Raw genomic sequence first — 115,343 nt, forward strand, 5'->3', positions numbered from 1 at the left:
ACGACGAGGTAGATAGGCTGGGGGTGGAAGTGCAGTAATGCATGGAGCTGACCAGTACTAATCGGTCGAGGGCTTATCCAATTAGCACGTTTTAAATCGCAGACTTTCGTTTCGAATCTAGTTTTCAAGGAGCAATCCTTGTAATCATTGTTCATGATTGTTATTTGGAGAGATACCCAAGTGGCTATAAGGGGACCCTCTGCTAAGGGGTTAGGCTGTGTAAACGGTGCGAGGGTTCGAATCCCTCTCTCTCCGCCATCTTTATCCTAATGGAGATGGACAAGCAATCAAGACAATTCATTAATATGGCGGTGTAGCTCAGCTGGCTAGAGCGTACGGTTCATACCCGTAAGGTCGGGGGTTCGATCCCCTCCGCCGCTACCATATTACCCAGGAGGCTTAGCTCAGCTGGGAGAGCATCTGCCTTACAAGCAGAGGGTCGGGGGTTCGATCCCCTCAGCCTCCACCATATATGCCGGTGTAGCTCAACTGGTAGAGCAACTGACTTGTAATCAGTAGGTTGGGGGTTCAAGTCCTCTCGCCGGCACCATTAATGCCTGGAACCGTGGTGTAGTTGGCCTAACATGCCTGCCTGTCACGCAGGAGATCGCGGGTTCGAATCCCGTCGGTTCCGCCATTAATTCTTAAAATAGAATAAGGCTCGGTAGCTCAGTCGGTAGAGCAGAGGACTGAAAATCCTCGTGTCGGCGGTTCGATTCCGTCCCGAGCCACCATTTTTTTATTTTGGAGGATTAGCGAAGCGGCCAAACGCATCAGACTGTAAATCTGCTCCCTTACGGGTTCGGTGGTTCGAATCCATCATCCTCCACCAGTTTTATGAGTCATTAGCTCAGTTGGTAGAGCACCTGACTTTTAATCAGGGTGTCGAAGGTTCGAGCCCTTCATGACTCATCATATAGAAAGAGTGAATAATCATTAACTTGATTATTCACTCTTTTTTTTGTTCCGAAATAACAACAAACTAAACAATAATCGAGAAGGTAGTAAATATTATTTTTAGGATATATGGATAATAGGATCGGCAGCCAATACATAATTATGTGTTAATTTTCGTAATAGTCTTTAATATCGAGTAGGTCAAAGGCGATCGACGTTAGGATATGATAAGATAGTAGAAAAAAACAGAGTGGTGACGTTCATACTATGATGATCATACCAGGTCTTAAACAACAAATTGAATCAGTTATCGGCACTACATTAGATGAATATGAAGTTACAATAGAAGAATGGAAAGAGTCAGCGGCAAAGTTAATCAATCCTAACCACGATAAATCCACTTATAGTGGAGGGCACGACGATCAACTTAGCGCAGCCGAAGGGGACACTTATACTGAAGCTCGGAGTTTGAGCACAGGTGAACGGATTTATTTTAAAGTTGGAATGAATATTAAAGAAGGAAATATTGTATGTTGGGGATGCTCCACTGAAGCGATAACTAGAGAAACCAAGGGTCTCATCGAGCTTCTAATCCTTAACAATACAGGAGCTTCACTCGAAGAAACACCTGTTGTTTATGAAAGCGATCGGGAGCAGCAACTTGCTGAACTGGGACAGTGGCTTGTACAGCAGATGAACGATCCATCCCAGTATGAATCTGTACCAGAGCATTTATCGATTTCGGTGGAGCTGAGCACAGAAAAGATTCCTTTTTTGCTGCAATGTGAAACACCAGATGCTCATCGAATTCGCTCCAAAGAGCTTAATAAATTATTGGAGAGTTACTTTGGTGAGTTGATTATATTGATTCCTATGGGAGAACAAGAGTGGGTTTTTCTTGCTGATGAAGAGGTTGTTATGGGTGAGGCTGAAGAGGATACTGTGGAGGCGAGAAAAGATTTGCTTAACGCCTTCTGTCTTGGACTATATGAATTGGTAGCGAGTGAATGGGCTGGTGTATTCCATCTATCTGCATTGTTACCGTGTCAGCCAGCAACTCAACTGGTGCCTGCTACTGCACTTTTGCAGGAGAGTGTACAGTTAGGTAGAGCATTCCATGTGGCACAGCATATCCATCTTCCTTGGGATCTACAACTAGAACAAGTTGTTGCAAGTATTCCCCAGCAGCAGCGGCTCCGGTTCATCAAGGATACAGGTAAGGATACCGCAATATTTAATGATAGTGAGACCCTCACAACGTTAGAGACCTTTTTCAGTTTGGATTGCAATGTGAGTGAGACCGCCAAACGGCTCTTTATTCACCGGAATACACTGGTTTATCGTCTGGATAAGATCAAACAAGAGATTGGATACGATGTTAGAAGCTTTGAAAGTGCTGTTCTAGTGCGGCTTTTGCTGCTTATGTACAAAGTGACGAAAAAGCTCTGATATTTTTGTGCAGTTTGCGAATAGTCAAACATCCCATGCATGGGTTATTATAAAACTACAAAATGTATTCGATTACAAAATGATCTCTGAGGAGGCAACAATCATGGCAGGTGTACGTTTAGAGCATATTTTCAAAAAATACCCGGGTTCCGATAAAGCAACAGTAGTTGACATTAACCTGGACATTAAAGATAAAGAATTCTTGGTTCTGGTAGGTCCGTCCGGTTGTGGTAAATCAACAACACTGCGTATGATCGCAGGCCTTGAGGAAATTTCTGAAGGTAAACTCTATATCGGTGACCGTGTCGTGAATGATGTTGCTCCTAAAGACCGCGATATCGCGATGGTATTCCAATCCTATGCCTTGTATCCGCATATGAGCGTATATCAAAACATGGCGTTTGGTTTGAAATTGCGTAAAGTGAAAAAAGACGAGATCGACAAACGTGTACGTGAAGCAGCTAAAATCTTGGATATCGAGCATTTGCTTGAGCGTAAACCTAAGGCATTGTCCGGTGGTCAACGTCAGCGTGTCGCTCTTGGACGTGCGATTGTCCGTGATCCACAAGTCTTCTTGATGGATGAGCCACTCTCCAACTTGGATGCTAAACTTCGTGGTCAGATGCGTGCGGAAATCACAAAACTGGCTAAACGTTTGGAAACAACAGTTATCTACGTAACGCATGACCAGATTGAAGCAATGACGATGGGTGACCGGATCGTAGTTATGAAGGATGGTATCATCCAACAAGCTGCTTCTCCAGAAGAGCTCTACAACCATCCGTCTAACCTGTTTGTAGCTGGTTTCATCGGTTCCCCGACAATGAACTTTATCTCGGGTAAATTGGCTGAGCAAGGTGCAAACCTTCACTTCGTAGCTCCAGGCGTGGACGTTGAAATCCCGCAAGGTAAAGCACAAGTGCTGAAAACTAGAGGATACGTTGGTAAAGAAGTTATTCTGGGTGTTCGTCCAGAAGACATTCACGAAGAGCCAGTATTCCTGGAAGCATCCCCGAACTCTGTATTCTCTACACACGTAGATGTAACAGAGAACTTGGGTCACGAAATGCTCCTCTACTTGAGCGGTGTAGGTAACGATACTACAATCGCACGTGTAGACGGACGTTCTAACACTCGTGATGGTTCCACAGTTAAAATGGCAATTGACATGAACAAGGTTCATATCTTTGACAAAGAGACTGAAGTGAACGTACTTCTTCAAGACTAATATTACTGGGATTCTTCGGTGACGATGAAATCTGTCAGTTAACGCAATCATACATTGTATTCAGAAGCCCCTTCCGTTATTGCTGGAAGGGGCTTTTTTGACTAATAACAGGCATAGTCCAAGATTGCATTCAGCGGTGAATTCATTTAAGATTATTTGAAGGTTATCGATTGATGTAACAGAGTTTGAACATGCTATATTTGCATGAAAAACATCCGATAACTTTGGTCTGTCTTCGCTGAATAACGTTGATCGACGTTTTGTATAGGCTGCAAATGGAATCAAACTGAATGCGCTCTTAAAGTAGTGAAATGATGTGTCATCTTGATGTACATACAGAGGCAGCGAATGCTGAAAGGAAGAGACAAATGGCGAAAAAAGTGAAAGTATCCGAGTTAGTCCAACAATTTCAGCTTGAAGTTGTTTCGGGATCTCATGGATTAAAGAGATTCATTACAGTAGACGATTTGAACCGACCTGGTCTAGAAATGGCTGGTTATTTTGAATATCATCCTCAGGAACGGGTACAGCTTCTTGGAAGAACAGAACTGGCCTTTTTTGCAATGTTGTCTGAACAAGATCGCCGTGATCGAATGCAGCGTCTATGCACAGAAGAGACACCTTGTATTGTGATAACCCGCGGACTTGACGTTCCACAGGAACTGATTGATATCAGTGAAGAACAGAACTTGGCTGTACTTCGCAGTAATATGGCGACTACGATTCTTTCCAGCCGGATCACGGGTTTCCTTGAAGGCAAGCTTGCGCCAACAGCGACGATCCATGGTGTTTTGTGTGATGTGAATGGTGTAGGGATGTTAATTACGGGAAGCAGTGGTATCGGTAAGAGTGAGACTGCCTTGGAGCTAGTTAAGCGTGGACACCGCTTGATTGCTGATGATGCGGTAGAGATTCGTCAGACATCCGACTTCCAGCTTCATGGAACAGCACCAGAGCTGATTCGTCATTTGCTGGAGATTCGCGGAGTTGGTATTATCAACGTCATGACGCTGTTTGGTGCCGGTGCGGTGCGTAACAATAAACGGATCACCCTTGTTGTTCGACTTGAAGCATGGCAGCAGGACAAGCAGTATGACCGCCTTGGACTGGACGAGGAGACTACACGGATTATTGATACGGATGTACCTTTGGTTACGATCCCTGTTCGCCCTGGTCGAAATCTAGCTGTCATCATCGAAGTAGCAGCCATGAACTATCGTTTGAAGCAAATGGGATTGAATGCAGCGCTGCAATTTACGAATAAATTGACAGCAACCATCTCAGAAGATATGGAAGACATGGATTAATTAAATAGTTCGGAGGGATTGTGGTATGAGACAAAGCTGTGCTTTGCTATACCACTTTTTCTTGGATAGAGGATACGTAGGAAGTTTGCACAGTTTCGAAAGTAAATCATGGACTATGATCAAGAAATTGATCCTGATCTCAGATCCGAATATAGCATGGGATGCTGTGCGCATTGAATAGAGCTAGCGAGAATGGGTGGCATGAGTGAATTTATAGGAGTGTGAATGAATGGATACATTATTACTGTTGAACCCGATTGCGTTCTCTATTGGACCGCTGACGGTTCACTGGTACGGGTTAATTCTGGGTGCAGCAGCGCTTGTAGGTCTATTGCTGGTCATCCAGGAAGGGAAACGATATGCCATTCCGCAGGAAGTGTTCATGGACATGGTTCTGCTGGGCGTACCGTCTGCTATTATTGGCGCTAGAATTTATTATGTGGCATTTAAATGGGAGGATTATAAGGACAATTTCTGGGACGTATTTAAAATTTGGAATGGCGGCATCGCCATTTACGGCGCACTGATTGGCGCCATTATATGTGCAGTTATTTTCTTCCGTCGTAAAGGGTATAACTTCTGGCGTATGGCCGATATTTGTGCACCTGGTCTCATCGTTGGTCAGATGATCGGCCGTTGGGGGAACTTCGTGAATCAGGAAGCTTACGGCGGACCTGTAGAGGAATCATTTTTGCGGGACAAGCTACACCTTCCCGATTTTATCGTCAATCAGATGAACGTAGAAGGCGTATTCCACCATCCTGCGTTCTTGTATGAATCATTATGGAGCCTTGTCGGATTAGGCATTCTGCTTGTACTGCGTCGTCAGAAGTTTCTTCGTGCAGGTGAGCTGTTCATGTCCTATTTTATCTGGTACTCTATCGGTCGTTTCTTCATTGAAGCACTGCGTACAGACAGCCTTGGGTTCCAGGCACCAGCATGGGTGGCTTCTCTTGTAAATGGGTTTTGGTCTCCAATGACAGCAATGGGCTTCGAACAAGGATATCTTGATCCAGCGTATGGTAACGTTAGAATTTCGCAATTACTAGCGATCGGTATTATCATCGTTGCGGTGGTATTCATTGTGGTAAGAAGAGTGACGGGCCGGGCAGATGTTCGGTATAGTGACCCAATCGTATCAACTAAAGTACATGCGGAACCATCGGATGATATGCCACAAACAGGCGCGCTAGGTACAGATAATAGCAAAGACAGCAAAGAAGAAACAATAACATCAACACCAGCCAGAGAAGAGCAGAGGCAAGCTGAAGACAAAAAGGAGTAATGCAGGTATGATCAACACGGTTTTGTTTGATCTCGATGGAACGATTATAGATACGAATGAGCTGATTATCAGCTCGTTCCTACATGTAATGGGAGAATGGGAGCATTCAGCTCCGTGGACACGGGAAGAAATTATTCCACATATGGGTGGCACGCTGGAACAGCAGATGCGTACATTTTCTGGACAAGAGGATGTCTCGAAGTATGTTAAGGGCTATCGAGCATATAACGACATTCACCATGAGGCAATGGTACAGCCTTTCCCTCATGTTCTGGAAGTTGTTGAAGCTCTTCATCAAGCAGGTATCGTTATGGGTGTAGTGACAACGAAGATTCGCCCATCCACACTTAAGGTGTTAGAGCGCTTCGACTTACTCAAGTACATGCAAACGATTGTAACGGTCACGGATGTAACACATCCGAAACCGCATGCTGAACCAGTATTGAAGGCGATGAACGAGCTTGGTGCCGATCCTACCAAAACATTTATGATTGGTGACAGCCCGGTAGATATTCAATCTGCTCAAAATGCAGGTGCACTCTCCGTAGGTGTGGCTTGGTCTCTCAAGGGTGAAGAGAAACTGAAAGAATACAACCCGGATCATATTATACACGATATGAGGGATCTGCTTGCACTCACGGGCATTGAAGCGAGACGTTCATGAGAAAAGTAACCCGCTATCCGGTAGAAGGTCATAATGCATTATGGCATATCTATCAGACCGTAAGCCCCTGGAAAGGTGTTCGCAATTTCATCTGGATTCAGTTATCACGATACTGTCCGATTCTATCGGTAAAGAACTGGATCTATCGCCGAATGCTTGGCATGAAGGTAGGTAAACATACGGCATTTGGCTTGATGGTCATGGTAGATGTGTTTTTCCCGGAAAAAATTACAGTGGGCGAAAACTCAGTCATTGGATATAACACGACCATTCTGGCTCATGAATATCTTATCAAAGAGTACAGGCTTGGCGAGGTCATTATCGGTGAAAATGTACTCATAGGTGCGAATACAACCATCTTGCCGGGGGTAACCATTGGGGATGGAGCTGTAGTTGCAGCAGGCGCTGTAGTTCATAAGGATGTTGCGCCAGGAGCTTTTGTGGGAGGTAATCCACTACGGGATCTATCCCGGTCTGCATCTCCAGAGCATGATGTGCTCGTGAAGACAGATGAACCATTTTAGTAAACGAAGGTCATTAGAAAACGGCATTTAAGGCATTGCATGAATACCTATGACCTATGATTAGAACCATAGGAACTAACAAGATATATCCAGTGATTAAGGTGAAATTGAACCGCTGGGAGAGAAGCTGCTAAGGGCAGCTTTTTTCATATATAAATATCCTCGTCATGCTTGTAAAATGCGGGTAAACCGTAGAAGGAAGATGGTGGGCTAAGCGTGTGGTTTTGTTGACGATGTGGCGTCATTCATGTTATCATATCCCATATCCTTTAGTTTGTTAGCACTTTACCATACGAAAGTATAAAGGCGACAAAAAGAACAATAAATATTCTCCTCTCGCTGAGGTTTCGAACCGATAGAAATGATGTGCTGCTTGGCAGCTAGAGCACGCGAGCGGTTTCCAGAGGAAAGCAAATAGGATTTACGTAGGCATTTGGGGCTTTGGCTGATACAGATAGATGCTGGCTACATAAATCCTGTTGAGATACAGATTGAAATACAATTGACGAATGAATTGATGCAAGAATCGATATACAGACTGCTGTACGATCCAAACTACTGACTCGGGGTGAATGATACCAATGTCTAAACCAAAAGGCTTCGAGAAACCGACTGGTTTCCGTGACTATACACCGCTTGTCGTGAACAAGCTGAGAACGATTGAGCGAAATGCACTGGAATGCATGGAACGCTGGGGTTATCGCCAGATTATAACGCCAACGATTGAGTATTACGATACGGTAGGTGTAGCCAGTTCTACATCAGACCGCAAATTGTTCAAGTTGCTGAATAGCCGAGGAACAACGCTCGTGTTGAGATCGGATCTGACAGCTCCTATTGCGCGGGTTGTATCTTCTCTACTGAAGGATGAGCAGCTTCCCCTCCGTTTGTCTTATCATGCGAATGTGTTCCGTTCGATCGAAGAGGAAGCAGGGCGTGAAGCGGAATTTTTCCAGACAGGTGTAGAACTCGTGGGTGATGATTCCCCTGAAGCGGATGCCGAAGTGGTTGCTTTGGCGATTGCCTCATTACAGGCAGCGGGTGTGTCTTCTTTTAAAATAGCGATGGGTCACATGGGTTTCCTGAATGGATTGTTGGAAGAGGTTATCCCGGGTCAGACTGCACAGCAGCAAGAATTGAAAAAAGGATTGCTTGGCCGGGACTACGTTGGTTATCGGGAATCTATTGAAGCGCTTGATCTTGAACCGAAGTTGAAGGAGCAACTTGAAGCGATTTTACGTTTGCGAGGTGGCAAAGAGATCTGTGCACATGCGGCTCAGTTAAGCTCCAGCCCGGAAGCAGCGGAGTCTATTGCTCATCTGTGCGCGGTATTTGAGGTATTAGAGGCTTATGGAGTCTCTGAGCATGTGTTGATTGATCTGACGATGATTGGTGACTTCTCGTATTATACAGGTATGACGTTTGAAGGTTATGCGGCAGAGCTTGGATCGCCAGTATGCAGTGGTGGACGATATGATAATCTGCTGCAGCAGTTTGGACGTGCGCTTCCGGCTACGGGTTTTGCACTCAAAACAAACCGGATCATCGACGGAGTACATGGAATTACAATAGAAGAAGAAAAACCTGTGCTGATTGAATATCAGTCCAAATGCCGAGCTGAAGCACTTACGGAAGCGGCGCGGTTACGCAGTTTAGGAAAGAACGTTGTGACAGCCCTTCTCTCCGAAGAGAACAGTAACAATGAAACGGAGAGGGTAGCTGGGACCTCTGGTGAACAAGAAGTGCGGAGTGACAAGCGGTATGCCGAGGTCATTCGTTATGCATCTGAAGAAAGGGGAGCGCGCTGAGATGTCGGATATTTTGAAGGTAGCAATGCCTAAGGGTCGAATCTATAAAAAAGCTTCAAAGTTATTCCGTGAAGCAGGTCTCGACATTCCCGTTGATGTAGATGATACACGCAAGCTGGTCATTGAGGTGCCGGAAGCAGGTATGGAATTTATTATGGCGAAGCCTGTGGATGTCCCAACCTATGTAGAATATGGTGTGGCGGATATCGGGATCGTGGGCAAGGACGTACTGCTTGAGGAAAACCGGGATGTCTATGAGCTGCTCAACTTGGGAATTGCACAGTGTCGGATGTCCGTTATTGGGCTTCCTGATTGGAAGCCAGGTATTCAGCAACGTGTAGCAACCAAATATCCGATCATTGCTTCCCAATATTTCAGAGAACAAGGACAGCAGGTGGAAGTCATTAAGCTGAACGGCTCCATTGAGCTTGCTCCACTGATTGGCTTAGCGGATCGAATCGTCGATCTAGTCGAGACGGGACAGACGCTACGCGAGAATGGATTGGTGGAAATGAATTCGATTCTCGATATTACCAGTCGCCTTATTGCCAACCGGGTTAGTTATCGGATGAAAAATGATCGGATTCAGTCGTTATGCGACGCATTGCAGAAGGTTATTCCAGCATCAGCGGAGACGCCTAGCGGGATACTGCGAGGCTAATGAAAGTCTCGTAGCTTAGTATCGAACACATAAAGCTGATCTCGTTGATGTGTAGTGTAGCAGAGTATGGAGTGCTATGAACTCCACTGGGAGCGAAAATTAGGCGGAATAGAAGTTATGGATATTGGCGAACGAACATATAGCATGGTAGCAATACAGGAGATAAGGAGGTTATGTGCATGAAGATTGTACCTGCACGGGAGTTTAATCTGAAGCGGGAAGTCGAATATGGTACACCTGAGCAAAATGAAACCGTACGGCGCATTGTCAGTGACATCCGCCGAGAAGGTGATACTGCGTTGCTGCGATACACAGAGCAACTGGATCGGACGAAGCTCGCGGCTTCAGAGCTTCGTGTGCCGCAGGAGGAGCTGCAAGCAGCGTATGCCGCGGTGGAGCCATCATTTGTAACGGCGATTCGGCAAGCCGCCGCAAACATCCGTGCGTTTCACGAGAAGCAGAAACGCAATTCCTGGATGGATTGGCAGCCGGACGGAAGTCTGCTAGGCCAGGTGATAAGGCCGCTGAAGCGGGTCGGTGTGTATGTACCTGGCGGCAAAGCAGCGTATCCTTCATCGGTGCTGATGAATGTCATTCCGGCACAGGTAGCGGGTGTGACGGAGATTGTTCTGGTTACGCCGCCATCCACGAATGGCGGCGAGGGTATTAACCCGTACATTCTCGTGGCTGCCGCGGAAGCAGGCGTTAGCGAGATGTACCGGGTTGGCGGCGCACAAGCTATCGCCGCCCTCGCCTACGGCACGGAGAGTATTGCCCCGGTGGATAAGATCTGTGGACCGGGCAATATTTACGTGGCGCTCGCGAAGCGCGAGGTGTATGGCGCAGTCGATATCGACAGTATCGCGGGGCCAAGTGAGATTGTGGTGCTCGCCGATGATACGGCGAACCCGGTGTATGTTGCCGCAGACTTATTGTCGCAGGCGGAACATGACGAGATGGCATCGGCTATTCTCGTCACAACTTCGGCTACGCTGGCGGAAGCCGTGCAAGCCGAGGTGAAGCGGCAACTGGAAGTGTTGCCGCGCAGAGATATTGCGGCTGCTTCGGTGGAGCAGTACGGTGCAATCATCGTGGTCGATTCCTTGGATGAAGGAATTGATGTGGTGAATCGCCTTGCACCGGAACACTTAGAAATTATGGTGCAAGAGCCAATGGCTTACGCCGGACGGATTGAGAATGCTGGCGCTATCTTCCTTGGGCCGTATAGCTCGGAACCAGTAGGGGATTATTTTGCCGGCCCGAATCATATTATTCCGACGAATGGTACAGCCCGGTTCAGTTCACCGGTGGATGTGGATGATTTTATTAAGAAATCAAGCTTGATCTATTACAGCAAGGAAGCGTTGCTCCAGAACGGAGCGGCTATTATAGAATTGGCTCGGCATGAAGGGCTTGAAGGTCACGCCCGCGCGATCGCTGTGCGGTTAGAACAGGAAGGAAAGGCGGAATCAGATAATGGATAATCAAGAGAATGGCTTGGGAGTGGAGAACAAAGGTGCTGTCCGCGAGGCACAGGTAGACCGCAAAACGAATGAGACCAATATTCAACTCGCATTTTCCGTCGATGGAACGGGCCAATCGGTGATTGAGACAGATGTTCCTTTTCTGAATCACATGCTGGATCTGTTCACCAAGCACGGACAATTCGATCTGAACGTACAAGCGCGCGGGGACATTGATATTGATGATCACCATACTGTAGAGGACATTGGAATCTGTCTTGGACAGACTTTACGAGAAGCATTGGGTGATAAACGGGGCATTAAGCGTTATGCCAGCGTATTCGTGCCTATGGATGAGGCTCTCGCTCAGGTCATCATTGACGTCAGCAACCGTCCTCACTTTGAGTATCGTGCAGAATATCCATCCCAGCAGGTAGGCAGCTTCTCAACAGAGCTTGTGCATGAGTTTCTGTGGAAACTGGCATTGGAAGCGCGAATTACTTTACATGTGATTGTGCACTACGGACAGAACACGCATCATATGATCGAAGCTATATTCAAGGCACTTGGTCGGGCATTGGATGAGGCGACGATGATTGATCCACGTGTAACGGGTGTGCCTTCCACGAAGGGAGTGCTGTAGACGATGGCGATTGCAATTGTCGATTACGGTATGGGGAACCTGCACAGCGTCGGCAAAGCGGTCGAACGTCTAGGCTATGAAGCGCTGGTAACGGGAGACCGTGAGGCGATTCTGGGTGCAGATGGTGTGATTTTGCCCGGTGTAGGTGCATTTGGCGATGCGATGGAGCATCTGCGAGAGAGTGGACTGGATGCTGTAGTTAAAGAAGCTGCTGCTGGGTCGAAGCCTCTGCTTGGTATTTGTCTTGGGATGCAGTTGTTGTTCAGCTCCAGTGAGGAGCACGGAGAACATGAGGGACTGAACATTTTACCAGGTAAAGTGGTGCGCTTCGCCCCAGGCGAACTGAAAGTTCCACACATGGGCTGGAACCGTCTGGAGTTCCTACAACCGGAAAGCCCGTTGTTTGCTGGTCTGGATGCCGGGCACGTGTATTTCGTCCATTCTTATCATGCAGTTACTGAAGTGCAAAGCGATCTACTGGCAGTCACCGATTACGGACATCCCGTGACGGCAATTGTGGGCAGAGGCTCAAACTTCGGTATGCAGTTCCATCCGGAAAAAAGCGGCGAGCTAGGCATGAAGCTTCTGGGTAATTTCTTGGCTTTAACGTAAGCGTAAACGGGCTGTATATGTTTGAGCATTAATATGTTCAAATTAGAGCTTCACTGGAACGATTTGAATAACTCGTGTAAGACAACGTAATTTGTTTAATCGGTACATTGAGGTCAGATGAGTTAAATCATTGTGCAAGAGAGTAGTGAGTTCTGAAATGAAATGCTACTCTAAACTAAATATCAGCTATAAGTGCGTGTTCAAAAAGGACGGTTTTCAGTACCGAGAAAATGGGATGATGGTAGAAATGGAGTAGCGGAGCGTAGGCAGGACTACGTGAGCAACTACGTTGTTTCCAAAGGAAACAACCTTCGTAAGCATCTACCTATTTCGGCTGAATTCCATATTTGATGCTGAGATGCCGGCAGGCATTCTTCGTAATCAAAAGCGGACTTTTTGAACAACCTCTATAAAGCGATAATCAGGAGGGCTTGTATGTCATCTTTTATCATATATCCAGCAATTGATATCCGGGACGGCAAATGTGTAAGACTGGTACAAGGCGATTACAATCAGGAGACGGTATACAACGATGACCCTGTACAAGTTGCCCGATCTTGGGAGAAGCAAGGTGGTACATATGTTCATCTCGTAGATCTGGACGGTGCTAAGGCTGGACATCCCGTTAACGATGAACTGATCGGTCGCATCGCTTCAGCAGTAAACGTGCCTGTTCAGGTTGGTGGCGGTCTTCGTACAGTTGCCGATGTGGAGCGTTTGCTTGGACTTGGCGTTAGCAGACTCATTATTGGAACAGCGGCGATTGAGGATCGTGCTTTTACGGAGGAAGTGTTGGGACGCTACGGTGATAAGGTTGCTATCGGGATCGATGCACGTAACGGTTATGTGGCTACACGTGGTTGGCTCGAAACGTCAGAGGTTCAGGCGGAAGTGCTGGCGAAGGAGCTGGCTGCATTCGGCGCTGAGACATTTATCTTCACGGATATTTCTCGGGACGGCATGATGCAAGGGCCAAATGTGGAAGCGATTGTGTCTCTAGCAAAGGCGAGTGGAAGAACCGTCATTGCTTCTGGTGGAGTGAGTGTGATGGATGATCTACTTCGTCTTAGCCGCCATGCAGATGATGGCGTTGGTGGAGCAATCGTGGGCAAAGCGCTGTATACAGGTAGCATCGATCTGACTGAAGCGGTACGTTCGGTGAATAAATAAGCGATATTCGGGTAGAGAGGAAGAGGAGCATGCTGGCAAAAAGAATCATTCCTTGTCTGGACGTGAAGGACGGGCGGGTTGTCAAAGGCGTTAACTTCGTCAATCTCCGCGATGCGGGTGATCCGGTTGAGCTGGCGGCGTTATATGATCGCGAGGGTGCGGACGAACTGGTATTCCTCGATATTTCCGCTTCCGTAGAAGGACGGGAAACGATGGAAGAAGTCGTACGTCAAACGGCTGGCGAAATTGCGATTCCGTTTACGGTTGGTGGAGGTATCTCCAAGGTTGAAGACATGAAACGTATTTTGCGAGCAGGTGCGGACAAGATTGCCGTTAATACAGCAGCCGTGCTTAATCCACAGTTAATTGCAGATGGGGCACGGCGCTTTGGTTCCCAGTGTATTGTGGTAGCTGTGGATGCGAAGTACAACGATGCTTGGGGCGAGTGGGAAGTCTATACCCATGGTGGACGAAAAGCTTCAGGCATCAAGGCGCTGGAATGGGTCAAGCAGGCGGAAGAATTAGGAGCCGGTGAAATCTTGCTGACAAGCATGGATGCGGACGGTACCAAAGACGGCTTCGATCTGAAGCTGACGGCTGCTGTATCTGAATCGGTGCGTATACCGGTTATCGCCTCAGGCGGTGCCGGCAAGGAATCCCACTTCTACGACGTGTTCACGGCGGGTAAAGCGGATGCGGGGCTCGCAGCAACGATATTCCATTATAAAGAAATCGCCGTACCGGCGCTAAAACAACATTTGAGCGAACAAGGGGTGGAGATCCGTGAGTAATACAAGTAATGAAATCAAGGAACAATTGTCCCTTACCCAGGTAGTAGAGCACATCCGCTGGAGCGACGGATTGGTACCTGCTATTGTACAGGATGCCGAGACTCGTGAAGTGTTGATGATGGCTTATATGAACCGGGAGTCTTTGAAGCTATCGCTGGAATCTGGTGAAACGTGGTTTTGGTCGCGCTCTCGTCAAGAGCTATGGCATAAAGGGGCAACATCAGGCAACGTGCAACAGATCACTTCGCTGAAATATGATTGCGATGGGGATACGTTACTTGTTGAGGTTAAGCCCAATGGACCAGCCTGCCACACGGGTGAAGTAACTTGTTTCCACAATGAAATCATTGGTTTGCCGGAAACGTCCGGGCAAGCAAATGAAGCAAATCGCACAGCTTCTGGGCAGGATGATGCAGCGGGGAGCGAAGCTGAGTCACGTTTTGCTGTACTTGGTGAACTTGAATCAGTCATTGCTGAACGTGAGCGGGAGCGCCCAGAAGGTGCTTATACAACGTATCTGTTCGACAAGGGAGTAGACAAGATTCTCAAAAAAATCGGTGAAGAAGCATCGGAGACGATCATCGCCGCGAAAAATAAAGATAATGACGAGCTGCGTCTGGAAGTCAGTGACCTCATGTATCACTTACTCGTTCTCCTTCAAGAGCGCAAGCTGCCACTGGACGATATTATGTCAGAGCTGAGCCGTCGTCACGAGCGGCCACGCCGAGATTAGGAGGCGACAGGCGTGCGAATAGACTATCATACACATCATGAGCGGTGTGGTCATGCCGTTGGTAAGTTGGAAGAGTATGTGAAGCGTGGCGTAGAACTCGGTCTATCCCAGATCGGGCTGTCTGATCATATGCCGTTACTCCATGTAGATCCAGCCAATTATTATCCCGAGATGGCTATGCCGATGGATGAGCTTCCACGCTATGTTGAGGAATGTTTCTCCCTGAAAGAGAAATATCGTGGTCAGATCGATGTACGTGTCGGTCTGGAGGGTGATTATATTGAAGGCTGGGAGAATGAGATTCGAGCGATCATTGAACGGTATCCGTGGGATTATGTTATTGGATCGGTGCATTTCCTCGGCGAATGGGATATTACCGACTTCCGTCAAACGCATCACTGGGAAGGGCGCAACGTCCTGGAGGTATATCGTCAATACTATGATGCAGTGAGTAAGGCAGCCGCAACAGGAATGTATGACATTATGGGGCATAGTGACGTCATCAAGCGATTCGGCTTCTCCCCTGCACCAGAAGAGACAGATGAGCGTATTACTCTAGAGAATGCTGCTCTGCAAGCCATAGCTAAGAGCGGCTGTGCAATGGAGCTTAATGCCTCTGGGTTATCGAAGCCCTGTGCTGAGATGTTTCCTGGACGGCGGATGCTGACGGAAGCGATTGAGCTAGGGATTCCATTGACGCTTGGCTCGGACGCGCATGATCCTCTGAAGCTGGGGGATTACCTACCTGAGGCGGAGGCGCTCTTGCGTGAGTTGGGTTGCACCGAGGTGGCTGTCTTTGAAGGTCGCCGTCGCTCTTTCGTTCCTTTAAATGGATCAGACAGTAGAGTATAATAAGGTTGAAAATAACCTTATTCATAAGGGATTATATAGGGGCTTCAACCCTCGGGAGGGCATTATGCAGCAATCGTTACGTATTTTTTCCGGTTCATCGAACCCGAAGCTGGCAGAACAAGTATGCGACAAGCTGGGAGTGCAGCTAGGCAAGATTAAGTTGTCCCGGTTCAAGAGCGGAGAGATATACGTTCATTATGAAGAGACCATTCGTAACTGCGATGTGTTTCTAATTCAGTCGTTGTCTAACCCGATTAATGAGCTGTTCGTGGAACTGCTCGTTATGATTGATGCTGCGAAGCGAGCCTCTGCTCGAACCGTAAACATTATCGTTCCCTACTATGGATATGCTCGTCAGGAGCGTAAGTCAGCCCCGCGTGAACCGATCTCAGCGAAGATGGTTGCCGATGTATTGACCACGGCTGGAGCGAACCGGGTTGTGACGATTGATCTCCATGCAGCAGCTATCCAAGGATTCTTCAATATTCCGGTTGATCATATGACATCACTGGATCTAATCAGTGAGTATCTGCTGAGCAAAGGTATTGAAAATCCGGTTGTTGTCTCTCCGGATGCTGGCCGAGCCTCTATGGCGGAGAAGCTAGCGAACCGGTTGGATTCGCCTTTTGCCATCATGATCAAGAAGAGACCAAGCCATAACGAATCAATCATTACCCATGTCATTGGTGATGTTGAAGGGCGCACACCGATCATTATCGAGGATCTGATTGATACAGGCACGACCATTCTTAATGTTGTTGAGGGTCTCAAGGAGCGCGGCTCCAAAAATGTATACGTATGTGCAACACACGGGTTGTTCTCTGATGGAGCATTAGCTAAGCTCAATCATCCATCAATAGCTGAGGTGGTTGTTACCGATTCAATCGCACTGCCAGAGGATCATCCTGAATGCTTCAAAGTATTACCCGTTGCTCCGATGCTGGCAAGAGCCATTCGTATTATTGTTGATGGCGGCTCCATGGCAACACTGTTTAGAGATTCCGGCATTTAATTTAATGAAGGATCGGAGAATGAGTTTACTCCATAGAGCTGTTCCGTGTCTGAGTTATCTGCTCAGCACGGCTTTTTTATTTTATTTATATGACAGGCAGAATTCCAGGGAGTCAATTCCTTGCTTGCACTTCTGAAGCATGTGCTATAATAACATCAAATTAATTTATGAGAGCGCTTTAATATGGGGTGATCCAGCCCAGAGGTGCGACAGATGATAAACAATAGAGCTGCGGCCGATTCTATGGTCGGCATCGTGGAGTGAGGAGTGGGGTCGATTGTCCCGTACTTGGTATTATCGGTTACTATTTTCGTACTTTCCTATTTTCTTTCTGACTGTGACCATACTCATTTTTATCGCGTTTGTTTTCATTAATGACATCTCTAGGGCTGAAACGAAAAAGGCAGACCGCATCTCGTCCAGCTATCTAGCAGATACGCTAGATCACACCATCAGAGATATCGAACTATCATTAATGGAGACGGTACAGAATGACCAGGCCTATAGAGATTACTTTAATCATAGAGTTGGAGCAAATTCCGAAACAGTCTATGCTATTGCACAGAGTTTACGCGAGCTGACCAGTTCTTCTTCGTGGATTGAATCCATTTATTTATATGACAATATGAATAAGAGCGTTGTGACGGTGAGCGGGCCTAGAGATGTTGAGAGCTTCTCAGACAAAGCATGGATTGAGCAGACTGTGTCCGGGAAGTTAACTACGGGATGGCAACCTGTTAGAGAGTATGACGGAGGTATTATTCAGCGCGCCCCAATTCGGGTGTTAACGGTGAATAAGGACATGCCTTTGCCTTTTGGATCCCAAGGTACACTTGTGATTAATATTAAGATGAGCAGTATTGAGCAAACGGTCGATAACATGGTTAATGGCCAACTTTCCTTCATGACGATTCTGAACCGAGACGGTCAGGTGGTATACAACGCACATTTGGATAATGAAGATGCTACAGAAGGAAGAGTATTGAACACGCTTACGCTGGATAGATTAGGTTGGACGTTATCCAGTGGGATCAAGGCGGGAAATTTGTTTGGATGGGTATCTGTTATTTCCTATGTCTGGGTGGGCATTGCAGTTGTGACGGTGGTCTGTGCAATCATCTATATCATTTATGTTACACGTCGAAATTATAAGCCCATTCAGATTATTATGAACCGGATTGAAGCACATCAGATTCGGACACTTGAAGATTCGGGATCTCGTAAAGATGAGATGAAGATGATTGACGGTGCGCTTGAGAATCTGATCAACCACATGATGGATTATGATGATAAAAAGCAGGAAAATGTACTGTTGCAGCGTAGTAAGCTGTTCAACAGTCTATTACATGGCGAGCATCTCGACCAAGCCGCAGCACGGCTTGAGGAGCTGTCTCCATTTGACGCTGTAGAAGAGTCTATCCGCTTCGCAGTTGTCGTTGGTGAGATTAACCGTTATGAGAAGGGGTTCCAAGAGCTTTATACGAGAGGTGAACAAAATACCCTCAAATTTGCATTGATGAATGTTCTGCAGGAGCTCTCACGTAACAAAGGAATGCAATGCTGGGCCGAGTGGGTCAGTGCAGAGCGGGTGGCCATTCTTTTTCTCTCTACAGAGGAAAGCAGCGAGCTTGATATGAAGGGGCAGATTCGTGACGTAGCAGAGGATTGTCGGTTCTGGGTTGATCAGAATCTACGTATTTCGTTAAGCTTTGGCATCGGGCCAATTGCAGATGGCATTGGGGCGATTCGGGAGTCTTACACTGGAGCAGAAGCCGTTATGCAGCGGAAATGGCTGATGAACGGCGATGTCGGTTTAGCCGAGAGTGGGGAAAAATCCAAGCCATTAATTGAGACATACACTTATCTACAGATGATTGCTGACTTTGTAAAGCGATTCCGAATGTCGAGCGGCCAGTGGCGGGAAGAGCTGGAGGAGATTTTCGCGGCATTTGAACGTAATATGCTGCCTGATGAAGATATTCAGTCCCTCATTCAAGCGATGCTACAGATGCTTAGCCGTGAAGTGGCGCTGATGTCAGACGAACTTCAGGAGAAGTTGTCAGAAGACAATATGAACAAGTGGCTCAAGTCGATAGAGGAAGCAGCGACACTTGCTGATGTAAAAGCATTGCTGTTTGAGGACTTAACCGACCTGTTCAGAACGTATGTCTCGGTGACAGAAACCAAGAGTTACAAAGCCATGGTCAATGAGATGAAAAGTTATATCGAAGAACAATTTGCCAACCCTGACCTGTCTTTGAAACATTTGAGTGATCGGTTTCAGATCTCTGGCAAACATGCGAGTTATTTGTTCAAGACAGAATTCAATATGAAGTTTGTGGACTTCGTGACCGAGCTGCGAATGAAGGAGACGGAACGGCTTCTTCGCAACACTGATTTGGCATTGCAGGATATTGCCCTGAAAGTGGGGTATGCTAATGGTATTACGTTGGGGAGAGTATTTAAACGAGTTACAGGCATTACTCCAGGCGATTATCGCCGGGCGAAGCGTGAACATCATGCAGATGAGTCATAGTCATAGGATGCAATGTTATGTGGATTGCTTATTTTCGGGTAAATGAGCTTAAAGTGAGGGGTGGATTTCTCGCAGGTGTTCTCCGTAGGAGGGGTACTTGCTGGAATCCACCCTTTTACTATGATCCGGCGGTTTGCCTGATCAATCCGATCAGTGATTTCAAGTCATGTGGTAATTCCGAGTGTATACGTGGATGGATATTCCAGTTTATATGTCGGATACGAAAATAGGCAGTATATGAAAATGGTTTATCGACTTAGCTAAGAACAAACCGTACTGAAATGGGGATGATGCCTGTCTGAGCCTGGGTTTAGAGCAGTGATTACGAAAGTAGACAGTGTGTGAAAATGGTTAGGGGAATAAACCACAATTGCTCTGTAAGCGCTTCCGAAACTGGTTTATTGCATGAGAGCAAGAAGGTATGGAATACTCGGATCAAGCTTTACAACATTCAACGCAAAGCCAAAGGGGATGACAAAATGACAAGAAGAGCAACCAAAGGGAGTACGAAGAAATGGATGGGTCTGGCGCTTACAATGGTAATGGGGGTTTCACTGTTAGCAGGATGTTCATCTGCATCTGATCAATCGGCTGAAGGCGGTGCATCAGGTAGTGGTGAGCGTGTCACCTTGAAAGTGGAGGTATTCGATCGTGGTAACAGTCCTTCTCCACATACGATCACGAATAACTACTTAACTAAATTTGTTCAAGAGAAATTTGGCGATCCGAATAACATTGATGTGCAATTCGTACCTGTTCAACGTTCAGAAGAAACAACCAAGCTCAACGTGTTAATGGCCAGCCCTAGCGACGTTCCCGATATTGTGTTTGTATATGATTCCAGTGTGTTCTACCGTTACGCTCAGCAAGGCGGTCTAACTGACGTAGGCGAGCTTCTTAATGAACATGCACCTAATTTAAAAGAATATCTCGGCGATGATCTGTTGAAATTCGGTCAGCTTGAAGGTCAGCAATTCGCTATTCCCGGTAAACGTGCCATTACGGCTCGTTATAACTCATATATCCGCCAAGATTGGCTCGATAAAGTCGGCATGGAGGCTCCAACAACAACGGATGAGCTGTACGAAACGTTGAAAGCTTTCAAAGAAAAAGATCCAGGCAATCTAGGCAGCAAAAACATCCCAATGGGTATGGCACTTGCTCCAGCTCAGTATGAAACACTGATTTACTCCTTTATTAAGCCTGTACAAGATGGACTTACGTACAGTCAGCGCTATGAGTTACCCTTACATGATGGTTTCAAAGATGCGATGCAATTCCTTAACAAGCTATACAATGAAGGTCTGATCAGCAAAGACTTCAGTCTTGATGAAGAAAAAGCACAATTGGTCAAAGACTTCCAGAACGGTAATATCGGCTACATGTCTGAGGACGTAGGTCAGATTCTGTATGCAGAAGGCATGCTTGATAATTTGTACACGAATGTACCCGATAGCAAGGTTGTAGCCATTGACGCTTACACTAACCCGAATGTGGACAATAAACACATCAAATCTCGTTATGGTAGCAACGGTATGTACATCATGATTCCAAAAAGCAGTAAACGTTCGGTTGAAGCAGTGAAATACCTAGACTGGATGGCTTCTGGAACGAACTTGCTGGAGATCAACACTGGTGTTGAAGGTGAAAACTACGATATGGTTGACGGTGTTCCAGTTGTTAAAGATGATGCACCACAGGATGTCAAAGATCGTATCTACAACGGCGGCGATATGGCCATTATTGCCAACGGTAAAGTAGTTGGAGATCAGGCAGCCAATGAAGCGGCATGGATTGCAGGCTTCCCAGAACGTAACCAAGAGCTGATGAGACAGTCCATTGATATCGCTAATACGGATACGATTGGTCCGGTTATCTTCAGCAAACCAATTGAAGCAGAATCTAAATATGGTACAGCGCTGAACGATAAGTTGAAAGTGCTTATTGTGAAAACAGCGATGGCTAAGACAGCAGATTTCGATTCTGTATATGAAAAAGAAATGAATGATTTCATGTCACTGGGTGGCACAGAACTGAAGAAAGAGCTTGAAGCAGCACTACAGTAAGCGTTAACAAAAAAATAGATTCACATCTTGAGATTATAAAATCAATAGTTTATTAACGCATAACTTTGGAAGGAACGTGTGCCGCCGATATGGGCGGCACAGCCGTTTCTCTGTTGATAGGAGGAAACCGACTTGACCACCACTTACTTGAAAAGGTATTGGCAATTATATGCGCTCATCTCATTGCCTCTGATCTACTTCTTAATCTTTCGTTATGGCCCGATGTACGGTGTGCAGATTGCCTTCAAGGATTTCAACTTGTTTCAGGGCATTAACGGTAGTGAGTGGATCGGCTTCGATGCATTTCGTGAAGTTTTTTCAATGCCGGACTTCTACACCACATTACGTAATACCTTCATGCTTAATTTTCTAGATTTGCTCGTTTCATTCCCTGCTCCAATTATTCTAGCCATTATGCTCTATGAAGTTCGGTTTAAGTGGTTCAAAAAGATATCACAAACGATTCTGTACATTCCTCACTTTATTTCCTGGGTTATTATCGGGGGGATTGTGTATCAATTGTTCGGCAATCAATCTGGTATGGTGAACGGTTTGCTGCAGAGTATGGGACTCGACTCCATACCATTTTTGACAGAGAAGAATCCATGGCTTGTTACGTATCTGTTCACAGGGGTTTGGCAAAGCGCTGGATGGGGAACCATTCTGTATCTCGCCGCATTAACCGGCGTGAATAAGGAATTGTTTGAAGCTGCTGAGATCGATGGAGCGACACGTCTGAAAAAAATCTGGCATATTACCTTGCCTAGTATTAAACCAACGATTGTCACTTTGCTGATTCTGAATCTCGGACAAATGGTCAGCATTGGTTTTGATCGTCCTTACATTATTGGTAACACTGCTGTGCGTGAATATTCAGATGTTCTGAGTACCTTCGTGTACAGGGTTGGTTTGGAATCTGGACAATATACACTGGCGACTGTCGTCGGACTTTTCCAAGCTGTTGTGGGATTGATTTTCGTATTAGGTTCAAACTATATTTCGAAAAAGGCGACCGGAGAAGGTATTTTGTAGGATCGAAAAGGATACCAATCGGCTGTTTGTATAGACCATCAGTAAAGGAGCTGTGCGCATATGAGTGAACGCACCTCAAACCGGGTTTTTGACATCGTTAATATTACCTTTATCAGTTTGTTTGTTATCTTCTGTCTGGCTCCTTTCTTGCACACGATTGCGATATCACTTAGTTCCAACCGGGCAATTACATCTGGAGAAGTAACCATATTTCCTAAAGAGTTTAATTGGAATGCCTATGTTCAGGTGTTCTCTGATCAATCGATGATCTATTCACTGGGCTTCACGAGTGTTCTGACGGTGGCAACCACTGTACTATGTATGCTATTCACGCTGGCAGCTGCATATCCGTTAACGAAGAAAAAGTTGAAAGGGCGCAAGCTCTTCATGTATGTCATCATCATTACCATGTTCTTCAGTGGCGGAATGATTCCGGAATATTTGCTCATTCGTGATCTGAACTTGCTGAATTCCGTCTGGGCGCTGATTTTACCTGGACTAGTGAGTCCGTTTAACTTGATTATTTTAATTTCCTTCTTCCGAGGTATTCCGGAAAGCTTGGAGGAATCGGCAGAGATTGACGGTAGTTCCCATATACACACGCTCTTTAAGATTATCTTGCCATTATCCATGCCTGTATTGGCTACGTTGGCTCTTTTCTATGCGGTTGGTCGCTGGAACGGCTTTCAAGATTCTTTGATGTATATTAATGATCCGAAGCTATATCCGCTCCAGCTTAAGCTCTATCAAATGGTACAGAACAACATGGTTAGTGAGCTTACATTGCTTGAGGGTGCGAGTCGTACACGATTAACTCCAGAAAGTCTTAAAGCCGCTACTGTTGTGTTTGCAACCGTTCCGATTCTGCTAGTGTATCCTTGGCTGCAAAAATATTTTGTCAGCGGTGCGATGCTTGGCGCGGTAAAAGGCTGATTTTAGAGTTGGCATAACGATAGGTTAGATAGTTAGGCTTACGCTAATGGGAAGGAGAAAGAATTCGAATGCAGGCACAGGACAAGGGAATATACTCATTTTCGACATGCTGGAACATCAGGAAGCATGCGGTTGGAGCAGATATGATTCGAGAAATTGCAGAGCTTGGTTTCAGCCGGGTGGAGCTTAACTATAATGTGACGAAGGAAATGCTCACCACCATAGAGCCAATGATTGAGCGAGGAGAGATCGGAATCTCCAGTGTTCATAATACCTTCCCACATGATCCAGATCCAGATTACGGCACAGATTCTGTATTACTTGGCTTCGAAGATGAAGTGAAGCGGCAGCGAGCGATTGAATTGCTGGTAGGATCAGCGGAATATGCCCACCGATACGGAGGGGAAGCCGTTGTTGTACATCCAGGAGAAGTCCCCTTCCCAGAGGATATCAGCAAGGATCTTAGTAAGTTTTATAACGAAGAAGGGCCGGATTCACCGAAGTATCGCAGCAAGTGGGAAGAACTGATGGAGCGTCGGCAGGCGCTTAGTTCAGGCTATGTCGAGAAAATTATCGCGAGTCTGGATGAGGTCTGTAACCGTGCGGCTGCCAAAGGTCTGAATGTGCGCTTTGGGATCGAGACGAGATCCAGACCCCAACAGATTCCTACACTCGCGGAAGCAAAGACGATCATTCAAGCTCTTAAAGGAGCTCCGGTTGGTATCTGGTATGATACGGGTCATGCCATCATGATGGATCGACTAGGTCTCTATGATAGTGTAGGAGAAATGCAGGGACTGATGGACGATATCGTAGGTGTCCATATTCATGAAACGCTTGGACTTTCGGATCACTGGTGCCCATATGTGCACAGCAAGGATATGCATTTCTATGATGCCTATTTGCCGATGATAGAGCGGGCACAAGTGAAGGTCTATGAGTTGAAATCGGCCTGCCAACCGAGTGAGATTCACGAGAGTCATGACTTATTAATGAAGAAGCTTGAACTCGTAGATTGATAAACGGAAAGCGTAACAGAGTCTTTTAGAAGCTGTGTGGCACGGTTGAATAGAAGGCTGTTGTTAGTAAAGAAGTTGGTGTCTAATCTAGTCGGCGCTATGGCTGCTATGCTGCTTGAATTCTCTGGCGACTTTTGGCGGGATATGGTATATACTGACGAGAAATCAGCTCGTATACAGGTGATGTGAGAAGCTTCCACGCTATGGAGGGAATGCGGCACATCCTTTGCTCATCGGGCAAATGCATTGGTATGGAGGGGAACTGCACATGTACAGACAACTGGTAGAACGTAATGACAGAGCAGTAGAACGAGGCATGGCCAGGCAGATGCTTGATCCAGAGAATCGATACTATGGTGGGACGATTGATCCGTATACAGGCGTGGCTTGGGTGAATCACACTACCGGAACGCCGACGGATATGTGCTACTGGGGAGCGGCGCTCTCTAATCCTGACTCGATCTATTACCGGGATGAGGCATTGTTAGACAGACTGCTATTGGCTACTGAGTTTGTACTTCGCCTACAGCATGAGGATGGATCGATATCACCCGGCTGGACGAACTATCATTCCCCGCCGGATACCGCATTTGTTGTTGTAGGATATTCACAGTTATATCAATTACTCACTAAGCAGGAATGGGCGCCTCTGCAACCTGTTCTTCACAATATGCGGTTGTTCCTAGAGCGAACGATCCCTGTGATGCTAACAGGAGGTTGCCATACGCCGAATCATCGCTGGGTGCTATGCGCGGCGCTTGGTTTCCTGCACGACATCTTTGGTCTGGAGGAAGCTGTGCAGCGCGCAGAGCAGTGGCTGGCAGAAGGTATGGACATTACGCTAGATGGCGAGTGGACTGAGCGAAGCAACGGAATTTATAATGCAGTGAGTGATATTATGCTCATTCATGCAGCACGACTGTTGAATCGTCCTGAGCTGCTGGAACCTGTACGTTTGAATCTTCGCATGATGGTATATTTGGTGCACCCAACGGGAGAGATCGTTACGGATTACTCAGGTCGTCAGGATCTGGGTAGCATCCATGACTTATCATCGTATTACCTGCCCTATGCCATCTTAGCCCAATTGGACGGAGATCCGATTTTTGCAGGCATGGCTGTCCTGGCAGATGGGACTCTGACAGACCCGGGGGTATGCTCGGTCAATGCGCTCGTAAGGTTACTGTTAGAGCCGGAGCTTCAACAGGCGAACGGCTCGCTGGATGTGTTACCACAGCAGTATGAGGTTATGCTGAACGAGCATTTTGCAAGAGCCAGCTATTTGGATCAGATGGAGGCTGTCGGTCACCACGGTCGTATATCCCACAGCCGAATGCATACGGATTTTGGTGCGCCTGTAGCTCGAATTCGTAAGGGCGAGACCAGTGTAACGGTGATGACGGAGGTACCTCCTTTCTTCGCTCTACGTCATGGCAAGGTGCGTCTACTTGCTGTACAACTGGCTTCCTACTTTAATCCGGGGTATATCCCGATGCAAGATATGACCAAACTGCCTCAAGGGTATCGATTAACAGGAGAGCAGAAGAAGGGTTACTATGGTCCGGTTCCTACCAATCAACTGCCAGAGACAGCGGCATCGGAGATAAGTCCGTGGTACTTGCTGCCACATCAGAGTCGAGAGTTAACTCATGAGCAGACATTCCGTGTTGGGGCAGAGGTGCTTCACACGGAGGACGGCTGGACAATGCATCTTACGGGCGAAGAGCCGGAAGATATTATGATGCAGCTATCCTTTGTGTTTGGAAGTGAAGGTGAGCTAACATATGGTGATGGAACGGAGACGGGTGAAGGTTATCATTTGTGGAGAAGTGGTACTTTGCGGTATACCTGCGGTGAAGATTGGATTGAGATCAGTGGAGGCGAAACAGGGCATTTAGCTTCATCCGTTCGTGAAGCGAAGCTACCAGAGAAGTGTAAGATTGTACTCGTTAACTTCATGACACCGTTTGATAAAACGATTCATATCTCGCTTTCACCATCGATGGCGAAGAAGTTGCAGGATCAATAAGTCCTCTTACGAAATTGAAAATGGTAAACATGAACAAGGCGGTATTTCATTCCATATGGATGATGAAATACCGCTTTATTTTGCACATTTTTTGCCTAAATCACATGAAACTACATGTTGAGAAGCCTACCGCAAGATGTGGTATACTGGAGAGTATGAATGAAAGCAAAGAGGAGGTGCCTTGGAAGATGAAGGGCAAGCTACTGCGGGCTGAGGGAGACCTCGCCAACATTATACCGATTCATTTGGATGCGTCTTTCTTTTTTGAAAGAGCTGTCCGCTCGCTGGACCGTAATCACGTCGACAAGGCATTAAAATATTTTCGTAAAGCTGTTGAATATGAACCGGAGAACCCGGTGAATCATTGTAATATGGCGGGTATATTATCTGAGAAGGGGGATTACGAGGCATCTAATGCGATTCTCGCGAATGTATTGGATGTCGTAGATCCGTCGATGACCGAATGTTATTTCTATATGGCGAACAATTACGCCAATATGGATCGGTTTGAAGAAGCGGAGCAAGCGTTAGTAACATATTTGGAAGAAGACACCCAGGGTCAGTTTATGACGGAGGCAGAAGAGATGATGGAGCTTCTGTATTACGAGTTGGACCGCCCAGCTAAACTGAACCGGATCAAATCACGTAAGGGTGTTGTGGAGCATGATCATGCACGGGAATTGTTAGAGGAAGGCAAATTCGCACAAGCAGCTGAACTTCTGGAGGGCATGCCACCTGATTATCCAGATTATCTGGCTGTACGCAACAATCTGGCTCTTGCCTATTATTATATGGGGCAATTTGCTAAGGCACGTGAGACAATTGCCGAGGTGCTTGAGCAAGAGCCGGGCAATCTGCATGCTCTGTGTAATCTAGCGATCTTCCACCAAAATGAGAACCGGACAGATCAAGTGCTGCAATTGATTAAAAAGTTACGTGTCATCGTACCGTTCCAACAGGAACAGGTCTATAAACTCGCAACTACGATGGGTATTTTGGGGCAGCATGATACCGCCTATGTACATTTTCGTAGATTGCTTAAAGCCGAAGAGACGGCAACTGATCCTGCGCTCGCGCACTATGCCGCAGTGGCGGCCTTTAATACCGGACGTTATGACGCAGCAGAGCGGTTGTGGCATCATGTGAGCAAGCTCGATCCAGGGTCTGAAGTGTCTACGTTTTATTTGTCTCGACTTAAGGCTGTACAACAAGACGAGCTTCAGCCTGAAAAGTTAAGCTACCATTATCATCTTCCATTTGATGAGCAATTCAAACAATGGGAGAACTACGGAAATGGCATTCCGGCGGAAATGAAGAATGATCCACTGATTCGTTCATCGTTTTTCTGGGCATTACGCCATGGTGACCGGGCAACCAAGCTTCAAGTTATTCATGCGCTTGGAATGATCGGAGACTATGAAGTACAGCAGGCGTTACAATCCTTCATACAGGAGTCCGATGAGCAGCAGGATCTCGTGGAAGCTGCTCAATCTGTACTGAACGAACTGCTTGCGACTGAACAGCACTCGGAGCGGAGCCGCGCAGTACAACCGCTCTCGACGGTAGCCGCGCGATCTATTCAGAATGCAGGAGTCAGCGTAGAAGGCTCGCAGTCGGAATCCATCTCTCACTGGCAAGCTGTCGTTGACCGTGCGCTACAGATGACGGAAACGAAAGCAGAGTTACAGCAGGAGATGGAACGTATATGGACCGATTATGTATCCCGTGCTCATCCTGAAATGACAGCGATGAAGCATATTGAGGGATGGGCTGCAGGACTGGAATATTTGGCTGCCAAAATTCACAGACGACCTGTAACTTATCAAAGTGTAGCAGATCGATATGGTATTTCGGCATCAACCGTTAGTAAATATGCGAAGCAGATTAACAAGGTGTGTAGTACCGTTCCACCTACGGTATAATCGGATGATTTTAAGAGGTTATTCCTAAACTTATAAACGCATGACAGGGATTTAAGCGGCTTGAAGAACGATTGAGGAAGATTGGGATTTCATGAAGGATACATTTGCCTGCAAAACGGGTAAACTTAATGAATGGCTATTGTCACATTGATCTAGAAATGAACCAGTGCATATACTCTCAACCTAATCAAGGAGGCTGTATCTATATGTCTAAATACAGAACGATTGTGATTGGAACCGGACCTGCAGGGTTAACAGCAGCAATTTATCTGGCGCGTGCCAACCTTAATCCATTGGTTATCGAAGGCCTTCAACCCGGTGGACAATTGACCACCACGACAGAGGTTGAGAACTTCCCTGGATTCCCGCAAGGCATTATGGGGCCAGAATTGATGGACAACATGCGGAAGCAAGCGGAGCGTTTTGGCGCAGAATTTAAGAATGGCTGGGTGGAAGAGGTAGACTTCAGCAAGCCACCGTTCAAAGTGAAGGTTGGCGGTATCGGTGATCTCGAAGCTGATTCGATCATTATCTCGACCGGCGCATCTGCTCGTTACCTCGGTATTCCGGGAGAGCAGGAGAATGTAGGGCGCGGGGTAAGTACGTGTGCGACATGTGATGGATTCTTTTTCCGTGGCAAAAAGATTATCGTAGTTGGTGGGGGAGACTCCGCGATGGAAGAAGCGAGCTTCCTGACCAGATTTGCAACGGACGTTACCTTGGTGCATCGCCGGGACGAATTGCGTGCGTCGAAGATCATGCAGGATCGCGCGCGTAGCAACGAAAAGGTGAAATGGGCATTGAACCGTACACCACTTGAAGTGGTGCCTGAAGCGCTAGGCGTGAAAGGACTTAAGGTACGGAACAATGAGTCAGGCCAAGAAGAGTTGTTAGAGGCAGACGGTGTGTTCGTTGCCATCGGACATACACCGAATACCGGCTTCCTTGGCAATCAAGTTACGTTGGATGATCACGGGTATGTTGTTGTTAAGCCAGGTACGACGGAGACCAACATCCCAGGTGTATTTGCTTGTGGTGATGTCCAGGATACGAAGTATCGTCAAGCGATTACTGCAGCAGGGTCAGGTTGTATGGCAGCAATGGACTGTGAGAAATTTTTGGAAGGCAGCATTGTGCACGACTGGAGCGAAACATTGGATAAATAAGCATGTTTGGCTTGATTGTCCACATAAGATAAGGAATAGAGACAACGGGAAGTCTCATGATGTGAGAGAAGCCGGTAGGCTTCTCTTTTTTTCTGAAACGAAAGTGGGCATGAGATCGTATACATAATGGGCATATTAGCTGTGAGGTGAAGACTTTGGGGGAAATGATAAAAGATTGGCTACAGAACACAACGGTCAGACGCTTTCTGATCCTGCTGTTGTTCTGTTTGGTGTTATTCAGCATGGGGAGTATGCTGCACATGATTTTGCTGTTGTTCCTCGTGACCTATGTCATGAATCGGCTACAGCACTTCATTACAGGACAGTTAAATCGGCTATTTCCGATTAACTATAAGGTCGTTGTCATTTTGCTGTATTTGATTGTGATTGCGGCGATTGTGCTAGGTATATCTAAGTATTCGCCGAGGATTGTCGATCAGGTCATACAACTGACAAATGAAATCATTAAGTTTCTGGACACGGCAGAAGGCGATAATTATGCATCGAAAATTGCAGGGTATTTGCAGTCATTTGATATCAAGAACTATACGAATAATGCGCTGAAGTATATTTTTGCTCTGAGTAAAGGGCTGGAGTTTATTTTGCTAGTTATTATTCTTAGTCTGTTCTTCCTGCTGCAAAAGCAAGAAATCGTCAAATTCACGTCTAAGTTCAAAACAAGTAAGCTCGGCTGGTTCTATAAAGAAGTCGCTTACCTTGGAGATAAATTCGTATCTTCCTTCGGTAAAGTCATTGAAGCTCAGCTATTGATTGCGGTGTTCAACACTGTGCTTACAATGTTGGGATTATGGATTCTTGGATATCCGTATCTGTTCGCACTGACCATTCTGGTATTCCTATTGAGCTTGGTTCCCGTTGCGGGGGTTGTCATCTCACTGGTACCATTGTGTCTGATTGGGTATCAGATCGGCGGATTGCAGCTTAGCATTATCGTTGTTATCATGATTATCATCATTCATGCGCTGGAGACATATTTCTTGAATCCAAAGTTAATGGCGCATAAAACCAAGCTTCCGATGTTCTACACATTTATCGTATTGATTCTGTCACAGCATTTCCTAGGCATCTGGGGACTAATCATCGGGATTCCGATCTTTGTATTCCTGTTGGACATCCTTGATGTAAATAAGATGGAGAAGTCAAACGAACCAGTGCGTGTCGATTCGAAGCTGTAGCTAAATGTAACGCTTGTGAGTATACTGCATAGTAGTACCACATGTAGCGTGTGAAAATAGTGAAGAACGCCTCCCTGATTGATCGAGGGGAGGCGTTTTTTGTGTACACTTTTGCCTAGTATAAGAAATGCATTGCTCATACTAGAATCATTATTTTTAGCTATATGTATTATATGAATAGATGATGGATCTACTGCTACAACCAGCCCTTCTCTTGGGCAATGCGTATGGCTTCTACACGATTTTTAGCCTCTAGCTTATTGAAGGCTTCCGATAGGTAATTGCGAACTGTGCCGTAGGACAGATGAAGTGATGCTGCGATCTGGTTAGCATTCATGCCTGTGGCGGCGAGTTTCAACATTTCTCTCTCTCGTTCGGTTAGCGGATTAACACCTTTGGATGCACCAAAAATAAGTTCGGGAGATACCTCTCGTCCGCCTTCCATAACACTTCGAATCGCCTGAGCCAAGCGGTCACTTGGTTCATCTTTCAGCAAATAACCTTGCACGCCTGCTTGAACCGCACGCTCTAGAAAACCTGGCCTTGCGAATGTGGTTAGGATGATGATGCGGCAGGGGTCATCTTGTTGTTGTAAATGCTCTGCTACGTCAAGCCCGCTCATGATTGGCATTTCAATATCCATCAAGGTGAGATCCGGCCTTAGAGAGGAAATTAACTTCAATGCTTCCTCGCCGTTACCGGCTTCACCAATCACTTCAAAATCATCTTCCAGATCAAGCAGCGAGGCGAGAGCACCCCGAAGCATGCGTTGATCCTCTGCAATTAAAATTCGAATCATGATGATACTCCTCCTTGGGAATCACTTACGATTAATGGGAAGAAAAAGGATAGCTCGGTTCCTGCTGAATCGGAAGAAATCTGAAGAGAGCCATCGATCAGGTTTAGCCGCTCTGACATACCTTTTAGACCGTTACCCTGAGGTTTGTTCGAATCTATCCCCTGTCCATTATCCCTAATCCGTAGCATGATTCCTTCCTGCGTGCGCTGAATCAATAATGTACTTCGTGTTGCTTGACTGTGTTTGACAATGTTCGTGACTGTCTCAATAAGACATAGGCTCGCCATGTTCTGCGTTAAGTCTGGCACATCATCGTAGGAGTCCTGCTCCTGAGTCACTTGAAGCGAAATATCCGCACTCTTTAACATCTCTATCGCATCTGCGACTGCTTCAGGAATGCTGATGGCTCGCATATCCGAAACGAGCTGACGCACCTCACGCAGGGCAGCACGGGAAGTCCGTTCGATCTCGCGTGCCTCCTGAACGGCCCGTTCTGGATTTTTGGCGATTAGCTTGGTCACGAGTTCACTCTTAAGGGTGATTAGAGATAACGTATGTCCCATGGTGTCATGCAAATCTCGAGCGATGCGCATGCGTTCCTCACGCTTAATCAGTTCTTTAATATGCTGCTGAGCTTCGTCGAGCTGCGCCTCCAGATGCCGCTGTTGCATCATGGATCGAATGCCATAAGGAGACGCAAGCATGATGAGGTAGAAGGGAGTGAAGAACATGAGCTGAGAAGCTGTCAGTGACGAGAAATGAATAGCAATGGGAATGGTCTGAAGAATGGCGAACACCAATAGAAACAGGCGAAACATCCGTTTATCTGTATACCATCCAATAAAATTCGCTGTGAAAAACCCTAGAAAAAACATGTTTGGATCGATAACGGTACTCAAGATAAGTACAGTAAGCATCTGTAACGTAATCCAATAGGAAAATAAAACGTTTCCTGCTGTCATATACAGCTGACGATAGGTCAGGATAAACACAAGGAAAGCAGAGAGCCCAATATATAGTTCATGACCACGGGCTACCCATAAATAATAGATTGGCATGGCCAAGTAGATCATCCAAATGTATGGATAGAAGCCATATCGCTTCGGGAAAATCTCAAACTTCTGAAGCATCGATGAGGGTTAAGCCTCCTTTTGTTTGCTGCGGATATAAGTGGATATTAACATAAACACGATCAGGTACGCTGTCAAAATTAGTATATCACGGAAAGCTGGCGCGTTACCGCTAACGATAGCCCAGGCGCCGTTGCCAAAGCTGTTCGACGGAAGCCAGCTTCCGATCTGACCCAGCCATGACGGCATAATATCGAGCGGCATCCACATGCCGCCAAGAAGAGCAAGCGAGAGATAAAGAGCATTGCTAAGACCACTGGCGGTGTCGACCTTGCGTAAGGTTCCGATGCAAGTGCCTAGAGCAAGAAAGGGTAGCGACCCAGCTAGAATCCATAAGGCACAGCCCACCCATTGTAGGGCAGATAAGGAGACACCATTAATCAGATATCCAGCCGTAAAAATAACGATGATGGAGAACAGGTGTACCGTCGTCTGACCAACCATTTTTCCACCAAAGTAAATAACATCTGATAGCGGGGTTACCCGCAGATACGAGACCCAACCATGTACACGTTCCTGAACCAAACGTATGCCGAGGGTCATGATGGATGAACCCATTACGCTGAAACAGGTCATGGACATTAAGTAGTGAGCATTCCATTGCTCAGCGTCAACAGCGTCCGTTGTGAAGATCCGAGTATATAGTACGTAGAATATGACAGGCATCATCAGAGACCAGAAGATAAAGTAAGCGTTGCGAAACATGCGGAGCATCTCCATCCGCGATTGTACAAGCAATGTAGACATGTTTATTGTTCCTCCTTCATCGTAGCAAGCAGCTCAGCATAAGCGTCGTCGAGTTGTCCCGTTTCAATACGGATGTCCCGTATAGGTAGCTGGCGTTGGATTACATCACGAATCAGTGTATCTGTATCGGTGGTGTAGAGGCTCCAGCGTCCGTTACGATATTCTACTTGTTCAACGTTAGGTAGCATCGCAATCTGAGCTTCAATGTGTACGTTCGGTGAGTTAGCGTTCATGTTGTTGTGATCAAGCTGTGTGTCTAACGGGATAGCTGATTCCCCAGGTATCATTCCATGCTGAGCGGAAAAAGAAAGAATACGCTTGGTAAGCCCCGACTTAAGACTCTCCGGTGTTCCATCCGCAATGATTCTACCTTCGCTAAATAGAATAATCCGATCAGCCGCTTCGTCCGCCTCCTGAAGGTAATGCGTGGTGAAAAGCACCGTTTTACCCGCCTGTGTCAATTGGCGAACCTGTTTCCAGAAATATTTACGTGTCTCCGAGTCCATGCCTACCGTGGGTTCATCCAAAAATAAAAGTTTTGGATCTCCTGCCATTGCGAGGGCAAAGTTCAGGCTGCGTTTCTGACCACCCGATAGTTTCTCGGCTCTTCTCTTCAGGTCGATCTGTGACAGTCCAGTCAATCGCTCGATTTCATCTATTGGAAGGGGACTGTGGTAATAACTGTGAACCATGTGGATGATCTCACGCACCGTCAATCCATCGATGACACTTACATCCTGTAGCATGACTCCAATCTGCTGGCGTACCTGCTGTTGATTGGGAGACTGTCCTAATACGGTGATGTTCCCGGTGGTCGGTTTACACATTCCCAGAAGCATCTTCATCGTTGTGGTCTTGCCTGCTCCATTCGGGCCGAGGATTGCTACAATTGAGCCAGACTGGATTTCAAGAGAAAGGTTGCTAACCGCGAGCTTGTTTTTAAATTGTTTGTTTACATGTTCAAGCTGAATGATGGGGGAATTCATCTGTACTCACGTCCTTCGTTTTGATCTAACTTCATTTTAGAGGGCGAAGGAGTAGGGTTTTAGTAAGAGTTGTCATGACTTTTAGGTGACAACTGTCATCTTTTACGAATGGAACGAATCAAGATGCAATATGATTAGATGAGACTCCCTCTATTAGGGAGGGAGGTTCAAGCGGTGCGTTTTAATAGAGATCATAGAGGGTGAATGCGCATTCATGAAGAGCGTGTGACAGTGTTCACAATAGCGCCAGGACTGGGATAGCAAAGGTCTTATCGTCCTTGACCCAGGCGTATCCTTCAATTATAGTTGGTACGTAGGATTAAACTATTTTAGATAGATAAAGGTGGCTTGCAGCATGTCTGAGAAAATCTACGTTGGGGTCGATCTCGGCGGAACAGCAATTAAGGTCGGTATATGCGATGATCAAGGTCAACTTAAGCATACGTATGAAGGACCGACAGAAGTGGATAAGGGCGTAGATACGGTTATCGCCAACATCGAGAAGTATGTCCGTCATATCGTTGCCGAGTCGCCGTATAGCTGGGAACAGCTTGAAGGTGTCGGTGCTGGAGTTGCCGGGTTCACGAATGTACGTGAGGGAATTATTGTCCTTGCCCCTAACATTGGATTTCGGAATGTACCTATTCGTTCGATTCTGGAAGAGCGTCTGGGCAAGCCAGTCAAAATAGATAATGATGCCAATGTTGCGGCGCTTGGCGAAGCTTGGGCGGGTGCCGGCAAAGGTGTAGATAACTGCGTATGTTACACGCTGGGTACAGGCGTTGGCGGCGGCTTGATCTTGAACGGCACAATATATCAAGGGTTCTCCGGTATGGCGGGTGAACTGGGGCATATTAATGTGGTACCTGATCTGGAAGCAATTAAGTGTGGTTGTGGCAAAATGGGATGTTTAGAGACAGTATCGTCTGCAACGGGGATTATCCGTATGGCAAAGGATGCTGTAGAACGTGGGGATCATACTTCGCTTGCTCTTGTTGATCGAATCGCTGCGAAGGAAGTATTTGATGCTGCTAAAGCGGGCGATGAAGTGGCACTGCGGATCGTTAATCGTGCTGCATTCTACCTGGGTAAATCGATGGCTACAGTAGCGGCTGTTATTAATCCGGAAGTGTTCATTATTGGTGGCGGTGTATCCAAAGCGGGTGACTTCCTGTTTGACGAGATCCGTACTGTATTTGCTCAATTAACCCCAGAACCACTGCAGGGCGGCGTTAAGATTCTGGAAGCTACACTTGGCAATGATGCAGGTATTGTGGGTGCGGCAGGTCTTCTCTTGCGTTCCTAATCAACTGTAACAGTATAAACCGACAGCAATATGATAAGGAGGGGACATATATGCTTGAAGGTGAAGTTTCACCGAACACAGGCGCCACGCTCATTATCATTACGGGTATGTCCGGGGCGGGAAAGACCATTGCAGTTCAGAGCTTGGAGGATCTTGGCTTCTTCTGTGTAGATAATTTACCACCCGTGCTGATTCCAAAATTCGCAGAGTTGATTGAGCAGTCCAATGGTAAGATTGGCAAGGTCGCTCTTGTTATTGACTTAAGAGGGCGTGAGTTTTTCACAGCGTTGTCCGAGTCGTTGAACTACATTAAAGATCATTTTACCATCCATTGCGAGATTTTATTCCTGGATGCTACAGATTCTGTCCTTGTTCAACGGTATAAAGAGAGCAGACGTAGACATCCTCTAGCTCCGGAAGGCATGCCGCTAGACGGTATCCGGCTTGAGCGCAAAATGCTGGAGGAGCTTAAAAACTCTGCCACTCAGGTACTCAATACAAGCACGATGAAGCCGGCTCAATTGAAGGAACGGATTATATCCCGTTTTTCTCATTTGGAAAGCCATATGTTATCCGTGAATATAACGTCATTTGGATTTAAATACGGAATACCGATTGATGCCGATCTGGTATTTGATGTTCGTTTTTTGCCTAACCCGCATTATATTGACCATCTGCGTCCAAATACAGGACAGAACAGCGATGTATACGAATACGTTATGAAATGGCCAGAAACCCAGTCCTTTCTGACCAAATTGCTGGATATGCTGCATTTCCTGATTCCGCAATACCGGAAGGAAGGCAAGAGCCAGGTTATTATTGGAATCGGTTGTACCGGAGGCAAGCATCGTTCGGTAGCAATATCCGAATATTTGGGCAAAATGTTGGGAAGCAGCGAGACTGAGGCTGTTACCGTGAGCCATCGCGACGCTGACCGGGATCGTCATTGAAGAGGGTGAAGGGATGAAAGAAGCCGGACCACGAAGAGAACGTCCGAGAATTGTAGTCATGGGCGGGGGAACCGGATTATCCGTGATGCTGCGCGGTTTAAAAGAAAAGCCGCTAGACATCACGGCCATCGTCACGGTTGCTGATGACGGTGGAAGTTCAGGCATTCTACGTAATGAGTTGCATATGCCGCCTCCGGGCGACATTCGTAACGTACTCACGGCACTAGCTGACGTAGAGCCACTGCTATCGGATATGCTGAGTTATCGTTTCAACACAGGCGCAGGGCTTGCAGGCCACAGCTTGGGGAATTTAATTTTGGCGGCAATGACAGATATATCAGGCGACTTCGTAACCGCTGTGCGGGAACTTAGCCGCGTGTTTGCTGTTCGGGGTGAGGTGCTTCCCGCAGCTGGTCAGGCGGTTGTGCTACATGCTGAGATGGAGGATGGATCGATTGTTACAGGCGAGTCCAAAATACCTGAAGCAGGTGGGCGCATTAAACGCGTTTTTCTTGAACCGGATCACGTGGAGCCGTTGCCAGAGGCTGTAGAAGCTATTCGCCAAGCGGATGCGATACTAATTGGGCCAGGAAGTCTGTATACGAGTATTCTGCCTAATCTGCTAGTACCTAAGTTAGCTGAAGCTGTCGTTGAGGCTGACGCAGTTAAAATGTTTATATGCAATGTTATGACACAGCCAGGAGAAACCGACGACTATACCGTAAGTGATCATCTCAAAGCGGTTCATGAGCATATAGGTCATCAGCTCTTTGACTATGTCATCGTTAATAATGGTGAAATTCCACTGCAGGTTCAGAATAGATATGCAGAAAAAGGAGCAAAACCAGTAGTATTAGATATGAATGTGCTGAAGAGTTCTGGATATCAGGTTGTCGCAGATACGTTGGTTCTATTCCGTACCTATCTTCGTCACGATGCCGACAAGCTCAGCCATCACATCTATCAACTAGTACAAAATTGGATGTTACGGAAGAGGTGAAGTCCCATGTCGTTTGCAGCACAGACCAAAAAAGAATTAACGATGATTGAGAGTGAACCGTGCTGCGAAAAGGCGGAACTTTCAGCCCTCATCCGTATGCTTGGTGCGGTGCAGTTATCGAATAAAAAAGTAATCTTAGATATTTCGACGGAGAATGCCGCTATTGCTAGACGGGCATACTCTCTGCTTAAAAAGCATTTTCAAGTGCATACGGAATTGCTTGTCCGCAAAAAAATGCGGCTGAAAAAGAACAACGTGTATATTGTTCGTATTCCGACCATGGTACAAGAGATTTTAAAGGATTTGTACATCGTATCCGAAGGCTTTTTGTTCACACCAGGAATTAACCAGGAGCTGCTTCGGAAAAACTGTTGTAAACGAGCTTATCTCCGCGGTGCCTTCATGGCTGGTGGCTCGGTGAATAACCCTGAGGGCTCCTCCTACCATCTGGAGATTGCATCTATGTATGAGGAGCACTGCCAAGCCTTGGTTGATCTAGCTAATGAATTTCATCTTAATGCCCGGTGTATAGAACGCAAAAAAGGATTCATCCTATACATCAAGGAAGGCGAGAAAATTATTGAGCTACTCAGCATCATTGGTGCACACCAAGCTTTGTTCAAGTTTGAAGATGTTCGCATTATGCGCGATATGCGGAATTCCGTGAATCGGATCGTCAACTGTGAGACGGCAAACCTGAACAAGACCATTGGAGCTGCTGTAAGACAGATCGATAACATCAAGCTTTTGCAAAAGGAAGTTGGCCTAGAGTCCTTACCTGAGAAGCTGCGTGAAGTGGCTGAAGTGCGACTTGCCCATCCTGATATTAACTTGAAGGAAGTTGGCGAGTTGTTGAAGGGGACAGTCAGTAAATCTGGGGTAAACCACCGTTTGCGTAAAATTGATGAGCTAGCCGAGAAAGTTCGTAATGAACGAATGGGTTAGGCCGTTAGAGGCCTGAGCTCTCACGTAGGTTAGAATTATTCGTATTTTCAACCGTTGTTGGGCAACATTAACTCATGTGCAGAGAAGCGAGGAACGTCTTCCTGAAGTATGATTCCGTGTCAATATGATGTCCTGGATTGGGAGTTCATTCCTGACTGGTTTTTTTCTTCTAGTGTCCTGCACAGGTTAATGGTATAATGTTATATAAATATAATTGTGTATTTAATGTCTAGATTTCATAATAGGGGGTAAGTTTCTATGACAAAGCACCCGGTAGTTGTCCGTTTGAAAACGGGTCTCCATGCCAGACCTGCGGCACTGTTCGTTCAAGAGGCGAATAAGTACTCATCTGAAGTGTTCGTCGAGAAGGACGACAAGAAAGTAAATGCAAAAAGTATCATGGGGATCATGAGTCTTGCAATCAGTACAGGTACGGAAATCCATATTAGTGCTGAAGGCGCGGACGCCGAACAGGCTGTAAACGCTTTAGTTAGTCTGGTTAGCAAAGAAGAGCTTGAAAACCAATAAGATATGACTGAACGATTGAAGAAGTCCCGAAAGGGGCTTTTTTGCGTTTCAGAGCCAAGGTATGCAACATTTTGGAATTTGCTCCGTCTGTTAAGGTATCAAATCACTTTGAATTTGAGATGTTAACTATAAGGAGGCTACGGTCATGGGTAAACAATGGATGAGACCGCTTGGTGCGGTATTGGTGGCAAGTTCACTATTGGTTGGAGGAACAGCTTGGGTTGCTCCAGGGAATTACGCATATGCTGCTGAGGTTCAAGGCGTACAGCAGAACGTAATCAATGTTGTTGGTAAAGGTGAAATTCAGGTGAAACCGGACATCGCTTATCTATCCATCGGGGTAAATAGTACAGCGGAAACAGCGGCATCAGCTCAAAAAGCAAACGCAGCTAAAATCCAGAAGGTAACTAACCTGCTGAAGAATACGTGGAAAATTAGCGATAACGACATTCAAACAAGTCAATTCTATGTACAACCCAACTACACATACAGTGAAAAAGAAGGACAGCAAGTGAAGGGATATACAGCTCATCACACACTGACAGTAACCTATCGTGAGATGGATAAAATCGGTGAGTTGTTGGATGCAGCTTCCCAAGCTGGCGCGAATAACATTGAAAATGTTCGTTTTACTGTAGAGAATCCAGAGAACTATGAATCTCAAGTCATTGAGAAGGCTGTAGCTAACGCGGATGTAAAAGCTGGAGCGATTGCGAAGGCGGTTAAACGTCAACTGGGTGCAGTATTATCTGTGAGCCAGCCTGATGCTAACGTGCCCGTGTTCTACGCATCGGAGAGTTTGATGTCCAAAGCTGCGGATACCGCAGCTGGTACTGAAATTGAAACTGGTCAGGTTAAAGTAAGTACGACATTGAACATCACATATGAAATGAAATAAAGTTTGTATTTCGTATAAATAAGCGACCACCAGCATAATGCGGGTGGTCGCTTTTCGTTATTTGTATCGTAGATGAGGTCTACATTGTTTTGCCCATGAAAAAGCTTAACGGGTTAATGTATTGCAAGTGGGCGAAATTAAGATTTATTTGCGGTAATCGTAAAGTTTTAAGTGGATGCTAATAGCTTAAAATCGATTAGGGTCAAAGACCGGTAGTTGTAGCTTATATGCAAGATACACCTCTAAATTGTAAGGAATGGCGATGGTTGCTACTCCGTTTTCCAATACATCGGTTGGTATAGCAGTGGATGTTGCCTCGTATCTATTGACCATATCCACGGGAATGTCCATTAACACTTTGCTGTAATCGTTACTTAATATCTTCACATGGAGCGTTTGTCCATTACTCTTATAATTCTGCATCCGAATTCGTAACGTACGATTGTGATTCAACACAACTTCTATATTACGAAATGCAGCGCGATCTGCATCACTCATCTCATAAGGCTGGGTACCTACGAAAGAAGTATAATCCCCGGCCACCTGCTTCACTTCTTCTACAGTTGCCCGATAAGGGAGCGGTGCAGGTGTCATTGCAGCATCCGTTTTGCGTTCCTCATCACTGAATTGCAGCTCGGTATTCATGACATGTTTGCTTGCAATGGATACCTTAAGCCCGAGATCCTTGTTCCATTGCCCCAGTGGAAGATAAACCTTACCCCCGACAACCTGTTGCTTGCTTTGACTGACGGCGAGCTTACTGGTTCTACTATTCCGCTTGAATAGCAGGTCTCCCCCTTGGATTTCATATTGGATATGAAAGGCATTCGTGAACTCCTCTAAAGGAACATAATACAAGCCGTTCATGTAGAACGTAGGTTGTCCGTTATAACGAAGTACACCTTCACCAGAAGTAATCGCTACAGGTAGTGTTAAAAAAAACATGCCCTCATAAGAGAAGGAATCCCAATAATTGACCCAATCTCTATATTGACTGTACTCAATCTTAAAGTGTTTTCCTTCCGGAATATAGTAGAAGGAAGGTGGGTATGCCTGTGGGTTAGAGAAATAATAATCGATGACATACAAATCATCTGAGGCCCATTGTATCCCTTCCACGCTCGCCCGGTACAAGCTTTCGTAGGATCGAACCTGCTTCAATGTTTTGAGATCATATACAAGCACCTTGCTAGCCTTGGTTTTCTTAATTCCTACCGAGGGATCAGCAATCAGAACCAAATACTTAAGATTAGGCGAGACGAACGTTTTTACATCTCTGACTTCGCCTTTGAAAAGTGAGGTCGCTTTTCCGCCGCGAATCCCCTCTACAACCGCACGGTAGGTCTGTTCTTTATAAGTACTAGTCCACTTGATTTTTGTGTCACCTGCCATAAACGTCTTACTGGAGACAGGTTGTTTGGTGTCGTACACAATGTCATTTTTGGTTACTTTCACTGGGCTACCCTTTAATCCGCCAAATAAGAGGATAAAGCAACCGGTGAATTTTACGTCAGGACAGTATGCACCGAGAGGTGTGGACGCAGCTGAACTGCTTGTACTGAATTTAGTATCTGTCACATCTTGGCTAGTAATGATGCTGCCATTGGATAAAACTCGTTTGTTATCTACAAGGGAATAGTACTGGGTATCACCGTTATCCGATCTTACGGAGTACAGCCCTTGTTTGGCCCAAAGTTTGAGCCAGTTGTTGGATTTGATCTCTGTGATTTTGCGAAGCTTAATGGAGGCATAGTCATATTCATAAATGACGGCACCTGTGTTCAGGTAGGCTAATGTATATGCCTTCAATCCTTGTGGAGTGTCTACGACAACACCGTCTTGTTGGTTGAATCCGTTAGTCGAAGTGAATCGATATGAAGAGGGCTGCAACGATGAGTCGCTGAAATCATACTCCTTAACCTTTTTCACACCTGTGTCATAACTAATTACCGTTGTTCGTACAGTGACCTGCTGTTGTCTTTCATCAAATATGTAGGTTGTACGGTGTCTTACTTTTTCCTTGCTGCCTTCTGTAGTTGCTGCTGAATGTCCAGTTTCGGGATAAATTGTGAGCAATAGGGAACAGATCAACAACAGGGCAATACATTTCCTAATAATCATATAACGTTTCCTCTTTCCTCTTCTCATATTGTCTTTTTTTCTAAAGGTGTGCGGGTTAACCCTAATTCATAATATCGGTGAGTTTACTGATGTTGTTTAATGAATTATTGGACTGGCAGACCTCTATTTATCGTTCATTTAGTATCTTTTTTGTATATATGTTCGTGACAAAACGGTCATTTTCGGCGCAATTTATTTCAACTTTATCGTCAAGATTGTAACTGGAGCTGTAAACCTTTCCTCAAATGGGTTAATTATAATAAAGAGGTGAGCGTATGAGGCATTATCGTTCAACATACATACGCAATGAACCCTTAGTGTGAATTATGGAGAGGAGTTTTTATATATGACATCATGGAAGAAATGGACAAGTGCGTTGCTGGCGGCTGGAATTATTGTAGGTAGTGGAGCAGGGTGGCAGGAAAGTTCGGTTCAAGCGGCTTCGGTCTCAACTAAAGTAACGACTCCAACGGAAGTAACACTGAAATCGGCAGGTAAAACGCTGACTCAAAAAGGGCTTCTGCAGGGTGGATCTACATGGGTGTCTCTAACTGCGGTCAAAGATGTTGCAGGCGGAACGTTAACGTATGACGCAAAGAACAAAGAGTATACGCTGACCGCAGCTAACAATAAGATGAGAATTAGTCTAGCTGATGGATCGCCAATGCTTAGAGTGAACAACTATTATCCGGGTGTTGAGGCGAAGCTGATTCAAGGGCGATTATACATTCCTTTCTCTGCGATGAGAGATTATCTGGGTGTTCAGGGAAGCTGGAATGGGCAAGCGAAGACGTTAACACTTAGCAAAGTGAAGCAGAATAATGTAACGGTAAAAGCAACTACGGTGAAAGCGACTGTCAAAAATGCTGAAGTGGATATCCAATATCCGCAGGTGAGCGGACTGGCGAATGATAAAGCTCAAGCGGCAATCAACAAGGTGCTGAAGGATGAGGCTGATGCGTTTGTAACAGACTTCAAGAAGCAGGCTGGTGAATATGGAGCTGCCACTGCGAATCGCCCGTACGCTTTTGAGAGCACATATGTTGTGACATATAACGAAAATGGCGTGCTGGGACTCATTACACAGCGCTATGAGGATTATGCAGGAGCTCATGGCATGACGACCCGTTCAGGACACACGTTTGATCTAGAAACGGGCAAGGAACTGTCGCTGAATGACGTGCTTCAAAACAATACAGCGATGCGTGACACGCTTGGCAAAAAAGTAGGAACTCAGCTTAAAGCACGTGGCGGTTATCTGGATGGATACACTGGCTTGAACAAAGACCAGGACTTCTACGTTACGCCAACGGGCATTGTCGTGTTCTTCCAACTGTATGAGTACACTGCATATGCTGAAGGGTTCCCGGAGTTCCCATTCACGTACAAAGAAGTGCTTCCTAAAGGTGCAACGCCATTCAGTGGAGTAGCGACTGAAAAGTAAGAGCAGAAACGTTATCATATGTTTAATAAATATCAGGATTTATCACGTATAGAACGGCAGTTTAACGACGCGCAATTGCAGTTGCCATCATCATAAAATGACAAAAAAATCCCACCATTCGTAGAATGGTGGGATTTTACTAGTTCATAGTTAGCAGCCAAGAAGGCTTCAAATTATGACTCTATAGGTGAGTTCTGCGATTATACGCCTTCTGAACCTACTCTTTCGATAACTTTATCAATGATACCGTAATCGGCAGCTTCAGCAGCACTCATGAAGTAGTCACGATCTGTATCTTTCTCGATACGCTCCAGGGGTTGACCGGAACGCTCGGAGATGATGCGGTTCAATGTGTCACGCATTTTCAGAATGCGACGAGCACGGATTTCGATATCTGTAGCTTGACCTTGCGCTCCACCAAGTGGTTGGTGAATCATGATCTCACTGTTAGGCAATGCAAAACGTTTACCTTTGGCACCCGCATTAAGCAAGAATGCACCCATGGAAGCTGCCATACCTACGCAAATTGTAGATACATCTGGTTTGATGAATTGCATTGTATCGTAAATGGCCATACCGGCTGTGATGGATCCGCCTGGGCTGTTGATGTATAAGTGAATGTCTTTCTCTGGATCTTCTGCAGCCAAGAATAACATCTGTGCCATAATGGCATTCGCCACAACGTCATTCACGTCACTGCCAAGGAAGATGATACGATCCTTCAGCAATCTGGAATAGATGTCATAGGCCCGCTCACCGCGGTTGCTCTGTTCAACGACCATTGGAATATAACTCACGTGAAAAACCTCCTCGGAAATGTAAATGTTAAATTGGTGTTTATATTTAAACTGTTACCGTATTACCCACATCATAAACAATTCCAAACAAAAAGTCAAAGAAAGTCAAACTAACTTTGAAAAAAAAGAAACCTTTCCGGTTTCATTGGTTAAAAGGGTTATGTACTACGAAATAAGAATGGCGCGCCCGCCAAGAATCGAACTTGGATCTCAGGCTTCGGAGGCCTACGTCATATCCATTGGACCACGGGCGCACATGAATTGTTGGCTACTCTTTCGTAGCGCAGATGCTTGCACATAAATGAGCTTCAAATATGTGACAGCATTAATGATTATATCTTAAGCGTGTTCGAAATGCAAGCAAATGATCAGCCTCGTAGTTTGGAATACAACGAAAATGATCATGATGAAGATAAGTGGATAAAGAATGTATTTAAGTACATGCTATAAGAGGTTTTGCACATGTTGAGCAAGGTAGAAATGAAGCCATATGTAGATGAGAATGTAGACTTTCTTCTATATATAGCGTGAAACAGATTCAACACTTACTAGAAGCTCAAGATTGTGAAAATAAGCGCGTACAAGCTCAGAGAAACGTTATGAAATGGGGCGTTTGAAACACTTGCATGTCGCGTCAGTTTTAGGTAGAATAGACGTGGGACTTAAAAAGTTAACCCGGGACATTTTGAGGCCATGAAAGAGAGCTTGGAACGAGAAGCTTGCGGGAGTGGAAAGCATGCGAAAGATTTTAGAAGTGCAAAAGCAGCTTCTGCCTGATCTCATGGATGTCTTGAAGAAGAGGTATACGATTCTACACCAGATCATGTTATCGGATGTGATTGGACGAAGAACGTTAGCTAATTCCATGCAGATGACCGAGCGGGTTCTGAGGGCTGAGACCGATCTATTAAAGGCTCAGGGACTTATTGAAATTGACAGTACAGGAATGAAGATCAGCGAGGCAGGTCATGATTTGCTGCAGCAGTTAGAACCTGTCGCCAAAGAGCTGTTCGGATTGTCCGAACTGGAAGAGCGCATCAAGCAAGCCTACGGTCTGCAAAAGGTAGTCGTTGTTCCTGGCGATTCGGACGTATCTCCATTTGCCAAACGGGAACTGGGCAAGGCCGGAGCGAAGGCTCTCGGCAATATTATGAATGATAACGACGTTGTTGCCGTAACAGGCGGTTCAACAACGGCTGAAGTTGCAGAGCAGCTTAATCCGCCAACACCACTCAAAGGTGTCTGGTTCGTCCCTGCACGCGGTGGACTAGGAGAAAGTCTCGAAATTCAGGCCAATACGATCGCATCCACGATGGCAAAACGGGTAGGAGCACAATACAAACTCCTGCATGTACCGGATTTGCTTAGTGACCATGCCTATGAATCCCTTGTTCAAGATCCGGGTGTCCAGGAGATTCTACAGCTGATTAGACAATCGCGCATCGTTATTCACGGAATCGGTGATGCCGTGGAGATGGCACGGCGACGCAAACTTGCTACAGAGATTGTGGAAGAGCTTCAGGAGCAAGGAGCCGTATCGGAATCATTCGGTTATTATTTTAATGATCAGGGTAACGTGGTTCACACCATGCTTACACTCGGTATGCGACTTCAAGATATTGAACGAACCGATGTAGTGATCGGAATTGCGGGTGGCAAAAGCAAAGCGGCTGCCATTCACTCCGTGCTTAGATTCGGCCAGGAAGATATTTTGATTATTGATGAGGCTGCTGCCAAAGTCATCGTTGCCGAACTGGAATGAGAATTAATTTTCTAGAACACTTCAAATTTGTTGTCTTGACGGACTTCACGGTCTGTCTTGAATATATAGCTTCATAAAAAAATCAATCAAAACTTGGGAGGAACTTACTCATGATTAAAGTAGGTATTAACGGTTTTGGACGTATTGGTCGTTTGGCATTCCGTCGTATTCAAAATGTAGAGGGCATTGAAGTTGTAGCAATCAACGACTTGACTGATGCTAAAATGCTGGCTCATTTGCTCAAATATGATACAACTCAAGGTCGCTTCGATGGCGATGTTGAAGTACATGATGGCTTCTTCAAAGTGAACGGCAAAGAAGTTAAAGTATTGGCTAACCGCAACCCAGAAGAACTTCCTTGGGGAGACCTCGGTGTAGATATCGTTCTGGAATGTACTGGTTTCTTCACAACTAAAGAAGCTGCTGAGAAACACTTGAAAGGTGGAGCTAAGAAAGTTGTTATCTCCGCACCAGCTACTGGCGACATGAAAACCATCGTTTACAACGTAAACCATGAAATCCTCGACGGTACTGAAACTGTAATCTCCGGCGCATCTTGCACAACGAACTGCCTGGCACCTATGGCAAAAACGTTGCAAGACAAATTCGGAATCGTTCAAGGTTTGATGACTACAATTCACGCTTACACTGGCGACCAAAACACTTTGGATGCTCCACACCCTAAAGGTGACTTCCGTCGTGCTCGCGCAGCGGCTGAAAACATCATCCCTAACACAACTGGTGCTGCTAAAGCAATCGGTTTGGTTATCCCTGAACTGCAAGGTAAATTGGACGGTGCAGCTCAACGTGTACCAGTAGCAACTGGTTCCCTGACTGAGCTTGTAACTGTATTGGGTAAAAAAGTTACTGCTGAAGAAGTTAACGCAGTAATGAAAGAAGCTTCCGATCCACAAACTTTCGGATACACTGAAGACGAAATCGTATCTTCCGATATCCAAGGTATCACTTTCGGATCCCTGTTTGATGCAACTCAAACTAAAGTTCTGACTGTTGGCGACCAACAATTGGTTAAAACTGTAGCTTGGTATGACAATGAAATGTCTTACACTGCACAATTGGTTCGCACTTTGGAGCACTTTGCAAAAATGATTAAGTAATATCTGCAATAACATAGAGCGGAAACAGAGTATTGTTTCCGCTCTTTATATATCAACCTTTTGCAAATTTCTCAAAAACACCAGGATTGACAAGGGTTTTTCGCTCTTCATTGGTCCACAAAATACATGGGTGCGGAGGAAATACAGATGAACAAAAAAAGTGTACGTGATATCGAATTAACAGGAAAACGGGCTTTTGTACGTGTAGATTTTAATGTGCCGCTCGAAGATGGTAAAATTACAGATGACAAGCGTATTCGTGCAACGCTGCCTACGATCAACTTCTTGATTGAAAAAGGTGCTAAAGTCATTTTGGCAAGCCACATGGGTCGTCCAAACGGCGAAGTGGTTGAATCCTTGCGTTTGACTCCAGCTGCTGAGCGTTTGTCTGAATTGCTTGGTAAAAAAGTTGTTAAAGCTGACGATTCCGTTGGCGAAACAGTTAAAGCTCAAATCGCTGAACTGAACAACGGTGACGTATTGTTGCTTGAGAACGTTCGTTTCCACGCTGGCGAAGAGAAAAACGATCCAGAACTGGCAAAACAATTTGCTGAACTGGCTGACGTTTTCGTTAACGACGCGTTTGGTGCGGCACACAGAGCACATGCTTCAACAGAAGGTATCGCTCACTTGCTGCCAGCTGTATCTGGTTTGTTGATGGAAAAAGAGCTTGAAGTATTGGGTAAAGCAATCTCCAATCCTGAGCGTCCTTTCACAGCAATCATCGGTGGTTCCAAAGTTAAAGACAAAATCGATGTAATCGACAACCTGTTGAACATTGCAGACAACGTAATCATCGGTGGAGGTCTGTCCTACACGTTCATGAAGGCTCAAGGTCATGAAGTAGGTCAATCCCTGTTGGATGAGTCCAAACTGGATGTTGCTCTGGGCTTCATCGAAAAAGCGAAGAAATTGGGCAAGAACTTCTACCTGCCAGTGGATATCGTAATTTCCGATGATTTCAGTGCGAATGCAAACACAAAAATCGTTGAAGTTGGCGACATTCCTGCAGATTGGGAAGGTATCGACATCGGTCCTAAAACACGTGAGATCTATGCTGACGTTGTTAAAAACTCCAAACTCGTTGTATGGAACGGACCAATGGGCGTATTCGAAATCGAGCCATTCTCCCACGGTACTCGTGCAGTGGCGGAAGCTTGTGCAACAACGGATGCTTACACAGTAATTGGTGGCGGTGACTCCGCAGCAGCAGCTGAGAAGTTCAAATTGGCTGACAAAATGGATCACATCTCCACAGGTGGCGGAGCATCACTCGAATTCATGGAAGGCAAAGTGCTTCCAGGCGTAGTTGCATTGAACGACAAATAAGTTTTAAGCTATAGCATGAAGGAGTTGAAAACCATGAGAACACCGATTATTGCAGGTAACTGGAAAATGTTCAAAACCGTTTCCGAATCCAATGACTTCATTCAGGAGGTTAAAGGAAAAGCGGAAGTAGAAGGCGTGGAAACTGTAATCTGCGCACCATTTACGAATCTGCCAACACTGGTAGAAGCGGTTAAAGGTACAAACATCAAAATTGGTGCCCAAAATCTTCACTTTGAAGATAATGGTGCATTCACAGGTGAGATCAGCGGCATCATGCTGAAAGACCTGGGTGTGGATTATGTCATTATTGGTCACTCGGAGCGCCGTCAATATTTTGCGGAAACCGATGAGACTGTCAATAAAAAGTTGCATGCAGCATTCCGTCACGGATTGACTCCAATCTTCTGTCTTGGTGAGACGCTCGAAGAGCGTGAAGCGAACCAAACAAAAGACGTATGCAAAGTGCAAACGGTAGCTGCTTTTGAAGGTCTGTCCGCAGAGCAAGCAGCACAAGTTGTTATTGCTTATGAGCCAATCTGGGCGATTGGAACAGGCAAATCTTCCACTTCCCAAGATGCGAATGAAGTTATTGCTTACATCCGTACATTGGTGAAAGATCTGTACAACGAGCAGGTTGCTGATGCAGTTCGTATTCAATACGGCGGCAGCGTTAAACCTGAGAACGTAACTGAATACCTCGGACAAAGCGACATCGACGGCGCACTTGTTGGCGGTGCTAGCTTGCAGCCAGCTTCGTTCATCGCGCTTGTTGAGGGGGCGAAGTAAGATGACAGCTCCAAAACCTGTAGCACTGATCATCATGGATGGCTTCGGTCTTCGTAATACGGTGGAAGGCAACGCGGTAGCGCAAGCCAAAAAACCGAATTATGACCGTTTTATGAGCCAATTCCCACACACAACACTCACTGCTTGCGGTGAGGCTGTAGGTTTGCCAGAAGGGCAAATGGGGAACTCTGAGGTTGGTCACCTTAACATTGGTGCTGGCCGGATCGTTTACCAGGATTTGACCCGTATCTCCAAATCAATTCGCGATGGTGAGTTTTTCGATAACGAAACGCTCGTAAAAGCTGTACGCGAAGCGAAACAAAACGGTAAAAAGCTTCATCTCTACGGATTGTTGTCTGATGGTGGCGTACATAGTCACATCGACCACTTGTTCGCTATGTTGGATCTCGCCAAAAAAGAAGAAATGAATGATGTGTATATTCATGCCTTCATGGATGGCCGCGATGTTATGCCGGACAGTGGTAAAGACTTCATGCAAAAACTGATCGCGAAAATTGAAGAGGTTGGTGTAGGGCAGATCGCTACGGTACAAGGTCGCTATTATGCAATGGACCGTGACAAACGTTGGGAGCGAGTTGAGAAATCATACCGCGCTATCGTTTATGGAGATGGCCCTAAATACACTGATCCACTCAAAGCGGTTGAAGAATCGTATGAGAAATCCGTATTTGATGAATTCGTTGAACCAACGGTTATCGTCAAAGCGGATGGTGAGCCGGTAGGTTTGGTAGAAAGCGGCGATTCCGTTATCTTCCTCAACTTCCGTCCTGACCGTGCAATCCAGTTGTCGCAAGTATTCACGAACCAAGACTTCCGCGGTTTCGATCGTGGACCGAAGTTCCCAGAAGGCTTGCACTTTGTGTGCCTAACTCTGTTCAGTGAGACGGTTGAAGGTTATGTGGCGTACTCGCCGAAGAACCTCGACAATACACTGGGTGAGGTTCTGGTACAGAACAACAAAAAACAACTGCGTATTGCAGAAACAGAGAAATACCCGCACGTAACGTTCTTCTTCAGCGGCGGACGTGATGTTGAGCTTCCAGGCGAAACTCGCGTACTGATTAACTCACCAAAAGTTGCAACATATGACTTGCAACCAGAGATGAGCGCTTATGAAGTGGCAGACGCATGTGTACGCGAGATTGAAGCAGACAAACACGATGCAATCATCCTGAACTTCGCTAACCCTGATATGGTTGGACACTCTGGCATGCTGGAGCCTACAATCAAAGCGGTTGAAGTAACAGACGAGTGCATGGGACGTGTTGTAGACGCAGTTCTTGCAAAAGGCGGCGTTGTGCTGATTACTGCGGATCATGGTAACGCGGATATGGTATTCGATGAGCAAGGACGTCCGTTCACTGCACATACAACGAACCCTGTTCCATTTATCGTTACTGATGCGAATGTAACATTGCGTGAAGGCGGAATTTTGGCTGATATCGCGCCAACGATTCTTGATCTGATGCAATTGCCAAAACCGGAAGAAATGACAGGAACATCTGTCATCGCTACCCGTAAATAAGATACACAACCTCTTATATGAATTGGGCAGTTTGACGTTTGCCCCGGAACGAAGGCAGCAGAAATAGTCTGAAGAAGCAACGCGTTCGCCTTTATCACATGATTTCAACTTATGACGATAAGTTCAAAGAAATCAGGGGGTAACAGCGATCGGAAGACGATTCTGCTGACGTAGTGAATAAGGGCAAGCACAAGTTTTCCCGAATTTAAATAAATCCAAATTTAAAGGAGATTATCACTCATGACTATTATTTCTGACGTGTACGCTCGCGAAGTCCTCGACTCCCGCGGTAACCCTACAGTTGAAGTTGAAGTATACTTGGAGTCCGGCGCAATCGGACGCGCAATCGTTCCATCTGGTGCATCCACTGGTGCCCACGAAGCTGTTGAGCTTCGCGATGGTGACAAATCCCGTTACCTCGGTAAAGGCGTTCTGCAAGCTGTTAAAAACGTAAACGAAACAATCGCTCCAGAAGTTATTGGTATGGACGCATTGGATCAACTGGGTATCGACAAATTGATGATCACTTTGGATGGTACGCCAAACAAAGGTAAATTGGGCGCTAACGCAATCTTGGCAGTATCCATGGCTGTAGCTCGCGCAGCTGCTGACGCTTTGGACTTGCCACTGTACGTTTACCTCGGCGGATTCAACGCTAAAGCTCTTCCAGTACCAATGATGAACATCATCAATGGTGGTGAGCACGCTGACAACAACATCGACGTTCAAGAGTTCATGGTTCTTCCTGTTGGCGCACCAAGCTTCAAAGAAGCTCTTCGCGTAGGCGCAGAAATCTTCCACAACCTGAAATCTGTACTGAGCTCCAAAGGCTTGAACACAGCAGTAGGTGACGAAGGTGGTTTCGCACCAAACCTTGGTTCTAACGAAGAAGCAATCACTACAATCATCGAAGCGATCGAAAAAGCTGGTTACAAACCAGGCGTTGACGTATTCTTGGGTATGGACGTAGCTTCCACTGAGTTCTACAAAGATGGTAAATATACACTTGCTGGCGAAGGTAAATCTTACACTTCCGCTGAGTATGTTGACCTTCTGGCTTCATGGGTTGAGAAATACCCAATCATCACGATCGAAGACGGTATGTCCGAAGATGACTGGGATGGTTGGAAATTGCTCACTGAGAAATTGGGAGACAAAGTACAACTCGTTGGTGACGACTTGTTCGTAACAAACACAGAGCGTCTGGGTAGAGGTATCGAGCAAGGTATCGGTAACTCCATCCTGATCAAAGTAAACCAAATCGGTACATTGACTGAAACATTCGATGCAATCGAAATGGCTAAACGTGCAGGATACACTGCTGTTATCTCCCACCGTTCCGGTGAGTCCGAAGATAGCACAATCGCTGATATCGCGGTTGCAACTAACGCTGGACAAATCAAAACAGGTGCTCCTTCCCGTACAGACCGTATCGCGAAGTACAACCAATTGCTCCGCATTGAGGATCAACTGGGTGAACTGGCTCAATACAATGGTCTTAAAGGATTCTACAACCTCAAAAAATAAGCTGTGTACACAGCTTTACGGGCAAGCCGGGTAACCGGCTTGTCTTTTTATTATGGAGAGGAATCTCCGTCAGACTTTGCTATAACAGTGGATAAAGTTGGATGAATGTATAGCAAGCACTACTTGTATCACAGCAGTAGCTATGGTACAATCAAACTAACTGTTTTTATGGTGAGATGTTATGCCCACATGGGTAGGAGGTGGAAAGAATGGATATTGCTTTGAAATTGCTGCTCGTTGTTTTCTCGATCGGTCTAATCACTGTAGTATTGCTGCAGCACGGGAAAAGCGCTGGTTTGGCGGGTGCCATCTCCGGTGGTGCGGAACATCTTTTCGGTAAAACGAAAGCGCGCGGACTGGATCTTTTCTTGCAACGTGCAACGGTTGTACTCGGTGCAGGTTTCATGATTTTGTCTATTATTGTTACGATCTTGTCCAAGTAAGAAGGATAGGTTCTCAGACAATTCAATAGCATGAGCGGAATTCGCTTGTAAGATTAACCTTCGTTTCGAGAAGAAACGGAGGTTTTTTAATAAATTTTAACGTGTCCAGTATTTTCCTGCCACCTATACTACATGAACTACTTTTTCTCTTCTGTTCGGTTCTCCTTCCTTCGAAAGGTATGCCCCTACGATGTAGGGAATGTACCTGTCTGTGCTTCCACACATAATCTATTCCTATAATGAGGTTCATGATACATGAACAAGTGGATTGATCCCTTTTTCAGTAAGTATAGAAGAAGTAATTCTAAACTGATATGATCCGTAGTTACGTTTGAAAGCGTGCTTATCCTTGAGCAATCCTGCGTCTGTGGTTTTTTTGTTAGGGACGGATGTGCTGGATTGAATTCGTGTATACTAGGGTATGAGATAGTAAGGTACGCATGACATTGCATGAAATTGGTAAGGATTCCGATACATAAAGAGATGAGACAAGATCATACTTTTATGTTTCCCGAGGTGAATATATTAATGATAACAGAACAACAATTGCTCGACTTTATGCGGGAAACCGCTTATAAACCCATGACTTATCAAGAGCTGGAACAGCACTTCGAGATTGAAGATGCAGCTGATTTCAAATCTTTTTTGATTATGCTTAATACGCTGGAGGAATCCGGCAAAATTCTGCTTACCCGCAACAACCGTTACGGTATGCCTGAACGTATGGACTTGGTTCGTGGACGTTTGCAGGCACACGCCAAAGGGTTTGCGTTTCTAATCCCAGAGGATCGAGAGCACCCGGACGTGTATATCCACGCGAATGATATGAAAAGTGCGATGAATGGTGACATCGTGTTCGTGAAGGTGACTTCCAAAGGGCCGTCAGGTGGACGTTTGGAGGGCGAGATCGTTCGCATTGTTACACGTGCGGTGACACAAGTCGTCGGTGTATTCCAAAGCCATGAGGTATACGGATTCGTCATTCCGGACGATAAACGCATTAATAGGGATATTTTTATCCCACGCACTAATTTTGCTGGAGCTGTAGATGGACAGAAGGTTGTAGCGAAGATCGTTAGTTACCCAGAAGGCCGTGCGGCGGCTGAGGGTGAGATTATTGAGATTCTCGGGCATAAGGATGAGCCGGGCATTGATATCCTGTCCGTTATTCGCAAGCATCAACTGCCAGAAGCTTTCCCGGATGAAGTCGTTGCGGAGTCAGAGCAGGCACCAGACTCCATCACAGATGAGGAGATTGTTCAACAGGGGCGTCGTGATCTGCGTGGGCTGAATATCGTTACGATTGATGGCGAAGATGCCAAAGATCTGGATGATGCGGTAAACGTTGAGAAGCTACCTAATGGCAATTATCGTCTGGGTGTTCATATTGCTGACGTTGGCTATTATGTGCGCGAGAACTCTAAGCTGGATCAAGAAGCGTACAATCGTGGATGTAGTGTGTATTTGGTGGATCGCGTTATTCCGATGTTGCCACAACGCCTATCTAACGGCATATGCAGCTTGAATCCGCAGGTAGATCGTCTGACATTGTCCTGTGAGATGGAGTTTAACGACCAGATGAAGGTTGTGAAGCACGATATTTTCACAAGTGTCATTAAAACAAAAGAGCGGATGACGTATTCCAACGTTCGTAAAATTCTTGAAGGCGAAGAGCCGGAATTGCTCGAACGATATAAAGATCTGGTGGATGACTTCCATCTGATGAAGGAGATTGCCTTGAAGCTGCGTGCGATGCGTATGCGCCGGGGGGCGGTTGACTTTGATTTTGAAGAGTCCAAGATCATTGTAGATAAAGAATGCAAACCGATTGATATTGTGAAACGGGAGCGTTCGATTGCGGAGCAGATCATTGAGGAGTTCATGTTAGCGGCTAATGAAACGGTGGCAGAGCATTTCCACTGGCTTAAAGTACCGTTCATCTATCGTGTGCATGAAGACCCGGATCAAGAAAAACTGCAAAATTTCCTCGCCTTTGCGGCGAATTTTGGACACCACGTTAAAGGTCGCGGTAACGCCATTCATCCACGTGCACTCCAATCGTTGCTTGAGGATATCAACGGAACAAAAGAGCAGACGGTCATTAGTACGATGATGCTACGTTCCATGAAACAGGCGAAGTATGATTCTGAAATGTCGGGTCACTTCGGTCTGGCGGCAGAATTCTATAGTCACTTCACTTCTCCAATCCGTCGTTATCCTGACCTTGTTATTCACCGTGTGATTCGTGAGGTTATTGAGAACAACGGAGCTCTTCCAGAAAATCGTCAAGAGTACTTGGCTGGACGTATGGCGGATATTGCACAGCAATCATCCGAACGTGAGCGTGTTGCGGTGGAAGCAGAACGTGATACGGAGAAAATGAAAAAAGCTGAGTATATGCTGGATAAAGTAGGCGAAGAGTTCGAGGGTATGATCAGCAGCGTAACGAGCTTCGGTATGTTTATTGAACTGGAGAATACAGTAGAGGGTCTTATTCGCCTGAGTGCGCTCACGGACGACTACTACCATTTTGACGATCAACATATGGCTCTTATTGGGGAGCGTACTTCCAAAGTGTTCCGCATCGGTGATGAAGTGAAGATCCGTGTGGCACGTGTAAGCATGGAAGAGTATACGATTGACTTTGAAATGGTGGATATGAAGCCTCGCGGTGAGCGTCCTGGTGGTTTCGGTGGTGGTCGCGGCGGTAAAGGTGGTCGCCCTGGAGGTAACGGTGGACGTGGTGCAGCGAAAGGTGGATTCAGTGGTTCACGTGGTGGCAAAGGTGGCTCTGGCGCTACAGGTGGTGCTGGAAGAGGTCGTGGCGGCAGATCACCGGAAGAGAGCAGCAAAGGTGGACGCGGCGGACGTAGTGGTTCAGCGAATGCTGGAGCAGGCTCAACTGGCGGCTTTGCTGGTAAAGGCAGTGGCAAACCGAAGGGTGAGCGCCGGAGTGGAGAAGCTGGGGGATCGACTAATCGTGGCAAAGGAGCAGTAAGCTTCGGCTTTGGTTCAGGCAAAGGCGGCTACAGCTCTGCACCAAGTGGTAGTCAGGAGCAAAGTGCTGGCGGAGGCCAGGGAAGTAGCTCTAGCGGTCGCAGCGATCGCGGTGAGGGTAGCTTCAAATCCGGTAAAGGTGGCAAAGGCGGCAATGGCCGCAAAAAAACGTCACCTAGTGGTATCTTTATTGGCGATGCAGCAACACCTGGAGGCACTCAGGAAGGTGGAGCACCTCGTCGTAAGCGGAAGAAGAACAAAGGCGGAGCCGGTAATAGTACGGCGGCTTTTGTACGGAAGAAGAAAAAGTAAGGTAAGGCTGTTGAATAGATGAGTGAATCGACAAGGTTCATGATCTGGATGAGCAGAACGATCCTTGAAGAAGCGGTATAGATGAAAAGAGACTGTCTTGAGGAATGTGTGAAGCTGTTTCGTATCGTCTGGAAAAGGTGTAATGAGGAGGGGCGGCTGAGGTCGCCTCTTTCTTGATTTTAACAGCCGTAATTGCTACAATTGAGGTCTGGCACGGGTAATTTGGTGCAACATGAATGCATTGTGGACACAAGCATGGAACGGATTTATTTTATGAAGAAGGAGTGAGGACATGGGCAAGAATGATGGACAGAGTAAAGTGCTCGCACAGAACAAAAAGGCTTCCCATGACTACTTCATTGAAGATACGTATGAAGCGGGCATGGTGCTTACCGGAACGGAGATTAAGTCTATTCGTAACGGACGTGCGAATATTGGAGATGCGTTTGCCACGATTCGGAACGGTGAGATTCATATTCACAATATGCATATTAGTCCTTTTGAACAAGGGAACCGACATAATCCACTCGATCCTACGCGCACACGGAAGCTCTTGCTACATAAATCGCAGATTCACAAGCTGCTTGGACTGTCGAAGCAAGACGGTTACAGCATTGTGCCGCTGAAGATTTATGTGCGTAATGGCTACGCGAAGCTGCTGCTTGGACTGGGTAAAGGTAAGAAACAATATGATAAACGTGAGACTGCTGCCAAGCGGGATGCACAACGTGATATTCAAAGAGCAATGCGCGAGAAGCAGAAGATCGCTCGTTAATTGGATCGTTAAGCGTGAGAGGCTGCATGTAGATTTCGTTAGCCATTAGTTGCTGGTGAATTAGTGACAGTCATATCATGATAGAGAATCTCAAACTTGTCCGGTAATGGGCGGGATTGAGATTTTTTATTGCTTGAACAGTAGGGTACGTTTGATACGATAAGATAAGTTCGTGGTTGCTTAATTTTCTCGGATGGTGGGTAAAATAGTTAAGTGAAGCTGATGATGAATCGTTGCTACGTGGCAGTAAACTTTACTTCGTCTGAGGGACGCGGTATAATATGTAGACGATTCGCTGGTAACTGCTGTATTGGTTAAACTTGCACAGTTACTTAGCCTGCTGGAATGTCTTCCAGCAATCTGTACTATATCGGTGAGCTGTCCTGTGATAAGATTACTTATGTAGCAGACAGGAATGCCGAGTTAGAAAGAGCATCTTTTTACCTTGGAGGAAAAAGATGTGCAGCACCTTTGCTCCGTATTCACGGATTAATCCTGGAGCCCTTCTTATATGAGGGGGCGTTTATGGATTCGACGGGGATAGTTCGAGCATGGGTAGCGGGTAGTGGGGACGCGTCCGCTTCATCAACGCTAAAGCCTATTAAACGGCAAACAACAAACAAACTACGCTTTCGCAGCCTAAGAAACTGTGTGCGTGCTTCTAACCTGCATCGCCCATGTGACAGGATTAGGGGCTAACAAGTAGTGGGATACGCTGTCACATCTCCGCCTGGGGTGTGCTGAAGAAGACAATCAGGCTGACCCAACGTATAGCCGGTTACGGGGCGATACTCGGGTGACATCAAAACTGTGACTACACCCGTAGAAGCTTATGTGTCGTTATCTTCGGACAGGGGTTCGACTCCCCTCGCCTCCATTAGTAGTATCAGTGACAGCCACCAAATGGTGGCTGTTTTTGCTTGTTGGATTCAAGGGAGTAAGTTAAACAATGATTCAAAACATAGGATCTCCACTTGCCATTATAACTTGTTGAGCAACTAATTTAATAAGTTCAATATCATAAGTTAAATTGTTCGGCTTCTTTCGAGAATGGTAAAGTCATCTCAGAGTTCTGATCTAAATCGTTTGCTTTTGTATCAGCACTGTTTTACGTTATTGTTACAGCATGAGTCTAGGGCCTTTGTTCCGCAGCCATTCTTTCCGCTCTTCGTATTCGGGCATAATAGAACGCAGATAACTCCAGAAAGCTTCAGAATGATCAGGAACCTTTTAGTTGAGCCATTTCATGCACAAACACATAATCAAAAATACGAAGGGGAGCCATCATAATGCGCCAATTGATGAGAAGCTCCCCTTTCTTTGTGCAGCTACCCCAACGTTTTTCCTGATCTTTAAGTACCACAGAAGAGGGATTAAGCTCAGTAAGTTTGTTGTAGTGCTTGAGGCGTTCTTTGAGCTTGAAAGTGTCTTGAGATTTATACCAATCGATATAGAGTCGTTTTAACTTTTCCGTCTGCTGCTCTTAGCTGTAATCTGAAGGGAGGGTCGCCATAAACCTTCCATTTTTACACGAGAGTGAAGGCTGTTCGTTGTTCTGCTGGGTCACTTTGAGCCTATACGCTCTACCCAAGTAACGAATCTTCTCGCTGCTGAAAAACTCCAGAGACGCGGCTTCGTCTTCGATTTCGCGGAAGGCGTACTGTTTTTTAAGATCCAAGGAGCTTTTTGATACATAATCTCGTCAATTCGTTCCTGAGAAACGGAGTCTGGGACGATAACTTGGACTCCTTCGTGCAGGTCCACGGTGATGGAAATGTCTTTTTTAATTGGTTTGAGGATTAGCTTATATTTGATAATGGTATTACCATATTTAATGTGGCGTAGCATAATGTACTCCTTTAAAGGCGGTTTTAAAAAATGTTTAAAGGTAGTATACAAGATGAAATACAAGATTCGATAGCATCAAAACAAAATTAATTATTAAATTATGATTAGGAGGGTTTAAGAAAATGGAAATTTTTTGGAGTAATTATGTTTCTGTAGGCGAAAAATATAATTTAGAATCTTCAGAGGGATTTAAATCAAAGATAAAAGAAAAACTATGGGATTCAGCATATCAGCAGCATCCAAACCTTGTAGTGTGGGGAGATGGAAAGAACGAATTGCTTCGTAACTCACTCTCGAATAAAAAGTACAATTTTGATGTTTTTCTTTTTGTTGTATTAACGCTAGGAAACTATCCGGAACAACTAAACTATGCAAGACAAGTAACAGCGCATAGAATAATAGATTCTATTCAATCATTTTTAATATTAATAGAGTCAAAAAACTACTCAGCATCAGGAGCAACACTGAGGTTAATTTTAGAGAGTATTTCCATGCTTGAGAAAGTTTTGAGAAAAGCAAAGTTTAGTATGTCGAAAATAGAAAAATATTTAAAACAAGTTGAATCAAGTCAAGACGAGGCTAAAAAAATCCTTTCAAAAGTAAATGAAGAGTTTATAGAAATTGAAAAAGATTTAAATAAATTAGTCTCAGAAACGTTTGTTGACTGGCCAGAATATAGCAAGACTGGTAGGCTGCAAGAATACAAACTTAAAGAGGATTACTTTGATCCTACCCCTCAAATGGGATACAGCAAAACAATCTCTAAAATGGAAACTACCTCAAAACCACATAAAGGAGAAACGTGGTCGATGCTCTATACATTCCTTTGTGATTTTACGCACCCTTCTGTCGGGTCACGAATAAATGGATTAGATACTGAAAAGTCTAAAATTTATAAAATAGGAAATGTTAATATGAGAAAATTAGTTTTTTCTAATATATCTAAACCCAACAAAATGGTAGATGATATATCAACAGATTTAATGTATTTTTCTTTTGATCTTCTTAATTTGTATGTTGACGTTCATGAAAGTTTTGAAGAGATTCACAAACAAATCAAAAGAGACTCGAGAAAGCTACTTAGAATCACATTAAAACACATACAAAAATCAAATAACAGTGTTATAAAGCAATTAAAGAGTACTGTTAAACCTTATGATCCATGTATATGTTTTGGAGAACAAAAATTTAAATTTTGTTGCGGTAATACTGAGAATTGGTAAACATAGTTAGAAACTCTCATTTCATTTTCACTAGAAGCAGCGTTAAAGAAGCGAAATTTTGAATAAGAATAATACATCAATTTAATAAATTATGTTTTGGAAAGCATGAGCTTAAAATAGTGCTACTCAACAATGCGGCTCGGGTGACATCAAAACTGTGACTACACCCGTAGAAGCTTATGTGTCGTTATCTTCGGACAGGGGTTCGACTCCCCTCGCCTCCATTAGTAGTAATAGAAAAAGCACCCAGGAGGGTGCTTTTTTGTTTTTGTGAGTGGAAAAGGGATCGCAATTTTCTTCTTTAAAAACATGTAAATGACACAATGCTTCTTAGATCAACTCCAGTAAACACCCATCTTCGACCGGTCCATCTAAAACCTGCAACGGATGTACGTCCTACAAAGGTTGGGAAGAACCAGAACGAGTTCCCATTTCTCAGCCACACATAGGTGTTGCGAAATAAACAACCGACAATAGCACCGGGGTCGATGGCGAACGCTGTAGCAGCGGGTTGCGGTGGTGTGAATTGTGGAGGAGGAGAGGATGGCGGCTGCTGTGTTCCTTGTGGTCCTTGAGGCGGCATGAATGCCATAAGATTTCACTCCTTAATGATAGGGTTAGGCTTAGGTCAGGCCTACAATAATGAAATGGCGAGTAAATTAAACAGCACCAGGGGTAATACGACATCATTTTGGAAACCAGGAACAAAGCCTCGATTAGTCATAGGGCTTGGTAGTTTTAAGTATAAAATTCCCCTTTCGCAGTGGATGAGTAACCCTTCAAAAACATCGCCATCTACTGTCTCCACTCGAACAAGTGTATTAACATGGTGTTTACATGTATTTGTTACATGGTCTTGAATGGATTTTAAGTTATTCATAGTGGTTGGATCCATTCGAAACAATGTTTGTTCTTGTTGTCCCTGCACTTGCAAGTTCATGGTCATGACCTCCAATTTAGATTCGTTCATATTCTCCATGCTATGCAAAAGCCTATAGGGGAGTGACAGTCTACATGCGATTGATAACAGGTTTCCATTCTTTTAAATGGGCTGACCCGAAGGAGATTGAGTAAATAAAAAAGCCCCTGGATATCAGGAGCCTTCTCAACAGCACACTTGAATCGTTAATTCATAACATCAGAAATGGATGAACCGGTTACCCCGGAGAAGTCGCCATTTACTTGACTACCCCCGCCACTCCATTGAAGCGTATAGTCTCCACCACGCACGCCTTGTTCAAAACCTTGTTCAAAGTTTTTCCACGTAAAATTTTCTTTTCCGGCAATCTCCTGAGAGAAATATACTTTTCCCGTATTATTGTGTGTTAAGGAAACAAAAACCGAATGACTACTATGGTTGTTCATCGAAAGTTTAATATGGCCATGCCCCGCATTTACAGTGAAGGATTTTTGTACAACGGCATCACCACTTACAGTATCACCAATGGGATTGTCCGCACCAATAACCATTGGGTCGATCGACTTTTCTTCGGTAAAAGAACTGCTATTGGGACTTTCAAGTGTATTTGATTTTGCAAGAACACCTTCCTGATTTGTGCTTGTTGAAGCATAAGCAATTATCGCTGTTATCGTCATAGCTAGAGCTAGGGTCACCCATAAGCCACGTTTTTTCTTCATAAAATTAGTATCTCCCTTATAGAGTCTGCTCTCTTTGAGGTGTTTAATATATAAAGCTATCTACATATTATTAAGTATATTTGTAATATTATTACTCTTAATGCCTCTAGTAAAGTTAGGTTCCATCTAGTTAGGCTAGGATTGGGGACTATAATGGCTGATTTTTATTTCAGACTTCATATTTTCCCTATATTCCCATGCTGTTTGATATAATTGTTACCATAATACGATTGTACATATATCTTAACTCCATGTGTAAAACACACACTTTAAGGTTTTATATTCAAGTTATCATAGAGAGGAGCTATTATTTCATGAATAAAATGTTGTTAGTTGAACAGGTATCTGTACGGGAAAAGGCTGTAGCTTTCACTTTTGATGATGGACCGCATCCGGTGTACACACAGCAAATCCTTGAGATTTTCCATCGTGTGGGAGGACAAGCGACCTTCTTCATGATTGGTAAGGAGATGGAATCATACCCGGAAATTGCAGCTGAGGTTCACCGTGAAGGGCATGAGATAGCAAATCATACGTTTACACATCCCAATCTGACCGAATTGACACTGGAGCAAGCTGGGGAAGAGCTACAAAGAGCGGAGAACGTCATTCGGGAAGTAACAGGGAAACCGACAAATCTTTTCAGACCACCATACTTTGGGATAAATGACGACATCTTATCTCTGGCGGTGGAACAGGGTTACCATACGGTTGCTGCGGTTAACGGCGATGCGAAGGATTGGGACAATCCTGGTGTGGAGTATATTTTGAAGCATACAAGGCCTACGGTAAAGCCTGGTAGTGTACTCATTTTTCATGATGGGTATGCGGATCGTTCACAGACGGTGGAGGCTGTTCGAATACTGGTAGAAGAGCTTATTGCGGAAGGGTACCGTTTGGTCACAGTAAGTGAATTACTAGCCATTTCGGATGAATCGTGAGGAAATAAATTAAGACGGATCTAGCATGAAGTTGTTATTCGCACCGCGTGCAATGTCCAGCACGCGGTGCCCTGCATCATACGACTGGTGTTAAACCAGCCATTCTAGAGACATTAAGAATGGAACATAATTTTAACTAGAACTACAAGAACTACAAGTGCAGATGCCCAGTTACATAGATCATATTCATATCAAATGAAAAATTCCGCATTCTAACAATCACCCAACCTACTTACCCGTAAGTTCATACTTCGCTAATGTCTTCTCCATGGTCAGATAAAAGGTATTGGCATTCACGAAGCGGATGTTCTCTGCCGAGAACGGCGCTTGGTCTAATTTTAATGCATTTATCGAGCTTAGCGTACGATCCAGCACATGATATACCGCGTTGGATGGCATTGTAACGTAATCATTATGCGTAAACCCTTGCTCAATCAACTTCACAGGAACCAGCCCTTTATCCTCGACTGCACCGAATACAAAGGTATCCTTATTCAGAAACTGTAACTTACCTAGCTCAGGAAGATCATCAAAAGTCCTTGTGGAGATCCGTTTGTTGTTTGTGTCATAAACGCTAAGTGTATTTTCCTCTTGAATGAGGAAGTGGTTGCCGATCGATTGAAACAGAGTACTGTTAGGTACTGGCGTGGGCAAGGAGCGCGTCCATTTCTTCTTCCCTGTAGGCGAAATGCCTTGCAACGTTTCCATCCCTGTCTTTTCGTCGATGAGAGGAACAAGAATCGTACCCCCGCTTAAGACATCAAAGTCGTTATGGTATGGGCTGAAATATTCTTTTGGCCATTCGTAAGAAGTAACTTTTTTATTTCTTGAGATAGAGTAAATCGTTATAACTGTAGCATTCTCCTCATAGTTGGCGGTACCAACATAATCCCCTTGGATGTGTCGAATACTACCATTGTACAATCTACTAACGAGTTCTTTACCTTCTGTTGAATAGAGTTTAAGTAGGTTTTTCTCGCCAACAAAATCAATGACTGCATAACGACCATCGCTCAGCACCTCGAAGTTTCCGCCATCAGGAAAGACCTTTTCCCATCGTGGCTTCATATTGACATCCAATGCAATCAGCTTGCTCCCATGTTTGTTTCCGACTTTAACGTCCTCTACATAATAGGCATTTCCATTGGCATCAATGTTGTATGGATTATATCTGTAAGGTGAGGTATGAACCCATGTTTGTTTGCCGGTTACGTCGTTGACAGCCATCATCTGATAGGTAGATTTGTTTCCTGCTTTATGACGTAGCAGCATGTAGGCCGTATTATCCTTGGTAGACACGATAGGCAGGTACTGATCTTCGATAGGCTTAGGGGCAAAACTATTCGTGCTGGTATTGGCTGGTACCGTGGTACTCCATGTAGGCTTGGGGAATTCTGTGAAGTCTGCCGCCGAAATTGTGCTTGCTAGTGTCATACTCAGTGCGGTGATTAGCATCAGTACTTTAGTACCGAGGGAAAGTCTGTTCATTCCGTCATATCCTCCTATGATTCATCCTTTGTACGCTTTAAACTAAAAAACTAATATGTAATTATCGCCATCATACCAGATATTGTAGTATATTTCGTATAATAACGAATGGTAGAACGTGCTCCGGGTGTATCCATTTTACGAGAATATGAGTATGGCATTAAGCAATATCGAGCTAACCTAATAAGATCAGTTCACAATAGAGCTTCATGTAGAGAGTTTAACAGTTTGAAATGTACATACACACACCTGAGATACGGAGCAAGCATGCTATAGGAGGAAAATCATGAGAGTTTGGCTGAAAAGAATAGGATACAGCATTATCGCATTGCTTGGTCTTCTGCTTATATTTATCTCTATTAGCTTCACGAATCATTGGATTCAATTAAAACAAGAATCAGCTCTACTTGTACCGCCAGGAACGATGGTTCATGTGAACAATCATCAGATGCACGTTTATACGGAAGGTGCGGGATCACGAACACTTGTCTTTATGTCGGGCGGGGGCACATCCGCTCCTGTACTGGATTTCAAAGCTTTATACACCAGATTATCGGATCAATACAAGGTCGCAGTTGTAGAAAAAGCAGGTTATGGTTTCAGTGAAACGGCCAAGGTCTCCCGTGATATCGATACGATATTAGAAGAGACACGAACCGCACTGACTTTGGCAGGGCAGCAACCACCATATGTCTTATTTCCACATTCGATGTCAGGCATTGAAGCCTTATACTGGGCACAGATGTTTCCAGATGAGGTTGAGGCGATTATCGGACTTGATCCTGCGGTTCCAGAGGTGTATGAGGAATATCCGCTCCCTTCGCCGGGAACGATGGCACTTACAGGTTTGGGAGCACGTATTGGAATCACCCGCTTTTTCCCCGGCATTGTAGATTCATCAGCAGCTATTCAGCAGAAGCATCTCTCGTCGCAAGAAGAGGAGCTCTACCGAGCATTATTTTACAAGAGTACGCAGACGTCGAATATGAACGACGAGGTGAAGATGATTAGAGATAACGCGGCCAAGGTTCTGGAACACGGTGTTCCAGATGTACCGATGTATTTCTTTGGTTCGAGCGGAGAGGAAGTGCCGGTGCAGAACTGGAAGGCTGTTTTGAAGAACTACATAGCGTCTGTGAAGAGAGGCGAAATTCTAATCTTACCTGGTGGACATTATATTCATAACGAGGCACCAGACCGCATTGCGGAGGAGAGCAAACGATTCATAGAGCAGTTACAGTAGGGCGCGGCGGAGCGGTCTTATGAGGTTAGACGAAGAAACCACCTTCTTAGGTGGTTATTTTTGTAGGCATTTTGCGTCGTGCTTCAAACTACTCTATAATAGTAGGCTAAACTAAACTATGTGAGGAGGAAACCATGGACTTTATTAGAAATCAACTAGAAGAATTGGGCATGAGTGAACCATCCATCGGGTATCTTTCAAACATCATCATGATTATTTTTATTGCGATGATCTCAGTCGTGGCGAATTATATTACCAAAAAAATCGTACTGAAGACGATCAATCATATCGTCAATAACAACCGCTACAGATGGGGCAACATCATTGTCGAGAAAAAATTATTTCACAAGCTGTCGCATCTCGTGCCAGCCATCATTATCTATTACTCAGCTTATATCTTTCCAGCCTACCAAGCCTTAGTAGAGAAGGCTGCAATGACATATATGATTGTTGTCATGATCACCGTGTTCAACACGTTACTCAATGTATTCGATGAGATATATCGTTCCTATGAAGTCTCGAAGATTAGACCGATTAAGGGATATATTCAGGTGGCGAAGATTGTCCTATTTATTATAGGAGGCATTATCGTCATCTCGAACCTGATTGGTCAGAATCCATTGATCATTCTTAGTGGACTTGGTGCGCTATCGGCGGTGTTGATGCTGGTGTTCAAGGACTCGATCCTTGGGCTAGTCGCGGGAGTGCAATTATCTTCCAATGATATGGTACGTGTAGGTGACTGGATTGAAATGCCGAAGTATAACGCTGACGGTGACGTCATCGACATTACACTGAATACCGTGAAGGTACGAAATTTCGATAAAACGATTACGATGATCCCCAGCTATGCTCTAATCTCAGATTCCTTCCGAAACTGGAGAGGCATGCAAGTCTCTGGCGGTAGAAGAATTAAGCGAAGCATTTATATCGATATTAGTAGTATCCAATTTTGCACGGAAGAGATGGTAGCTGAATTTGAGAAAATTCACTACTTAACCGATTATGTAACCGCCAAGCTAGAGGAGATTGAAGCCTACAACGTTGAGCATCAGGTAAATCGGGAGAGCAATGTGAACGGTAGGCAGCTCACCAATGTGGGTGTCTTCAGAGAATATATTCATCAATACCTACGGAATCATCCCAAAATTAATCAGGATATGACGATGATTGTAAGGCAGCTAGCACCGGAAGATCGCGGACTCCCTCTTGAAATTTATGCATTCAGCAATGATATTAATTGGGGCGTTTATGAATCCGTGCAGGCCGATATCTTTGACCATATCTTTGCGGTTGCGCAAACCTTTGGACTTCGTGCCTTCCAGAATCCAACAGGTCATGATATCGTGCAACTGAAAGAAGATAAACAATATGTAAGAGAGTACTCATAAAAATGATTCTAATGGCCGTTAACCCTTAGGGGTTAATGGCTTTTTGTCTGTGATATAATAGGCATATTTTAAATCGAAAGAAATCCAGGTGTAACAGCAACGATAAAGGCCGTTCTGCCATCAAAGTGGGGGAGGAGCATGTATGGATTGGGAAGCTCATATTGAGCGGTGGAGCCGAACTGCCTTTAGATTGCTGGAGATTCGGCATTATCGCGTAGCGTATGGTATAGTCCCTGATCTTGATCTGGGACAGGGCAGTTTTTTCATAGTTATAACGCATGGAAAGGCTAGAGTGAATTTATCAGGAAAGGTGTATCAGGCGCAGGCTCCCTATATTCTGCACGGGGGAGAGGGAGATGAACTGAGTTTGCATCCGCTAGATCAGGACTTTGCCTGTTACTTCATTCAATATACGCCGTTCTGTGCGTCACTAGAGGATGCGCAAAGTTTTCGTATACCGTATGTTTTTACACCCTATGCATTACTGGCGATTCAGGAAAAATGTGATACGATGTTCCGTTCATGGCAACAATCTAGTCCGATGGATAAGTTACAGGCACAGTCTACGTTCCTCCCGTTTGTAAACGAGGTCTTGAGGCAAATTCAGACATCGACGAACCAAGAAAACAGCAGAACAACTATCGTAACAGAGACGATCAACTACATTCACACGAATTACAACGAATCGATTACAGCGGAAGAACTCGCGAGAAGGTACCATTGCAGTACAAGTTACCTGTCTCGTTTGTTCAAGAATCAGATTGGACTTGGCCCGATTGAATATCTCATTCATGTGCGCATACACAAATCGAAGCAGCTTCTATTAAGGACAGAGGCACGTATTCAGGAGATTGCAAGCAACGTGGGGTATGCGGATGTGTACTATTTCAGTCGTTTGTTCAAAAAGCATACTGGCTTATCTCCGCTACAGTTTCGCGCAGAACATCAACAGACGGTACAGGTTCAGTATAATCCATTACGATGGTTGGAATCGTCTATTGTAAGCCCCAACGCCTATTCCCATAATGAGAATGAGACTTATTATCAATTGAACGGGGAAGGGGACACATCGATGTTTAGATTTTCAAGACCAACCTTTGGAGCGATGATGCTACTATGCACATCCTTGCTTCTCAGTGCGTGCCAGACAGGCAGCACTACAGATACAGCGGCTTCCCAGCCGACTCCATCATCAGAACCATCGACGACTACAGCTACATCCACAGACAGCAATACTATAGAAACGCGGATGTATACTCATCTGAAGGGCGAAACGGAAATTCCCGTGCATCCTCAGCGTGTTGTCAGTTTCTATCATATGGGTGAACTGATGACACTTGGGGTGAAGCCGGTGGGTACAACAACATACATTCTGGATAATCCGCTGATAGAAGATATTTCTGGTATTGAAGATGTGGGTGTTCCACCCGATGCCGAGAAGATTTTATCACTGAATCCAGATCTGATTGTGACAACGGCAGCCTTTGCGGAGGCAGTGGAAGGTGGGTATGATGCACTCAGTCAGATCGCCCCAACCATTGTTGTTGAGCAGTATAATGACCCGATTAAGGATGTCGAAATGTTTGGTGATATCCTTGGGAAGCAGGAGGAAGCCAAGCAGTGGAATGAGAAGTTCGCAGCCAAAATAGCTGAATATAAGGAGAAAGTTAGCCCTTATGTGAGTGATGATGAGACCTTTTCTATTTTGAACGTGCGACCTGATGCGCTCTTTGTCTACGGGGATACCAATATGGGAGGCAATATCATTTACAAATATCTCGGTCTGAAGCCAGCGGCGAAGGTAGAGACAGACGTGATCCAAGGCGAAACTTGGGAGATCTCAGCCGAGGTGGTTCCGGAGTATATCGGTGATCGGTTATTCCTCGCGGTGACTGAAGGTTCAGAGGAGCATCTCAAGGACGTACAGAAGTTGATTCAACAATCGCCAGCAGGGAAGGCAGGCAAGGTATACTCTATTGATTTTGATAAGTTTCTTATGAGCGATCCAATAAGTGTAGAAAAGCAGCTCGACATCGTTGTTGATATACTTACAGAGAATAAATAACCAATGCACCGATTAGATAAGATCGATAGAATGCTAATCACTCAAAAGAGTTCTCAAAAAGCCCTCATTATTCATGATGAGGGCTTTATTCTGTTTTACCTCTACTTATTTTCTATCTAAAACTATCCACTGCTAAACACTTCATAAAGTAATCATACATGTTCTGTAAAATGTATTTTTTGTCCAATTTCTCAATTAATCTGCATTTTACTTAGACGTAATCACATGTAAACACTGGAGTAGTAGAGTTGATGTATAGACATCTAGACAACCCCACGCATATGCATATCAGCCTGTAACAGGCATTTGATCATTGAGCTGGCGCCGCTTTCTGATCAGACGCACACCAAAACAAGCAAAGGTGGTATTTACATTGTTCAAAAGACTAAGCCTGGCTCTTGCATTCGTCACTCTCTTTTCATGGACGTTGACCAGTGTGTCCTCCGCGTACAGCAGCTCCAATTGGATGGGATCGCTTCCTTCCAGCACCTCACTGGCTTCTCTTTCCATTCCGGGAACACATGACAGCGGTGCTCTATACGAGCCCATCAGTGGAACGGCCAAGACACAGGATCTGACGATTGCGCAGCAATTAAATATTGGGGTTCGCTACCTCGACGTGCGTACGAGACATTACGGGAATGCGTTCACCATCCACCATGGGTCAGTCTATCAAAACCAGAACTTTGATGATGTATTAAATGCGGTCATTGGCTTCCTGAACAGTAATCCATCGGAGACCATTATTATGAGTGTAAAAGAAGAACATACCCCAGCGAATAATACACGCAGTTACGAAGAAACTTTTAAATCCTATGTCGCCAAAAACCCGGACAAATGGCTACTAACCGACCACATCCCCACCCTTGGCGAAGCAAAAGGAAAGATTGTATTACTTCGTCGATTCGATATGAGTCAAACTCCATACGGCATTAATGCTACCGCATGGCAGGAGAACACAACCTTCAACATCCAGAATGCAGCCAAAATGAAGATCCAAGATTACTTTAAAGTATCGGATAAGAGCAAGAAGTGGACGGATGTTCAGAACATGTACAATGAAGCCAAAACTCAAAATCCTTCCTGGCTGTACCTGAATTTCACAAGTGGGTATGACCCAGGCTGGTTCGGTATCCCAAACATTCGCTCCATTAAAGACGATCTGAATCCTAAAGTAAACTCATTCTTTACGACGAATACCAAGGGACGCTTTGGTGTATCGGTGATGGATTTCATCGACGAGGGCACAGCTGCTAAGATCATCTCAACTAATTTCTAATGTAAGAGATACAGTACAAGTTATAGTACAAATTATGAGCTCTCGTATAAAACCTACAAAAAAGACGCTGGTTCACTGTGACTGGCGTCTTCTTTGGCACTTGTTGAGAAATGCATGATGAATTATTACAATACAGACCTCAGTGGTATGTAAGCTACACAAGAGTGAGCGGAGAGCGAACGTGTCTTCTATGTCGGAGCAGGGCTATGGATTAACGGCCAATTGATTCAAGCATGTATGAGGGGTTAAGATAAACCGAGAGGGGATATCCCTTTTTTCTCCAAAACACATAAGAATATCGAACAAAGGAGCGTTCTCATATGAAACATTCAATCCCGCAATATACATTAAATGATGGCTTGCAAGTGCCTGCGATCGGGTTCGGTACGTATAGTCTAAAAGGAGAAGAAGGCGTGAAATCGATCGTGTCTGCCATGGATGCAGGTTATCGATTGATTGATACAGCTTACAATTATGAGAACGAGGCAACGGTTGGAAAAGCAATCAAGCAGAGCCCTGTTCCTAGAGAAGAACTGTTGATTTCCTCGAAGCTACCGGGACGCTATCACGCGTATGATAAAGCATTAGTAGCTATCCAAGAATCGCTCTATAGAGCAGACCTGGATTATTATGATCTCTACTTAATTCACTGGCCTAATCCGAAGAAGGATGTGTATGTGGAGGCTTGGCAAGCTCTAATTGAAGCGAAGAAACGTGGATATATCCGCTCCATTGGCGTAAGTAACTTCCTGCCTGAACATAATGAACGACTGATTAAGGAAACGGGCGTAGCACCAAGCCTGAACCAGATTGAGCTTCATCCATTCTTCGACCAAACGAATCAACGGGAACAGGATGCGAAGCATGGCATTGTGAATGAATCCTGGAGCCCGATTGGACGTGGCAATGATGCCGTACAGGATATCGTGAAGGACGACCAAATCCTCCGCATTGCTGAAGCGCATGGCAAAACGCCAACCCAGATTATTCTGCGCTGGCATATCCAGCTCGGCTCTATTCCAATTCCTAAGGCAAGCTCGCTCCAGCATCAGCAGGAGAACATCGATATTTTCGACTTCGAGCTGAACGCAGAGGAGATGCAAGTCATCTCTTCCTTTAGCCGACCAGATGGACGTTTGTGGGATCAAGATCCGAGTGAGTATGAGGAGTTTTAAAGAGTGAAAAATAAATAGTTGCATATGTATCCTATAGTGAATTGTGTAATTGTCAGTATCAACAAAAAAAGTGCTCCTGTCTTTAACGAGACTAGGAGCACTTTTTGCGATAAAAGAGTACATGTAACATCAAAACGATATTATGCCTTCGGAATACGGAAAGTCAGTATTTCATACGGTTTGATATCGAAAGAGATACGACCATTGTCTACGGCACTTTCTGCTTCCACATTTTCCAATAGATCACATGCATATGCCGTTGAACTAGAACCTTCAGGCAACTGAAGAGCAGCCCGAGTGCGGCGACCATGTGCTTCATAGACACGGATGATGATATCATCGTTGTCCTCGGCTTTTTTGATAACCTCTAACACGACATTGTCCTGATCCACGGATGCGAGCGACCAGACCCCTGGTAACCTGCCAGCTTGCGATCCAATTTCACGAGCGACTAGAGGACGATTGATATCATATGCTGCTTGGATGACACGTCCTTCACGGAAATCTCCTTTGTGTGGATAGAGGGAGTATGTGAACTCGTGCAGCTCTTTGTCAGCATTCTCATTCGGGTACGTCGCGCTCTTAATGAGTGACAGTCGCATCACCGAATTATGAATGTCATGTCCGTACTTACAATCGTTCAGCAATGCAACACCATACCCGTTCTCCGCAAGATCCGCCCATTTCTGTCCGCAGACTTCGAATCTAGCCTGATCCCAGCTTGTATTCCGGTGGGTTGCACGCTCTACGTTACCGTATTGAATCTCGTAGACAGCCTTCTCACTCCAGATATCCAGAGGGAAAGCAGCTTTCAATAATAAATGCTCCTGCTTCCAATCTACCAGCGTAAGGAAATCAATTCGGCGTGTATGCGCATAGAAAATGATTCTCTGCTCAACGACGGAATCGAGGAATTGCCGTTTGACTTGAAGCACAGAACGCACCGGTCCGCTTTCCACCCATTCAAGCGCCTGCAGATCACTAACTTCCCACATATGCTCTTCATAATATTCGTCAATGTTCCACGCCTCGTATTCGGCAGGACGATCTTCAAATACTTGCAGCACATTGCCACGTTTGCCAGATTGGAGCAGTTCACGACCCTCTAATTTGTCCCAAACGGATACGAACTCGGCACTTTCATTCAATTGAACATCGTACCACGGTGTCTGAATACGTTGCTGATCAGCTTCCCAATGTGCAACCGATACGCCGACAATCTGTTCAGTGGATACATCAGGCAGGATGCGGAAGCTTTTGTACCCGGAAGGTGGTACGTTCTCCGCAAGGAATACCAGTCCACCCTCCGTTGTACGCTGACTTGGTACGGGACGCTCCCCGTCGTAGACCGTCACTTGTTTCGTAAAAGCAGGCAGCTCCACCATATCCGTCCGTTCGAAGCCGGTAGTGTTAAATACAACGATGGTTTCTCCATCCGACTGAATGCTGCTCACAATTCCGTTCAATGCACTGTTTTTCAGTTCATCCGTAACCTGGAAGACCTCTTCATATTGTTCCTTCGAATCAATATACACTTGCTCAATGGCACTTCCCGGCAGGGTGTCGTGGAATTGATTCAACATGGTAAGCTTCCATGCGTGCTCTAGAGCATCCGTTGGGTAGGTCGCTTGTGCATCCACCTGCTGACGAATAACAGAGAATAGCTCCGCATCAGCCAGTGCAAATTCACTGTGGCGGTTGTACCGTTTGTTGCGAGCCATGGAGGTATACGTTCCCCGGTGGTATTCCAGATACAGCTCACCTGACCAGCGAGGAACGGAACGAACCTCGGCCAGATTCTGCTCCAGCTTCTCAAAGAACTCACGGACAAAGGTACGTTTAACCGTAGGCATGCCAGGCAATCTTTTCTCAAGACGTCTACCCTGCTCCAGCATTTCCTCTGTCGGGCCACCGCCTCCATCGCCAAATCCGTAGCACTGCAATACATCGGTATTGATGTTTTTGTTCTGGTATCGCTGCCATGTTCCCTTGATCTGAGATGCATTGAACCGTCCATTATAGGTTGTCTCGAACCTGCGCTGTCTGAATTCGGGATGCTTGTCGTAGTCTGTTGCCGTGATGAAATGCGTTAACACCTCAGAGCCGTCAATACCTCGCCAGTACATCGTGTCGTTCGGAATTTGGTTTGTGTCATTCCAAGCGATTTTGGTCGTCATAAAATAATCGATGCCACTCTTGCGCATAATCTGCGGCATGGCTGCACTGTAACCAAACACATCGGGTAACCACAACACCCGGTTTTCCACGCCGAATTCTTCCTTGAAGAAACGTTTGCCATAGATAATCTGACGAATCATTGATTCACCAGAGATCAGGTTACAGTCCGCTTCCAGCCACATCGAGCCTTCCGCTTCCCAGCGGCCTTCGGCTACTTTTTCTTTGATTTTGGCATAGAGAGCCGGATAATCGGACTTCAGGTATGAGTACAACTGAGGCTGCGAAGACATGAACGTATATTCTGGGAACTTGTCCATCAGATAGAGCACACTCGCGAAGCTTCGGATGACCTTCTCCCTGGTCTGGTCTAATGTCCATAGCCATGCCACATCAATATGAGTGTGACCGATACAGTGAACTGTAGGGATATGATCTCCCGCAGGTCGGGCATCACTGTAGACATGATTTTGCAAATATTGACGTGCTTCCAGCACCGATGCATGAAAATCAGCACTGTTCTCCTGGCGAAGATCCAGCAGATTTACCGCCTGATTCAGATGTTCAATCAGCTTAAGTCGCTCCAGATCATCGTCACGTAATAGGTCGGCGGCTTCAAGCGCCGCTCTGAGATCATAGTATAAGTCAGATACAGGCTGATGTTGTTCAGCTATATATACATTTAAGAATACATCCGCTGCCGAAGTGCTACAGTACGCATATAATGCCAGTTCGAACTCTTCGCCCTTAACTGCAGCCGGGGTGAGATCAATTTCGGTGTGGTTGACGTCGAGTCCACAGATCAATTCCCCATTCAGGAATGCAAAGAATTGAGGGTTATCATAGTTCCATACATCGTCAGCACCCGTTACGATGACGCAAACTACTCTTTTTCCTTCCATATGGTCAGGTATGCGAATACGGGTCTTGAAGCAACTGTGTACATCCTTGCCGCCCCAGCCGTCTCCCTTGCGAAAAACATTCCAGGAGGTTGGGTCTTCATGCACCAGTTCCCATGAATGATAACCACTTTCTTTATGGTAAAGCTCGGGAATATCTGTTTTTGAAGTCAGTCGTGCACGTTCCAAGTGTTTAACAATGGTATGGATCCGAGTATACAAGGAATTCATTTTCATGTTTGTTTCCCACCTTGGTATGAAGTAAGTACAAGCTGTAGTCGTTAATGGAGCAAGATTATTGCAAGCGCTAACATATCAACTTTATCATACCAGAAGAGAAATGGGCGAAACTATGTATTGTATGCTGAAAACAACGTTTTTTATTGCATTTCATGCTAAAATAAATTCAACAAACTCGGGATAGGGGGCATGTCCATGAGACCATCCGCTTTGGCATACGAGCAGGGATATGCAATCCATGTTAACCAGCCTGGAGATGCACTGTTCTATCACTTGGATTACGACGAACGATCCCATGATCTGAATATGGAATTTCAGCACTTTCATGATTTTTATGAAATCTGTATCCTCATGGATCGCACGGCTGCACATATTATTGAAGGCAACATATATGAGATTCAGCCTTGGGATATTGTCCTGCTGAGGCCTTCTTTACTGCACAAAACCAAATACCCCAAAGGTACGCCGCCCAAAAGGTTAATGATTAACTTTGCGATACCACGCAATGTACCTGGTCTTGAGAGCGATTACAAAGAGCTGTTCTCCATCTTTGAGGAGCAGATACCGATATTCAGATTTTCCGAAGAAAGGCGTGCCGAGGTACTTGCGCCTATCAATGAAATTTTTGCCCTATCACAACGCCCATCTGCGCTTCATTCCGTCGCCATTCATAGCAAATTCGTTGAATTTCTATGCGCGATCCATCATCACTCCGCGGAGAATGACTACGTTCGAGAAGAGACAGGGTCTGCGATGTCGAGACGAATGTATGCCATTGCATCGTATATCCATAGCCATTACCAGCATGAGCTGTCCCTTGAGGAGATATCTAAGAAATTTTTCGTGAGCGCCCATCACTTGTCTCGTCAATTCAACAAAGTAACAGGATTTACGTTCACCGAATATATTCAGATGACTCGAATTCGTAACGCCCAGCAAATGCTCCTGAACACCAATCACAAAATTACAGATATTGCGGCACAGTGCGGCTTCGCCAGCTTCTCTCAATTCAATCGTATCTTCAACAAATTCAACAGCATGTCTCCGAGTGCGTATCGTCGAAGTAGACAGTCGCAGCGTGAGCGTGAAGTGATGCTGGTAGGAAGCGACCCGAGTATATGAGGCTCTGAGCCATTTAAGAAGTAAGCAATAAACTGGAACAATCAACAGAATGACCGTGCAAATGATAACCCAGACCATATGACATAAATTCTGGAGTCAGGAAATATGTGAAAGAAATATAAACAAGGCAAACCCTCGGAGTTAAGGAGGGTTTGCCTTGTTTCTTCTATATAAAGATACATCTACATAGAGATAGTTTCCTGACCAGACTCACTGATGTGCCCGTGTGAAGGATGCTTTTAAACTTGATCTTTTGGCGCCAGCTCAATAGCAGAGCGGATGGCAGCCAGCATGCTTTTATCATCGGCGATATTTTTACCAGCGATATCGAAGGCTGTACCATGATCGACAGACGTACGAATGATGCCGCCTTTCAGACCAACGGTGATGTTCACACCTTCCTCGATGCCCATTACCTTGATCGGTGCATGGCCTTGATCGTGATAGCAGGCTACGACGATATCGAAGTCACCGCGACCAGCGCGGAAGAAGAGGGTGTCTGCCGGGAGGGGACCAACGACGTTAATGCCTTCCTGTTGCGCACGCTCAATACCCGGCTGCAGCTTCTCTTCTTCTTCTCCGTTACCGAACAAGCCGTTCTCTCCGGCATGAGGATTGATTCCACATACAGCAACGCGTGGATTCTCAAAGCCTGCTTTTTTCAGTGTATCATGAGCAAGCTTCACGACAGTGTAGGTTCTTTCCGGATTAATGCTCGCGATAGCATCGATCAGACCCATGTGTGTTGTCAGATGAATGACTCTTAAATTAGGCGTGGTCAGCATCATGGAAAAGTCCTGTGTATCCGTCAGGTCAGCCAGAATCTCGGTGTGGCCCGGATACAGGTGCCCCCCTTGATGCAAAGCTTCTTTATTCAAAGGAGCCGTGCAGATGGATTGAATCTGGTGCTTTTTGGCAAGGTCAATGGCTTTGGCGAGAAACTGAAATGCTGCATCTCCTGCCACGGCAGACACTTTGCCGTATTCCAGATCGGCAGGAACGAGATTCAGGTCAATCACATCCACAGTACCGAACTCATATTTGGCTTCGGAAGGCTCTTGAATCGCGTTGACGTTCAGACTTGAGCCGATAACCGGCAACACGCGCTCTAGAATCTTCGCATCACCGATAACGAGTGGATTGCACTGAGCGTACATCTCTTGGTGACCCAGTGCTTTCATAATAATCTCCGGCCCAATACCTGCTGCGTCGCCCATCGTAATTCCAATTGTAGGTTTCATACGAGAATACCCCCTTTTAATTTTTGAATCGCATGGATAAAGACATCGGGTTTGCCGAAGCCGCCAGCTTTGGTAATCACATGCAAATCATCAATCCCGATAAACTTAGAGATCGGCACACCGATTTCAAGCTCATCCAGTAGCTCGAAGCCACTAATATTCCATTTCAGGCAGATTTGCTTAGCTGTATCGCCACCCGTCATGGATACCCCTTTGAAAAGTCCCTCTTCCAGTAGTCTGGCACAGATCTCACCCATCGCGAGTACAATTTCATTGCTGACTTCCGTGTGATTGAGACCACGCATTTCGCCCGTTGCCCGTGCCAGTTCAATATCGACTTGTTCTGCGGTGGAGTATAGGACGACATCTTGTCCTTCCAGCGCTTTGGATCTCACCTCTGCATAGACACGTTCTATTTCCTCTGCCCGGTCTGCTGATGAAGATACAGCTTTGAAAGAGTGGAATAGAACGGACGAGATGCGTGTCTGTTTCAGCAGTAGATTTAACTGCTCGCGGGAATTTTTGTTCACGCTGCCCACAACCGTGAGGATGGGGCCGGGATTCATCGGTATTGTCAGTTCGGCGGACTTGGATTCAAGCTCGTAATGAGCAGGAAGGTAGTTAGCAATACCAGCAGATCCTGCCCAGGCAAAGGTATACTCCAGCTTGCGAGTCATCTGCAAGATCATTTCCAGATGCCGTTCTTCTGTGGAATCTACGAGTACATACGGAATGTTATTTTGTTTAAACTGTTCCAGTTTCACTTGAATGTGACCTTGGCCAATCTCCAGATCAGCAAGCGTAATTTCGCCCACTTCATAATTCGTCTGTTGTTTCAGCAGGTCGGGAAGGTAGGAAAGAGTTACGGGTGTCTTCGGATCATTCGCAATCTCGGTATCCGCGAGCGGAACGCCGTTCAGGTAATGGATACCCTCAAGGATAGTACGGTTATTTTTCGGATAGCCTGGAGCGATCATCATAAAATCAGGTTTGACGACATCATACAGGGCATCAATCTCGATGCCGATATTTCCACGCATGGTCGAGTCCATCTTTTTGAAAATCGTATCAAATCCATTGTTCTTCAGCAATTGAGCTGCCTGATATACACGTTCATACGCTTCCTGCGAGGATATGGAACGACTATCTGTATCAAAGACGACGGCATCGTAACGTGTAAGAGGCTCCTCATCCATATTAAAAAGAACACTGGTCTTCAAGCCATGACGGGCAAGCTGCACCCCGCTGTCATTGGCACCGGTCAAATCATCTGCAATAATGGCTAATTTCATGCAGTCATCCCTCCTTGTAAGCACAATTTTATAAGTCCGCTCAGATCATTATTTAAGCGGACTTTTTGAACTACCTCTTTAAGCACAGATTAAGCATATTAGATCAGATGAAAATCATCTATGTGGTTGGTCGTTGATTGTATTTCTCAACTCCGCCTGATTTCTCCAGTCGTTTGGAGAGGAACCCGATGAAGATCGGCAATAGGATGGCTGTCGTAACAACACTCGCGGCAATCTGTACCGTCGCAATCTCGGCTATAGGGGCAAATGAAGCATTAGCAGCGACGATGGCAGCAGGTGTACCTACCGCATTTCCGGCTGTTGAACCTTCGGAAGCACCAACGATGGGATTCCAGCCAATCGCTTTGAACAACAGATATCCAATTCCGCCTGTGAGGAGAACGGTCAGAACGCCAAGCAAGATTCCACCAAGTCCACCTTGGATAATGGAGGAGAAGTTGATTCCCATACCCAGTGAGAAGGCGAAGAACGGAACAAGTTTGTCACTGCCTTTGTGTAACCACTCCGCCAGACTGCGATCCAGATTACCAATAATGACACCAACGATGAGCGGAAGCAATACCGCAACGAATGCCATAGGAGAGAACATGCCATTGGCAAAGCCCATCGCACCGAAGATGGAGAGCGCTACCATGGTTAGAAATGGGCCATCGCTGAGCGCGAGGAATGGATAGGCTGCTTTGTCATCTTCTTTCCCGTATTGACCAGCGAGTGCAATGTACAAACCGCCGTTCGAGTTGGTCATTGCAGCAATAATGGCAAGTGGGGCAAGACCTAAGAATAACCCGCTTGAGTCGGCAAATAAAATGGCAACGAGGCCAAGTGCTGCACCGATCGCCCACTTGACGACCAACAAGGTAACGCCCTTACCGACGGATGAACCTGCTGTTTTGAACGTAATCTGTGTACCCGCAATCAACAGGAACAGCGCGATCAACGTACTGGAACTGTTAACGAAGAGTGCTTCCGTGAATCCACCAATGCGCAGAGCATTCGGGAAGAATGTATTAATGGTTGCACCAAGTAAAAGGGGAACAACCATCATACCGCCAGGGATGCGATCTAAAGTTGCTTTAATGTTCATAGTAGTAGCTCCTTATGAAGTAATCGTTTTTATAAAGCGTTTGCAGGGATTATGTTATCCCAAAACGTTTAATATAGCAACAATAAATTATTGTAAATTTAAAATACGTGCCAAAGTGTTTAAAAATGCAACACATAAAGGCGATAAAAAAGACGCAAACTTAAAGTTAATCTTTAAGTTTACGCCATAATGTGGCTCGGTTAATCCCAAGGCGCTCTGCGGCCTTCGATTGGTTATTATTTTCCTCCTGAAGCACGGACTGAATAACTTCTTTCTCGATCTCCTTCAGCGTACCGTTCAACTTCATGTGACTTGCAGAAGGTTGCTGACCCAGTAAGCGGGACAAAGTAGCCGTGGTGATTACATAATCCGGTTCATTGAGTGCAGCCTGCTTAATGAGATGCTTCAACTGGTTGACGTTCATATTCGTGATCTGATCCCGGATCAACTGTAGTGCATCTTCTTTGATCCTCACCGCAGTAGTTCCGTATTTCTGGTAGTAACCTGTAAGGAAATGCTGCATGAGTGGAGCCAGATCCTCGGGTCGATCCGCAAGATTTGGCATGATGATCGTATTAAGCTCCAAATCGAGTGACCACTGTGGGGTCAATGCTTGCCCCCCGAGTATAAATACTCCAATCTGGCTTTGAAGGCAGTTTTGGATAAAGGAGAGCAGCTCCGGATCTGCTATACGTGCTTCCATATGATTAATCTCTACATTTCGAACCTTGGCTAGTGGTATTTTGTGCAAATGACCAGATGGAACTTGCGAGAGATCGATCTGTAACAGCAGTCCGCCACCGGAGTACATCTGATGAATGTGTTTGACTAGAAAAGATTTACCGGAATCTGCTTCACCCAGCAGATAGATCGGTTCATGATTCTCGTAGAGTGCCCGAATGTTCTTCAATACGGCCTGCATGGCAGGGGACTCGGCAACGATGGGTTCCATCGATGCGTCCGTGAAAGTTGTTATGCCGAATTGTGCAAAGGTATAGGGTTGTCCTTTTTCCAGCATATATACCTTGTAACTATTGTTGTTCAGCGTCGTTTCATAGGCATTGACCGTGAGCTGATAATCGTCCACCATGAACACATTTTGGATCTCGGATTGATGAAATTCCAGGCTGGTGTTGGTCAGATACATGTGATTATCGGTCAGTGGATTTTTCTCAAAGTCGGTCAGATTCTCGAACACAACTTCATTCCGTTCGTTTAAAATAAGCAAATTCGGATGTTCCTGTGTGACCAGGTCATTCAGGATGATCGATATCGCATGATTTTTGCTCAAATAACGGTAGACCAGCTGTGCATCCTCCATCGCTCTAAGAATGGATTCCTGGCCGGATTGGATCAACAATCCTTCCAGACCATAGGTCTTCGCAGTATTGACGGTGATTACATCTCCGACAATCTGACGGTAACCCGAAGCTTTCAACTCCAAGAGCAATCGTGCCACATCTTCGGAGCTATGTATGGTATAGACCTTGAGGGGAAGATCCATCAGATCAATAATGGATTGTGCACCAGAGGTGATGTTGGAGAAACCAACGATGGCCGTCTGGCCGTTAAACTGGCTTGCCAGTGTAAGTGAACGAATCATATCATAGCCCGATAACTGCACATCAATGACGGGAATGGTCACTGCTTTCTTAATCAATTGAGCCGTTCCGCCACGACTGATGATAATCTCTGCACCGTTTTTCTCAGCTTGAGTGGCTAATTCCATACCTTTCGCCAAATCGCCCACGTCCGTCTGAATGGCTAACTGGGGAAAGCGAGGAATGCACTCTTGTATAATAGGAATCATGGATTCGTAGGGAGCGATAAAGTGAACTCGTGTACGCATATTTTTCCTGCCTTTTATAGAAATCATTGATCCCCTTATTATAGCCAACTTGCGGAGGAATGGCACCCTTGGAGGAACCAACACGGTCATGTCTGCAAAATGTTCATGTGATATGTCACCACAGCTCGTTGAGCCGAATGTGATGAAGTGCACTGAATCGAACTGCCATGTATCTCAAAATGAGTGGAAAATTGCACACGATCAGTGTGGAGAAGTAAGGAGAGTTCATATGGGAGATATTCATAAAGTGGCTGAATCGGATCACATTATTAAAGATATTGTTGGAAAGTTTCCGTGCAGGGTTCTGTGGAGTGAGGGCCGTCCATGTCTGGAGTACCAGAGGGAAGAAGATGTGGCATTAATAACCGAATACGTCCGCACAGTATATAATGTTGAGCTATTAGATGTTTTTTTCACAGCGGTGGAGAGCCTTCCCGTTGAACCGTAATCAGTAAGGATGTGGATCGTAGTAACTTCAGTTGCAATCTTGAAATGTGAAACCTCAAACCTTAAATTCATGTATTATAGTTACATATGAACTTATCGGAGGAGGAACAAATTATGGGAATCTTGTCGAGGTTTAGGGACGTGATGAAGGCAAATATGAATAGCTTGTTAAGCCGATCTGACGATCCAGAGAGAACGGTGAATGAGGTTATGCGTAGCTTGAGTAGTGATCTAGGGCAGGTAAAAGCAGAGACAACTGCCGTACTTTCGAACGAGAGCAGAGCGAAGCGAGCATTGGATGAATCGAGTAGCGAGTTGCGCAAGCTTCAGCGGTATGCAGAGAAGTCAGCGGAAGCCGGGGACGAAGATAAGGCCCTCCAATTCCTGCAGAAAAAAGCGAAGCAGGCCGAGAAGCACAATGAATTACAAGCTGCTTATGATCGAGCTGCTGCCAAAGCCAAAGTGATGAAGCATATGCAGGATAAACTGATCGCGGATATGGCAACGATGGAAGCCAGATATACTGAATTGAAAAGCAAAATGGCAGATGCCAAGGCCAAGCAACAGGCTAATGAGCAGAACGCATCGGCGAGTAGAGCAAATGATGCACTTCGTGCAATGGAAGACAAGGCTAATCAAGCATTGAACGAAGCAGAGGCTCTGGCAGAGCTTCGAGCAGGTGCGCAGGAAGATAACTTGGACGAATTGATTGCACAATTGGAGAAGGACATGAATGCCGAAACGGGTAATCAAGAGAAGAAGGTACCAACGGCAGAGGAAGAACTTGCAGCCATCCAACAGCAACTGAAAGATAAGTGAGCCTATTTATAGTTTCGACTAATTTTTTTACACGAAAACGGAGGGGACAGAAATAGCATGAAGAAGCGGAGCGCTCGCCTTTATCACCGGAATTTTTCCCTTTAGATAAGGGAATTAAAAAAATCTGGGGATAACAGCGATCGGAGGGCTATTCTGTCATCGTAGTGGCAAGTGTAAACATTTTGTAGTTGAGCCTATATAGATGTAACGATTACATTTTTAAGACATTGAGGTGAGCAGATGCCGGTTATTGAATACAGATGTCCGAACTGTGGTAGTGGGATGAACTTTGATGGGAATACAGGAATGTTATCCTGCCCTAGTTGTGGCCGACAGGATAATATTGAGCAGATTCCAGACCCACTCAAGAAGCAGGTATTTACGGAGAACGAGATCAAGTCATACCACTGTACCAGCTGTGGGGCTGACCTTGTGACAGATGCAGATACGAGTGCAACGACCTGTAGCTTCTGCGGAGCTGCGGTTGTCTTGAGTGACCGATTGAGCGGAGAGCTCGCTCCAGCGATGGTGATCCCTTTTGCTATTACGAAGGAGACTGCGAAGGAAGCATTCAAAAAGTGGTGCAAAAACGGCCTGCTTACGCCAAGTGGCTTCATGACGGCTGATCGGATCAAAGAAATAACCGGGATCTACGTGCCCTTCTGGTTATATGAGTTACATAACAGAATTGAAGTTCATGGTCGTGCCACCAAGGTGAGAAGCTACACGCAGGGCGATTATCACTATACCGAAACCCAGCATTATGAGATATACCGCAAAATTCGGCTAAACTATGTGAACCTGCCCATCGATGCATCCAAGAAAATGGATGATAAGCTGATGGATAAACTGGAGCCTTTTCCTTACAACCAATTGAAGGATTTCAAAACGCCGTATCTTGCGGGTTATATTGCGGAAAAATATAGCTATACGGATGATGAGCTCTACCCCCGAGCCAAGGAAAAAACACGGCCTTATATTGAATCTTATATTGCTTCTACTGTGTCGGGGTACACCAGTGTAAGTTATACGGATAAACAGATTGATACTACACTAAAAAATGCAGATTATGTCTTGCTCCCTGTATGGATGGTGTACTATGACTTTAATCGCACGGAATACACGTTTGCCATGAATGGTCAGACAGGTAAAGTTGTGGGCAGACCTCCCATCAGTAAAGCAAAAGTTGCGGGATGGTTTGCAGGCGTGTCTGCCGTATCATTTCTCTCCATTAAGGTTGTGGCATGGATGATGGGAGGTGGCTTCCTGTGAAAAAGGGAACGTACATTGCGTTAATGACGGCCTTCATCTTCATTGTAATGTGTGTTGCAGCCCCGTGGATTCCAGCGCAAAGCGCTGCAGCGGCAACGAAAGAACTGATTCTTGATGAAGTGGGCTTGCTAAGCTCGCAAGAAGTTGAGGAGTTAAATGCCCTAGCGAATAAGTACAGTGCGGAGCGCGAGACAGACCTCATCGTTCTTACGACGAATAATGAGGAGCAGATCACGGATGAATTGTTCACAGAGAACTACTATGATGAGCAGGCACCAGGTTATGATAAGCCCCATGGTAATGCGGTTATTTTGACTTTGGATATGTACAATCGTACTGTGTATGTGGGTGGTTTCTACAAAGGGGAAGACTATGTTACCAATAGCAGAGCTGATGAGATTACGGCTCAGATTGCTCCTTACCTGTCCGATGGTAACTACAGCCAAGCCTTTGAGAAGTATCTTACGATGGCATATGAGTACTTAGGTGACAAACCACTGGACGAAGATTCGGGTACAGGATCTACTTATCCTGGCTCAAGTTCAGGTACGGGTTCAGGTAATTATCCTAGTGGAGGTTCGAATGCGAACCCCGATAATATTTTGTTCAATACATGGTTTCAACTTGGTGTATCAGTAATTATTGGTGGGATCGTGGTAGGCATTATGGCATATAATTCGGGCGGACGTGTAACCGTCAATCGTGCAACGTATGAGGATTCAGGTGCTTCAAGTGTGGTGGATCGCGGAGATCGGTATATTCGGACAACTGTAACCAAAACCAAGATCGAGAGAAATAACAATAATGGTGGCGGCGGAGGAGGCGGCGGTACCACTCGCGGGGGACATTCCCATAGTGGTAGCAGTAGATCATTCTAATCTAGCCAACCATGATAATTCAATCACAATAATACAGCGTAGGACGTGATGCTCGTGTGACGATGCAGCATGTTAACTATAGAAGGGACGGGATTGAGTATGAGTTTTTTCAGAAATCAATTTTCGAATGTCGTGGAATGGGAAGAGTTTAGAGATGATATGATTTTCTGGAAGTGGAGCAATCGGGAGATCAAGAAGGGCAGCAAGCTGATTATTCGTGCAGGTCAGGATGCGATTTTCCTGAATAACGGCAAGGTGGAAGGGATTTTTGAGGATGAAGGCTCATTCAATATTGATTCCGAGATTATTCCATTTTTGTCGACGCTAAAAGGCTTCAAGTTCGGTTTTAATAGCGGTATGCGCGTTGAAGTGTTGTTTGTGAACACGAAGGAATTTACGGTGAGATGGGGAACCCAGAGTCCTGTATTGATTCCGACGCCGCAGCTTCCGGGCGGCATGCCAATTCGTGCGAACGGTACATTTAACTTCAAAGTAAGTGACTACGTCACGCTAATTGATAAGATTGCAGGCATTAAGCAAAGCTATTTGGTCGATGATGTCAAAATTCGAATTACCTCTGTGCTCGATCAGTTGCTGATGAAGTGGATCAGCCGTGAAGGAAAAGATATGTTTAACCTGCAGGCAAATGCAACAGATATAGCCAAAGGGATTCAGGAAGATCTGGATATGCAGATGATGGATATCGGGATTGGCATTACCGGTTTCCAAGTGATGAGCTTCAACTATCCGCAAGAAATTCAGGATATGATTACGAAGACGGCTTCACATGAGATGATCGGCAATCTGCAAAAGTACCAACAGGTAAGCATGACCGACGGCATCTCCTCAGGTAAGGTACAAGGCGGCGGCGCGGCTTCGGATATGGCAGGGATGATGATGGGCATGAACATGGCAAATGAAATGATGAAGAACATGAACCAAAACCAAAACTCAGGGCAAAACCAGAATCAGAACAACCAGGGTCAGAGCCAAAATCAAAGCGATAACTCTGGCTCCACTTCGTCCTCGGAGGGCAAGAAGCCTAACTTCTGTCCAAACTGTGGTGCCAAAAATGAAGGAGCTAACTTCTGTCCGAATTGCGGGCATAAGCTAGGCTAGAGAAAAAAAGATCGGGCTAACTCACAAGTACATGGTACTGTGCAGTTAGCCTTTTTTTTTATAACGCAAGGCGATGTTTTAACTTTTAAATAAAGTGTTGACAACGAAAACAAAATCATATATCTTTAACTTAAGATATTTAATTTAAAAATAAATATTATGCATAATCAATAAATTCAACTAATCTTTTTATACGAAAACGAAGAGGACAGAAATAACATGGAGAAGCGAAGCGCTCGCCTTTATCCCCGGATTTACCTTTACAAAAAGGGGATCAAAAAAATCTGGGGATAACAGCGATCGGAGGGTTATTCTGGCATCGGAGAGGCAAGTATAAGCATTCTTTAGTTGAATACAAAACATATAAGGAGAGATCAAGATGATTATTCCTACATTAGATCGCATCAACGAACTTTCAAGAAAAGCAAAAGAAGAAGGATTAAACGAAATGGAGCAAGCGGAGCGGGCTCGTCTGCGCCAGGAATATTTGCAGACGTTTCGGGGCTCGATTAACGACATTCTGCTGAACACAACCATCTATGATCCGAATGGCGACGATGTTACTCCAGACAAATTGAAACAGGAACAAGCAGACCAAAAGCAAGAGTGATTTATTTTTAAACTAATATCTTAATATTAAGACAAAATACAAAAACAACATCACAATTAACCATTCCCTAAGGAGGAATTTATCATGACACTTCAAACTGCAGGTATCCACCACATTACAGCTTTTGCAGGAGATCCACAGGCTAACGTTGACTTCTATGCAGGTATTCTCGGACTTCGTTTGGTGAAAAAAACAGTGAACTTCGATGCTCCTGACGTATACCATCTGTACTTCGGTGACGAAGGCGGAAGCCCAGGAACGATCATCACGTTCTTCCCAGCAGCTGGATCTCCAAAAGGTAAAATTGGCGGCGGTCAGGTAGGGATTACCTCTTATGTCATTCCTCCTGGGTCTATGGACTTCTGGCAGGATCGTTTAGAAAGTTATAATATTCAGGTAACGAGAACAAGCCGTTTCAACGAACAATTCCTTCAATTCGAAGATAGCGAAGGCCTGCGCCTTGAGCTGGTTGAGCGTCAAGAGGGCACTAATAGCACTTGGGTGCATGAAGGGATCGCAACCGACCAAGCCATTAAAGGATTTGGAGGTGCTGTATTATTCAGCGTCAATCCGGCAAGAACAATGGATGCACTGGATAAAATCCTTGGATTCACCAAAGTCGCTGAGGATCAGGAGTATGTACGTTATCAGTCTTTTGGTGACATTGGCAATGTAATTGATGTGCCTGTGGCTCGTATGCCGCTTGGCGTAGGCGGGGCCGGTACGGTTCACCATATCGCATGGCGTGCCAAAGATGATCAGGAGCATCAACAATGGGGTGAGGCTGTGTATCAATATGGTTATCAACCAACACCAGTGCGGGATCGTCAGTACTTTAACGCCATTTATTTCAGAGAAGCGGGAGGCATCCTGTTCGAGATTGCTACAGATCCACCTGGATTTGCGAAAGATGAGCCTGTAGAAACGTTGGGTCACAAACTGATGCTGCCGGAATGGTTCGAGAAATACCGCACACAGATTGAAGACAATCTGCAACCGATCCAAGTTCGTACATTGGAACCAGCGCGTACAAGATGAAATTGAACGAAGGAGCATGAAGGATGATCATGGAGAAGAAGGTTACCTGGCTAGAGCTGTTCTACGATCTGCTATTTGTAGCTGCGGTGGCCAAAGCGAGTCATGTATTGTTACATGCCGAACATGGAGTGATTACATTTGAATATCTGATGAAGTTTGTATTGATTTTCATTCCAGTCTGGTGGGCATGGGTGGGTCAGACCTTATTTATCAATCGGTATGGCCAGGATATCTTCATCCATCGTGTATTTCTCATCCTACAGCTCCTATCTGTTATGGTGATGACAGCGAGTCTCTCGGTTGATTTTGACCAGCATTATCTATCCTTCTTCGTGGGTTATATCGGTTCTAGGGTATTCACGATGATTCAATACTTCACTATCCATAAGTCTAAGAGTGAGCAGCAGCAACAAGCCGCTCGTTTCCTAGGTCAATGTTTTCTCATCGGGATATTAATCTCGACCAGCTCGTTGTTCTTTGATTCATGGCTTAGATACGTGATTCTGTATGCTGGGATTGCAGTAGATATTATTCTTCCTTTGATCGGTCGCAAAAAACTGGTGAAGGTGCCGATCCACACGCATCACTTATTGGAACGGTTCGCGTTGTTTACACTCATTTTGCTGGGTGAATCGGTGGTTAGTATCATTGCCGTCCTCCAATTGGATCACTGGGATCTGAAGTCCGTGCTGTTCATCGCATTTACATCTGTATTTGTTATTGCTCTGTGGTGGCAGTACTTTGATAACGTTGAGAAGAAAGTCAGCAAAGAAATACAGACAGCCGGTCAAGCGATCATATATGGACACTTGTTTATCTATATTTCTATGAGCATGATTGCGGCATCGATTCAACTGCTGTATTTGAATAAACTCAATTATTTATTCATGCTAGGCTTTGTGTTCGGATCCGTGCTGTTGTACTTTATGTCCACCTCGCTGGTGTTCCATCGCTACAGATATTCACATATGCGGCTGAAACCGTACCATTTGGCGATTATGCTTGGCGTCATTGGAACCTTTATCATCGTAGATCTCATCTATCGTGTGCCGAATTATGCAATTGTAGGAGAGAACATGGCGTTCTTCCTCGTCTATGCCAAAATGACAACATGAATATATAGCGCATATGTAACCCCGCAACTTCTGAAGTTGTGGGGTTTTTCGTCTTTCTATGAATATCTTCATTTATTTTCTTATAGGGAATCTGTTAATATGAGACTAGATCCAAGTGAAACTACTCAGACACACAGGAGGGAAACCATTTGAGCACTAATTTAATCGGCGTTCCATTGGAAGGGTTTGCAGACTTTAGTCGCACAGTTGCGGCAGAAGGTGCTGTATTGTTAAGAAACAAAGGGAATATTCTTCCGATTGAGCATAACGAAAACGTTTCAGTTTTTGGTCGAATTCAGGTTAATTACTATCGCAGCGGTACAGGATCAGGCGGAAGCGTACATGTAGCATATACAACGAATCTGTTAGATGGGTTACGCAGCAAAACCAATTTAACCGTCAATGAGGAACTCGCTTCGGTATATGAGAAGTGGATTGAAGCCAATCCATTCGATGATGGCGGCAAAGTATGGGCGGCAGAGCCATGGAATCAGAAGGAAATGCCTCTGACGGATGAATTGGTCGCACAGGCGAGAAGCAAATCTACCAAGGCCATTGTCGTCATCGGACGAACAGCAGGTGAAGATCAGGATAACGCAGACGCACCTGGAAGCTATCAGTTGACAGAAGATGAGCGAGCAATGCTGAAGCAGGTGACGAATCATTTTGATCAGACGATCGTAGTGCTAAACGTTTCCAACATCATTGATATGAGCTGGCTAGATGACGAAAGCTATGTGCATCCCATTCAATCGGTCATTTACTCATGGCACGGGGGCATGGAAGGTGGTAATGCGATTGCTGACGTATTGGCAGGAGACGTTACGCCAAGTGGTAAATTAACCGATACGATTGCGTATTCCATTAATGATTATCCTTCAACGAGCAACTACGGGAATGAGTTCAAGAACCTGTATCAAGAGGATATCTACGTAGGCTATCGTTATTTCGAAACGTTTCGACCTGAAAAAGTTCAATTTGAATTCGGTTATGGACTATCGTACACCACGTTTGCAACCGAATTTGAAGAGGCCAAAAGTATCTCCAAAGAAGGAGAATCCTTCATTGAGGTGAATGTAAACGTAACCAATACAGGAAATACGTATGCAGGCAAAGAAGTTATTCAGGTGTACTACGAAGCGCCGCAAGGTAAGCTAGGCCAACCTCTAAAATCATTAGCTGCATTTGGGAAAACCAAACTGCTTCAGCCTGGAGCATCGGAGCGTCTGAAGATCAGTTTCCCGGTTCATACCATGGCATCTTACGATGATGAGGGTGTAACAGGTCACGCATCTGCGTATGTATTAGAAGAAGGCACGTATCGCCTGCATGTAGGGACAAGTGTCAAACAAGTCGAACACATTCTTGTCGACGGTCAAGATGGCTATGTGGTCGAGGCGCTTCAGGTTGTGGAGCAGCTTCAAGAAGTTATGGCGCCGACAGAAGACTTTACACGTATGAAGCCAGGTGCACGCAAGGAAGACGGCTCATATGAACTGGTGTACACTGCGGTACCGAATCGCCAAGTTTCTATAGCTGAGCGGATCAAGCAAAATCTGCCGCAAGCTTTGGAGCAAACAGGCAATCAAGGTCACAAGCTGAGAGATGTCAAGGATGGCAAAGTGAGTCTGGAAGCTTTTATTGCACAGTTAAGTGATCAAGATCTGGCTGCCATTATTAGAGGTGAAGGAATGAGTAGTCCACTCGTGACCTCCGGTACGGCATCTGCATTTGGTGGAGTTAGCGACAGTTTGTTCAATTATGGCATTCCAGTGGCGTGTACGGCAGACGGCCCATCCGGTATTCGCATGGATAGTGGAGAGAAGGCAACGCAGGTTTCCATCGGAACGCTGTTAGCAGCGACATGGAATACAGAGCTAGTCGAAGAACTGTATGTGTTGGAAGGGCAGGAACTCTTGAGAAATCAAGTGGACACCTTGCTGGGACCTGGACTAAATATCCGCCGCAGTCCGCTGAATGGACGTAACTTTGAATATTTCTCAGAAGATCCGCTGATCTCGGGTGTATTTGCTGCGGCATGTACGAAAGGCATCATGAAGGGCGGCTCTAACGCCACGTTGAAGCACTTTGCATGTAATAACCAAGAGAAACACCGGAGTAAAGTTGACGCGGTTGTATCTGAACGTGCGCTCCGCGAGATTTATCTGAAAGGCTTCGAGATCGCTGTGAAGCAAGGCGGCGCGAATTCAATCATGACTTCCTACAACCCGATTAACGGTCACTGGGCCGCTTCCAATTATGATCTGAATACAACCGTTCTTCGCGGAGAATGGGGCTTCCAGGGAATTGTAATGACCGACTGGTGGGCGATTATGAATGATGTCGTTGAAGGTGGAGAAGCTGACCGGAAATACACGAACTGGATGATCCGCGCTCAGAATGACCTATACATGGTTGTTCCTAACTATGGGGCAGAGATTAACGGCTGGGATGACAACACCATTGAATCTTTGGAAAATGGAACCTTAACTCGTGGTGAGCTGCAGCGTTCTGCTATGAACATCTGTACGTTCATTATGAATGCGCCAGTCTTCTCCCGCAAACATGAGATTTTGGAGACCATTGCTTCATTCCAAGCGAATGAATCTCTTTCAACCCAACAGGCTCAAGCGCTCGCTGAGAATACACAAGTGAAACCTGCTGTGAACGAACCTGTATATATGAAGGTAGACCAAGCAGGACAATATCGAATCATCGTACAGATCATGTCTCCAGAGCCTGAGCTTGCTCAAAGTGCTTGTAATGTGCTGTTGAACGACCAATTGATGACAACGATCCAAACGAATGGTACGGAAGGAAAATGGATCAGACAGAAGCTTGTCAAAGTAGATCTTGCAGCAGGCGTGTATGAATTGAAGTTAGACTTCACTAAACCAGGCTTGCAGATCGACTGGATCGAGTTTAAACCACTGTAAGGTCAGGAGTGTTGCAAGGAATGAGAAGGTACAATTTTTGGAGTCCACTACTGCTGATTGCGGTGGCGCTGATTACGAGAAGCCTGGTCACAAACCTAGGCTTAGTGTTCGGTATGTCGCATGAAGCAGCGAGTAACATTGCCATTATTGCCATGATCATTGCCGCACTGATCATGTTTAATCGCTTGACCAAGGCTCGTCGTAATCGTAAATAAGCTTGTAGCTTTAACGAACAGGAGCATCAGTAGAAGGCACCCGAGAGGGTGTCTTTTCTACATTGTTGTTTAAGGAGGTTTGGATGGTTATACAGGTTATGGCGATGATGAAGTGACGGATATCACAAATGTGCTATAATTGAACTATTCAGCCTGGAAAAGTACTGGCTATGGATGGGAGAGGTAACTGATCTATGCAGGTATTTGAAGACTGGAACCAGAAAGTGAAAAAAACGTTTAATGCAACGAATCCAACGGCTGTACTTACAGTTGCCGAAGCGGGCAGCGCATTAGGTTTATCGAAAGACCAGATGAAGCTGTATGTGGATAAAAATAAATTGACCAAGGTTCCGATTATGAGGAGTGTACACAGATACCTCTTATTGAAGAGCGAGATCGATGCTATCGTTAATAAACGTTAATTGCATAAGAGTATGACATCAGCCATTTAACCGATTTGTATTTCGGAAAGTGGTTATTTTTTTATGATTAGCTTATTGTGCCTAGACCTTGTACAGAGAGGAGATTAGCATGAATACCTTATCAGGCTGGTTATATAATCGGGTGAATTGGAAGTGGATTGTGTCTGCAATTGTGCTGTTTGCCTGCTTTATCGTATTTATTTTGCCTTGGCAGGCTGCGGAGTCCAAAGAGGCCACCGGAGGAGGAGAATCTCCGGATTCGTCCTTCTGGTATACTGCGGATGATCTTTATCAAATGGCAGAAAGCTATGGGGAGACTGGACGCAGTGCCTATATCTATGCCAGGTTTACATTTGATCTTATCTGGCCGTTAGCGTATCTCTTTTTATTGGTAGTCCTGATATCGGCACTCTACCGGGTGCTCCCTGCTAGGAGTCACTGGCGTAAACTAAATCTGCTTCCACTGGGTGGTTGGGCTTGTGATATGTTAGAAAATATAGGAGCTTCGATCACAATGTATCGTTATCCCCTCCCCACACCTGTCATTGCCGAGCTAACCCCGGTATTTACGCTCGTTAAGTGGTGCCTGATCTATGCTTGTTTTGCCGCACTCGTACCAGGGGTCGTTCTTACGATTATCCATTACGTCCGCCTCCGGCTGAATAAGAGATAAAGTCGTGATTAAAGGATAACATCGAGAAAGGATAAAATCAGTATGATAGGACAATCCTACCTCAGGTAGCTGTTGTTCAATACGGAGGATGGCGAAAGAACTGATGGAGCTAGATCTCTGCTTGCCAAAGGGACAAACTGTCATTTATACTCTTGGCGCAAGGTCTTAGCATGACACGAATATATGAGTCCAAGGAGATGAATAATGCATGGCAATCAGCTTGAATGTGTATCTAGTAACGGATGGTAATGGTCGTGAGGCAGTGGAGTTCTATAAAGAGGTGTTTAATGCAGAGGTACTAGCAATCCAGACGTTTGGTGAAGGGCCGTCTAGCCCGGATCATCCGATTCCACCTGAAGCCAAAGACCGTATTATGCATGCCTCCTTGCAGATTGGTGGCTCTGTATTGATGCTATCTGATACGTTCCCGGGCATGGAGCACACCATTGGCAACCATATTACCGTTACAGTGAACACAGACACGGCCGATGAGGCAACAAGCATTTTCAACAAGTTGGAAGTTGGCGGAGAAGTGAAAATGCCGATTCAAGAGACCTTTTGGAGTCCAGCTTACGGTTCGGTGACCGATAAGTATGGTGTTCAGTTCCAAATTAGCTGTACGCCGAACAACGCGTAATCTTATAGCCTTATAAATTTAGAAAACCTCATGGACATCAGCAAGATCGTCCTGAGGTTTTTTGGTTTTGTTTCAACAGAATACGGTACCGTACAATCAGCAAAGCGGTCTGTAATGGGTTAGCCTTCTTTTTGAATCTTAGATGGGTTGTTGATTTTGTAAGGGACCGGATTGCGAGTGAGCTTCTTCTTAATGATTTTGGCTTCAAAAGAAAGAATGTCCCCCACTTCAAGCTTCTGCTTCTTCATTGTGGCACTGTGGCTAGACCAGGCTTCGCCAATCTCAATCAGTTCAGGCTCAGTAATCGCCACTGCTTCATAAATAATAACTTCATCATCATTATCCGAGAAGTGATTCGGAACAGTCGTGAATTCTTTAACCACAGCAGACATCTTCACTTTGCCGTCTGGCAGATCAATCTTAATCGCCTTTGATTTACTTGCGGTTTTTGCTTTGGGTTTGGCTTCCGCAGTAGCACTGTTTTGGGGGCCAACATACTCCTCGACCAATCCATCCGGATCACCAACAAGACCCGAAACGCGGTGATTATCATCATCGATGTAGTCCATATGATCAGGGTACTCGGAAGGAATCGTTACCGTTGATGGTGCAGATGCTTCCACATTCGGTTCATCTTGAGCGCTAGGCTCGTCCTCTGATGTCGCCGTAGATGTCGTTGTTGTGGTCGATTCGCTCACCTTGCCCGTCCCTGCTCCTGCCAAACCTCTAGCACTGTAGCTGGACGCCTGCATTTCCTTCAAATACGAAGGGTGGATGCAGTGCTTCTGATCGTTATCCAGTTGAATAACCGCAGCCATATGATCGACATAACCCAGGATGGTGCAGGGAAGATTGAGCCCGTTTCCTTTATAATAAAACGTTTTGAGCTTGGTAGCTTTCCCCGAAAGCAATCCCCACTCCTGACATTTTTCAATGAGTTCCTCTTCGTTTTCGAGCGCTGTATACTGTTGTGGTTCAATTATAAAAGCATATGTCATAACGCATTTCCGCCTTTCTCTGTTTCTCTATGTTCATCGTTTCCAAATTACAATCAGTGTATCACAAAAGTACACCGCGACATAAACTTATCCGAGCGTTTGCAACGAGTGTCTATGGTATAATTTCTCTGAGATAGACACGTTAAACGTGTGTATACAATTAGCAAGCCGTGTACCCAGGTATACCTTGTGTGCCGTACATATACCCAACTTCTGCGGGAGGTAACTTCGATGAATCTAAAAGTAAATCATCAACTTCTATGGCCTTTAGTAGGCATCGCCATTGGGACGAGTATCGGTATTGCTACGAACCAGACAGCTTTAGGTGTTGCATTCGGGATCACCCTTGGCATATTAATCGGATCTGTTGTTAGCAAAAGAATCCGTTCTGATTCGGATGAAATGCTCCGTGAACATGTGAGTGAATTGATTAAACCAAGAGACTGGCATGAAGCACTCCAGCACTCGGAAGATCATCCTGTACTTATTCTTAAACATAGCACGACCTGCCCGACTAGCGCCCGCGCCTACCGAGAATTTATGGCCTTTGTAGGCTCCAACGCATCCGAGTCTGGACAGCGCATGGACTACCATATCGTCAAAGTGATCGAAAGTCGTGCGCTTTCTCGCCACATTGCAGAAGAGACAGCGGTTATCCATCAATCACCACAGGTGCTGTTACTTGAACAGGGGCGTGTCATCCAACATACGTCACACGGTAAAATCACGAAAAAGAGATTAACTCAGTGGGCCCAAGATCCGTTTAGTTAATAAAGAATGATTAGCCCAGCAAGGTAGCGAACCATCAGCTGTGATTTGGAGGTGTGACTTCCAAACAAGCTATCCCAATCTAAAATGAAACGCCGTTCCCTCTTCACGAGGAGAACGGCGTTTCTTTTATGAATTATGATGTGAATTTTGGCAACCAGTCACCGTGAGCTTCGATCAATTCATCACACATGGCAACGATGTCGTCGATGGACAATTCAGCAGCGGTATGTGGATCAAGCATTGCGGCATGATAGATATGATCCTTTTTACCTGTGATTGCAGCTTCAATCGTTAGCAGTTGAGTGTTGATATTGGTACGATTCAGTGCTGCCAGCTGTGGTGGCAGATCGCCGATGTACGTTGGGCTGATGCCAGATCCGTCGACGAGACAAGGCACCTCTACACATGCTTCACGAGGCAGGTTCGTGATCAGCCCGTTATTCATGACATTACCGCCGATTTTGTACGGACGGTTCGTCTCCATAGCCTCCATAATATGCGAGGCGTACTCCCGACTACGGGTGTGCTCGATGTTTTCACTGGCAAACAGCTTCTCGCGCATTTCCTTCCAGCCTTCAATCTGGTTCACGCAGCGACGTGGATATTCATCCAGCGGAATGTTGAACCGTTCGATCAGTTCAGGATAGTTACGTTTGATAAAGTAAGGGTGGTACTCAGCGTTATGCTCGGAGGATTCCGTTACATAGTAGCCAAAACGTTGCATCAGCTCAAAACGAACCATGTCATCATGCTGTTCCTTCTGTTTTTCCTTCGCTAGACGTTTAATCTCTGGATAGAGATCCTGTCCATCACGTGTTACCTCAAGCAACCATGCCATATGGTTGATACCCGCAATCTTAGCAACCACACCAGTCTGATCAATCCCCAGAGCATCAAACAGATGAGGCACACATACCTGCACACTATGACACAGTCCTACCGTTTTGATGCCGCCATGCACGTTCATGACATTGGTGAGCACGGCCATCGGATTCGTGTAGTTCAAGAACCAAGCATCTGGGCACACTTCCTGCATATCCCGTGCAAAATCGAGCATTACTGGAATGGTACGCAGGTTACGGAAAATCCCCCCAATGCCAAGCGTGTCAGCAATTGTCTGGCGCAGCCCATATTTCTTCGGAATTTCAAAATCGGTAATGGTACATGGATCATATCCGCCCACTTGAATTGCATTAATGACATATTTCGCTCCGCGAAGAGCTTCTTTGCGATCCGTATATACTTTCACGCTACAGCGACTTCCCAGAGAACGTGCCATGCTGGTTAACAAACGCTCCGAATCGCTCAGGCGCTCGGCATCAATATCATACAAAGCCAGCTCAAAATCTTGCAGTGCTTCGGTCATCATAACGTCACCTAGTACATTTTTGACAAAGACGGTGCTTCCCGCACCGAGGAATGTAATTTTGCTCATCTAAAGTTCAGCCTCCCTGAATTTGTTGTACCTTCACTATAGGCTCATTGGAGGCGGATAACTATGGTGCAACCTATCTTAAATATGTCATAATCCCATTTTTGGTGTCGCTTACAGAGATAATATGACCCATTTACCTGTTATAATATTAACAACAATCATTGATGCGTATTGAGGGAAGGAAGTGCGTGAGATGAGTCGAATTGAAATGAATGTGGTTTCTTTAGACTGGACACAGATGGAGCTGGTGCTGCTATTTTTCGGATGGGAGGACTGTGAGCCATCTCATTATTGGGGACCAGGTGTCCGCGACTCCTACATTATTCATTACATTCATGAAGGGCGAGGCACGGTGCAGATGGAGAACCGGGAATACCATCTCTCACCAGGACAGGGATTTGTCATTGTCCCGGATACGATTATCCACTATGAGGCAGATGCAAGTGATCCGTGGACGTATTCTTGGTTTGGATTCAGAGGTGTGCATGCCAAAACATTTATGCAGCGAGCCTATCTAAGTCCGGAACACCCTGTGTTTGAAGCTCAAGACCCCATATGGTTTGATCAGTTGTATACTGACATGGTTCAGGCCTCGTCACGGCAAGGCGGCGATATATTTAGCCAAAGCCTGTTATATCGGTTAATTGCGGAGCTGATTGCTTCTTCTCCCAAGACGGAAGAAAAGACGGATCGTCCTGTGTCCACCAAGGAAGAATATATTCGTCAGGCTCTACAATATATGGAGAACCGGTACAGTCAGAAAACCTCGATCCTAGATATCGCGCAATCTGTTGGGCTGGATCGTACTTATCTCTCCGGGCTTTTCAAGGAGCGGTATGGCAAGTCACTTCAGGCGTTCTTCCTTGAATATCGGATCAACCGCGCAGCTGAGCTACTGCAAAATCCTGTATTATCTATTAGTGAGGTAGCCCATTCAGTGGGTTACACCGATCCGCTGTTATTTTCTAAGATGTTCAAACGGGTAACAGGAGTATCTCCCAAAGCATCTAGATTACAGCCTAATCTAACCATATAGATGGATTATTTTAATTTCATGTAATAAAAGTTTTGAACATTATCAGTCTGCCAGCTATACTTGTACAGAAACCAATTGAATATGTGGAATTAGGTGCTTTATCGATTCGGATAAAAGCTTAATAGGGAAGTCCGGTGTAATACCGGCGCGGTCCCGCCACTGTAACAGAGGAGTCATACAGCGTATTGCCACTGGTGTAAGCCGGGAAGGTGCTGTCTGACGATGATTCTGGAGCCAGGAGACCTGCCTAATTTAACGACACGTTAGTAACCTACGGGAGATAGGAAGGTGTTTAGAGAAGCATGATTTTTTCTGAAAATCTGTCTATTTAAGGCGTCCTTAACCGGTAACACGGAGAAGGGCGCTTTTTTGGTAGAACGGGATAGATTGTACCTTCCATTGCAGAGCGATGGAGCTTGGGAGAGAGGACGTCTGAACGCGTGAGCAGATACATCATTAAAAGATTAGTTCAACTGGTAGCTGTATTGTTCGGCATTACCTTTCTGACTTTTCTGTTAACCTACTTGTCACCAGGAGACCCAGCAAGGCTGATGCTGATGTCCACGGGGATCACGCCAACCGACGAATTGGTCATGCAGGTACGCACTCAACTTGGGCTAGACCAGCCATTTTGGATGCGTTATGGAACCTGGCTGGGGCAGGTACTGCAAGGGGATTTCGGCACCTCTTATAAGTATGATCGTCCTGTAGTGGACATATTGTTGTCTCGTCTACCAGCAACACTACGGCTAACAGGCAGCGCTATGCTTATCGTCATTATGATCTCTTTTCCGCTCGGAATTCTTTCGGCAATCTATCGGAATAAATGGCTGGATTATGCAATTCGTTTATTCTCTTTTGCTGGGCTTTCCATGCCAAGCTTCTGGTTGGGAATGTTACTCATGCTCCTATTTGGCGTTCAACTGAAGCTGCTGCCAGTGATGGGGAGTACGGGATGGAATAGTCTGATCCTGCCTACCTGTACGCTGGCGGTTCCGCTGATTGCACAGTACAGCAGGCAGATTCGAGCGGTTATGCTGGATGAAATGTCCCAGGACTATGTGAGCGGAGCGAGATCCAGAGGTGTGAAGGAGAGACAGGTCATTATGCATCACATTTTGCCAAATGCACTACTACCGATTGTGACCTTGATGGGCATGTCTACCGGGACATTATTGGGCGGTGCAGCCATTGTAGAGAGTCTGTTTGTGTGGCCAGGTGTAGGTCAGATGGCCGTAGACGCCATTTTTACACGGGATTATCCGTTGATTCAGGGGTACGTCATGTGGATGGCGACGATATACGTCACGCTGAATCTGCTTGTTGATCTATGGACGCATCTGCGGGATCCTCGGATTCGACTGGAAGTGGATGTGTAGATGAGCGAAATGAAGCAGATATTCAAACAAAATCGTTGGTTTACGTTGATCCTATCTTTAACCGGATGCTGGATAATTCTAGCGATGATCGCACCAATCTTGGCACCCCATGATCCGCTGACAACGAACTTTGCCCATGTGCTGCAACCACCTAGCACGGAATATCCCTTGGGTACAGACCAGCTTGGGCGCTGTATTCTGTCACGTCTTCTGTATGGGGCGCGCACATCATTACTTCTCACCTTTATGATGACGGGTATTGTCTTTGTACTCGGTGTAACGATTGGCATGATATCGGGATTCGCTCGTGGTGTGACAGACACCATATTAATGCGTTTAACAGATACGCTCATGGCTTTTCCAGGGTTAATCTTCGCTATTGCTGTAGTCGGCATGTTAGGGCCAGGATTATTCAACACGGTGGTAGCTCTGTCTGTGGTGTGGTGGGCGAAGTATGCACGTCTTGCCAGAGGTCTCGTCATTTCATTACAGCAAAAAGAGTATGTAGCCGCCGCCGCCTTCGGCGGTGCACGGTGGAGTCAGATCATCATCAGAACAATTCTACCCAACATGATCTCACCGCTGATCGTCATGGCGATGATGGATGTGGGCGGAATGATGTTATCGATCTCAGGTCTATCCTTCCTCGGACTTGGTGCACAGCCACCTGAACCGGAATGGGGAGCCATGCTGAATGAAGGCAGAAGGTATCTACAGACTGCACCATGGTTGTTAATTTATCCGGGGCTCGCGATATTTGGCACGGTTATGATCTTTAATTTATTGGGAGATAGCCTTCGAGATGTGCTTGATCCTAAGAAAGAAATCAAATAACGGGGGAACGAAAATGAACTTTATTCGCAGGAAGTCATTTATGCTTATGGCGTTATCGATTGTGATGTTATTTGTGCTTGCAGCATGTGGAAGTGCATCCCAAACAACCGATGGAACGGACAAGTCCGGACAATCGGCGCAATCTGAACAATCGGATCAGAGCCAACCGGGGAAGCCGACCCACTTGAACGTTGCGTTATTTTGGCTTGGTAGCAATCTGGATCCTGCAGAGGAATGGAATGGTTGGACACTTACGCGTGCAGCAATTGGGGAGACACTGGTTCAGTTTGATGAAAATATGAAGCTGGTTCCCAAAATTGCAGATACGTGGGATCGGATTGATGAGAAGACATGGCATTTCCATATTCGTGACGGCGTAACGTTCCACAATGGCAATAAGGTGACAGCAGAGGCTGTGAAGACATCAATTGAACGCTCACTGGAATTAAATGAACGGGGACAGTCCACGTTACCGATTGCTTCCATGACAGCGGAAGGACAAGACCTTACAATCAAGACGACGGAGCCTTACGCATCGCTGCTTGGAAATATTGCCGAACCACTGTTTGTTATCGTGGATACTACTGCGGATACATCCAAGTTTAGCAGTGAGCCTATCGCTACAGGGCCATTTATGGTGACATCCTATACCCCGGATCAAGAGATTCAGGTGAAAAAGTATGATGGATACTGGGGTGGTGCGGCTGATCTAGATACGATGACGTTAAAGTATATCAAGGACGATAGCACGCGTGCACTTGCCTTACAATCCGGTGAGATTGATGTGGCCAGTAACGTCGGTCGCAGTAATCTCGCGTTATTTCAAGATAAGAACCAATACACGATTGATGAGATCCCGAGTTTACGAACACAGTTTGTCTGGTTCAATCTGAAGAATCCTACACTGAGTGATCCTGAAGTGCGCCGTGCCATTTCCTATGGTATTGATCGGGACATGTATGCGAACACTCTTGTGGGAGGTCAGGGAGCCAAAGGGCCGTTTACGTCAGCTCTCCCATTTGGCTATGACCAAATCAGCGGATATAGCTACGAACCAGAGAAGGCTAAACAATTGCTCGATGAAGCGGGCTACAAAGATACAGACGGTGATGGTATTCGGGAAAAGGATGGAGAGAGAATATCACTCCAGTTGATCCTCAACACGGCTTACGAATCGGATTCCATTGTAGCTGCTGCGATGCAGTCCCAATTGAAAGAGATTGGGATTCAGTTGGAGATGACCTCTTATGAAGACCTGACGGATCATCAGAAGAGTGGCAATTTCGATCTCGCCTTAACCAGTATTAATACGGGGATTACAGGAGATCCGCAATATATTCTCGATTTCTACTTCAAGACCGGAGCGGAGTGGAACGTAGGTGGGTATAGCAACAAGAAGCTGGATGGTGTAATTAATCAATTGCATTCGGAATTCGATGTGGAGAAAAGGTATGCTTTAGCGGCAGAGGCGCAACAGATGATTCTGGATGATGCGGCATATCTGTTCGTGACCTATACTCCTATCAATATTGTTAGCAAAAGCACGGTTCAGGGGGCAACGATGTATCCAATCGACTTCTACTTACTGGATCGTAATATCAAGGTTAACCAATAATGAAGCCGCTATTAGATATACGGAATCTTTCGGTGACATATCCGAGCGGATCAGCGGCGCTACGAGATCTGTCTTTTACGATGAAGCCCGGTGAGATCGTGGGCATTGTAGGAGAGAGCGGCAGCGGGAAGTCTACATTACTTCGTGCGATACTTGGTATGTTACCCGATGGAGGGCAATGTACGAGTGGAGAGGTTTTTTTTCAGGGAAGGTCGATATTAAGTTATTCTCCGGCAGAGTGGAGCCAGATTCGGGGCAAACGGATAGCGATTGTATTTCAGGCGAGCGGTTCGTATCTCAATCCGATTCGTAAAGTGGGAAGCCAATATATTGAGGCTATTCGTACCCATTTCAACATATCCAAGAAGACAGCCTACGACATGGCGCTGGACATGTTATCTGGGATGGGACTGCACGATCCACAGCAGATCATGAATGCATATCCCAACCAGCTCAGTGGTGGAATGAAGCAACGAACAGCTATTGCGATGGCGGTAACAATGGAGCCAGAACTACTTCTGACCGATGAACCCACCAGCGCATTGGATGTAACGACCCAGCTGGAAGTGCTGAAGCGACTGCATGAGCTGAGAGATCGAAAAGGAACAGGCATTATTATGGTAACGCATAATATGGCGGTTGCCGCCCATATGGCAGATCAGATCGGTGTAATGCAGCAGGGTGCACTGGTTGAGTATGGAATGGCGGCTAATCTGATTACGAATCCACGGGAAGAGTATACTCGGCAGCTTCTACAAGCTGTACCTGAGCTTGATCTGGGAGGGCAGTGAATATGAGATGTGGCGTAACCCCGATACTGGAGCTGAAGGATCTGTGTAAGACGTATGAGTCGAAGGGGCAAAAGGTAGTGCATGCTCTACACTCGATCAACTTAGATCTCTATCCAGGCGAGTGTCTAGGGATTGTTGGTGAGAGCGGTAGTGGCAAAAGCACCCTTGCCAAATGTGTCACACATCTGGAACGAGTAAGTTCAGGACAGATCAGGTATCATCAGCAGGATATTACCCGATTGAAGGGCGAAGCTCTGAGGCTACAGCGCAAGCAGATCCAGATGGTTTTTCAAGAGCCTTCAGCGATTTTTAACCCACGATTGAAGATTGGAGCCTTTATTAGCGAGCCACTGGTGAACTATGGCCTGTCTAAACGCCGACAGGCTGGCGAAGAAGCGATTCAACTGTTAGAACGCGTAGGGTTGCCAGCATCCGTTGCCAATAAATATCCCCATGAGCTGAGTGGTGGTGAGCAGCAGAGAGTTGTCATCGCCCGTGCCATGGGAGTTCAACCGGATATCATGATCTTTGACGAAGCAACTTCGGCGCTGGATGCTTCCATTCAGCAGCAAATTCTGCAGCTGCTCAGACAGCTTCGTTTGCAGACGAGTATTTCTACGATCTTTATCTCTCATGATCTAGCCGTGGTACAGCAGGTAAGTGACCGGATTGCGGTGATGCATCAAGGTGATGTGGTTGAAGTCGTGGAAAGTTCACAGTTGAATAATTCGGCTAATCATCCCTATACCCGTAGTCTAATGGCCTCAGTGCTGTCGGTAAGAGAGATCAAGGAGCAAATGCAGGTGGACACTCTTCAAGGCATTACGGGATAGAGGGGGATTGCGCTGTTGAGAGTTACGTAAAGTGAGCAAGGGTTGAGCCGATTAGATGAACTTGCGTTTGAACTGATATTGGCGAACTTACATCAGGTTAAAAGAGATAGAAGGCACATGAACAAAAAGAATACAAGAATACATTAACAGAAACACAACAAAAGGGTTACCTTAAAGTCATGTGATGACGTCAGGGTAACCCTTTTGTTATTAACGTAGTTTTTTTTGAATAATACCTGTCGGTTTTTAAACTCAGCTCCTCTTGCTGGTGGTTACCGCATTTAGTGAGGCACTTGGGCTTGGAAGTCATTCCGGCTGGATTGATCAGCGTGGTAAAAGACCACATCTCCATCCTTCACAGGTAACGATCTCCCGCGATCATCCAGTTGGTTCGTATTGAAACCTTCAAGTCGCCACTGATTCATGAGTGGTGCATGGATGTATTGCAGATGTGGTGCATCTGTATTGCCATCGCGTAACGTTTCCAGATTGAAATTAACGACGATATATCCATTTTTCAAAAATACGTCCGCCTTCTCATCAAGTACATTTTGCCTGGCTAGTGGCGTGAGATCCGTTCCCTTTGGCACAGCATACACATCGGCTGGCAAGCTATACTCACCGTACCACCGCTGAATGGCGGCATTGGCTCGGTCTACATTCACACTCGTGGGAATGTTGGTCTTAGGCCCGATAAGTGTACGGATGGAAGCGGGTAGAATCATCCAATCGTAGCGACCTACCCATGTTTTCTGGTGTGAGATCTGGTCGACCAGTTGAACCATGTACTCTGCCAGCGTCGTTTGGTTGCGTTCCTGTGCCGTTAGTTCATAGGTGTAGCGGTAACGTGCTGTATCTCCAAGTTCTGTGCCCGGTACATTGCGAAGTCGTGAGTTCAGCACGACGAAGCGTTTCTCCAAATCCTGCGGCGATCCGATCCGGATAAGACGTTCCTGTCCACGGTGGTAGTAGAGATCCACGGCCTGCCGTGTAGTGCCATCCTTACTCACAAAATCAAAAGTAGGGGTGATACGAACGCCATCGGTTGTGCCGAACATATTACCTTTGGTTTTCAGGTCGAATTTGACATGATAACCTGTTTTCACCGCGATATTCCGAAATCCCTGTACAGGATGACTCCCCGGACGAATAGGCAGAACAAATGGTGCTAAATTACCTCGCGGATCACCATCGATCCCGTTGGTACCTGTCCAGTAGCTGACGCCACTAGCTGCTGAACTTCCCATTTGTTTGCGAAATACATTTTCCCAGTTATAGTCCGAGATATCCGTCACATGAAAATCATACAACCGCCCAATGACTTCCACAGGTACCGTATCTGTAGCCACATGGTGAGCCAGATTGGTGTTTGCATCCGGTTGGGTTGTAAACGTCGAGGGTGCATTTTCCGCAATATTGCGGAATTTCACTTGGTAATGTCCCTCATCGACCCATACGGGGAGGTAGAACTGGGTATCTAATTGGTTCACCGGGATATCTACCCACGTTTCCGCAGGGATAAACTGGCTTCGGTCAGCATTGTAGACATCAAAGGGAAACTGAACCTGTTTGATCCGAAAATACTTAGCATAATCCCGGTTGCCATATCCTGGATAACTGGCTATGTCCAAGTGTTGTCCCGAAGTGGGAATACGTACGATAAAGGGACGCTCTAAGATTAGCGCTGAACTGTTCGGGTCAGGTACCGTTTTCTGGTTGTGCGGCTGATCATCCGACACCCACGCGTAGTTGACGACAGGGGTATGTACCGTGACGGTGTTGATCCCCGGGATAGGTAATGTTTTGTTCGCCCCGCCGTTCACATTACCGGGAAGCAGATCGTAAAAGATCTCACCCGAACTCGTCGTATTTGCTTTGTTCAGCAGTGAACTGCTAATCATGTTATTTGGCTTATAGAGCACATCTCGACCAATCGGTGTTGGATCAGGAATGTTCGTTGGCGTAGGGCCGTCTTTGGTCGCTTCCACGTCGTCCATGACCTTAGTGTTGTTAAATTTGACGAGGTCATTATTGACCTTACTTTGAGGCGTGTTCGACTCGGCCATACCTTTTAACAGTGCAGTATCATCCGGTACATCCGGTGGCGAGTTTAAACCGCCTGTTCGCTTCGGTGGTGTATACGAGATTGCCGCCGTTGGTGCGGGTTTGACATGACTTTCCACCGCTTCATCATTTCTGGACTCGAGTGTTGGCGGTGTGTAGCCCGAAGGCAGCATGGTGACCGAGGTACCTGGAAGAGCATAATTCTCCATCGTTGCTTTTGCGATTTTATAGACTTCCAGCTTGTTGATTTTCCAGTACGAATAATCTCGTGTGATCTGGAAGTTGTAAGGTTTGGTTACGGTATCGCCTGTTTTCACGGGTGGACCAGGAGAACAAGTGCCTTCTGGCGAACAAACCTCTGGCCCGGGTATCGTCCATTCTCGCTCATAGGTGAGTGTGACATTACAATTATACGTTGTCTTACCCGTCATCCGAGCCCAAGATTGGTCAAACAGGTAGTTGTCCGCAAACGCGTTGGTATACAACGATTCGGAGGTCGGAATGCCTTTGAGTACATCAAATCGCTCAGCGTCCCTGTTATCTGCTTTGATTACTCCGCGAGCATTCGGATCGAGGTCACTCTTATTCATCGTTGTCCCCTGTGAAGGTGGCTCGATATTAGGTGTACATGCACCACCACCGCCACCTTGCCCAGGATCTTCCGGCTCACCGGGTGCACTTTCTACACCAATATTTGTCGAGGTAGTTAGCTTAAAGTCATCCTTCTCCCACAACACGGTGATCTTTGTTGTTCCTTTAGATTCTGCCGTAACGAGTCCGGATGAGCTCACTGTTGCTACAGCAGGATTAGAAGACGTCCATGTGATCTTCCCATTTCCAGAATTCACATTCGTTTCAGCGCCAAAGCCACCATCGCCTGTTTTGGTTTTGACTGTTGCGTTTAATTGTTTTTGTTCTTTGATACGGAGTTGCCCACCATTGGTCAGGTTAATTTCTTTAGTGATCTCGGCTAAGGCCTTCCAGTACAGATCTGTGTTGAAAATGTAATCTGCCGACCACTTGGGAGAATTATATTCCCTAGCAGCTGTAGGAAGGATTACTCCGCCTATTTTCATTGTGAATCTAGTATTTAAACCATCAAACGAATCAACAGAAACAAGCTTTGGCATATTTTTATCCATCTCATAGTATTGGAAATCATCCATGTAATGAGGCTTTCGTGATGGGTTTGTCACCTCAGACAAACTATAATCCATCCCATTTTTATCGAAGTAGACAGTTGGTTTATATACCTCTTTGTCCAGACTCAGATTAATACATACAGTAGAGGAGGCTGGGAGATTTTTAGACGGATCGTTAGTTAATAAAGTATTATTACACTCTCCGTCAACACTCCATTTTAAATTGTCGATCTGGTAAATATAAATACCGATATTTGTCTTATTTAAACCCTCCACAGGAATAACCTTTTTCTGTGATTTTGCTGGGGTAACAGGCACCATATATTGAGATTCTATTGCAGGTTTTGTGGTACCTGGTCCGCCACCAGCTTTTACATAAGAAAGTGGTATCACTAGGGTATTGATAATCAGAATAGATAACAAAAATTTCTTGGCGAGAGACTTAGATCTCAACCTCACTCCCCCTCGTGTTATGGCGTATAACTGACACTAAATATCGGCCCCTCTTTAGTTTGTAAGGTTACAGCTCTAGGGGGAGATTGCTTGGAATGTAACAAGCCATCTGCCCAATAAACAGGAGTTTCAATTATAAACACCCTTTTTTCAATGAAATCACTTATTTTCGGAACATCATATGATAAAAATGCTTTGGATTGGGGTGAAAGCAATGGATTAAATGTTGCTGAATTGAGCAATCCTCCTGCTTGAAGTTGACTCATTGAACTGGATTTGATATTTAGTCCAAATTCAACGAAAGAAAAATATCTTCCGCTCTGAAGTCTTACCCCTTCATCAACAAATACTGGGTAATAAATGCTTCGTTCATTATTGCTAACACTGCTATCTACAATGATCCAATTCAAAACTTTCAGGTCAGCATGATTTGTGTCTGTGATGATCTCTTTGTTTCTAATCTTGGAGAAATCGTCAGTCACATCTTCGTATGTTCGATTTCCCAGAGGCACTTTAAATTCAGCTGTTTTTTTGAACACACTTGTTATCACATTCAAGTTCGTTCCCGTCAAACCGACTTGACGCAGTTCATTCAATCCTTTGAAATCAACAGGTTTAGCCTTGGCTACAGTGGCATAACGAGCAATCAATACAGCAACCTCAGCACGAGTGGTTGTGCGATCGGTACCAAACTGTTTGTCACTTCCGACACTCATTAATCCAGTACCCATCGCTACAGCTACAGCGTTTTTGTCTGCAGCAGCCAGATTACCTGTGAAATACTCCTTCGCGGGAACAACGGTATTTTTCACATCATCCAAAGCCTGCTTGTAGTCAGAATCAACCGTAGCTAAACCGTGGGTTAACCAAACAGCCATCTCTCCACGTTTAAGAGATGCTTTAGCATCGAGTGTGCCCTTGTAATTTGCAGGGTTGATGAATCCTTTTTGGATCGCAGTAGAGACGCCGCTTTTCGCCCATTCAGGGATATCTGTAAAGTTATTTGTTGCTGGGTTTGGAGTGTTTGGTTGATCTGACAATCTACTCAGGATACTTGCCATTTCGGCTTTGGTTACAGGTGAGCTGGGTTTAAATGTCCCATCTGTGTATCCCTTCAAATAGCCTTGCTCTACTGCTGAATTAATTGCTGTAGCTGCCCAGTGCGTAGAAGGCACATCTTTAAACTTTAGCGTAGTTTGCGCGGCTTGAACTGAGTTTCCAGCTCCAATTCCGCCAACGATCCCCGTTAACAAAGCTAATGTCGTAATCCCTGAAACAATTATTTTTTTCATAGATGATACTCCTCTCGAATCTACGTTTTTCAATCTGTGGTATGTACTTCTTTCTACCAGATACTAAATTTGACATAATAATCAATATTCTACCATGTGCATTTAGTTCGTTGGTAATGTTTTTCAGAAATATTCATCCAACAGAGGCTTATAATCTCCTTCCTGGAACCTATCCAACCCTAAAAAAACAAAAAAAGGCCACGAATCCGTAGATTCATAGCCTTATACTTTAAGGTGTTGGTCGTTATGTTATTTAAATGAAAATAAATATGCTTCAAGAATACCCTATTTCTAATCTTTTGAGAAGTAGATATTTCAACATTTTGGAAAATGAAGTGATGTTTCCAAGCTGGACTAGGGATTGCCCTAGCAGCACGCTCAAAAAAGTGCAAGGACAGATCACCTAATTCAGTAGCTTCACTGATATATTAAGCTTGGTTCCAGTTCTCTCCGGTGAGGTATTTCTCGGTGAGGATGGATAACATCTGAATGCCGACTTCATTATGTCCACCTTCGGGAATAATGATATCTGCATATTTTTTGGATGGCTCGATAAAAGCGTCGTGCATAGGTTTCACAGTCTCGAGATATTGCTTGTACACCGATTGAATCGTCCGTCCGCGTTCCTCGATATCCCGCAGCACTCTGCGCAGAATCCGTACATCGGAATCCGTGTCTACGAACACTTTAATGTCCATTAAGGCACGTAGCGTTTCATCGATTAGCACATGCAATCCTTCTACAATGACGATATGGTTCGGTGCCAGTTCAACCGTCTCATCGGCAGCACGGTTATCTATGGTGAAGTCATATACGGGAGCATACGCCGCTTGGCCTTTTTTCAACAGGGTGAGATGCTCAATTAACAGATCATTATCAAAAGCAAAGGGATGATCGTAATTGGTGAGTCGACGTTGCTCAGGTGTGAGCTGCGACTGGTCTTTGTAATAATTGTCTTGGGATATAAACGTTACTTTACCTGTTCCCAGACGGTCTATAACGGAGCGAGCTACCGTCGTTTTACCGGATCCGGTTCCTCCGGCGATACCAATGATGAGCATGGTTATTCCATAAACCTCCCTAGAATGGCAGCATAATCATGGATGAAGAGTGCGATATCTGATCTATTCATCACTCTTATCCACATGTCTGTCTGTGAATGCACAATTCCTTTATTGTACCATAGGGCACTTCTTTTTTCACCTGAAGCAAGTGACCATGTTTTGCCTACTTGGGAGATTGTGCGCATACTGTCACGAATGGAATAGCCCTTGTCCAATTTTTCCTAATTTTGAATGATTGACTTTTTGGAGGACAGGCCTATAATAATACATATATACTTAACACGGACTGTTACTGGGAGAGCCAGGCATGACCGAATTCGATTATTTAACTGTAATCGCTTTCGGTCTTTTTTTATTTCAGGCGGGGGGTGAGGGCATTGAAGGTTATTAAAAAAGTAAATAACAACGTGGCAATTGCCATTAATGATAAGAATGAAGAGGTATTCGTCGTAGGTAAGGGTGTAGGGTTTCTGAAAACCCCTTATGAGCTGACGGAGACGGATCTGGTTGAGAAAATTTTCGTGGCACCGAAGAACATCCGTATGTATGATCTGCTGAACAGCATTCCCATTGAGGATATATATCTGGCAGAGGAAATCATCAAGCTGGGCAGTCAGATTTTGAATAAACAATTTAACACGAACTTGCTTCTCACCCTGTCCGACCATATTAGTTTTGCACTGACCCGGCATCGTGAAGGTGTGCATATCAAGAACCCGTTGGAGTGGGAAGTTCGCACCTTATATCCAGATGAGACCCGTGTGGGTGAGACAGCGTTGAAGCTGATTCAGGAGAAAACGAATGTGGACTTGCCAGCGGCCGAGACGACACTGATTGCCCTACATTTTGTGAATGCACAGGTGGGCTCGGGTGAGATGAGTGATACGACCAAAGTAACGACGGTAACGGGTGAGATTTTGTCCGTGATCAAATATGCGCTCAAAATTGACTTTCAGGAAGACTCCATTCATTTTATGCGATTTGCAACACATATAAGGTACTTCATCATGCGACAGATGAGCGGCAAATCGCTGAAGGATGAGAATGAATCACTTTTCCTGATGGTCAAAGAGAAGTTTCCCAAGGAATTGGCCTGTGTTGAGAAAATCGCTGATTTTCTGAGTAACAACTATGGCTGGACCTGTTCTGATGATGAAAAGTTATATCTCATTCTGCATATTCAACGATTGATCTCGAATTAACCAACCGAATAACAACTTATGGACTGTTACTGATTCGATCAGGCATGACCAAGCGTAGGGAATGACGATTCCTCGGCTTGGTCATTTTTTATATACATTTAAATTTATCGTTCATTTTCATGTAGAGGAGAAGGGTCATGAACAACCAAGACTTGGCTAAAAACGTGCTTGATCTTGTTGGTGGGGAACAAAATATCTCGGGTCTGACGCACTGTGCAACCCGGTTGCGATTTGTATTAAAGGATGATAACAAGGCAGATCTTAAAGCGCTGGATCAGCTTGAGGGTGTGCTTCGCGCGCAGAACTCCGGCGGTCAGGTGCAGATCGTTATTGGTGCAAAGGTAGACGCTGTTTACAGTGAGGTGAGAAAACTGACTTCAGACCGAATCGGCGGGGGAGAAGAAACTGCCGATAATGGACCGAAGAAGAGACGTAACCCTGTCAATGTGGTACTTGAGACCATTGCGGGAATATTTACACCTGTACTGCCGGCCCTGGTAGGCTGTGGGATGATCAAATGTTTGTCCACCGTCATGGCTGCGATGGGATGGCTTGAAGGTTCAGGCTTCCTCACGATCATTAACATGATTGGTGACCTCATCTTTTATTTCCTGCCATTCTTCCTGGCAGTTAGTGCAGCACATCGTTTCAAAACCAATCCATACCTGGCAGTAGCGCTTGCTGCAGGTCTGATGCATCCAACGATTTTGAATGCTGCTGCTCAGATCGCTGATACAGGTGTAAGTACAATCGATTTCCTGGGTATGCCAATCCTACTCATGAAATATTCATCTTCCGTCATTCCGATCATTCTGGCGGTATGGATTATGAGCTACGTATATCCACTCGTAAATCGTGTCATTCCTAAGTTTTTGCAAGTTTTGCTTACGCCAATGATTGTCCTATTTATTATGATTCCACTGGAGTTAATCGTATTTGGACCGGTAGGTTCACATATTGGTGACTGGCTCACGAATGGAATTAACTCGTTATTCTCAACCGCAGGTGTTCTGGCGGGGGCTATTCTTGGATTCTTCAAACCAATCATGGTTATGTTCGGTATGCACTATGCCATTATGCCGATTCAGGTTCAACAAGTGGCCACATTGGGGGCGACTGTCTTGTTGCCTACAGCACTCGCGGCCAACTTGGCTCAAGCAGGCGCAGCCTTCGGTGTCTTTTTCCTAACAAAGAGCAAAACCATGAAATCCGCAGCGGGATCAAGTGGTTTCACAGCATTGTTCGGTATTACTGAACCGGCGATCTATGGGGTTACATTGAAATACAAACGCCCATTCTTCGCAGGATGTCTTGCTGGAGGTCTGGTTGGTGGATTCTACAGCCTGGTGCATACAACGGCCAACGCGATTGCCCTTCCGGGGGTATTGGCACTGGGTACGTACACATCTGACCGTTATATGTATGTCGTTATTGGCTGTATTGCTGCAGTGGTACTGGGATTTGTGTTCACGTTGATTGCGGGCATTAAAGAAGACACCGCAGGAGCTACAACGAAGCAACCAGCTAATGATGCAGTAGATGGTGTACAGTCCGTAATTGCGACAGAGCAGGTTTCCGCATTCACTTCTTCTCAGGATTCGACATCGACAGACATGTTGATCGTAAGTCCAATGACAGGGGAGATTAAACCGATCTCCGAGGTAGAGGATCAGGCTTTTGCACAAGAGCTAATGGGTAAAGGCATTGCCGTGGTTCCAACAGAGGGTAAAGTGTACGCTCCATTTGATGGTGTGATTGAGGCACTTTATCGTACCAAACACGCCATTGGTTTGAAGGCGAACAATGGGGTTGAGATTCTCATTCATATTGGAGTGGATACCGTCAGTCTGAAAGGGAAATATTTTAACGCTCATATCACACAGGGACAAGCCATCAAAGCAGGTGATTTGTTGGTGGAATTTGATCCGGAGGGCATTACAGCCGCAGGTTATAACACCATTACGTCTATTGTGGTAACTAATATGCAGCAGTATGGAGATGTCCTAACTACAGCAACCAGTGGCCCGATCCGTGAAAGTGAAGCGCTGATTAAGCTGATTCCATAACACGTTAAAACTACTAACAAAACGTAACGGAGGAAACTGAAATGACGAATACCAATTTTCCAAAAGACTTCTTGTGGGGCGGGGCCCTATCGGCCTGTCAGGCTGAAGGTGCCTATGATGTAGATGGCAAAACGCTGACCATTCCAGAAGTGATGAAGTTTAACGAGAAGAATGATCGTAAGGTGACCAAGCAGATTCGGGTCAATCGTGAGATGATCGAAGAAGCTAAGAATGACCCGGATATCGTGAAATATCCGAAGCGCCGGGGGATTGATTTTTACCATAACTTCCGTGAAGATATTGCCTTGTTTGCCGAGATGGGCTTCAAAGTGTTCCGTTATTCCATTGCATGGGCGAGAGTATTCCCAGGTGGCGACGATGCTGCTCCAAATGAAAAGGCACTACAGTTCTACGATCAAGTCATTGATGAGTGTCTAAAACACGGGATGGAGCCCCTGATCACGATCAGCCACTTCGATACACCAATTGTACTGATGGACAAGTTCGGCGGATGGTATAACCGTAAGTTGGTTGATCTCTATGTGAACTACTGCGACGTGTTGTTCAATCGCTACAAGGGAAAAGTGAAATATTGGGTGACGTTCAACGAGATCAATATGAGTGTAAAAGCTTCTGCCAAGACGCTTGGCATTATTGATTATGATGCTCCTAATTATGAAGAAATGCTGTTCCAGGGCTTGCACCACCAATTTGTAGCTGCGTCCCGAGTGACTAAGATGGCTCATGAGATTGATCCAAATAATCAGATCGGCAGCATGGTGGCTTATTTTACAACGTATCCTTATACCTGTAAGCCAGAGGATGCACTTCAGATGCAGCAGGATGATCAGATGAAGAACCAGTTCTATCTTGATGTATTGAATAAAGGCGAATACCCGTATTACAGCAAGACGTATTTCAAGAACAAAGGAATTCAGCTCAATATTGAAGACGGCGATCTAGAGGGCATCCGGGCGCATACGGCTGATTTCGTGGGCATGTCGTATTACAATTCGATGATATCCAGTAGCGACACGGAACAACTTGAATTAACAGCAGGTAACGTGCACAGTGTGTACAAAAATCCACATCTGCCTGCGAACGAATGGGGCTGGCAGATTGACCCGATTGGTCTTCGCTATACGCTCAATCTGGTCTATGACCGGTATCAGAAGCCTGTCTTCATTCTGGAGAACAGCTCAGGTTTCTACGACAAGCTGAATGAAGACGGAACGATCAACGATCCATATCGCATTGATTTCCTAAGCAAGCATATCGAGCAGATGGGACTTGCTATTGCGGATGGGGTTGAGGTACTGGGTTACACGATGTGGGGACCAATCGACATGATCAGTTCAGGTACGTCTGAGATGAGCAAACGGTATGGATTTATTTATGTGGATCAAGACGACTATGGCAACGGCACGCTAAAAAGATCTCGGAAGGATTCCTTCTTCTGGTATCAGAATGTGATCCGTACCAACGGAGCAGAGCTGTAATTCTCCATGAATATTTTGGGTCGTATGAAGAAAATTCCCGGCGGCTTGCTTATCGTGCCTATGATGCTCGCCGCTATAATCAACACGGTGTTCCCGTCATTCTTTCAGATTGGTGATCCCACCACAGCACTGTTCACGTCCAAAGGCACCATGGTGCTCATTGGCATGATTTTGCTGGTATCAGGCACACAGCTGAACCTATCACAGCTTCTGGTAACCTTAAAGAGAGCGGGTGTGCTCTGTGCCTCACGGATTCTCATCAGTGTGCTGTTTGGCTGGGCATTCGTACATTTCTTCGGAATCAGTGGCATTGGCGGTGTATCTGCAGTAGCTTTTATCGCTGTCCTGACAAGCTGTAACCCGGGATTATATCTGGCCTTGATGAACACATACGGAGATGATGTGGATCGTGCTGCGTTTGGTATTCTGAATCTAATCGCTGTTCCGGTTATTCCGGTCATGATATTGAATACGGCGAGCGGGGTCGGTATAGATCTGCTCAGTGTGCTGGCTACACTGGTGCCTTTTCTCATTGGTATCCTGCTTGGTAATCTGGACGTTAATATTCAGAAGATGTTCGCGCCTGGGACACTGATTCTGTTACCTTTCCTGGGTACAAGCTTCGGGTCGAACATTGATCTGCGTATTGCATTTCAGTCCAGTCTGTCCGGCTTGCTGGTCACGGTGTTGTTTATGCTGATCTGTATGCTTCCGCTCATTGGAGTTGATCGGGCAATCCTGAAACGACCGGGTTATGCCGCTGCTGCAACATGCTCGGTTGCTGGACTATCCATGGTTGTACCGTCAATGGCAGCGGAATTCAATCCCGCATATGCACCGTATGTGGACACAGCCATCGCTCAGATCGCGTTTGCCGTGATTCTGACCTCGATAACCGTTCCTTATATCGTGAAGCGGTTGGCAGGAGCAGGAGTGAATGCTTCGATAGCGGCCAATAAATCAAGCCATTGATTCAAGCAAATGAGTAGTAGATGATACTTTAGGTTTATAAATGAAACAGCACGTTATCCGTCTTAAGAAGCCGGGCAACGTGCTGTTTCGTTTTGTTTCATCTATATCAATTCATGGGGGAGATGAAGGTTTAGTGCTGTCTTCAGTCTTGTGTCTTATGTCTTACAGACCAAGCAGTTCTTTGACGCTTTCGCCTACTGCTTTGCTGGACTGTGGGTTCTGACCCGTAACTAGGCGACCATCAGTTGTCACATAAGA

At 45.5% G+C, this 115,343-nt stretch carries 94 protein-coding genes, 9 tRNA genes, 1 rRNA gene, 1 other RNA gene, 2 pseudogenes and 1 riboswitch (1 of these 108 running past the window's edge); of the genes and pseudogenes, 83 read left to right on the plus strand and 24 right to left on the minus strand.

The features are described from left to right. The 34 genes from M3636_RS25605 to M3636_RS25770 all read left to right on the plus strand — a co-directional run. Positions 1–81, plus strand: a 23S ribosomal RNA gene (locus tag M3636_RS25605); the annotation flags it as partial. A gap of 85 nt (positions 82–166) precedes the next feature. Beyond that, positions 167–258, plus strand: a tRNA-Ser gene (locus M3636_RS25610). Between the two features lie 49 nt (positions 259–307). Beyond that, a tRNA-Met gene (locus M3636_RS25615) sits at positions 308–384 on the plus strand. Positions 385–393: 9 nt separating this feature from the next. Continuing rightward, a tRNA-Val gene (locus M3636_RS25620) sits at positions 394–469 on the plus strand. Between the two features lie 5 nt (positions 470–474). Further along, a tRNA-Thr gene (locus tag M3636_RS25625) sits at positions 475–550 on the plus strand. Positions 551–559: 9 nt separating this feature from the next. Continuing rightward, positions 560–637: transfer RNA gene (locus tag M3636_RS25630), tRNA-Asp, on the plus strand. 21 nt (positions 638–658) lie between these two features. Next, positions 659–734, plus strand: a tRNA-Phe gene (locus M3636_RS25635). A gap of 12 nt (positions 735–746) precedes the next feature. After that, positions 747–832, plus strand: a tRNA-Tyr gene (locus M3636_RS25640). 7 nt (positions 833–839) lie between these two features. Next, positions 840–912: transfer RNA gene (locus tag M3636_RS25645), tRNA-Lys, on the plus strand. 252 nt (positions 913–1,164) lie between these two features. After that, positions 1,165–2,346 carry a PucR family transcriptional regulator gene (locus M3636_RS25650; RefSeq protein ID WP_251384428.1) on the plus strand — a complete coding sequence of 394 codons (1,182 nt, stop codon included), beginning with the start codon at positions 1,165–1,167 and terminating at the stop codon, positions 2,344–2,346. Between the two features lie 103 nt (positions 2,347–2,449). Further along, a complete protein-coding gene (locus M3636_RS25655) occupies positions 2,450–3,574 on the plus strand; it encodes an ABC transporter ATP-binding protein (RefSeq protein ID WP_128099826.1) in 1,125 nt (374 codons plus the stop codon). Positions 3,575–3,942: 368 nt separating this feature from the next. Next, positions 3,943–4,881 carry an HPr(Ser) kinase/phosphatase gene (hprK, locus tag M3636_RS25660; RefSeq protein ID WP_251384429.1) on the plus strand — a complete coding sequence of 313 codons (939 nt, stop codon included), beginning with the start codon at positions 3,943–3,945 and terminating at the stop codon, positions 4,879–4,881. A gap of 229 nt (positions 4,882–5,110) precedes the next feature. Then, positions 5,111–6,166, plus strand: coding sequence for a prolipoprotein diacylglyceryl transferase (lgt, locus tag M3636_RS25665; RefSeq protein WP_251384430.1), 1,056 nt, complete (start codon positions 5,111–5,113; stop codon positions 6,164–6,166). Between the two features lie 7 nt (positions 6,167–6,173). Further along, a complete protein-coding gene (gene ppaX / locus M3636_RS25670; protein WP_251384431.1) occupies positions 6,174–6,830 on the plus strand; it encodes a pyrophosphatase PpaX in 657 nt (218 codons plus the stop codon). Continuing rightward, entirely contained in the window at positions 6,827–7,354 is a 528-nt protein-coding gene (locus M3636_RS25675; RefSeq protein ID WP_251384432.1) for an acyltransferase, read from the plus strand. The genes ppaX and M3636_RS25675 overlap by 4 nt, the downstream gene beginning before the upstream one ends. 581 nt (positions 7,355–7,935) lie before the next feature. Beyond that, on the plus strand, positions 7,936–9,162 hold the full coding sequence (locus tag M3636_RS25680; RefSeq protein ID WP_251384433.1) for an ATP phosphoribosyltransferase regulatory subunit: 1,227 nt from the start codon (positions 7,936–7,938) through the stop codon (positions 9,160–9,162). 1 nt (position 9,163) lies between these two features. After that, positions 9,164–9,823 carry an ATP phosphoribosyltransferase gene (gene hisG, locus M3636_RS25685; protein WP_128099830.1) on the plus strand — a complete coding sequence of 220 codons (660 nt, stop codon included), beginning with the start codon at positions 9,164–9,166 and terminating at the stop codon, positions 9,821–9,823. Positions 9,824–10,002: 179 nt separating this feature from the next. Next, on the plus strand, positions 10,003–11,307 hold the full coding sequence (hisD, locus tag M3636_RS25690; protein WP_251384434.1) for a histidinol dehydrogenase: 1,305 nt from the start codon (positions 10,003–10,005) through the stop codon (positions 11,305–11,307). Continuing rightward, positions 11,300–11,929 carry an imidazoleglycerol-phosphate dehydratase HisB gene (hisB, locus tag M3636_RS25695; RefSeq protein WP_164848573.1) on the plus strand — a complete coding sequence of 210 codons (630 nt, stop codon included), beginning with the start codon at positions 11,300–11,302 and terminating at the stop codon, positions 11,927–11,929. Before hisD ends, hisB begins: the two co-directional genes overlap by 8 nt. 3 nt (positions 11,930–11,932) lie before the next feature. Further along, positions 11,933–12,541, plus strand: coding sequence for an imidazole glycerol phosphate synthase subunit HisH (gene hisH / locus M3636_RS25700; protein WP_128099832.1), 609 nt, complete (start codon positions 11,933–11,935; stop codon positions 12,539–12,541). A gap of 435 nt (positions 12,542–12,976) precedes the next feature. Then, the gene (gene hisA, locus M3636_RS25705) at positions 12,977–13,711 is read left to right on the plus strand and encodes a 1-(5-phosphoribosyl)-5-[(5-phosphoribosylamino)methylideneamino]imidazole-4-carboxamide isomerase (protein WP_251384435.1); all 735 of its coding nucleotides are present in this window, start codon (positions 12,977–12,979) and stop codon (positions 13,709–13,711) included. 29 nt (positions 13,712–13,740) lie between these two features. Further along, positions 13,741–14,502, plus strand: a complete 762-nt coding sequence (gene hisF, locus M3636_RS25710; RefSeq protein ID WP_128099833.1) for an imidazole glycerol phosphate synthase subunit HisF — start codon at positions 13,741–13,743, stop codon at positions 14,500–14,502. Further along, on the plus strand, positions 14,495–15,235 hold the full coding sequence (gene hisIE, locus M3636_RS25715) for a bifunctional phosphoribosyl-AMP cyclohydrolase/phosphoribosyl-ATP diphosphatase HisIE (protein ID WP_251384436.1): 741 nt from the start codon (positions 14,495–14,497) through the stop codon (positions 15,233–15,235). Before hisF ends, hisIE begins: the two co-directional genes overlap by 8 nt. 12 nt (positions 15,236–15,247) lie before the next feature. Next, entirely contained in the window at positions 15,248–16,087 is an 840-nt protein-coding gene (gene hisJ / locus M3636_RS25720) for a histidinol-phosphatase HisJ (RefSeq protein WP_251384437.1), read from the plus strand. A 64-nt stretch (positions 16,088–16,151) separates the two neighbouring features. Then, positions 16,152–17,099: a ribose-phosphate diphosphokinase gene (locus M3636_RS25725; RefSeq protein WP_128099836.1), complete on the plus strand. Its 948-nt coding sequence runs from the start codon at positions 16,152–16,154 to the stop codon at positions 17,097–17,099. Positions 17,100–17,376: 277 nt separating this feature from the next. Further along, positions 17,377–19,635 (plus strand): helix-turn-helix domain-containing protein, encoded by a 2,259-nt coding sequence (locus M3636_RS25730; protein WP_251384438.1) that lies wholly within the window; start codon positions 17,377–17,379, stop codon positions 19,633–19,635. Positions 19,636–20,114: 479 nt separating this feature from the next. After that, a complete protein-coding gene (locus M3636_RS25735; protein ID WP_251384439.1) occupies positions 20,115–21,701 on the plus strand; it encodes an extracellular solute-binding protein in 1,587 nt (528 codons plus the stop codon). 132 nt (positions 21,702–21,833) lie between these two features. Beyond that, on the plus strand, positions 21,834–22,733 hold the full coding sequence (locus tag M3636_RS25740; protein ID WP_056695236.1) for an ABC transporter permease: 900 nt from the start codon (positions 21,834–21,836) through the stop codon (positions 22,731–22,733). A gap of 60 nt (positions 22,734–22,793) precedes the next feature. Beyond that, positions 22,794–23,666, plus strand: coding sequence for a carbohydrate ABC transporter permease (locus M3636_RS25745; protein WP_145411039.1), 873 nt, complete (start codon positions 22,794–22,796; stop codon positions 23,664–23,666). Positions 23,667–23,734: 68 nt separating this feature from the next. After that, on the plus strand, positions 23,735–24,685 hold the full coding sequence (locus tag M3636_RS25750) for a sugar phosphate isomerase/epimerase family protein (protein ID WP_251384440.1): 951 nt from the start codon (positions 23,735–23,737) through the stop codon (positions 24,683–24,685). Between the two features lie 268 nt (positions 24,686–24,953). Continuing rightward, a complete protein-coding gene (locus tag M3636_RS25755; RefSeq protein WP_251384441.1) occupies positions 24,954–26,714 on the plus strand; it encodes a hypothetical protein in 1,761 nt (586 codons plus the stop codon). A gap of 188 nt (positions 26,715–26,902) precedes the next feature. Then, complete coding sequence (locus M3636_RS25760) at positions 26,903–28,636, plus strand: tetratricopeptide repeat protein (RefSeq protein WP_251384442.1); 1,734 nt, start codon at positions 26,903–26,905, stop codon at positions 28,634–28,636. Between the two features lie 206 nt (positions 28,637–28,842). Continuing rightward, positions 28,843–29,802 carry a thioredoxin-disulfide reductase gene (gene trxB, locus M3636_RS25765; RefSeq protein WP_145411043.1) on the plus strand — a complete coding sequence of 320 codons (960 nt, stop codon included), beginning with the start codon at positions 28,843–28,845 and terminating at the stop codon, positions 29,800–29,802. A 164-nt stretch (positions 29,803–29,966) separates the two neighbouring features. Further along, complete coding sequence (locus M3636_RS25770; RefSeq protein WP_145411044.1) at positions 29,967–30,998, plus strand: AI-2E family transporter; 1,032 nt, start codon at positions 29,967–29,969, stop codon at positions 30,996–30,998. A 196-nt stretch (positions 30,999–31,194) separates the two neighbouring features. Here M3636_RS25770 and M3636_RS25775 read toward each other — a convergent pair whose 3' ends face one another. Genes M3636_RS25775 through M3636_RS25790 form a run of 4 tightly spaced genes read right to left on the minus strand, consistent with a single transcriptional unit; the run spans position 31,195 to position 34,660 of the window. Next, positions 31,195–31,797 carry a response regulator transcription factor gene (locus tag M3636_RS25775; protein ID WP_251384443.1) on the minus strand — a complete coding sequence of 201 codons (603 nt, stop codon included), beginning with the start codon at positions 31,795–31,797 and terminating at the stop codon, positions 31,195–31,197. Next, on the minus strand, positions 31,794–32,927 hold the full coding sequence (locus M3636_RS25780; protein WP_251384444.1) for a sensor histidine kinase: 1,134 nt from the start codon (positions 32,925–32,927) through the stop codon (positions 31,794–31,796). The genes M3636_RS25775 and M3636_RS25780 overlap by 4 nt, the downstream gene beginning before the upstream one ends. 9 nt (positions 32,928–32,936) lie before the next feature. Beyond that, positions 32,937–33,674 (minus strand): ABC transporter permease, encoded by a 738-nt coding sequence (locus M3636_RS25785; protein WP_251384445.1) that lies wholly within the window; start codon positions 33,672–33,674, stop codon positions 32,937–32,939. A 2-nt stretch (positions 33,675–33,676) separates the two neighbouring features. Then, entirely contained in the window at positions 33,677–34,660 is a 984-nt protein-coding gene (locus tag M3636_RS25790) for an ABC transporter ATP-binding protein (protein WP_251384446.1), read from the minus strand. Positions 34,661–35,015: 355 nt separating this feature from the next. Between M3636_RS25790 and M3636_RS25795 the strand changes: the two genes are divergently transcribed. The 6 genes from M3636_RS25795 (at position 35,016) to M3636_RS25820 (ending at position 40,287) form a co-directional block, all read left to right on the plus strand. Beyond that, entirely contained in the window at positions 35,016–35,966 is a 951-nt protein-coding gene (locus tag M3636_RS25795; protein ID WP_128099847.1) for an ROK family glucokinase, read from the plus strand. 50 nt (positions 35,967–36,016) lie between these two features. Then, complete coding sequence (rapZ, locus tag M3636_RS25800; protein WP_056695257.1) at positions 36,017–36,916, plus strand: RNase adapter RapZ; 900 nt, start codon at positions 36,017–36,019, stop codon at positions 36,914–36,916. 13 nt (positions 36,917–36,929) lie between these two features. Next, positions 36,930–37,916 (plus strand): gluconeogenesis factor YvcK family protein, encoded by a 987-nt coding sequence (locus M3636_RS25805; RefSeq protein ID WP_128099848.1) that lies wholly within the window; start codon positions 36,930–36,932, stop codon positions 37,914–37,916. Between the two features lie 6 nt (positions 37,917–37,922). Beyond that, positions 37,923–38,861 carry a DNA-binding protein WhiA gene (whiA, locus tag M3636_RS25810; RefSeq protein ID WP_128099849.1) on the plus strand — a complete coding sequence of 313 codons (939 nt, stop codon included), beginning with the start codon at positions 37,923–37,925 and terminating at the stop codon, positions 38,859–38,861. Positions 38,862–39,119: 258 nt separating this feature from the next. Beyond that, positions 39,120–39,389: an HPr family phosphocarrier protein gene (locus M3636_RS25815; protein WP_056695263.1), complete on the plus strand. Its 270-nt coding sequence runs from the start codon at positions 39,120–39,122 to the stop codon at positions 39,387–39,389. A gap of 145 nt (positions 39,390–39,534) precedes the next feature. Next, entirely contained in the window at positions 39,535–40,287 is a 753-nt protein-coding gene (locus M3636_RS25820) for an SIMPL domain-containing protein (RefSeq protein WP_128099850.1), read from the plus strand. 186 nt (positions 40,288–40,473) lie between these two features. Here the strand turns inward: M3636_RS25820 and M3636_RS25825 are convergent, their stop codons facing one another. Continuing rightward, on the minus strand, positions 40,474–42,408 hold the full coding sequence (locus tag M3636_RS25825; RefSeq protein WP_251384447.1) for a hypothetical protein: 1,935 nt from the start codon (positions 42,406–42,408) through the stop codon (positions 40,474–40,476). A gap of 346 nt (positions 42,409–42,754) precedes the next feature. On the opposite strand from M3636_RS25825, the gene M3636_RS25830 reads away from it, so the two are divergent. Further along, positions 42,755–43,852: a stalk domain-containing protein gene (locus M3636_RS25830; protein ID WP_251384448.1), complete on the plus strand. Its 1,098-nt coding sequence runs from the start codon at positions 42,755–42,757 to the stop codon at positions 43,850–43,852. Between the two features lie 200 nt (positions 43,853–44,052). Here M3636_RS25830 and clpP read toward each other — a convergent pair whose 3' ends face one another. Further along, the gene (clpP, locus tag M3636_RS25835; protein ID WP_056695272.1) at positions 44,053–44,649 is read right to left on the minus strand and encodes an ATP-dependent Clp endopeptidase proteolytic subunit ClpP; all 597 of its coding nucleotides are present in this window, start codon (positions 44,647–44,649) and stop codon (positions 44,053–44,055) included. A 179-nt stretch (positions 44,650–44,828) separates the two neighbouring features. Then, positions 44,829–44,903, minus strand: a tRNA-Arg gene (locus M3636_RS25840). 482 nt (positions 44,904–45,385) lie between these two features. Here M3636_RS25840 and M3636_RS25845 point away from each other — a divergent pair. From M3636_RS25845 to ssrA, 10 genes are all read left to right on the plus strand, one after another. Further along, positions 45,386–46,411 carry a sugar-binding transcriptional regulator gene (locus tag M3636_RS25845; RefSeq protein ID WP_128099853.1) on the plus strand — a complete coding sequence of 342 codons (1,026 nt, stop codon included), beginning with the start codon at positions 45,386–45,388 and terminating at the stop codon, positions 46,409–46,411. A gap of 110 nt (positions 46,412–46,521) precedes the next feature. Then, the gene (gene gap, locus M3636_RS25850; RefSeq protein WP_056695277.1) at positions 46,522–47,529 is read left to right on the plus strand and encodes a type I glyceraldehyde-3-phosphate dehydrogenase; all 1,008 of its coding nucleotides are present in this window, start codon (positions 46,522–46,524) and stop codon (positions 47,527–47,529) included. Positions 47,530–47,676: 147 nt separating this feature from the next. Beyond that, a complete protein-coding gene (locus tag M3636_RS25855) occupies positions 47,677–48,858 on the plus strand; it encodes a phosphoglycerate kinase (protein ID WP_128099854.1) in 1,182 nt (393 codons plus the stop codon). Between the two features lie 33 nt (positions 48,859–48,891). Then, on the plus strand, positions 48,892–49,644 hold the full coding sequence (tpiA, locus tag M3636_RS25860; protein ID WP_128099855.1) for a triose-phosphate isomerase: 753 nt from the start codon (positions 48,892–48,894) through the stop codon (positions 49,642–49,644). 1 nt (position 49,645) lies between these two features. Beyond that, positions 49,646–51,190 (plus strand): 2,3-bisphosphoglycerate-independent phosphoglycerate mutase, encoded by a 1,545-nt coding sequence (gene gpmI / locus M3636_RS25865; RefSeq protein ID WP_128099856.1) that lies wholly within the window; start codon positions 49,646–49,648, stop codon positions 51,188–51,190. A gap of 240 nt (positions 51,191–51,430) precedes the next feature. Further along, positions 51,431–52,717, plus strand: coding sequence for a phosphopyruvate hydratase (gene eno, locus M3636_RS25870; RefSeq protein ID WP_128099857.1), 1,287 nt, complete (start codon positions 51,431–51,433; stop codon positions 52,715–52,717). 209 nt (positions 52,718–52,926) lie between these two features. Continuing rightward, on the plus strand, positions 52,927–53,160 hold the full coding sequence (secG, locus tag M3636_RS25875; protein WP_128099858.1) for a preprotein translocase subunit SecG: 234 nt from the start codon (positions 52,927–52,929) through the stop codon (positions 53,158–53,160). A 528-nt stretch (positions 53,161–53,688) separates the two neighbouring features. After that, positions 53,689–56,469, plus strand: coding sequence for a ribonuclease R (gene rnr, locus M3636_RS25880; RefSeq protein ID WP_251384449.1), 2,781 nt, complete (start codon positions 53,689–53,691; stop codon positions 56,467–56,469). Positions 56,470–56,761: 292 nt separating this feature from the next. Continuing rightward, positions 56,762–57,244 (plus strand): SsrA-binding protein SmpB, encoded by a 483-nt coding sequence (smpB, locus tag M3636_RS25885; RefSeq protein WP_128099860.1) that lies wholly within the window; start codon positions 56,762–56,764, stop codon positions 57,242–57,244. Positions 57,245–57,759: 515 nt separating this feature from the next. Beyond that, positions 57,760–58,124: a transfer-messenger RNA gene (ssrA, locus tag M3636_RS25890) on the plus strand. A 239-nt stretch (positions 58,125–58,363) separates the two neighbouring features. On the opposite strand, the pseudogene M3636_RS29860 reads toward ssrA, so the two are convergent. Both M3636_RS29860 and M3636_RS29865 read right to left on the minus strand, forming a co-directional pair. Then, positions 58,364–58,456 (minus strand): annotated as a pseudogene (locus M3636_RS29860) (zinc metalloprotease); the annotation flags it as partial. Between the two features lie 7 nt (positions 58,457–58,463). Next, positions 58,464–58,712, minus strand: a pseudogene (locus M3636_RS29865) (YgjP-like metallopeptidase domain-containing protein); the annotation flags it as partial. Between the two features lie 502 nt (positions 58,713–59,214). Between M3636_RS29865 and M3636_RS25895 the strand changes: the two are divergent. Next, a complete protein-coding gene (locus tag M3636_RS25895; protein ID WP_251384450.1) occupies positions 59,215–60,315 on the plus strand; it encodes a DUF5677 domain-containing protein in 1,101 nt (366 codons plus the stop codon). 301 nt (positions 60,316–60,616) lie between these two features. On the opposite strand, the gene M3636_RS25900 is transcribed toward M3636_RS25895, so the two are convergent. The 3 genes from M3636_RS25900 to M3636_RS25910 form a co-directional block, all read right to left on the minus strand. Then, positions 60,617–60,907, minus strand: coding sequence for a transporter (locus M3636_RS25900; protein WP_128099861.1), 291 nt, complete (start codon positions 60,905–60,907; stop codon positions 60,617–60,619). Positions 60,908–60,949: 42 nt separating this feature from the next. Next, positions 60,950–61,255, minus strand: coding sequence for a hypothetical protein (locus M3636_RS25905; RefSeq protein WP_145051995.1), 306 nt, complete (start codon positions 61,253–61,255; stop codon positions 60,950–60,952). Positions 61,256–61,440: 185 nt separating this feature from the next. Continuing rightward, the gene (locus M3636_RS25910; protein WP_251384451.1) at positions 61,441–61,953 is read right to left on the minus strand and encodes a hypothetical protein; all 513 of its coding nucleotides are present in this window, start codon (positions 61,951–61,953) and stop codon (positions 61,441–61,443) included. Between the two features lie 314 nt (positions 61,954–62,267). Between M3636_RS25910 and M3636_RS25915 the strand changes: the two genes are divergently transcribed. Next, positions 62,268–62,894: a polysaccharide deacetylase family protein gene (locus tag M3636_RS25915; RefSeq protein WP_251384452.1), complete on the plus strand. Its 627-nt coding sequence runs from the start codon at positions 62,268–62,270 to the stop codon at positions 62,892–62,894. 228 nt (positions 62,895–63,122) lie between these two features. Here M3636_RS25915 and M3636_RS25920 read toward each other — a convergent pair whose 3' ends face one another. Next, complete coding sequence (locus M3636_RS25920) at positions 63,123–64,382, minus strand: hypothetical protein (RefSeq protein WP_251384453.1); 1,260 nt, start codon at positions 64,380–64,382, stop codon at positions 63,123–63,125. Positions 64,383–64,668: 286 nt separating this feature from the next. Between M3636_RS25920 and M3636_RS25925 the strand changes: the two genes are divergently transcribed. The 5 genes from M3636_RS25925 (at position 64,669) to M3636_RS25945 (ending at position 71,535) form a co-directional block, all read left to right on the plus strand. Further along, positions 64,669–65,625 carry an alpha/beta fold hydrolase gene (locus M3636_RS25925; RefSeq protein WP_251384454.1) on the plus strand — a complete coding sequence of 319 codons (957 nt, stop codon included), beginning with the start codon at positions 64,669–64,671 and terminating at the stop codon, positions 65,623–65,625. 134 nt (positions 65,626–65,759) lie between these two features. Then, positions 65,760–67,016 carry a mechanosensitive ion channel family protein gene (locus M3636_RS25930; RefSeq protein ID WP_251384455.1) on the plus strand — a complete coding sequence of 419 codons (1,257 nt, stop codon included), beginning with the start codon at positions 65,760–65,762 and terminating at the stop codon, positions 67,014–67,016. 142 nt (positions 67,017–67,158) lie between these two features. After that, the gene (locus M3636_RS25935; RefSeq protein WP_128099867.1) at positions 67,159–69,081 is read left to right on the plus strand and encodes an AraC family transcriptional regulator; all 1,923 of its coding nucleotides are present in this window, start codon (positions 67,159–67,161) and stop codon (positions 69,079–69,081) included. Between the two features lie 373 nt (positions 69,082–69,454). Continuing rightward, the gene (locus M3636_RS25940; RefSeq protein WP_128099868.1) at positions 69,455–70,360 is read left to right on the plus strand and encodes a phosphatidylinositol-specific phospholipase C; all 906 of its coding nucleotides are present in this window, start codon (positions 69,455–69,457) and stop codon (positions 70,358–70,360) included. Positions 70,361–70,680: 320 nt separating this feature from the next. Next, complete coding sequence (locus M3636_RS25945) at positions 70,681–71,535, plus strand: aldo/keto reductase (protein WP_128099869.1); 855 nt, start codon at positions 70,681–70,683, stop codon at positions 71,533–71,535. 140 nt (positions 71,536–71,675) lie between these two features. Here the strand turns inward: M3636_RS25945 and M3636_RS25950 are convergent, their stop codons facing one another. Then, the gene (locus M3636_RS25950) at positions 71,676–74,846 is read right to left on the minus strand and encodes an alpha-mannosidase (protein WP_128099870.1); all 3,171 of its coding nucleotides are present in this window, start codon (positions 74,844–74,846) and stop codon (positions 71,676–71,678) included. A gap of 198 nt (positions 74,847–75,044) precedes the next feature. Between M3636_RS25950 and M3636_RS25955 the strand changes: the two genes are divergently transcribed. Further along, complete coding sequence (locus M3636_RS25955) at positions 75,045–75,971, plus strand: helix-turn-helix transcriptional regulator (protein ID WP_128099871.1); 927 nt, start codon at positions 75,045–75,047, stop codon at positions 75,969–75,971. Between the two features lie 239 nt (positions 75,972–76,210). Here M3636_RS25955 and pdxA read toward each other — a convergent pair whose 3' ends face one another. The 4 genes from pdxA to M3636_RS25975 all read right to left on the minus strand — a co-directional run bounded on the left by pdxA (position 76,211) and on the right by M3636_RS25975 (position 81,458). Beyond that, entirely contained in the window at positions 76,211–77,212 is a 1,002-nt protein-coding gene (gene pdxA, locus M3636_RS25960; protein WP_128099872.1) for a 4-hydroxythreonine-4-phosphate dehydrogenase PdxA, read from the minus strand. After that, entirely contained in the window at positions 77,209–78,504 is a 1,296-nt protein-coding gene (locus M3636_RS25965; RefSeq protein WP_128099873.1) for a four-carbon acid sugar kinase family protein, read from the minus strand. The genes pdxA and M3636_RS25965 overlap by 4 nt, the downstream gene beginning before the upstream one ends. Before the next feature lie 118 nt (positions 78,505–78,622). Further along, entirely contained in the window at positions 78,623–79,609 is a 987-nt protein-coding gene (locus M3636_RS25970; RefSeq protein ID WP_128099874.1) for a 2-keto-3-deoxygluconate permease, read from the minus strand. 166 nt (positions 79,610–79,775) lie between these two features. Next, complete coding sequence (locus tag M3636_RS25975) at positions 79,776–81,458, minus strand: sigma-54-dependent transcriptional regulator (RefSeq protein ID WP_251384456.1); 1,683 nt, start codon at positions 81,456–81,458, stop codon at positions 79,776–79,778. 229 nt (positions 81,459–81,687) lie between these two features. Here M3636_RS25975 and M3636_RS25980 point away from each other — a divergent pair, with 229 nt between their 5' ends. From M3636_RS25980 to M3636_RS26040, 13 genes are all read left to right on the plus strand, one after another. Further along, complete coding sequence (locus M3636_RS25980) at positions 81,688–81,906, plus strand: hypothetical protein (RefSeq protein WP_145409799.1); 219 nt, start codon at positions 81,688–81,690, stop codon at positions 81,904–81,906. 113 nt (positions 81,907–82,019) lie between these two features. Then, positions 82,020–82,724 (plus strand): PspA/IM30 family protein, encoded by a 705-nt coding sequence (locus M3636_RS25985; protein WP_251384457.1) that lies wholly within the window; start codon positions 82,020–82,022, stop codon positions 82,722–82,724. Positions 82,725–82,964: 240 nt separating this feature from the next. After that, positions 82,965–83,996 carry a TFIIB-type zinc ribbon-containing protein gene (locus M3636_RS25990; protein WP_128099876.1) on the plus strand — a complete coding sequence of 344 codons (1,032 nt, stop codon included), beginning with the start codon at positions 82,965–82,967 and terminating at the stop codon, positions 83,994–83,996. Then, on the plus strand, positions 83,993–84,874 hold the full coding sequence (locus M3636_RS25995; RefSeq protein WP_251384458.1) for a TPM domain-containing protein: 882 nt from the start codon (positions 83,993–83,995) through the stop codon (positions 84,872–84,874). The genes M3636_RS25990 and M3636_RS25995 overlap by 4 nt, the downstream gene beginning before the upstream one ends. A gap of 99 nt (positions 84,875–84,973) precedes the next feature. Then, positions 84,974–85,993: an SPFH domain-containing protein gene (locus tag M3636_RS26000; protein ID WP_251384459.1), complete on the plus strand. Its 1,020-nt coding sequence runs from the start codon at positions 84,974–84,976 to the stop codon at positions 85,991–85,993. Positions 85,994–86,372: 379 nt separating this feature from the next. Continuing rightward, positions 86,373–86,603 carry a DUF896 domain-containing protein gene (locus M3636_RS26005; protein WP_222124502.1) on the plus strand — a complete coding sequence of 77 codons (231 nt, stop codon included), beginning with the start codon at positions 86,373–86,375 and terminating at the stop codon, positions 86,601–86,603. Positions 86,604–86,687: 84 nt separating this feature from the next. Next, entirely contained in the window at positions 86,688–87,641 is a 954-nt protein-coding gene (locus M3636_RS26010; protein ID WP_251384460.1) for a ring-cleaving dioxygenase, read from the plus strand. A 26-nt stretch (positions 87,642–87,667) separates the two neighbouring features. Continuing rightward, complete coding sequence (locus M3636_RS26015) at positions 87,668–88,756, plus strand: low temperature requirement protein A (RefSeq protein WP_251384489.1); 1,089 nt, start codon at positions 87,668–87,670, stop codon at positions 88,754–88,756. Between the two features lie 149 nt (positions 88,757–88,905). Next, positions 88,906–91,692, plus strand: coding sequence for a glycoside hydrolase family 3 C-terminal domain-containing protein (locus M3636_RS26020; protein WP_251384461.1), 2,787 nt, complete (start codon positions 88,906–88,908; stop codon positions 91,690–91,692). A 20-nt stretch (positions 91,693–91,712) separates the two neighbouring features. Continuing rightward, positions 91,713–91,907, plus strand: coding sequence for a hypothetical protein (locus M3636_RS26025; protein WP_128099879.1), 195 nt, complete (start codon positions 91,713–91,715; stop codon positions 91,905–91,907). A 194-nt stretch (positions 91,908–92,101) separates the two neighbouring features. Continuing rightward, positions 92,102–92,329 (plus strand): helix-turn-helix domain-containing protein, encoded by a 228-nt coding sequence (locus M3636_RS26030; protein ID WP_145409804.1) that lies wholly within the window; start codon positions 92,102–92,104, stop codon positions 92,327–92,329. Positions 92,330–92,438: 109 nt separating this feature from the next. Next, on the plus strand, positions 92,439–93,002 hold the full coding sequence (locus M3636_RS26035; RefSeq protein ID WP_128099881.1) for a hypothetical protein: 564 nt from the start codon (positions 92,439–92,441) through the stop codon (positions 93,000–93,002). Positions 93,003–93,210: 208 nt separating this feature from the next. Beyond that, complete coding sequence (locus M3636_RS26040) at positions 93,211–93,639, plus strand: VOC family protein (protein ID WP_251384462.1); 429 nt, start codon at positions 93,211–93,213, stop codon at positions 93,637–93,639. A 119-nt stretch (positions 93,640–93,758) separates the two neighbouring features. On the opposite strand, the gene M3636_RS26045 is transcribed toward M3636_RS26040, so the two are convergent. Then, the gene (locus tag M3636_RS26045; protein ID WP_251384463.1) at positions 93,759–94,637 is read right to left on the minus strand and encodes a hypothetical protein; all 879 of its coding nucleotides are present in this window, start codon (positions 94,635–94,637) and stop codon (positions 93,759–93,761) included. A gap of 231 nt (positions 94,638–94,868) precedes the next feature. Between M3636_RS26045 and ytxJ the strand changes: the two genes are divergently transcribed. Then, positions 94,869–95,408, plus strand: a complete 540-nt coding sequence (gene ytxJ, locus M3636_RS26050) for a bacillithiol system redox-active protein YtxJ (protein ID WP_251384464.1) — start codon at positions 94,869–94,871, stop codon at positions 95,406–95,408. 133 nt (positions 95,409–95,541) lie between these two features. Here the strand turns inward: ytxJ and melA are convergent, their stop codons facing one another. After that, the gene (gene melA, locus M3636_RS26055; protein WP_251384465.1) at positions 95,542–96,843 is read right to left on the minus strand and encodes an alpha-glucosidase/alpha-galactosidase; all 1,302 of its coding nucleotides are present in this window, start codon (positions 96,841–96,843) and stop codon (positions 95,542–95,544) included. Positions 96,844–97,036: 193 nt separating this feature from the next. On the opposite strand from melA, the gene M3636_RS26060 reads away from it, so the two are divergent. The 6 genes from M3636_RS26060 (at position 97,037) to M3636_RS26085 (ending at position 103,331) form a co-directional block, all read left to right on the plus strand. After that, positions 97,037–97,879, plus strand: coding sequence for an AraC family transcriptional regulator (locus M3636_RS26060; protein WP_251384466.1), 843 nt, complete (start codon positions 97,037–97,039; stop codon positions 97,877–97,879). A 74-nt stretch (positions 97,880–97,953) separates the two neighbouring features. Further along, positions 97,954–98,144: riboswitch (cobalamin riboswitch) on the plus strand. A 175-nt stretch (positions 98,145–98,319) separates the two neighbouring features. After that, positions 98,320–99,258 carry a nickel ABC transporter permease gene (nikB, locus tag M3636_RS26065; RefSeq protein ID WP_145409842.1) on the plus strand — a complete coding sequence of 313 codons (939 nt, stop codon included), beginning with the start codon at positions 98,320–98,322 and terminating at the stop codon, positions 99,256–99,258. Continuing rightward, entirely contained in the window at positions 99,259–100,092 is an 834-nt protein-coding gene (gene nikC, locus M3636_RS26070) for a nickel transporter permease (RefSeq protein ID WP_251384467.1), read from the plus strand. A 13-nt stretch (positions 100,093–100,105) separates the two neighbouring features. Beyond that, complete coding sequence (locus M3636_RS26075) at positions 100,106–101,707, plus strand: ABC transporter substrate-binding protein (RefSeq protein WP_251384468.1); 1,602 nt, start codon at positions 100,106–100,108, stop codon at positions 101,705–101,707. Continuing rightward, complete coding sequence (locus M3636_RS26080; protein ID WP_251384469.1) at positions 101,707–102,498, plus strand: ABC transporter ATP-binding protein; 792 nt, start codon at positions 101,707–101,709, stop codon at positions 102,496–102,498. Before M3636_RS26075 ends, M3636_RS26080 begins: the two co-directional genes overlap by 1 nt. A 2-nt stretch (positions 102,499–102,500) precedes the next feature. Then, positions 102,501–103,331, plus strand: a complete 831-nt coding sequence (locus M3636_RS26085) for an ABC transporter ATP-binding protein (protein WP_128099889.1) — start codon at positions 102,501–102,503, stop codon at positions 103,329–103,331. Positions 103,332–103,612: 281 nt separating this feature from the next. On the opposite strand, the gene M3636_RS26090 is transcribed toward M3636_RS26085, so the two are convergent. The 3 genes from M3636_RS26090 to udk all read right to left on the minus strand — a co-directional run bounded on the left by M3636_RS26090 (position 103,613) and on the right by udk (position 109,343). Next, entirely contained in the window at positions 103,613–106,990 is a 3,378-nt protein-coding gene (locus M3636_RS26090) for a DUF5704 domain-containing protein (RefSeq protein WP_285859229.1), read from the minus strand. A gap of 17 nt (positions 106,991–107,007) precedes the next feature. After that, positions 107,008–108,282: an S-layer homology domain-containing protein gene (locus M3636_RS26100; RefSeq protein ID WP_251384470.1), complete on the minus strand. Its 1,275-nt coding sequence runs from the start codon at positions 108,280–108,282 to the stop codon at positions 107,008–107,010. A 428-nt stretch (positions 108,283–108,710) separates the two neighbouring features. Further along, the gene (gene udk, locus M3636_RS26105) at positions 108,711–109,343 is read right to left on the minus strand and encodes a uridine kinase (protein ID WP_145052078.1); all 633 of its coding nucleotides are present in this window, start codon (positions 109,341–109,343) and stop codon (positions 108,711–108,713) included. A 371-nt stretch (positions 109,344–109,714) separates the two neighbouring features. Here udk and M3636_RS26110 point away from each other — a divergent pair, with 371 nt between their 5' ends. From M3636_RS26110 to M3636_RS26125, 4 genes are all read left to right on the plus strand, one after another. Then, on the plus strand, positions 109,715–110,548 hold the full coding sequence (locus M3636_RS26110; protein WP_251384471.1) for a PRD domain-containing protein: 834 nt from the start codon (positions 109,715–109,717) through the stop codon (positions 110,546–110,548). A 137-nt stretch (positions 110,549–110,685) separates the two neighbouring features. After that, positions 110,686–112,614, plus strand: a complete 1,929-nt coding sequence (locus M3636_RS26115; protein ID WP_251384472.1) for a beta-glucoside-specific PTS transporter subunit IIABC — start codon at positions 110,686–110,688, stop codon at positions 112,612–112,614. Between the two features lie 41 nt (positions 112,615–112,655). After that, positions 112,656–114,113: a glycoside hydrolase family 1 protein gene (locus M3636_RS26120; RefSeq protein ID WP_128099893.1), complete on the plus strand. Its 1,458-nt coding sequence runs from the start codon at positions 112,656–112,658 to the stop codon at positions 114,111–114,113. A gap of 6 nt (positions 114,114–114,119) precedes the next feature. Further along, positions 114,120–115,085, plus strand: a complete 966-nt coding sequence (locus M3636_RS26125; protein ID WP_251384473.1) for a 2-keto-3-deoxygluconate permease — start codon at positions 114,120–114,122, stop codon at positions 115,083–115,085. Positions 115,086–115,247: 162 nt separating this feature from the next. On the opposite strand, the gene M3636_RS26130 is transcribed toward M3636_RS26125, so the two are convergent. Continuing rightward, on the minus strand, positions 115,248–115,343 hold the 3' end of the coding sequence (locus M3636_RS26130; RefSeq protein WP_251384474.1) for a type 1 glutamine amidotransferase domain-containing protein. Its footprint extends 588 nt past the window's final position; 96 of the gene's 684 nt are visible here — the last part of the coding sequence; its start codon lies off the right edge, out of view — the gene reads right to left on this strand; the stop codon is at positions 115,248–115,250.

The sequence above is a fragment of the Paenibacillus sp. MER 99-2 genome, assembly GCF_023714095.1.
Classification (GTDB): domain Bacteria; phylum Bacillota; class Bacilli; order Paenibacillales; family Paenibacillaceae; genus Paenibacillus.

Excerpts from the sequence above, each read along its gene's own strand:
- M3636_RS25650 (WP_251384428.1), top strand. The coding sequence starts at position 1,165 with ATGATGATCATACCAGGTCTTAAACAACAAATTGAATCAGTTATCGGC.
- M3636_RS25655 (WP_128099826.1), top strand. The coding sequence starts at position 2,450 with ATGGCAGGTGTACGTTTAGAGCATATTTTCAAAAAATACCCGGGTTCC.
- hprK (WP_251384429.1), top strand. The coding sequence starts at position 3,943 with ATGGCGAAAAAAGTGAAAGTATCCGAGTTAGTCCAACAATTTCAGCTT.
- lgt (WP_251384430.1), top strand. The coding sequence starts at position 5,111 with ATGGATACATTATTACTGTTGAACCCGATTGCGTTCTCTATTGGACCG.
- ppaX (WP_251384431.1), top strand. The coding sequence starts at position 6,174 with ATGATCAACACGGTTTTGTTTGATCTCGATGGAACGATTATAGATACG.
- M3636_RS25675 (WP_251384432.1), top strand. The coding sequence starts at position 6,827 with ATGAGAAAAGTAACCCGCTATCCGGTAGAAGGTCATAATGCATTATGG.
- M3636_RS25680 (WP_251384433.1), top strand. The coding sequence starts at position 7,936 with ATGTCTAAACCAAAAGGCTTCGAGAAACCGACTGGTTTCCGTGACTAT.
- hisG (WP_128099830.1), top strand. The coding sequence starts at position 9,164 with ATGTCGGATATTTTGAAGGTAGCAATGCCTAAGGGTCGAATCTATAAA.
- hisD (WP_251384434.1), top strand. The coding sequence starts at position 10,003 with ATGAAGATTGTACCTGCACGGGAGTTTAATCTGAAGCGGGAAGTCGAA.
- hisB (WP_164848573.1), top strand. The coding sequence starts at position 11,300 with ATGGATAATCAAGAGAATGGCTTGGGAGTGGAGAACAAAGGTGCTGTC.
- hisH (WP_128099832.1), top strand. The coding sequence starts at position 11,933 with ATGGCGATTGCAATTGTCGATTACGGTATGGGGAACCTGCACAGCGTC.
- hisA (WP_251384435.1), top strand. The coding sequence starts at position 12,977 with ATGTCATCTTTTATCATATATCCAGCAATTGATATCCGGGACGGCAAA.
- hisF (WP_128099833.1), top strand. The coding sequence starts at position 13,741 with ATGCTGGCAAAAAGAATCATTCCTTGTCTGGACGTGAAGGACGGGCGG.
- M3636_RS25725 (WP_128099836.1), top strand. The coding sequence starts at position 16,152 with ATGCAGCAATCGTTACGTATTTTTTCCGGTTCATCGAACCCGAAGCTG.
- M3636_RS25735 (WP_251384439.1), top strand. The coding sequence starts at position 20,115 with ATGACAAGAAGAGCAACCAAAGGGAGTACGAAGAAATGGATGGGTCTG.
- M3636_RS25745 (WP_145411039.1), top strand. The coding sequence starts at position 22,794 with ATGAGTGAACGCACCTCAAACCGGGTTTTTGACATCGTTAATATTACC.
- M3636_RS25750 (WP_251384440.1), top strand. The coding sequence starts at position 23,735 with ATGCAGGCACAGGACAAGGGAATATACTCATTTTCGACATGCTGGAAC.
- M3636_RS25755 (WP_251384441.1), top strand. The coding sequence starts at position 24,954 with ATGTACAGACAACTGGTAGAACGTAATGACAGAGCAGTAGAACGAGGC.
- M3636_RS25760 (WP_251384442.1), top strand. The coding sequence starts at position 26,903 with ATGAAGGGCAAGCTACTGCGGGCTGAGGGAGACCTCGCCAACATTATA.
- trxB (WP_145411043.1), top strand. The coding sequence starts at position 28,843 with ATGTCTAAATACAGAACGATTGTGATTGGAACCGGACCTGCAGGGTTA.
- M3636_RS25770 (WP_145411044.1), top strand. The coding sequence starts at position 29,967 with ATGATAAAAGATTGGCTACAGAACACAACGGTCAGACGCTTTCTGATC.
- M3636_RS25775 (WP_251384443.1), bottom strand. The coding sequence starts at position 31,797 with ATGATTCGAATTTTAATTGCAGAGGATCAACGCATGCTTCGGGGTGCT.
- M3636_RS25780 (WP_251384444.1), bottom strand. The coding sequence starts at position 32,927 with ATGCTTCAGAAGTTTGAGATTTTCCCGAAGCGATATGGCTTCTATCCA.
- M3636_RS25785 (WP_251384445.1), bottom strand. The coding sequence starts at position 33,674 with ATGTCTACATTGCTTGTACAATCGCGGATGGAGATGCTCCGCATGTTT.
- M3636_RS25790 (WP_251384446.1), bottom strand. The coding sequence starts at position 34,660 with ATGAATTCCCCCATCATTCAGCTTGAACATGTAAACAAACAATTTAAA.
- M3636_RS25795 (WP_128099847.1), top strand. The coding sequence starts at position 35,016 with ATGTCTGAGAAAATCTACGTTGGGGTCGATCTCGGCGGAACAGCAATT.
- rapZ (WP_056695257.1), top strand. The coding sequence starts at position 36,017 with ATGCTTGAAGGTGAAGTTTCACCGAACACAGGCGCCACGCTCATTATC.
- M3636_RS25805 (WP_128099848.1), top strand. The coding sequence starts at position 36,930 with ATGAAAGAAGCCGGACCACGAAGAGAACGTCCGAGAATTGTAGTCATG.
- whiA (WP_128099849.1), top strand. The coding sequence starts at position 37,923 with ATGTCGTTTGCAGCACAGACCAAAAAAGAATTAACGATGATTGAGAGT.
- M3636_RS25815 (WP_056695263.1), top strand. The coding sequence starts at position 39,120 with ATGACAAAGCACCCGGTAGTTGTCCGTTTGAAAACGGGTCTCCATGCC.
- M3636_RS25820 (WP_128099850.1), top strand. The coding sequence starts at position 39,535 with ATGGGTAAACAATGGATGAGACCGCTTGGTGCGGTATTGGTGGCAAGT.
- M3636_RS25825 (WP_251384447.1), bottom strand. The coding sequence starts at position 42,408 with ATGATTATTAGGAAATGTATTGCCCTGTTGTTGATCTGTTCCCTATTG.
- M3636_RS25830 (WP_251384448.1), top strand. The coding sequence starts at position 42,755 with ATGACATCATGGAAGAAATGGACAAGTGCGTTGCTGGCGGCTGGAATT.
- M3636_RS25845 (WP_128099853.1), top strand. The coding sequence starts at position 45,386 with ATGCGAAAGATTTTAGAAGTGCAAAAGCAGCTTCTGCCTGATCTCATG.
- gap (WP_056695277.1), top strand. The coding sequence starts at position 46,522 with ATGATTAAAGTAGGTATTAACGGTTTTGGACGTATTGGTCGTTTGGCA.
- M3636_RS25855 (WP_128099854.1), top strand. The coding sequence starts at position 47,677 with ATGAACAAAAAAAGTGTACGTGATATCGAATTAACAGGAAAACGGGCT.
- tpiA (WP_128099855.1), top strand. The coding sequence starts at position 48,892 with ATGAGAACACCGATTATTGCAGGTAACTGGAAAATGTTCAAAACCGTT.
- gpmI (WP_128099856.1), top strand. The coding sequence starts at position 49,646 with ATGACAGCTCCAAAACCTGTAGCACTGATCATCATGGATGGCTTCGGT.
- eno (WP_128099857.1), top strand. The coding sequence starts at position 51,431 with ATGACTATTATTTCTGACGTGTACGCTCGCGAAGTCCTCGACTCCCGC.
- secG (WP_128099858.1), top strand. The coding sequence starts at position 52,927 with ATGGATATTGCTTTGAAATTGCTGCTCGTTGTTTTCTCGATCGGTCTA.
- rnr (WP_251384449.1), top strand. The coding sequence starts at position 53,689 with ATGATAACAGAACAACAATTGCTCGACTTTATGCGGGAAACCGCTTAT.
- smpB (WP_128099860.1), top strand. The coding sequence starts at position 56,762 with ATGGGCAAGAATGATGGACAGAGTAAAGTGCTCGCACAGAACAAAAAG.
- M3636_RS25895 (WP_251384450.1), top strand. The coding sequence starts at position 59,215 with ATGGAAATTTTTTGGAGTAATTATGTTTCTGTAGGCGAAAAATATAAT.
- M3636_RS25900 (WP_128099861.1), bottom strand. The coding sequence starts at position 60,907 with ATGGCATTCATGCCGCCTCAAGGACCACAAGGAACACAGCAGCCGCCA.
- M3636_RS25905 (WP_145051995.1), bottom strand. The coding sequence starts at position 61,255 with ATGAACTTGCAAGTGCAGGGACAACAAGAACAAACATTGTTTCGAATG.
- M3636_RS25910 (WP_251384451.1), bottom strand. The coding sequence starts at position 61,953 with ATGAAGAAAAAACGTGGCTTATGGGTGACCCTAGCTCTAGCTATGACG.
- M3636_RS25915 (WP_251384452.1), top strand. The coding sequence starts at position 62,268 with ATGAATAAAATGTTGTTAGTTGAACAGGTATCTGTACGGGAAAAGGCT.
- M3636_RS25920 (WP_251384453.1), bottom strand. The coding sequence starts at position 64,382 with ATGAACAGACTTTCCCTCGGTACTAAAGTACTGATGCTAATCACCGCA.
- M3636_RS25925 (WP_251384454.1), top strand. The coding sequence starts at position 64,669 with ATGAGAGTTTGGCTGAAAAGAATAGGATACAGCATTATCGCATTGCTT.
- M3636_RS25930 (WP_251384455.1), top strand. The coding sequence starts at position 65,760 with ATGGACTTTATTAGAAATCAACTAGAAGAATTGGGCATGAGTGAACCA.
- M3636_RS25935 (WP_128099867.1), top strand. The coding sequence starts at position 67,159 with ATGGATTGGGAAGCTCATATTGAGCGGTGGAGCCGAACTGCCTTTAGA.
- M3636_RS25945 (WP_128099869.1), top strand. The coding sequence starts at position 70,681 with ATGAAACATTCAATCCCGCAATATACATTAAATGATGGCTTGCAAGTG.
- M3636_RS25950 (WP_128099870.1), bottom strand. The coding sequence starts at position 74,846 with ATGAAAATGAATTCCTTGTATACTCGGATCCATACCATTGTTAAACAC.
- M3636_RS25955 (WP_128099871.1), top strand. The coding sequence starts at position 75,045 with ATGAGACCATCCGCTTTGGCATACGAGCAGGGATATGCAATCCATGTT.
- pdxA (WP_128099872.1), bottom strand. The coding sequence starts at position 77,212 with ATGAAACCTACAATTGGAATTACGATGGGCGACGCAGCAGGTATTGGG.
- M3636_RS25965 (WP_128099873.1), bottom strand. The coding sequence starts at position 78,504 with ATGAAATTAGCCATTATTGCAGATGATTTGACCGGTGCCAATGACAGC.
- M3636_RS25970 (WP_128099874.1), bottom strand. The coding sequence starts at position 79,609 with ATGAACATTAAAGCAACTTTAGATCGCATCCCTGGCGGTATGATGGTT.
- M3636_RS25975 (WP_251384456.1), bottom strand. The coding sequence starts at position 81,458 with ATGCGTACACGAGTTCACTTTATCGCTCCCTACGAATCCATGATTCCT.
- M3636_RS25980 (WP_145409799.1), top strand. The coding sequence starts at position 81,688 with ATGGGAGATATTCATAAAGTGGCTGAATCGGATCACATTATTAAAGAT.
- M3636_RS25985 (WP_251384457.1), top strand. The coding sequence starts at position 82,020 with ATGGGAATCTTGTCGAGGTTTAGGGACGTGATGAAGGCAAATATGAAT.
- M3636_RS25990 (WP_128099876.1), top strand. The coding sequence starts at position 82,965 with ATGCCGGTTATTGAATACAGATGTCCGAACTGTGGTAGTGGGATGAAC.
- M3636_RS26000 (WP_251384459.1), top strand. The coding sequence starts at position 84,974 with ATGAGTTTTTTCAGAAATCAATTTTCGAATGTCGTGGAATGGGAAGAG.
- M3636_RS26005 (WP_222124502.1), top strand. The coding sequence starts at position 86,373 with ATGATTATTCCTACATTAGATCGCATCAACGAACTTTCAAGAAAAGCA.
- M3636_RS26010 (WP_251384460.1), top strand. The coding sequence starts at position 86,688 with ATGACACTTCAAACTGCAGGTATCCACCACATTACAGCTTTTGCAGGA.
- M3636_RS26025 (WP_128099879.1), top strand. The coding sequence starts at position 91,713 with ATGAGAAGGTACAATTTTTGGAGTCCACTACTGCTGATTGCGGTGGCG.
- M3636_RS26030 (WP_145409804.1), top strand. The coding sequence starts at position 92,102 with ATGCAGGTATTTGAAGACTGGAACCAGAAAGTGAAAAAAACGTTTAAT.
- M3636_RS26035 (WP_128099881.1), top strand. The coding sequence starts at position 92,439 with ATGAATACCTTATCAGGCTGGTTATATAATCGGGTGAATTGGAAGTGG.
- M3636_RS26040 (WP_251384462.1), top strand. The coding sequence starts at position 93,211 with ATGGCAATCAGCTTGAATGTGTATCTAGTAACGGATGGTAATGGTCGT.
- M3636_RS26045 (WP_251384463.1), bottom strand. The coding sequence starts at position 94,637 with ATGACATATGCTTTTATAATTGAACCACAACAGTATACAGCGCTCGAA.
- ytxJ (WP_251384464.1), top strand. The coding sequence starts at position 94,869 with ATGAATCTAAAAGTAAATCATCAACTTCTATGGCCTTTAGTAGGCATC.
- melA (WP_251384465.1), bottom strand. The coding sequence starts at position 96,843 with ATGAGCAAAATTACATTCCTCGGTGCGGGAAGCACCGTCTTTGTCAAA.
- M3636_RS26060 (WP_251384466.1), top strand. The coding sequence starts at position 97,037 with ATGAGTCGAATTGAAATGAATGTGGTTTCTTTAGACTGGACACAGATG.
- nikC (WP_251384467.1), top strand. The coding sequence starts at position 99,259 with ATGAGCGAAATGAAGCAGATATTCAAACAAAATCGTTGGTTTACGTTG.
- M3636_RS26075 (WP_251384468.1), top strand. The coding sequence starts at position 100,106 with ATGAACTTTATTCGCAGGAAGTCATTTATGCTTATGGCGTTATCGATT.
- M3636_RS26080 (WP_251384469.1), top strand. The coding sequence starts at position 101,707 with ATGAAGCCGCTATTAGATATACGGAATCTTTCGGTGACATATCCGAGC.
- M3636_RS26085 (WP_128099889.1), top strand. The coding sequence starts at position 102,501 with ATGAGATGTGGCGTAACCCCGATACTGGAGCTGAAGGATCTGTGTAAG.
- M3636_RS26100 (WP_251384470.1), bottom strand. The coding sequence starts at position 108,282 with ATGAAAAAAATAATTGTTTCAGGGATTACGACATTAGCTTTGTTAACG.
- udk (WP_145052078.1), bottom strand. The coding sequence starts at position 109,343 with ATGCTCATCATTGGTATCGCCGGAGGAACCGGATCCGGTAAAACGACG.
- M3636_RS26115 (WP_251384472.1), top strand. The coding sequence starts at position 110,686 with ATGAACAACCAAGACTTGGCTAAAAACGTGCTTGATCTTGTTGGTGGG.
- M3636_RS26120 (WP_128099893.1), top strand. The coding sequence starts at position 112,656 with ATGACGAATACCAATTTTCCAAAAGACTTCTTGTGGGGCGGGGCCCTA.
- M3636_RS26125 (WP_251384473.1), top strand. The coding sequence starts at position 114,120 with ATGAATATTTTGGGTCGTATGAAGAAAATTCCCGGCGGCTTGCTTATC.